122 protein-coding genes, 4 tRNA genes and 1 pseudogene (1 of these 127 only partly in view) are annotated in these 109180 nt (G+C 65.3%); 57 read left to right on the plus strand and 70 right to left on the minus strand.

Going from position 1 to position 109180, the window contains the following annotated elements:
• From V5734_RS08685 to cysE, 19 genes and pseudogenes are all read left to right on the plus strand, one after another.
• A protein-coding gene (locus tag V5734_RS08685; RefSeq protein ID WP_347313106.1) for a DNA-packaging protein crosses the window boundary here: on the plus strand, positions 1-1282 show its 3' portion. 62 nt of this gene lie to the left of the window's left edge; 1282 of the gene's 1344 nt are visible here — the last part of the coding sequence; the start codon falls outside the window, past its left edge; the stop codon is at positions 1280-1282.
• A 114-nt stretch (positions 1283-1396) separates the two neighbouring features.
• On the plus strand, positions 1397-2569 hold the full coding sequence (locus V5734_RS08690; protein ID WP_347313107.1) for a phage portal protein: 1173 nt from the start codon (positions 1397-1399) through the stop codon (positions 2567-2569).
• Positions 2570-2571: 2 nt separating this feature from the next.
• The gene (locus V5734_RS08695; RefSeq protein WP_347313599.1) at positions 2572-2808 is read left to right on the plus strand and encodes a GTA head formation protein, RCAP_rcc01685 family; all 237 of its coding nucleotides are present in this window, start codon (positions 2572-2574) and stop codon (positions 2806-2808) included.
• 13 nt (positions 2809-2821) lie between these two features.
• Positions 2822-3379: an HK97 family phage prohead protease gene (locus V5734_RS08700; RefSeq protein ID WP_347313600.1), complete on the plus strand. Its 558-nt coding sequence runs from the start codon at positions 2822-2824 to the stop codon at positions 3377-3379.
• Between the two features lie 38 nt (positions 3380-3417).
• Positions 3418-4614: a phage major capsid protein gene (locus V5734_RS08705; protein ID WP_347313108.1), complete on the plus strand. Its 1197-nt coding sequence runs from the start codon at positions 3418-3420 to the stop codon at positions 4612-4614.
• A 152-nt stretch (positions 4615-4766) separates the two neighbouring features.
• The gene (locus V5734_RS08710; protein ID WP_347313109.1) at positions 4767-5363 is read left to right on the plus strand and encodes a head-tail connector protein; all 597 of its coding nucleotides are present in this window, start codon (positions 4767-4769) and stop codon (positions 5361-5363) included.
• Entirely contained in the window at positions 5360-5698 is a 339-nt protein-coding gene (locus tag V5734_RS08715; RefSeq protein ID WP_347313110.1) for a head-tail adaptor protein, read from the plus strand. The genes V5734_RS08710 and V5734_RS08715 overlap by 4 nt, the downstream gene beginning before the upstream one ends.
• On the plus strand, positions 5695-6102 hold the full coding sequence (locus V5734_RS08720) for a DUF3168 domain-containing protein (protein WP_347313111.1): 408 nt from the start codon (positions 5695-5697) through the stop codon (positions 6100-6102). Before V5734_RS08715 ends, V5734_RS08720 begins: the two co-directional genes overlap by 4 nt.
• A gap of 99 nt (positions 6103-6201) precedes the next feature.
• Positions 6202-6615 (plus strand): phage major tail protein, TP901-1 family, encoded by a 414-nt coding sequence (locus tag V5734_RS08725; RefSeq protein ID WP_347313112.1) that lies wholly within the window; start codon positions 6202-6204, stop codon positions 6613-6615.
• Positions 6615-6935: a gene transfer agent family protein gene (locus V5734_RS08730; RefSeq protein ID WP_347313113.1), complete on the plus strand. Its 321-nt coding sequence runs from the start codon at positions 6615-6617 to the stop codon at positions 6933-6935. Before V5734_RS08725 ends, V5734_RS08730 begins: the two co-directional genes overlap by 1 nt.
• Positions 6932-7126: a rcc01693 family protein gene (locus V5734_RS08735; protein ID WP_347313114.1), complete on the plus strand. Its 195-nt coding sequence runs from the start codon at positions 6932-6934 to the stop codon at positions 7124-7126. Before V5734_RS08730 ends, V5734_RS08735 begins: the two co-directional genes overlap by 4 nt.
• Position 7127: 1 nt before the next feature.
• On the plus strand, positions 7128-7790 hold the full coding sequence (locus V5734_RS08740) for a phage tail tape measure protein (RefSeq protein ID WP_347313115.1): 663 nt from the start codon (positions 7128-7130) through the stop codon (positions 7788-7790).
• 10 nt (positions 7791-7800) lie between these two features.
• Complete coding sequence (locus V5734_RS08745; RefSeq protein WP_347313116.1) at positions 7801-8433, plus strand: DUF2460 domain-containing protein; 633 nt, start codon at positions 7801-7803, stop codon at positions 8431-8433.
• Positions 8433-9323 (plus strand): DUF2163 domain-containing protein, encoded by an 891-nt coding sequence (locus tag V5734_RS08750; protein ID WP_347313117.1) that lies wholly within the window; start codon positions 8433-8435, stop codon positions 9321-9323. The genes V5734_RS08745 and V5734_RS08750 overlap by 1 nt, the downstream gene beginning before the upstream one ends.
• The gene (locus tag V5734_RS08755; RefSeq protein ID WP_347313118.1) at positions 9320-9757 is read left to right on the plus strand and encodes an NlpC/P60 family protein; all 438 of its coding nucleotides are present in this window, start codon (positions 9320-9322) and stop codon (positions 9755-9757) included. Before V5734_RS08750 ends, V5734_RS08755 begins: the two co-directional genes overlap by 4 nt.
• Before the next feature lie 15 nt (positions 9758-9772).
• A pseudogene (locus tag V5734_RS08760) lies at positions 9773-12127 on the plus strand (baseplate multidomain protein megatron); the annotation flags it as partial.
• On the plus strand, positions 12120-12830 hold the full coding sequence (locus V5734_RS08765) for a DUF2793 domain-containing protein (protein ID WP_347313119.1): 711 nt from the start codon (positions 12120-12122) through the stop codon (positions 12828-12830). The pseudogene V5734_RS08760 and the gene V5734_RS08765, both read left to right, overlap by 8 nt.
• Positions 12831-12833: 3 nt before the next feature.
• Positions 12834-13127, plus strand: coding sequence for a hypothetical protein (locus V5734_RS08770; RefSeq protein WP_347313120.1), 294 nt, complete (start codon positions 12834-12836; stop codon positions 13125-13127).
• 82 nt (positions 13128-13209) lie between these two features.
• Positions 13210-14019 carry a serine O-acetyltransferase gene (gene cysE / locus V5734_RS08775; RefSeq protein ID WP_347313121.1) on the plus strand — a complete coding sequence of 270 codons (810 nt, stop codon included), beginning with the start codon at positions 13210-13212 and terminating at the stop codon, positions 14017-14019.
• Between the two features lie 93 nt (positions 14020-14112).
• On the opposite strand, the gene V5734_RS08780 is transcribed toward cysE, so the two are convergent.
• The 6 genes from V5734_RS08780 to V5734_RS08805 all read right to left on the minus strand — a co-directional run bounded on the left by V5734_RS08780 (position 14113) and on the right by V5734_RS08805 (position 20720).
• Positions 14113-15405, minus strand: coding sequence for a pyruvate dehydrogenase complex dihydrolipoamide acetyltransferase (locus V5734_RS08780; RefSeq protein ID WP_347313122.1), 1293 nt, complete (start codon positions 15403-15405; stop codon positions 14113-14115).
• A gap of 12 nt (positions 15406-15417) precedes the next feature.
• Complete coding sequence (locus V5734_RS08785; protein WP_347313123.1) at positions 15418-16776, minus strand: pyruvate dehydrogenase complex E1 component subunit beta; 1359 nt, start codon at positions 16774-16776, stop codon at positions 15418-15420.
• Positions 16777-16789: 13 nt separating this feature from the next.
• A complete protein-coding gene (gene pdhA, locus V5734_RS08790; protein WP_347313124.1) occupies positions 16790-17779 on the minus strand; it encodes a pyruvate dehydrogenase (acetyl-transferring) E1 component subunit alpha in 990 nt (329 codons plus the stop codon).
• Between the two features lie 214 nt (positions 17780-17993).
• Complete coding sequence (locus tag V5734_RS08795; RefSeq protein ID WP_347313125.1) at positions 17994-18296, minus strand: FtsB family cell division protein; 303 nt, start codon at positions 18294-18296, stop codon at positions 17994-17996.
• A 108-nt stretch (positions 18297-18404) separates the two neighbouring features.
• Positions 18405-19298: a fructose bisphosphate aldolase gene (locus V5734_RS08800; protein ID WP_347313126.1), complete on the minus strand. Its 894-nt coding sequence runs from the start codon at positions 19296-19298 to the stop codon at positions 18405-18407.
• Between the two features lie 231 nt (positions 19299-19529).
• Positions 19530-20720 (minus strand): phosphoglycerate kinase, encoded by a 1191-nt coding sequence (locus V5734_RS08805; RefSeq protein WP_347313127.1) that lies wholly within the window; start codon positions 20718-20720, stop codon positions 19530-19532.
• A gap of 149 nt (positions 20721-20869) precedes the next feature.
• On the opposite strand from V5734_RS08805, the gene V5734_RS08810 reads away from it, so the two are divergent.
• Both V5734_RS08810 and V5734_RS08815 read left to right on the plus strand, forming a co-directional pair.
• On the plus strand, positions 20870-21376 hold the full coding sequence (locus V5734_RS08810) for a peptidylprolyl isomerase (protein WP_347313128.1): 507 nt from the start codon (positions 20870-20872) through the stop codon (positions 21374-21376).
• The gene (locus V5734_RS08815; RefSeq protein WP_347313129.1) at positions 21369-21986 is read left to right on the plus strand and encodes a peptidylprolyl isomerase; all 618 of its coding nucleotides are present in this window, start codon (positions 21369-21371) and stop codon (positions 21984-21986) included. The genes V5734_RS08810 and V5734_RS08815 overlap by 8 nt, the downstream gene beginning before the upstream one ends.
• 134 nt (positions 21987-22120) lie before the next feature.
• Here V5734_RS08815 and V5734_RS08820 read toward each other — a convergent pair whose 3' ends face one another.
• Positions 22121-22456, minus strand: a complete 336-nt coding sequence (locus tag V5734_RS08820) for a hypothetical protein (RefSeq protein WP_347313130.1) — start codon at positions 22454-22456, stop codon at positions 22121-22123.
• An 81-nt stretch (positions 22457-22537) separates the two neighbouring features.
• On the opposite strand from V5734_RS08820, the gene V5734_RS08825 reads away from it, so the two are divergent.
• Entirely contained in the window at positions 22538-22801 is a 264-nt protein-coding gene (locus V5734_RS08825; RefSeq protein ID WP_347313131.1) for a hypothetical protein, read from the plus strand.
• A 212-nt stretch (positions 22802-23013) separates the two neighbouring features.
• Here the strand turns inward: V5734_RS08825 and V5734_RS08830 are convergent, their stop codons facing one another.
• The 5 genes from V5734_RS08830 to V5734_RS08850 all read right to left on the minus strand — a co-directional run bounded on the left by V5734_RS08830 (position 23014) and on the right by V5734_RS08850 (position 26399).
• On the minus strand, positions 23014-23739 hold the full coding sequence (locus V5734_RS08830) for an SDR family NAD(P)-dependent oxidoreductase (RefSeq protein ID WP_347313132.1): 726 nt from the start codon (positions 23737-23739) through the stop codon (positions 23014-23016).
• Positions 23736-25061, minus strand: a complete 1326-nt coding sequence (locus V5734_RS08835) for a class I adenylate-forming enzyme family protein (RefSeq protein WP_347313133.1) — start codon at positions 25059-25061, stop codon at positions 23736-23738. Before V5734_RS08835 ends, V5734_RS08830 begins: the two co-directional genes overlap by 4 nt.
• A complete protein-coding gene (locus tag V5734_RS08840) occupies positions 25058-25315 on the minus strand; it encodes an acyl carrier protein (RefSeq protein WP_347313134.1) in 258 nt (85 codons plus the stop codon). The genes V5734_RS08835 and V5734_RS08840 overlap by 4 nt, the downstream gene beginning before the upstream one ends.
• A gap of 10 nt (positions 25316-25325) precedes the next feature.
• Positions 25326-25784, minus strand: coding sequence for an acyltransferase (locus V5734_RS08845; protein ID WP_347313135.1), 459 nt, complete (start codon positions 25782-25784; stop codon positions 25326-25328).
• 231 nt (positions 25785-26015) lie between these two features.
• On the minus strand, positions 26016-26399 hold the full coding sequence (locus V5734_RS08850) for a VOC family protein (RefSeq protein ID WP_347313602.1): 384 nt from the start codon (positions 26397-26399) through the stop codon (positions 26016-26018).
• Between the two features lie 101 nt (positions 26400-26500).
• Between V5734_RS08850 and soxR the strand changes: the two genes are divergently transcribed.
• Positions 26501-26983, plus strand: a complete 483-nt coding sequence (gene soxR, locus V5734_RS08855; protein ID WP_347313136.1) for a redox-sensitive transcriptional activator SoxR — start codon at positions 26501-26503, stop codon at positions 26981-26983.
• Here soxR and V5734_RS08860 read toward each other — a convergent pair.
• The gene (locus V5734_RS08860) at positions 26944-27315 is read right to left on the minus strand and encodes an ArsR/SmtB family transcription factor (RefSeq protein WP_432759673.1); all 372 of its coding nucleotides are present in this window, start codon (positions 27313-27315) and stop codon (positions 26944-26946) included. The genes soxR and V5734_RS08860 overlap by 40 nt on opposite strands.
• Before the next feature lie 166 nt (positions 27316-27481).
• Here V5734_RS08860 and V5734_RS08865 point away from each other — a divergent pair, with 166 nt between their 5' ends.
• Complete coding sequence (locus V5734_RS08865) at positions 27482-28807, plus strand: DUF4147 domain-containing protein (protein ID WP_347313138.1); 1326 nt, start codon at positions 27482-27484, stop codon at positions 28805-28807.
• A gap of 30 nt (positions 28808-28837) precedes the next feature.
• Here the strand turns inward: V5734_RS08865 and V5734_RS08870 are convergent, their stop codons facing one another.
• Together V5734_RS08870 and V5734_RS08875 are read right to left on the minus strand one after the other, a co-directional pair.
• Positions 28838-29332 (minus strand): flavin reductase family protein, encoded by a 495-nt coding sequence (locus V5734_RS08870; protein ID WP_347313139.1) that lies wholly within the window; start codon positions 29330-29332, stop codon positions 28838-28840.
• A 110-nt stretch (positions 29333-29442) separates the two neighbouring features.
• Entirely contained in the window at positions 29443-29592 is a 150-nt protein-coding gene (locus tag V5734_RS08875; RefSeq protein WP_347313140.1) for a hypothetical protein, read from the minus strand.
• Between the two features lie 254 nt (positions 29593-29846).
• Here V5734_RS08875 and V5734_RS08880 point away from each other — a divergent pair, with 254 nt between their 5' ends.
• The 3 genes from V5734_RS08880 (at position 29847) to dusA (ending at position 32284) form a co-directional block, all read left to right on the plus strand.
• Complete coding sequence (locus V5734_RS08880) at positions 29847-30884, plus strand: DUF475 domain-containing protein (protein ID WP_347313141.1); 1038 nt, start codon at positions 29847-29849, stop codon at positions 30882-30884.
• Between the two features lie 127 nt (positions 30885-31011).
• On the plus strand, positions 31012-31239 hold the full coding sequence (locus V5734_RS08885) for a hypothetical protein (protein ID WP_347313142.1): 228 nt from the start codon (positions 31012-31014) through the stop codon (positions 31237-31239).
• A 97-nt stretch (positions 31240-31336) separates the two neighbouring features.
• A complete protein-coding gene (gene dusA / locus V5734_RS08890) occupies positions 31337-32284 on the plus strand; it encodes a tRNA dihydrouridine(20/20a) synthase DusA (protein ID WP_347313603.1) in 948 nt (315 codons plus the stop codon).
• A gap of 47 nt (positions 32285-32331) precedes the next feature.
• On the opposite strand, the gene V5734_RS08895 is transcribed toward dusA, so the two are convergent.
• The gene (locus V5734_RS08895) at positions 32332-33525 is read right to left on the minus strand and encodes a multidrug effflux MFS transporter (protein ID WP_347313143.1); all 1194 of its coding nucleotides are present in this window, start codon (positions 33523-33525) and stop codon (positions 32332-32334) included.
• A gap of 227 nt (positions 33526-33752) precedes the next feature.
• Between V5734_RS08895 and V5734_RS08900 the strand changes: the two genes are divergently transcribed.
• Positions 33753-34571 (plus strand): sulfite exporter TauE/SafE family protein, encoded by an 819-nt coding sequence (locus V5734_RS08900; protein WP_347313144.1) that lies wholly within the window; start codon positions 33753-33755, stop codon positions 34569-34571.
• A 6-nt stretch (positions 34572-34577) separates the two neighbouring features.
• On the opposite strand, the gene V5734_RS08905 is transcribed toward V5734_RS08900, so the two are convergent.
• Complete coding sequence (locus V5734_RS08905) at positions 34578-35252, minus strand: helix-turn-helix transcriptional regulator (RefSeq protein WP_347313145.1); 675 nt, start codon at positions 35250-35252, stop codon at positions 34578-34580.
• Positions 35253-35428: 176 nt separating this feature from the next.
• Between V5734_RS08905 and tatA the strand changes: the two genes are divergently transcribed.
• Genes tatA through V5734_RS08925 form a run of 4 tightly spaced genes read left to right on the plus strand, consistent with a single transcriptional unit; the run spans position 35429 to position 37967 of the window.
• Positions 35429-35644, plus strand: coding sequence for a twin-arginine translocase TatA/TatE family subunit (gene tatA / locus V5734_RS08910; protein WP_347313146.1), 216 nt, complete (start codon positions 35429-35431; stop codon positions 35642-35644).
• 33 nt (positions 35645-35677) lie between these two features.
• On the plus strand, positions 35678-36229 hold the full coding sequence (tatB, locus tag V5734_RS08915; protein WP_347313147.1) for a Sec-independent protein translocase protein TatB: 552 nt from the start codon (positions 35678-35680) through the stop codon (positions 36227-36229).
• The gene (gene tatC / locus V5734_RS08920) at positions 36226-37128 is read left to right on the plus strand and encodes a twin-arginine translocase subunit TatC (protein WP_347313148.1); all 903 of its coding nucleotides are present in this window, start codon (positions 36226-36228) and stop codon (positions 37126-37128) included. The genes tatB and tatC overlap by 4 nt, the downstream gene beginning before the upstream one ends.
• Positions 37125-37967: an ATP-binding protein gene (locus V5734_RS08925; RefSeq protein ID WP_347313149.1), complete on the plus strand. Its 843-nt coding sequence runs from the start codon at positions 37125-37127 to the stop codon at positions 37965-37967. The genes tatC and V5734_RS08925 overlap by 4 nt, the downstream gene beginning before the upstream one ends.
• A 98-nt stretch (positions 37968-38065) precedes the next feature.
• Here V5734_RS08925 and V5734_RS08930 read toward each other — a convergent pair whose 3' ends face one another.
• The 4 genes from V5734_RS08930 to V5734_RS08945 form a co-directional block, all read right to left on the minus strand.
• Positions 38066-39247 carry a peptidoglycan DD-metalloendopeptidase family protein gene (locus V5734_RS08930; protein WP_432759674.1) on the minus strand — a complete coding sequence of 394 codons (1182 nt, stop codon included), beginning with the start codon at positions 39245-39247 and terminating at the stop codon, positions 38066-38068.
• A gap of 68 nt (positions 39248-39315) precedes the next feature.
• Positions 39316-39957, minus strand: coding sequence for a protein-L-isoaspartate(D-aspartate) O-methyltransferase (locus V5734_RS08935; RefSeq protein ID WP_347313150.1), 642 nt, complete (start codon positions 39955-39957; stop codon positions 39316-39318).
• Positions 39954-40739, minus strand: coding sequence for a 5'/3'-nucleotidase SurE (gene surE / locus V5734_RS08940; protein ID WP_347313151.1), 786 nt, complete (start codon positions 40737-40739; stop codon positions 39954-39956). Before surE ends, V5734_RS08935 begins: the two co-directional genes overlap by 4 nt.
• Positions 40740-40831: 92 nt before the next feature.
• A complete protein-coding gene (locus V5734_RS08945) occupies positions 40832-41488 on the minus strand; it encodes an SDR family NAD(P)-dependent oxidoreductase (RefSeq protein ID WP_347313152.1) in 657 nt (218 codons plus the stop codon).
• A gap of 106 nt (positions 41489-41594) precedes the next feature.
• Between V5734_RS08945 and V5734_RS08950 the strand changes: the two genes are divergently transcribed.
• Positions 41595-42185, plus strand: a complete 591-nt coding sequence (locus tag V5734_RS08950) for a biotin transporter BioY (RefSeq protein ID WP_347313153.1) — start codon at positions 41595-41597, stop codon at positions 42183-42185.
• 64 nt (positions 42186-42249) lie between these two features.
• On the opposite strand, the gene V5734_RS08955 is transcribed toward V5734_RS08950, so the two are convergent.
• The 13 genes from V5734_RS08955 to pyrC all read right to left on the minus strand — a co-directional run bounded on the left by V5734_RS08955 (position 42250) and on the right by pyrC (position 54264).
• Positions 42250-42675 carry a DUF1284 domain-containing protein gene (locus tag V5734_RS08955; protein WP_347313154.1) on the minus strand — a complete coding sequence of 142 codons (426 nt, stop codon included), beginning with the start codon at positions 42673-42675 and terminating at the stop codon, positions 42250-42252.
• A complete protein-coding gene (purF, locus tag V5734_RS08960) occupies positions 42672-44135 on the minus strand; it encodes an amidophosphoribosyltransferase (protein ID WP_347313155.1) in 1464 nt (487 codons plus the stop codon). The genes V5734_RS08955 and purF overlap by 4 nt, the downstream gene beginning before the upstream one ends.
• A gap of 100 nt (positions 44136-44235) precedes the next feature.
• The gene (locus V5734_RS08965; protein WP_347313156.1) at positions 44236-44865 is read right to left on the minus strand and encodes a CvpA family protein; all 630 of its coding nucleotides are present in this window, start codon (positions 44863-44865) and stop codon (positions 44236-44238) included.
• Positions 44866-44882: 17 nt separating this feature from the next.
• Positions 44883-46250 (minus strand): DNA repair protein RadA, encoded by a 1368-nt coding sequence (gene radA / locus V5734_RS08970; RefSeq protein WP_347313157.1) that lies wholly within the window; start codon positions 46248-46250, stop codon positions 44883-44885.
• A gap of 94 nt (positions 46251-46344) precedes the next feature.
• Positions 46345-46791, minus strand: a complete 447-nt coding sequence (locus V5734_RS08975; protein WP_347313158.1) for a paraquat-inducible protein A — start codon at positions 46789-46791, stop codon at positions 46345-46347.
• Between the two features lie 45 nt (positions 46792-46836).
• Positions 46837-47175 carry a hypothetical protein gene (locus V5734_RS08980; RefSeq protein ID WP_347313159.1) on the minus strand — a complete coding sequence of 113 codons (339 nt, stop codon included), beginning with the start codon at positions 47173-47175 and terminating at the stop codon, positions 46837-46839.
• 113 nt (positions 47176-47288) lie between these two features.
• On the minus strand, positions 47289-48035 hold the full coding sequence (locus V5734_RS08985; protein WP_347313160.1) for an ABC transporter ATP-binding protein: 747 nt from the start codon (positions 48033-48035) through the stop codon (positions 47289-47291).
• Positions 48032-48814, minus strand: coding sequence for an MlaE family ABC transporter permease (locus V5734_RS08990; protein WP_347313161.1), 783 nt, complete (start codon positions 48812-48814; stop codon positions 48032-48034). Before V5734_RS08990 ends, V5734_RS08985 begins: the two co-directional genes overlap by 4 nt.
• A complete protein-coding gene (gene alr / locus V5734_RS08995) occupies positions 48811-49857 on the minus strand; it encodes an alanine racemase (protein ID WP_347313162.1) in 1047 nt (348 codons plus the stop codon). The genes V5734_RS08990 and alr overlap by 4 nt, the downstream gene beginning before the upstream one ends.
• Before the next feature lie 52 nt (positions 49858-49909).
• Positions 49910-50704 (minus strand): DUF1194 domain-containing protein, encoded by a 795-nt coding sequence (locus V5734_RS09000; RefSeq protein ID WP_347313163.1) that lies wholly within the window; start codon positions 50702-50704, stop codon positions 49910-49912.
• Positions 50705-50761: 57 nt separating this feature from the next.
• Positions 50762-52252, minus strand: a complete 1491-nt coding sequence (locus tag V5734_RS09005; RefSeq protein WP_347313164.1) for a replicative DNA helicase — start codon at positions 52250-52252, stop codon at positions 50762-50764.
• 183 nt (positions 52253-52435) lie between these two features.
• Entirely contained in the window at positions 52436-53116 is a 681-nt protein-coding gene (locus V5734_RS09010; protein WP_347313165.1) for an orotate phosphoribosyltransferase, read from the minus strand.
• A 104-nt stretch (positions 53117-53220) separates the two neighbouring features.
• Complete coding sequence (pyrC, locus tag V5734_RS09015) at positions 53221-54264, minus strand: dihydroorotase (RefSeq protein WP_347313166.1); 1044 nt, start codon at positions 54262-54264, stop codon at positions 53221-53223.
• Positions 54265-54639: 375 nt separating this feature from the next.
• On the opposite strand from pyrC, the gene V5734_RS09020 reads away from it, so the two are divergent.
• Positions 54640-55500 carry a DUF2189 domain-containing protein gene (locus V5734_RS09020; protein ID WP_347313167.1) on the plus strand — a complete coding sequence of 287 codons (861 nt, stop codon included), beginning with the start codon at positions 54640-54642 and terminating at the stop codon, positions 55498-55500.
• Between the two features lie 115 nt (positions 55501-55615).
• The gene (locus V5734_RS09025) at positions 55616-55921 is read left to right on the plus strand and encodes a hypothetical protein (protein WP_347313168.1); all 306 of its coding nucleotides are present in this window, start codon (positions 55616-55618) and stop codon (positions 55919-55921) included.
• A 12-nt stretch (positions 55922-55933) separates the two neighbouring features.
• On the opposite strand, the gene V5734_RS09030 is transcribed toward V5734_RS09025, so the two are convergent.
• Both V5734_RS09030 and V5734_RS09035 read right to left on the minus strand, forming a co-directional pair.
• A complete protein-coding gene (locus tag V5734_RS09030) occupies positions 55934-56893 on the minus strand; it encodes a phosphoadenosine phosphosulfate reductase (protein ID WP_347313169.1) in 960 nt (319 codons plus the stop codon).
• Positions 56894-57030: 137 nt separating this feature from the next.
• Positions 57031-58113 carry a glycosyltransferase family 2 protein gene (locus V5734_RS09035; RefSeq protein WP_347313170.1) on the minus strand — a complete coding sequence of 361 codons (1083 nt, stop codon included), beginning with the start codon at positions 58111-58113 and terminating at the stop codon, positions 57031-57033.
• Positions 58114-58350: 237 nt separating this feature from the next.
• Between V5734_RS09035 and V5734_RS09040 the strand changes: the two genes are divergently transcribed.
• Positions 58351-59688: a hypothetical protein gene (locus tag V5734_RS09040; protein WP_347313171.1), complete on the plus strand. Its 1338-nt coding sequence runs from the start codon at positions 58351-58353 to the stop codon at positions 59686-59688.
• Here the strand turns inward: V5734_RS09040 and V5734_RS09045 are convergent.
• The 3 genes from V5734_RS09045 to V5734_RS09055 are packed head-to-tail and all read right to left on the minus strand — an operon-like array spanning position 59648 to position 62617.
• A complete protein-coding gene (locus V5734_RS09045; RefSeq protein WP_347313172.1) occupies positions 59648-60904 on the minus strand; it encodes an MFS transporter in 1257 nt (418 codons plus the stop codon). The two genes, V5734_RS09040 and V5734_RS09045, sit on opposite strands and share 41 nt — an antisense overlap.
• Positions 60905-61528 carry a LysE family translocator gene (locus V5734_RS09050; protein WP_347313173.1) on the minus strand — a complete coding sequence of 208 codons (624 nt, stop codon included), beginning with the start codon at positions 61526-61528 and terminating at the stop codon, positions 60905-60907.
• A gap of 51 nt (positions 61529-61579) precedes the next feature.
• On the minus strand, positions 61580-62617 hold the full coding sequence (locus V5734_RS09055; protein ID WP_347313174.1) for an AbrB family transcriptional regulator: 1038 nt from the start codon (positions 62615-62617) through the stop codon (positions 61580-61582).
• Positions 62618-62821: 204 nt separating this feature from the next.
• Here V5734_RS09055 and V5734_RS09060 point away from each other — a divergent pair, with 204 nt between their 5' ends.
• The 3 genes from V5734_RS09060 (at position 62822) to V5734_RS09070 (ending at position 65456) form a co-directional block, all read left to right on the plus strand.
• Entirely contained in the window at positions 62822-63292 is a 471-nt protein-coding gene (locus tag V5734_RS09060) for a DUF1203 domain-containing protein (protein WP_347313175.1), read from the plus strand.
• A gap of 173 nt (positions 63293-63465) precedes the next feature.
• Positions 63466-64440, plus strand: coding sequence for an XdhC family protein (locus V5734_RS09065; protein ID WP_347313176.1), 975 nt, complete (start codon positions 63466-63468; stop codon positions 64438-64440).
• Positions 64437-65456 carry a molybdopterin-binding protein gene (locus V5734_RS09070; protein ID WP_347313177.1) on the plus strand — a complete coding sequence of 340 codons (1020 nt, stop codon included), beginning with the start codon at positions 64437-64439 and terminating at the stop codon, positions 65454-65456. Before V5734_RS09065 ends, V5734_RS09070 begins: the two co-directional genes overlap by 4 nt.
• A 115-nt stretch (positions 65457-65571) precedes the next feature.
• On the opposite strand, the gene V5734_RS09075 is transcribed toward V5734_RS09070, so the two are convergent.
• Both V5734_RS09075 and infC read right to left on the minus strand, forming a co-directional pair.
• The gene (locus tag V5734_RS09075) at positions 65572-66354 is read right to left on the minus strand and encodes a 23S rRNA (adenine(2030)-N(6))-methyltransferase RlmJ (protein ID WP_347313178.1); all 783 of its coding nucleotides are present in this window, start codon (positions 66352-66354) and stop codon (positions 65572-65574) included.
• Between the two features lie 63 nt (positions 66355-66417).
• On the minus strand, positions 66418-66906 hold the full coding sequence (infC, locus tag V5734_RS09080; protein ID WP_432759675.1) for a translation initiation factor IF-3: 489 nt from the start codon (positions 66904-66906) through the stop codon (positions 66418-66420).
• Between the two features lie 222 nt (positions 66907-67128).
• Between infC and V5734_RS09085 the strand changes: the two genes are divergently transcribed.
• Positions 67129-67608: a hypothetical protein gene (locus tag V5734_RS09085; RefSeq protein WP_347313179.1), complete on the plus strand. Its 480-nt coding sequence runs from the start codon at positions 67129-67131 to the stop codon at positions 67606-67608.
• Between the two features lie 120 nt (positions 67609-67728).
• Here the strand turns inward: V5734_RS09085 and V5734_RS09090 are convergent, their stop codons facing one another.
• From V5734_RS09090 to V5734_RS09115, 6 genes are all read right to left on the minus strand, one after another.
• Positions 67729-68442: a hypothetical protein gene (locus V5734_RS09090; protein WP_347313180.1), complete on the minus strand. Its 714-nt coding sequence runs from the start codon at positions 68440-68442 to the stop codon at positions 67729-67731.
• 216 nt (positions 68443-68658) lie between these two features.
• Positions 68659-69486, minus strand: a complete 828-nt coding sequence (locus V5734_RS09095) for a ferredoxin--NADP reductase (protein WP_347313181.1) — start codon at positions 69484-69486, stop codon at positions 68659-68661.
• 68 nt (positions 69487-69554) lie between these two features.
• Positions 69555-69929, minus strand: a complete 375-nt coding sequence (locus V5734_RS09100; RefSeq protein WP_347313182.1) for a DUF934 domain-containing protein — start codon at positions 69927-69929, stop codon at positions 69555-69557.
• Positions 69926-70693, minus strand: coding sequence for a phosphoadenylyl-sulfate reductase (locus V5734_RS09105; RefSeq protein WP_347313183.1), 768 nt, complete (start codon positions 70691-70693; stop codon positions 69926-69928). The genes V5734_RS09100 and V5734_RS09105 overlap by 4 nt, the downstream gene beginning before the upstream one ends.
• Positions 70683-72353: a nitrite/sulfite reductase gene (locus tag V5734_RS09110; protein WP_347313184.1), complete on the minus strand. Its 1671-nt coding sequence runs from the start codon at positions 72351-72353 to the stop codon at positions 70683-70685. The genes V5734_RS09105 and V5734_RS09110 overlap by 11 nt, the downstream gene beginning before the upstream one ends.
• Positions 72346-72651 carry a DUF2849 domain-containing protein gene (locus tag V5734_RS09115; RefSeq protein ID WP_347313185.1) on the minus strand — a complete coding sequence of 102 codons (306 nt, stop codon included), beginning with the start codon at positions 72649-72651 and terminating at the stop codon, positions 72346-72348. Before V5734_RS09115 ends, V5734_RS09110 begins: the two co-directional genes overlap by 8 nt.
• 149 nt (positions 72652-72800) lie before the next feature.
• Between V5734_RS09115 and V5734_RS09120 the strand changes: the two genes are divergently transcribed.
• Positions 72801-73262, plus strand: coding sequence for an Lrp/AsnC family transcriptional regulator (locus tag V5734_RS09120; RefSeq protein ID WP_347313186.1), 462 nt, complete (start codon positions 72801-72803; stop codon positions 73260-73262).
• A 143-nt stretch (positions 73263-73405) separates the two neighbouring features.
• On the opposite strand, the gene V5734_RS09125 is transcribed toward V5734_RS09120, so the two are convergent.
• The 8 genes from V5734_RS09125 to V5734_RS09160 form a co-directional block, all read right to left on the minus strand.
• On the minus strand, positions 73406-74587 hold the full coding sequence (locus tag V5734_RS09125) for a cytochrome P450 (protein ID WP_347313187.1): 1182 nt from the start codon (positions 74585-74587) through the stop codon (positions 73406-73408).
• A 50-nt stretch (positions 74588-74637) separates the two neighbouring features.
• On the minus strand, positions 74638-75555 hold the full coding sequence (locus tag V5734_RS09130) for a DMT family transporter (RefSeq protein WP_347313188.1): 918 nt from the start codon (positions 75553-75555) through the stop codon (positions 74638-74640).
• A 95-nt stretch (positions 75556-75650) separates the two neighbouring features.
• Positions 75651-76394 carry a triose-phosphate isomerase gene (gene tpiA, locus V5734_RS09135; RefSeq protein WP_347313189.1) on the minus strand — a complete coding sequence of 248 codons (744 nt, stop codon included), beginning with the start codon at positions 76392-76394 and terminating at the stop codon, positions 75651-75653.
• Between the two features lie 11 nt (positions 76395-76405).
• Positions 76406-76732: a TfoX/Sxy family protein gene (locus V5734_RS09140; RefSeq protein ID WP_347313190.1), complete on the minus strand. Its 327-nt coding sequence runs from the start codon at positions 76730-76732 to the stop codon at positions 76406-76408.
• Positions 76729-77103, minus strand: coding sequence for a HesB/IscA family protein (locus V5734_RS09145; protein WP_347313191.1), 375 nt, complete (start codon positions 77101-77103; stop codon positions 76729-76731). Before V5734_RS09145 ends, V5734_RS09140 begins: the two co-directional genes overlap by 4 nt.
• A 26-nt stretch (positions 77104-77129) precedes the next feature.
• A complete protein-coding gene (locus tag V5734_RS09150) occupies positions 77130-77849 on the minus strand; it encodes a DUF3307 domain-containing protein (protein WP_347313192.1) in 720 nt (239 codons plus the stop codon).
• On the minus strand, positions 77846-78538 hold the full coding sequence (locus tag V5734_RS09155; RefSeq protein WP_347313193.1) for a hypothetical protein: 693 nt from the start codon (positions 78536-78538) through the stop codon (positions 77846-77848). The genes V5734_RS09150 and V5734_RS09155 overlap by 4 nt, the downstream gene beginning before the upstream one ends.
• Positions 78539-78587: 49 nt before the next feature.
• Positions 78588-78953 (minus strand): SUF system Fe-S cluster assembly protein, encoded by a 366-nt coding sequence (locus tag V5734_RS09160; RefSeq protein WP_347313194.1) that lies wholly within the window; start codon positions 78951-78953, stop codon positions 78588-78590.
• Between the two features lie 180 nt (positions 78954-79133).
• Here V5734_RS09160 and tgt point away from each other — a divergent pair, with 180 nt between their 5' ends.
• Entirely contained in the window at positions 79134-80264 is a 1131-nt protein-coding gene (gene tgt / locus V5734_RS09165) for a tRNA guanosine(34) transglycosylase Tgt (RefSeq protein ID WP_347313195.1), read from the plus strand.
• A 96-nt stretch (positions 80265-80360) separates the two neighbouring features.
• Positions 80361-81419, plus strand: coding sequence for an acyltransferase family protein (locus V5734_RS09170; protein WP_347313196.1), 1059 nt, complete (start codon positions 80361-80363; stop codon positions 81417-81419).
• Positions 81420-81463: 44 nt separating this feature from the next.
• Here V5734_RS09170 and V5734_RS09175 read toward each other — a convergent pair whose 3' ends face one another.
• Positions 81464-81943 carry an autoinducer binding domain-containing protein gene (locus V5734_RS09175; protein ID WP_347313197.1) on the minus strand — a complete coding sequence of 160 codons (480 nt, stop codon included), beginning with the start codon at positions 81941-81943 and terminating at the stop codon, positions 81464-81466.
• 120 nt (positions 81944-82063) lie between these two features.
• Here V5734_RS09175 and V5734_RS09180 point away from each other — a divergent pair, with 120 nt between their 5' ends.
• The 5 genes from V5734_RS09180 (at position 82064) to V5734_RS09200 (ending at position 86903) form a co-directional block, all read left to right on the plus strand.
• The gene (locus V5734_RS09180) at positions 82064-82672 is read left to right on the plus strand and encodes an autoinducer binding domain-containing protein (protein WP_347313198.1); all 609 of its coding nucleotides are present in this window, start codon (positions 82064-82066) and stop codon (positions 82670-82672) included.
• 146 nt (positions 82673-82818) lie between these two features.
• Positions 82819-83421: an acyl-homoserine-lactone synthase gene (locus V5734_RS09185; protein ID WP_347313199.1), complete on the plus strand. Its 603-nt coding sequence runs from the start codon at positions 82819-82821 to the stop codon at positions 83419-83421.
• A 284-nt stretch (positions 83422-83705) separates the two neighbouring features.
• Positions 83706-86114, plus strand: a complete 2409-nt coding sequence (gene lon / locus V5734_RS09190) for an endopeptidase La (RefSeq protein ID WP_347313200.1) — start codon at positions 83706-83708, stop codon at positions 86112-86114.
• A gap of 284 nt (positions 86115-86398) precedes the next feature.
• Complete coding sequence (locus V5734_RS09195; RefSeq protein WP_347313201.1) at positions 86399-86809, plus strand: HU family DNA-binding protein; 411 nt, start codon at positions 86399-86401, stop codon at positions 86807-86809.
• 19 nt (positions 86810-86828) lie between these two features.
• Positions 86829-86903 (plus strand) — tRNA-Val (locus V5734_RS09200).
• A 314-nt stretch (positions 86904-87217) separates the two neighbouring features.
• Here the strand turns inward: V5734_RS09200 and V5734_RS09205 are convergent.
• Both V5734_RS09205 and V5734_RS09210 read right to left on the minus strand, forming a co-directional pair.
• Positions 87218-89998, minus strand: coding sequence for a phage tail length tape measure family protein (locus V5734_RS09205; RefSeq protein WP_347313202.1), 2781 nt, complete (start codon positions 89996-89998; stop codon positions 87218-87220).
• A gap of 545 nt (positions 89999-90543) precedes the next feature.
• Complete coding sequence (locus V5734_RS09210; RefSeq protein WP_347313203.1) at positions 90544-91236, minus strand: recombinase family protein; 693 nt, start codon at positions 91234-91236, stop codon at positions 90544-90546.
• Between the two features lie 293 nt (positions 91237-91529).
• On the opposite strand from V5734_RS09210, the gene V5734_RS09215 reads away from it, so the two are divergent.
• Both V5734_RS09215 and V5734_RS09220 read left to right on the plus strand, forming a co-directional pair.
• Positions 91530-92714, plus strand: a complete 1185-nt coding sequence (locus tag V5734_RS09215) for a type I restriction enzyme HsdR N-terminal domain-containing protein (protein WP_347313204.1) — start codon at positions 91530-91532, stop codon at positions 92712-92714.
• Positions 92715-92724: 10 nt separating this feature from the next.
• Positions 92725-93384 carry a hypothetical protein gene (locus V5734_RS09220; protein WP_347313205.1) on the plus strand — a complete coding sequence of 220 codons (660 nt, stop codon included), beginning with the start codon at positions 92725-92727 and terminating at the stop codon, positions 93382-93384.
• Positions 93385-93785: 401 nt separating this feature from the next.
• On the opposite strand, the gene V5734_RS09225 is transcribed toward V5734_RS09220, so the two are convergent.
• From V5734_RS09225 to V5734_RS09260, 8 genes are all read right to left on the minus strand, one after another.
• Entirely contained in the window at positions 93786-96830 is a 3045-nt protein-coding gene (locus V5734_RS09225) for a DUF927 domain-containing protein (protein WP_347313206.1), read from the minus strand.
• A gap of 45 nt (positions 96831-96875) precedes the next feature.
• Positions 96876-97025: a hypothetical protein gene (locus V5734_RS09230; protein ID WP_347313207.1), complete on the minus strand. Its 150-nt coding sequence runs from the start codon at positions 97023-97025 to the stop codon at positions 96876-96878.
• A 180-nt stretch (positions 97026-97205) separates the two neighbouring features.
• Positions 97206-97595: a hypothetical protein gene (locus V5734_RS09235; RefSeq protein ID WP_347313208.1), complete on the minus strand. Its 390-nt coding sequence runs from the start codon at positions 97593-97595 to the stop codon at positions 97206-97208.
• A 130-nt stretch (positions 97596-97725) separates the two neighbouring features.
• Entirely contained in the window at positions 97726-97926 is a 201-nt protein-coding gene (locus V5734_RS09240) for a hypothetical protein (RefSeq protein ID WP_347313209.1), read from the minus strand.
• Complete coding sequence (locus V5734_RS09245; RefSeq protein WP_347313210.1) at positions 97913-98149, minus strand: hypothetical protein; 237 nt, start codon at positions 98147-98149, stop codon at positions 97913-97915. The genes V5734_RS09240 and V5734_RS09245 overlap by 14 nt, the downstream gene beginning before the upstream one ends.
• The gene (locus V5734_RS09250) at positions 98146-98841 is read right to left on the minus strand and encodes a hypothetical protein (protein ID WP_347313211.1); all 696 of its coding nucleotides are present in this window, start codon (positions 98839-98841) and stop codon (positions 98146-98148) included. The genes V5734_RS09245 and V5734_RS09250 overlap by 4 nt, the downstream gene beginning before the upstream one ends.
• A gap of 579 nt (positions 98842-99420) precedes the next feature.
• A complete protein-coding gene (locus V5734_RS09255; RefSeq protein WP_347313212.1) occupies positions 99421-100092 on the minus strand; it encodes a hypothetical protein in 672 nt (223 codons plus the stop codon).
• A 790-nt stretch (positions 100093-100882) separates the two neighbouring features.
• Positions 100883-102415: a DUF6538 domain-containing protein gene (locus V5734_RS09260; RefSeq protein WP_347313213.1), complete on the minus strand. Its 1533-nt coding sequence runs from the start codon at positions 102413-102415 to the stop codon at positions 100883-100885.
• Between the two features lie 257 nt (positions 102416-102672).
• Between V5734_RS09260 and V5734_RS09265 the strand changes: the two genes are divergently transcribed.
• The 7 genes from V5734_RS09265 to V5734_RS09295 all read left to right on the plus strand — a co-directional run bounded on the left by V5734_RS09265 (position 102673) and on the right by V5734_RS09295 (position 105331).
• Entirely contained in the window at positions 102673-102888 is a 216-nt protein-coding gene (locus tag V5734_RS09265; RefSeq protein WP_347313214.1) for a hypothetical protein, read from the plus strand.
• Positions 102889-102973: 85 nt separating this feature from the next.
• Complete coding sequence (locus V5734_RS09270; protein WP_347313215.1) at positions 102974-103555, plus strand: histidine phosphatase family protein; 582 nt, start codon at positions 102974-102976, stop codon at positions 103553-103555.
• Between the two features lie 46 nt (positions 103556-103601).
• A tRNA-Val gene (locus V5734_RS09275) sits at positions 103602-103677 on the plus strand.
• 168 nt (positions 103678-103845) lie between these two features.
• Positions 103846-103922, plus strand: a tRNA-Asp gene (locus V5734_RS09280).
• A gap of 58 nt (positions 103923-103980) precedes the next feature.
• Positions 103981-104057, plus strand: a tRNA-Asp gene (locus V5734_RS09285).
• A 262-nt stretch (positions 104058-104319) separates the two neighbouring features.
• Complete coding sequence (locus V5734_RS09290; RefSeq protein WP_347313216.1) at positions 104320-104982, plus strand: DUF1344 domain-containing protein; 663 nt, start codon at positions 104320-104322, stop codon at positions 104980-104982.
• A gap of 127 nt (positions 104983-105109) precedes the next feature.
• Positions 105110-105331: an RND transporter gene (locus V5734_RS09295; RefSeq protein WP_347313217.1), complete on the plus strand. Its 222-nt coding sequence runs from the start codon at positions 105110-105112 to the stop codon at positions 105329-105331.
• 65 nt (positions 105332-105396) lie between these two features.
• On the opposite strand, the gene V5734_RS09300 is transcribed toward V5734_RS09295, so the two are convergent.
• From V5734_RS09300 to V5734_RS09315, 4 genes are all read right to left on the minus strand, one after another.
• Positions 105397-106122 (minus strand): hypothetical protein, encoded by a 726-nt coding sequence (locus V5734_RS09300; RefSeq protein ID WP_347313218.1) that lies wholly within the window; start codon positions 106120-106122, stop codon positions 105397-105399.
• A gap of 196 nt (positions 106123-106318) precedes the next feature.
• Positions 106319-106765 carry a GNAT family N-acetyltransferase gene (locus tag V5734_RS09305; RefSeq protein ID WP_347313219.1) on the minus strand — a complete coding sequence of 149 codons (447 nt, stop codon included), beginning with the start codon at positions 106763-106765 and terminating at the stop codon, positions 106319-106321.
• Positions 106762-107625 carry an alpha/beta fold hydrolase gene (locus V5734_RS09310; RefSeq protein WP_347313220.1) on the minus strand — a complete coding sequence of 288 codons (864 nt, stop codon included), beginning with the start codon at positions 107623-107625 and terminating at the stop codon, positions 106762-106764. The genes V5734_RS09305 and V5734_RS09310 overlap by 4 nt, the downstream gene beginning before the upstream one ends.
• A complete protein-coding gene (locus V5734_RS09315) occupies positions 107622-108992 on the minus strand; it encodes a M20/M25/M40 family metallo-hydrolase (protein WP_347313221.1) in 1371 nt (456 codons plus the stop codon). The genes V5734_RS09310 and V5734_RS09315 overlap by 4 nt, the downstream gene beginning before the upstream one ends.
• Positions 108993-109180 lie beyond the last annotated feature (188 nt).

Here is a 109180-nt window from a genome sequence, read left to right on the forward strand (position 1 = left end):
AGGACTTTCTGACGAGGCATTGATGGCGTTGCCCTGGCTTTTCGAGTTCTGGGCGCTGCCGCATCAGTTGCCGCCGGAGGGGGTCTGGAAGAGCTGGGTGATCATGGGCGGGCGCGGCGCCGGCAAGACCCGCGCCGGGACCGAATGGGTGCGAGCGCAGGTCGAGGGCGCAAGGCCGCTCGATCCGGGGGTCGCCCGGCGCGTCGCGCTGGTCGGCGAGACGGTGGATCAGGTCCGCGAGGTGATGATCTTCGGCGCGAGCGGCATTCTCGCCTGTTCGCCACCCGACCGGATGCCGGTCTGGGAGGCCGGGCGCAAGCGGCTTCTCTGGCCGAACGGGGCGGTGGCCGAGGTCTATTCGGCGCATAGTCCCGAAAGCCTGAGGGGGCCGCAATTCGATGCGGCCTGGGTCGACGAACTGGCGAAGTGGAAGAAGGCCGAGGAGGCCTGGGACATGCTTCAGTTCGCGCTGAGGCTTGGCGACAATCCCCGGCAGGTGGTGACGACGACGCCGAAGAACGTGGGCGTCCTGAAGGCGATCCTGAAGAACCCCTCGACGGTCCTCACGCAGGCCCCGACCGAAGCGAACAAAGCCTATCTCGCGGCCTCGTTCCTTGAGGAAGTGCGGGCGCGCTATGCCGGGACGCGGCTTGGCCGGCAGGAGCTTGACGGGGTACTTCTGGAAGATGCCGAGGGGGCCTTGTGGACGACCTCCGGGCTGGAAGCTTGCCGGGCGTCGGCGCCGAAGGAACTGAGCCGGATCGTGGTAGCTGTGGATCCGCCGGTGACGGGACACGCAGGATCGGACGAATGCGGCATCGTCGTCGTGGGCGCCGTGACGGAGGGCGCGCCGTCGGAATGGCGGGCCTATGTGCTCGAGGATGCGAGCGTTTCGGCGGCCTCGCCGGCGGAGTGGGCGCGGGCGGCGATTTTGGCGATGGAGCGGCATGGGGCCGACCGGCTGGTGGCCGAGGTCAATCAGGGCGGCGATCTGGTCGAGACGGTCGTGCGGCAGATCGACCCTTTGGTGCCGTTCCACGCGGTGCGCGCCTCGCGCGGGAAGTCGGCGCGGGCCGAGCCGGCGGCGGCCTTGTACGAGCAGGGCCGGGTGCACCACGGCCGAGGCCTTGGCGAGCTTGAGGACCAGATGTGCCGGATGACCGTCCGGGGCTACGAGGGCAAGGGATCGCCCGACCGGGTCGATGCCCTTGTCTGGGCGCTGACCGAGCTGATGGTGGAGCCCGCCGCCAAATGGCGTCGGCCGCAGGTCCGGAGCCTCTGAGCCGGTCGGGGCAGGGGATGCCTCCGGCGGGGATATTTCGAGCAAGGTGAAATGCGGGCGGCCCGTTTTGCGGCGGCGGCATTTCGGGGTGCGGGCGGAGACAGGAGAATTGGGATGGCATGGAATATCTTCCGACGCGCGGAGGGCGCGGTTCCGGAGCAGAAGGCGTCGGCGACCGGGCGGGTCGTGGCCTGGGGATCGTCGGGAAGGGTGGCCTGGTCTCCGCGCGATGTGGTGAGCCTCACCAAGACCGGGTTTACCGGGAATCCGGTCGGCTTCCGCGCGGTGAAGCTTATCGCCGAGGCGGCGGCGGCACTGCCGCTCGTCTGTCAGGATGCCGAGCGCCGGTTCGATGTCCATCCGGTGATCGAGCTCATGCGGCGGCCCAATCCGGGGCAGGGGCGGGCGGAGCTCTTCGAGGCGCTCTATGGTCAGATCCTGCTAAGCGGTAACGGCTATCTGGAAGCGGTGGGCGCCGAGGGGTTGCCGGCGGAGCTGCATGTCCTGCGGTCGGACCGGATGTCGCTGGTGCCGGGCGGGGACGGCTGGCCGGTCGCCTACGACTACACGGTCGGCGGGCGCAAGCACCGGTTCGACATGACCGGGCCGGTCGATCCGATCTGCCATATCAAGAGCTTCCATCCGCAGGACGACCACTATGGCCTCTCGCCGATGCAGGCGGCGGCGGTGGCGGTCGACGTGCACAATTCGGCGTCGAGCTGGTCGAAGGCGCTGCTCGACAATGCCGCGCGGCCGTCGGGCGCCATCGTCTACAAGGGTGCGGACGGGCAGGGCAGCCTGTCGGGCGACCAGTACGACCGCCTCGTGCACGAGATGGAGATGCATCATCAGGGTGCGCGCAATGCCGGGCGGCCGATGCTGCTGGAGGGCGGGCTCGACTGGAAGCCGATGGGGTTCAGCCCTTCGGACATGGAGTTCCAGAAAACCAAGGAGGCGGCGGCGCGCGAGATCGCGGTGGCCTTCGGGGTGCCGCCGATGCTTCTGGGCATTCCCGGCGATGCGACCTACGCGAACTATCAGGAGGCGAACCGGGGCTTCTACCGGCTGACGGTGCTGCCCTTGGCGACGCGGGTGACGGCGGCGGTGAGCTACTGGCTGTCCACTCACCTTGGCGAGCGGGTGGAGTTGCGCCCCGACCTCGATCAGGTTCCGGCGCTGGCCGGCGAGCGCGACCAGCAGTGGAAGCGGGTCGGCGAGGCCACCTTCCTCACCGATGCGGAAAAGCGCGCCATTCTGGGGCTTCCGCGCCTGACGGATGACGAGTGACGATGGCGGGCGTGGGGTCGCGCTACCTCAAGGAGCCGTTCGAATGCGCGCATGAGCATCGCTTCGTCGCGACCGAGAAGATCATGGCGCTGCAGTTCGAGACCGTCGAGAAGCGGCTGGAACGGATCGAGGCGATGATTGTCGGTGTCGAGAAGCGGCTCTGGATGACGGTGTTCGGGGTCGTCGGCGTGATCCGGAGCCAGGCGGTGCAATCGCTGCTGGAATACGGGCCGAAATAGGAAAATCAACATGATGACAAGCGATTACGGGCTGGAGACGAAGTTCTGCCGGCTGGGCGAGGATATCGCCATCAAGGATGGTTGCCGGATCGAGGGTTATGCGTCGTTCTTCGGGATCACGGATCAGGGCGGCGATGTCGTGGTGAGCGGCGCCTATGCGAAATCGCTGGAACGGCTTCGCATGCAAGGTCGGGCGGTGAAGATGCTGTGGCAGCACGATCCGGCCCAGCCGATCGGTGTCTGGGACGAGATCGCCGAGGACGGCCGGGGCCTGCGCGTCAAGGGCCGGATCCTGACCGAGGTCGAGAAGGGCCGGGAGGCCGCCGCGCTGATCTCGGCGGGGGCGATCGACGGGCTTTCCATCGGCTACCGGACGGTGACGGCGGAAAAGGATGCGAAGGGCCAGCGGCTTCTTCGTGAGGTGGAGCTTTGGGAAGTGTCGCTTGTCACCTTCCCGATGCTTCCCGAGGCGCGGGTCGGAGCCAAGGGCGATCTGCCCGCGGAAGCGGCCTTGCGAGAACTGGCGGCGGTCTTCGAGGACGCGCGCCGGATGCTGGCGGGGCGCCACTGATCCCGTCTGACGCAATCCCCTGACTTGAGGTGATGGGTATGAAGAAGACCGAGACGAAGGCTCGGGCCGGGGCAGGCGTGTCCGACGCTCCGGCCGAGGAGGTGAAGTCCGCGCTCCAGGGGTTCCTGAGCGAGTTCAGGGGCTTTCAGGACGAGATGACATCGAAGCTGCAACAACAGGAAGAGCGACTGACCATGCTGGATCGCAAATCTTACGCCCCGGGACGCCCGGTTCTGTCCACTGCCGTCGATCACGACGCGCCGCACAAGAAGGCGTTCGCCGCCTATCTGCGGTCGGGCGACGATGACGGCCTCCGGGGCCTCGTCCTCGAGGGCAAGGCGCTCAACACGCAAGTCAACGCAGATGGCGGTTTCCTCGTCGATCCCGAGACGGCGGACCGTATCCGCGGCGTCTTGAAATCGACCTCGTCCCTCCGTTCGATCGCCAATGTGGTCAGTGTCGAGGCGACCTCGTTCGACGTCCTCGTCGACCACACCGACCTCGGGTCCGGCTGGGCGACGGAGACGGGTTCGCTCACCGAGACCGGCACGCCGCAGATCGACCGCATCTCGATCCCGCTGCACGAGCTTGCGGCGATGCCGAAGGCGAGCCAGCGCCTTCTCGACGACAGTGCTTTCAACGTCGAGGGCTGGTTGGCCGAGCGCATCGCCGACAGGTTCAGCCGTGCCGAGGCGCAGTCCTTCATCTCGGGCGACGGGATCGACAAGCCGACCGGTTTCCTCAGCCATTCGGCGGTCGACAACGGTGTGTGGGCCTGGGGCTCGCTCGGCTACGTGCCGACCGGCGCGGATGGCGACTTCGCGGCGACCAATGCCTCGGATTCGATCATCGACCTCGTCTACGCGCTGAACGCCGAATACCGCGCCAACGCGACCTTCGTGATGAACTCAAAGACCGCCGGTGCCGTGCGCAAGATGAAGGATGCCGATGGCCGCTTCCTGTGGTCGGACGGTCTCGCCGCCGGTGAGCCCGCGCGCCTGATGGGCTATCCGGTTCTGGTGGCCGAGGACATGCCGGACATCGCGTCGGATGCCTACGCGATCGCCTTCGGCGATTTCCACAACGGCTATACCGTCGCCGAGCGTCCGGACATGCGGGTTCTTCGCGATCCGTTCTCGGCGAAGCCTCATGTTCTCTTCTATGCGTCCAAGCGCGTGGGCGGCGATGTGAGCGACTTTGCCGCGATCAAGCTTCTGAAGTTCGCGATCTCGTAAGGGGCGCGGATCGGCCGGGGCCTTCTGGTCCCGGCCGCACGGGCGCGGGTCGCCTATCCCTCGTGTTGTCTAGCTGCTCCCTCCGTCCGAGCAATGCGGGGCTGGCCCGCGCCCGATCCTTCGAGGAGGGGGCGTGACTATCGGAGATTTCCATGATGCTGAGCGAAGTGACGCCGGTGCCGCAGGCGGCCCTGCCGGTGGCGGAATTCAAGGATCATCTACGGCTCGGCACCGGGTTCGCCGACGACGGAAGCCAGAATTCGCTGGCCGAGAGCTATCTTCGCGCCGCGCTCGCGGCGATCGAGGGGCGGATCGGCAAGGCGCTGATCGCGCGCGATTTCCTTCTGGAACTGAACGGATGGCGCTGGCCCGACAGCCAGGCCTTTCCGCTGGCCCCGGTCATGTCCATCGCCTCGGTCACGGTCAAGGACCGCGACGGCGTGGCGGATCTGATCGATCCGACCCGGTATCGGCTTGTGCGCGACGCCCACCGACCGAAGGTCGCGGCCACCGGCGCGCTTCTGCCGGGGATCCCGGTTGGCGGAACTGTCGAGGTGGTGTTCACCGCAGGTTTTGGCCCGGCCTGGACGGATGTGCCGGTCGATCTCGGCCAAGCGGTGTTTCTGCTGGCGGCGCAGTATCACGAGACCCGGCACGAGACCGAGACGGGGCAGGCGATGCCGTTTGGGGTGACGGCGCTGATCGAGCGCTGGCGGACCGTGCGCGTGCTCGGCGGGGGGGCGGCATGACCGCGCCGCGTTTGAACCGCAAGTTGATCCTTGAAGAACCGCAGCGCGTGCCGGACGGGGCCGGCGGCTGGTCGCAGACCTGGGTCGCGCTCGGCGCGCTCTGGGCGCGGCTCGATCCCGGGACCGGACGCGAGCGGGCGGGCGAATTCGTCACGCTGTCGGCCGTGCCCTACCGGATCACCGTGCGGGCCGCGCCGCAGGGCGCGCCGTCGCGGCCGAAGCCTGAACAGCGGTTCCGGGACGGCGCGCGCGTCTTCCGCATTACGGCGGTGACCGAAGAGGACCCGGAGGGGCACTACCTGACCTGCTTCGCGCAGGAGGAGGTTCTGGCATGAGCTACGGAGCGGCGGCTGCCTTTCAGGCAGCGATCTACCAGCGCCTCATGGCGGACAGCGCGCTCGATGCGCTGGTCTCGGGTGCGATCTACGATTCGGTGCCGCCAGGGACCACCACGAGCACCTATGTCTCGCTCGGCCCCGAGGATGTGCGCGACGCATCCGACCAGGTCGGGCGGGGGGCGTTCCACGAATTCGTCGTCTCGGTCGTGACCGATCAGGCGGGGTTTCAGAACGCCAAGGCGGTGGCCGCCGCCGTGTCGGACGCACTGACCGGCGCCACGCTTGTGCTGGCGCGCGGGCGGCTGGTCGGGCTGTGGTTCCTATCCGCACGGGCGCGTCGGGTGGAGAAGGCGGATATGCGCCGGATCGACCTCACGTTCCGGGCGCGGATCGAGGATTGAGGTGGGCATTTCGCCGGATCGGCACTTGCACATATCGAATAAATCAGGGTGTCGGTTCTTCGCTGGCGGCCCATTTGTTTCACTAATCGGAGAACGGACATGGCTGCGCAGAATGGCAAGGACCTTCTGATCAAGCTCGACCTCACGGGGGGCGGGCTTTTCACCACGATCGCCGGTTTGCGCGCGACGAGGATCAGTTTCAACGCCGAGACTGTGGACGTGACGAGCCTCGAGAGCCAGGGTGGCTGGCGCGAGCTTCTGGGCGGCGCCGGCGTACGTTCGGCCTCGGTCTCGGGCTCCGGCGTCTTCGTCGACAGCGCCACGGATGACCGCGCGCGGCACATCTTCTTTGCCGGTACGGTCGAGCAGTTCCAGGTGATCATCCCCGATTTCGGTATCGTCGAAGGGCCGTTCCAGATCACCTCGATCGAGTATGCCGGCAGCTATAATGGCGAGGCGACTTATGAACTGTCGCTCGCCTCGGCCGGTGCCCTGAACTTCACGGCGATCTGATGGCCAATCCTTGGACGGGCGAGGTCGCGATCCGGCTCGACGGCACCCGGCATGTCGCCAAGCTGACGCTTGGGGCGTTGGCAGAGCTTGAGGCCGGGCTCGGGACCGGGACGCTGATCGAATTGGTCGAACGCTTTGAAGTGGGGCGGTTCTCGACCAGGGATGTGCTGATGCTGATCGTGGCCGGCCTTCGGGGCGGCGGCTGGACCGGAACGGCGGCGGATCTCTTGAACGTGGAAGTTGGCGGCGGGCCGGTCGAGGCGGCGCGGGTGGCGGCGGAGCTTCTTGCCCGCGCCTTCACGGTGCCGGAGGCCGGATGAGTGCCCTCGACTGGCCGGGGCTGCTGCGGGCGGGTCTTGGCGGGCTAGGGCTCAGGCCCGAGGAGTTCTGGCGCCTCACCCCGGCGGAACTGGTGCTGATGCTGGGCGATCCGAGGGCGGTTGCGCCCCTGAACCGGGCGCGGCTGGACGAGCTGGCGCGCGCCTGGCCCGACAAAGCGAAGGATGGATGAGATGGCGGTAACGGACGGGCTCGACGGGCTGGCGGCGCAGGCGACGGCTTTGGAGAACAGCTTGGGCGGCGCGCAGACGATGACGGCGGCTTTTGGCGGCGAGCTGGAGCGGATGCGCGAAAACATGATCTTCACCGGGCGCGAGGTGGACAGCCTGTCGCGGAATATCGGCGGCGGTCTCAGACGTGCCTTCGACGGACTGATCTTCGACGGGATGAAGCTGTCGGATGCGCTGCGCGGGGTCGCGCAGACGATGATCGACAGCGTCTACAATGTCGCGATGCGGCCCATTCAGAACGCCGTAGGGGGCGCGGTGGCCAATGGCATCAACGGCCTTCTGAGCGGGCTCTTTCCGTTCGAGAAGGGCGGCAGTTTCGCGCAAGGCCGCGTGATGCCCTTCGCCCGCGGCGGGGTCGTCTCGTCACCGACGATGTTCCCGATGCGGAACGGGCGCGGGCTGATGGGCGAGGCGGGGCCGGAAGCGATCATGCCGCTGGCACGTGGCGCCGATGGCCGGCTGGGCGTGCAGACGGCCGGCGGCGGGCGGCCGGTCAATATCGTGATGAACGTGACGACTCCGGACGTGCAGGGCTTCGCCCGCAGCCAGAGCCAGATCGCGTCGCAGATGGCGCGCGCGCTGTCGCGCGGCGACAGGAACAGGTGAGGAGGGCGGCATGGCATTTCACGAGGTGCGGTTTCCGGCGAATCTCAGCTTCGGCTCGGTCGGCGGCCCGGAGCGGCGCACGGAAGTGGTGGCGCTGACCAACGGGTTCGAAGAACGGAACACGCCCTGGGCACAATCGCGCCGGCGCTACGACGCGGGCGTGAGCCTGCGGAGTCTGGACGACATCGGCGCGCTGATTGCGTTCTTCGAGGCGCGGCAGGGGCAGCTTTGCGGGTTTCGCTGGAAGGACTGGGCAGACTACAAGTCGGGCCGCGCGTCGGTTCCGGTCGCCTATGACGATCAGCTGATCGGGATCGGCGACGGGGTGAAGACGGACCACCAGTTGATCAAGACCTATGCCTCGGGCGCCGAGGCGCAGGTGCGCGTGATCGCGAAACCCGTGGCGGGCACGGTGCGTGTCGGGCTTCAGGGTGATGAGTTGGCCGAAGGCGTGCACTTTACGGTCGATACCACGACCGGGATCGTCAGGTTCGCGAGCCCTCCTGCCATCGATGAGCGCATCACCGCCGGCTACGAATTCGACGTGCCTGTGCGCTTTGACACCGACCGCATCCAGGTCTCCGTTGCATCCTTCCAGGCGGGCGACGTGCCGCAGGTGCCGGTGGTGGAGGTGCGTCTCTGATGACCTACCCTCAGGCTTTGAAGGATCACCTGGCGGGCGGTGCCACGACGCTGGCGCGCGCCTTCGCGGTGACGCGAAAGGATGGCGTGGTGCTTGGGTTCACCGATCACGATCGGGACCTGAGCTTCGACGGAGTCACATTCCGCGCCGGGTCCGGGATGACGGCGAAGGCGATCCAACAGGGGACCGGCCTGTCCGTCGACAATTCGGAAGCGTTTGGCGCGCTCCGGTCCGATGCGATCACCGAAGAGGACATACTCGCCGGTCGCTACGATGGCGCAGAGGTCAAGGGTTGGCTGGTGAACTGGGCCGATGTAACGGTCCGGGCCTTGCAGTTTCGGGGAACACTCGGGGAGATCGTGCGGTCGGGCGGGAGCTTCAATGCCGAGTTGCGAGGCCTCGCGGAAGGTCTGAACCAACCTCAGGGGCTGATCTATCACGCTAGGTGTTCAGCAGTCCTCGGCGACGGGCGCTGCAAGTTCGATCTTGGCCAGACGGGCTATTTCGACGAGCGCATCGTCGAGACGGTGGAGGATGCGCGGGTCTTTCGGTTCGCGGATTTCGCGGGCTACGAGGATCGATGGTTCGAGAAGGGCCGGTTCCGTGTCCTGACCGGCAGGGCCGCGGGTCTCGTTGGGGCGGTCAAGAATGACCGTGTTCGCGCGGGCATGAGCCGCGAGGTTGAACTGTGGCAGGCGCTCGGGATGGCCCCGGAGCCGGGCGACCGAGTTCGGATCGAGGCGGGTTGCGACCGCCGGGCCGATACCTGCCGGCTGAAATTCGTGAACTTCGACAATTTTCGTGGTTTCCCGGACATTCCGGGCGAGGATTGGCTGATGTCCTATCCGGTCGGTGCGGGCGTCAACGACGGCGGGAGCCGGCGCGGATGAGCGCAACAGGTCTTCGTGCGGTCTCGGTCGCACGGGAATGGATCGGGACGCCCTATCTGCACCAGGCCTCGGCCATGGGTGCGGGAACGGATTGCCTCGGCCTTTTGCGCGGCATCTGGCGCGAGCTTTACGGGGCAGAGCCGGAACCGGTGCCGGCATACACTCAGGACTGGTCCGAAGCGGAGGGCGCCGAACGTCTTTGGCTGGCGGCGTGCCGACATCTTCAGATCTGCGATTCTCGCTCTGCCTTACGGCCGGGTGAGGTTCTGCTGTTCCGTATGCGGGCCGGATCGGTCGCGAAACATCTGGGACTCGCCGCCGAAAGTGGCGGCCGGACCACGTTCATTCACGCCTATTCCGGGCACGGGGTCGTGGAAAGTCCGCTTTCCACCCCTTGGGCGCGCCGTGTCGTGGCGCGCTTCGAATTTCCCTGAAGGAGGGTCGGCATTTTCGGCTATCAGACGCCGGAAGGCGATCTGCGCTATCACCTCGATCCGCTCTGGGCGGACGCCGAGATCGACTTCATCGGCATCGACAACTACATGCCGCTGTCGGATTGGCGAGACGGGCAGGATCACACCGACGCGCAGTGGGGATCGATCTACAACCTCGACTATCTGAAGGCGAATATCGCGGGCGGCGAGGGGTATGATTGGTACTATTCCAGTCAGGCGCACCGCGATGCCCAGTTCCGGACGCCGATCGCCGACGGCGCCTTCGGCGAGGACTGGGTTTGGCGCGTGAAGGATATCCGCAGTTGGTGGGAGAACCCGCATCACGATCGGATTGCCGGCGTGAAGGGGCCGCAGACGAGTTGGGTGCCGCAATCGAAGCCCGTGTGGTTCACCGAGTTCGGCTGTGCCGCCATCGACAAGGGCACGAACGAGCCGAACAAGTTCCTCGATCCGAAATCGTCAGAATCGTTGCTGCCGAACTATTCCGACGGGCGGCGGGACGATCTGATCCAGATGCAGTATCTCAGGGCGATGATCGGCTACTGGCGCGACCCCGCCAACAATCCGGTATCGGCGGAATACGGCGCCGCGATGGTCGATATGGATCGCGCCCATGTCTGGGCATGGGATGCTCGACCGTTCCCGTATTTTCCGGCCAACGCCGAAACTTGGGCCGACGGTGACAATTATCCGCGCGGGCATTGGATCACGGGTCGGGTGTCGGCCCAGCCGCTGTCGAGCGTCGTCGCGGAGATATGCGGCCGGTCGGGCGTCGGCGCCGTCGACGTCTCCGGCCTTTTCGGCATCGTGCGTGGTTATTCCGTCGCAGATACCGGCACCGGGCGGGCGGCCTTGCAGCCGCTGATGCTGGGCTACGGGTTCGAGGCGCTTGAACGGGACGGGGTTCTGACGTTCCGGATGCGCGACGGGCTTGTGGATGCCACGGTCGGGCCGGACGACCTCGCGGTTGGTGAGGAAACGGGCGGCTGGGTCGAGACCTCGCGCGTGACCGAGGCGGAGATCGCCGGTCGCGTTCGGTTGAATTACGTTGAGGCGGAAGGTGACTACGAGGCACGTTCGGCCGAGGCGATATTCCCTGACGAGGAAATGCTCGGTGTGGCGCAGTCGGAACTGGCGCTGGCGCTGACCCGCTCGGAAGGGCAGCGGATCGTCGAGCGCTGGCTTGCCGAGGCGCGGGTGGCGCGCGATGGCGCGCGGTTCGCCCTTCCGCCGTCGCTCGGGCATCTGGGGGCGGGCGACGTTCTCGCGATGGCGGATGGCAGACGATATCGGATCGACCGGGTCGAACAGGCGGGCGCCCTTGCGGTCGAGTCCGTCCGGGTCGAGCCTGGGGTGTATGAGCCCTCGGACGAGGCCGAGGAGCGGGTCACGCCGCGAAGGTTCGCGGCGCCGGTGCCGGTCTTCCCGATGTTCCTCGACCTCCCCCTCATGAGCGGGCAGGAGGTGCCGCACCAGCCGCATCTGGCGGTGACGGCGGCGCCGTGGCCGGGCTCCGCGGTGGTCTATTCTTCCGACGTGGATGCGGGCTACACGCTCAACAAGCTGATTGCGGCGAGATCGGTGATCGGGCGCAGCCAGAGTGTTCTCGACGTGGCGGCGCCGGGGGTCTGGGATCGCGGGGCGCCGTTGCGCGTCAAGGTGAGCGGCGGGGCGCTGGCATCGGTGGGCCCCGATCAGCTATTGAACGGCGCGAACCTGATGGCGATCGGCGACGGATCCCCGGACAATTGGGAGCTTTTCCAGTTCGCCACTGCCACGCTGGTGGCACCGGGCACCTATGATCTGTCGCTGCGGCTCAGAGGCCAGGCCGGGACCGACGCGCTAACCCCGCAGAGTTGGCCTGTCGGGAGCTATGTCGTTCTGATGAACGGGGCGCCGAAGCAGATTGCGCTTTCGGTCGCAGAGCGGGATCTGGCGCGGCACTACCGGATCGGCCCGTCGCGTCGCGGCTATGACGATCCGTCCTATATCCACCGCATCGAGGCTTTTGCCGGCAATGGCCTGAGACCCCTATCCCCCGCGCATCTGACCGCGAGACGAACCGGATCGGGGGATCTTGATCTGAGCTGGATCCGGCGCACCCGGGTTAACGGCGACAGCTGGTCGGGCGTCGATGTGCCGCTCGGCGAGGCGTCGGAACGCTACCTCGTCAGGGTGATGCAGGGCGCGTCGGTGCACCGGGAACTCACTCTCGGCCAGCCGGTCTGGACCTATCCGGCCGGGATGGAAGCGGCCGATGCCGTGACCCTGCCATATGAGGTTCATGTGGCCCAGCTGTCCGACGCCTTCGGGCCGGGCCCCTTCAAGAGGATCGTGATCGATGTCTAACACCAACCAGCTCGGCCTGCCGCTTCTGCAACCCGTACAGGCGCAGAAACATGTGACAGTGAACGGGGCGCTGATGCGCCTGGACGGACTTGTCGAACTGACGTTAGCGTCGCGGTCGCTGCCGACGCCGCCCGGCGTGGTAGCGGATGGCGTTTGCTACGGCGTACCATTCGGCGCGGTCAACGAGTGGGCCGGGCAGGACGGCAAGATCGCGATCGGCAGCAATGGCGGATGGGATTTCGCCACCCCGAAGCGCGGTTGGCGCGCGATGATCCTCGACGAGGGCGCACAGGCGCTCTTCGACGGAACGCTCTGGCGTGAAGGCATGGTGACGCTTTCGCCGAACAACGCTGGCATGTCCTTCCAAGTCGCCGAGATTGACCACGTGATTTCGGCGGGGCCAGTTTCGACGACGGCGGTGTTGATCCCGTCGAATGCGGTCGTTTTCGGGGCCACGGCGCGGGTCGTCACGGCGATCACCGGAACGCTGGCGAACTGGGCGCTCGGCAATCCCGGGGCGGTCGGACGCTACGGGTCAGGCATCGGCAAGGCCACAGGGGCATGGGCGCGAGGCGTCCTTGGTCAGCCGACAGCCTTCTATGCGCCCGAGGTCATGCAACTCAACGCGACGGGTGGCGACTTCGCCGGTGGTGTGGTCCGCATTGCCGTCCACTACATGGAAATTGCCTTGCCCGACCAGTGAGAGATGCGCACGATTACCCACGGGGACGTCACGACCGTGGCCCGCGCCGTGCGCGGGCTGCCGCCCGATGAGCAGCGGCGCGTGATTCTGAAGCTGCTCGACCGGGCCCACGCGGCCGACCTGTTCCGCAAGAAGTTCGGCCGTGCGCACCCGTTTTGGGGAAACGGAAGCCTGATGGCAGCGGTTCTGGTCGATACGCGTGCGTGGGCCGAGCCGTTCCTGTCGGACATCTCCTACCTCGAGGCGCTGTCCCTGGTCATCGATACCGTCCTTGACTGGCGCCGACGCGCGCAGTGATCAAATTTTTTGGAATGGCGCTTCCAGTTCCGATCCGATCTCCTATCTGCTATATACGCTGCAGATACCTTAGGAGCGCGCCATGGCCGAACGTCGTCCCAAAGTTGCACAGGTCGATCCCGTATGGTCGCATGTCTGCGAAGAGGCGCGCGCCGCCGTCCGGGATGAGCCGCTTCTGGGCGGTCTGATCCATTCCGGCATCCTGCATCACGCGACGCTGGAACGGGCACTGTCCTATCGGTTTTCCATGAAACTCGCCTCGGGTGAGATGAGCGAGCAGATCTTGCGGGAAATCGCCGATGAAGCCTATTCGTCGGATCCGGAAATCGGCCGGTCGGCGCGAGCAGATATTGTCGCCGTCTATGATCGTGACCCTGCGTGCCACCGTTTCATGCAGCCGATGCTGTTCTTCAAGGGCTTCCAGGCCGTTCAGGCCTATCGGATCGGCCATTGGCTTTGGACTCAGGGCCGCCGGGATCTCGCCTATTTCGTCCAGATGCGGGTAAGCGAGGTGTTTGGCGTCGATATCCATCCCAATGCGAGGATCGGCAAGGGCATCATGATCGACCACGCCCATTCCATCGTCATCGGGGAGACGGCAGTGGTCGGCGACAACGTCTCCATGCTGCATTCGGTCACCCTTGGCGGAACCGGGAAGGAAGACGGCGACCGTCACCCGAAGATCGGCAACGGCGTCCTGATCGGGGCGGGGGCGAAGATCCTTGGCAACATTCTTATCGGTGAGCGCTCGCGCATCGCGGCGGGGTCGGTCGTGCTGCACGACGTTCCCTGCTGCAAGACCGTCGCCGGAGTTCCGGCGAAGATCGTCGGCGAGGCCGGCTGCGATCAGCCGGCGCTGACGATGGACCAACTGATCGACGACGGCGTCTGAGGCTTCGGTCGGCAGGTTTCAGTCCGGCTTCCAGTCAGAAATGCGAAGGCCGGGGCGATCTGCCCCGGCCTTATTCTTTCTTGATCTCAGGCGTCAGGCCATCATCGACAGCGGATTTTCAAGATAACCGACGATTGCCTTCAGAACGTCTGCCCCGAGCGCCCCGTCGATCACCCGGTGATCGACAGAGAGCGTCATCGACATCACCGTCGCCACGCCGATCTCCCCATCCGCTTTCACCACAGGCTTCTTCACTCCGGCGCCAACGGCCAGAATCGCGCCATGCGGCGGGTTGATGACGGCGTCGAAGTTCTCGATGCCCATCATGCCGAGATTGGAGATTGCGAAGCTGCCGCCCTGGTATTCGTGGGGCGCGAGCTTACGGGTCCGCGCCCGCGCCGCAAGATCCTTCATCTCGGTCGAGAGCGCCGACAGCGTCTTTTTCTCCGCATCCTTCAGGACCGGGGTGAAGAGCCCGCCCTCGATCGCGACGGCCACCGCCACGTCCGACGGCTTCAGCTTCAGGATCCGGTCGCCGGCCCAGACGGCGTTGGCATCCGGCACGTCCTGCAGCGCTAGCGCGCAGGCCTTGATGATGAAGTCATTGACCGAAAGTTTCACGCCCCGCGCCTCAAGCTGGGCGTTTACCTCTCCCCGGAACTTCATCAAAGCGTCGAGCTGCACGTCGCGACGCAGGTAGAAATGCGGAATGGTCTGCTTGGCCTCGGTCAGCCGCGCCGCGATGGTCTTGCGCATGCCGTCGAGCGGCACTTCCTCGTAATCGCGGCCTTCGTAGAGCTTGGCAACCGTGCTGGCGGAGGGGCCGGCAGGCATTGGCGCCGCCGCAGAGGGGGCCGGTGCAGGGGCCGCAGCCGACGGAGCGGCGGCTTTCGGTGCGGCGGATGCCGCTTCCACGTCCGCCTTGACGATGCGACCATGCGGACCGCTGCCGGTCAGTGCCGCGATGTCTACGCCCTTTTCTTTGGCTAGCCGCCGCGCAAGCGGTGACGCCAGAACGCGAGTGCCACCGGATTTCGGGGCGGCAGGGGCCGACGGTGCCGGTGTCGCGGCCGGGGCGACGGTCTCGGCTGCTGCCGGATCGGCGGGCACCGCTTTGGGCGCAGGAGCCGCATCGGCGCTTTCACCCTCTTCCACCAGGATCGCGATGGGCGTGTTGACCTTCACCCCCGCAGTCCCTTCCGACACGAGGATCTTGCCGACGATGCCTTCATCGACGGCTTCGAACTCCATCGTCGCCTTGTCGGTCTCGATCTCGGCCAGGATGTCGCCGGAGGACACCGTGTCGCCCTCCTTCACCAGCCATTTCGCCAGCGTGCCCTCTTCCATCGTGGGCGAGAGGGCCGGCATCAGGATTTCGGTCGCCATGTCTCTCCCTCCTCAGCGATAGGTGACTTGCTTGACCGCCGCCACGACCTCGTCGGAGGTTACGAGCGCCAGCTTTTCGAGGTTCGCCGCATAGGGCATCGGCACGTCCTTGCCCGTGCAGTTGATGACCGGCGCGTCGAGGTAGTCGAACGCCTCCTGCATCAGAACCGCCGAGATGTGGTTGCCGATCGAGCAGACCGGCCAGCCTTCCTCGACCGTCACGCAGCGATTGGTCTTCATCACCGAACTGACAACCGTCGCCGTGTCGATCGGGCGCAGCGTGCGCAGGTCGATCACCTCGGCACTGACGCCTTCGGCGGCGAGCTTGTCGGCCGCTTCCAGCGTGTGGGTCATGCCGATGCCGAAGCTGACGAGCGTCACGTCCGTGCCCTCGCGCCAGATCTTCGCCTTGCCGAAGGGGATGGTGAAGTCCTCGATGTCCGGCACTTCGAAGCTCCGGCCGTAGAGGATCTCGTTCTCGAGGAAGATCACCGGGTTCGGATCGCGGATCGCGGTCTTCAGAAGGCCCTTGGCGTCCGCCGCGGAATAGGGCTGCACGACCTTGAGGCCGGGAATCTGCGCGTACCAGGCGGCATAGTCCTGGCTGTGCTGGGCGGCGACGCGGGCAGCCGCGCCATTGGGGCCGCGGAAGACGATCGGGCAGCCCATCTGGCCGCCGGACATGTAAAGCGTCTTGGCGGCAGAGTTGATGATCTGGTCGATCGCCTGCATCGCGAAGTTGAAGGTCATGAACTCGACGATGGGGCGAAGGCCGCCGAACGCGGATCCGACCGCGATGCCGGCGAAGCCATGCTCGGTGATCGGAGTGTCGATCACGCGCTTCGGCCCGAACTGGTCGAGAAGCCCTTGGCTGATCTTGTAGGCGCCCTGATATTCGCCGACTTCCTCGCCCATGAGGTAGACATCGCCGTCGCGCGACATCTCCTCGGCCATCGCTTCGCGGAGCGCCTCGCGCACCGTCATCGTCTTCATCGCCGTGCCTTCTGGCCAGTCGGGCGAGGTGTCGGCCTTCGGCGCCGCCGGTGCCGCGGCGGCTGCCGCAGGGGCAGGGGCCGGCGCCGCGGCCGGAGCCGCCGCTTTCGGCGCGGTCACGGCCTCGGCGCTTTCGCCTTCCTCGACGAGGACGGCGATGGGCGTGTTGACCTTCACACCCTCGGTGCCCTCGGCGATCAGGATCTTGCCGACGATGCCTTCATCGACCGCCTCGAACTCCATCGTCGCCTTGTCGGTCTCGATCTCGGCGAGGATCTGGCCGGACGATACGGAGTCGCCCTCCTTCACCAGCCATTTCGCAAGTTTGCCTTCCTCCATCGTGGGCGACAGGGCGGGCATAAGAATTTCGGTTGCCATGATGCTGTCCCCCTCAGGCGTAAATGTCGGTCCAAAGCTCCTCGAGCGCGGGCTCGGGGCTTTCCTTGGCGTATTCCGCCGCCTCGTTCACGATGGCCTTGATCTCCTTGTCGATGGCCTTGAGGTCATCGTCGGTGGCGTGGCCTCCCTGAAGAAGAAGCTCGCGCACGTGCTCGATCGCGTCGCGCTCCTCGCGCATCTTCTGGACTTCCTCGCGGCTGCGGTATTTCGCGGGGTCGGACATCGAATGGCCGCGATAGCGGTAGGTCATGACTTCGAGGATGTAGGGGCCCTTGCCGGCCCGGCAGTGGGCGACCGCCTTCTCGCTCGCGGCCTTGACCGCGAGAACGTCCATGCCGTCGACCTGCTCGCCGGGAATACCGTAGGCCTGGCCGCGCCCGAACAGCGTCACCGACTTCGTCGAGCGCTTCATGGAAGTGCCCATCGCGTACTGGTTGTTCTCGATCACGAAGATCACCGGCAGATCCCAGAGCTCGGCCATGTTGTAGGTCTCGTAGACCTGGCCCTGGTTCGCCGCGCCGTCGCCGAAATAGGCGAAGGTCACGCGCTTGTTGTCCTTGTACTTGTCCGCGAAGGCGAGACCGGCGCCGAGCGGCACCTGCGCGCCGACGATGCCGTGGCCGCCGTAGAAATGCTTTTCCTTGGAGAACATGTGCATGGAGCCGCCCTTGCCCTTCGACAGGCCGCCCTCGCGGCCGGTCAGTTCGGCCATGACACCCTTGGGATCCATGCCGCAGGCGAGCATGTGGCCGTGGTCGCGGTAGGAAGTGATGCGCTTGTCACCTTCCTCTGCGGCGGCTTCGAGCCCGACGACGACGGCTTCCTGGCCGATATAGAGGTGGCAGAACCCGCCGATCAGACCCATCCCGTACAGCTGCCCCGCCTTTTCCTCGAATCGGCGGATGAGCAGCATCTCCCGGTAGTATTTCAGAAGATCTTCCTTGGACGTGTTTGATTTATCGGCACTTTTTCGTGCAGCCATCCCTGCGACCTCCCAATGACGAAAAGATAGTTCAACGTTAAACTAATTTATACTGCAATTGCGGATGAATCGCGAGAGTTTTTTCGCGGAGGATATGGCCCCCGCTCCGGTTCGCCACGCGGGCGAGCGCGGCGGGCCGGAGTGGGGGCGCTGCCCCCACTCCCCCGGAGTATTTTCGAACAGAAGAAGGAGAGGAGATCGGCGCCGGCCTGGGTCAGTGGATGACGATTTCGTCCGAACGGATGAGGCCGAGCACGTCGCGGGCGCGCTCGTCCAGAAGGTCGAGGTCGAGGTAGTCGTCCGACATCCGGTGCGTCAGGTTCTCCATCCGCGCCACTTCGAGGCGGAGCACGTCGCGTTCGCGGGTCAGGGTTTCCTTCTCGGCCGTGGCCTGGACCCGGCGGAAGACGCCGAAATCGCCCTGCACGGCGGCGAAGGTGAAATAGAAACCGAGGCAGCCGGCGCCGGCGGTGTACAGCACCATGCCCAGGGTCGGACGTCTGCGCGCTACGCTCATCTACTGCCTCTTCGGACCGCCTCTCGCGGGCGGGTGACGAGAATCATCGCATAGCGGATTCGCGAAGGGAATCCCCCTTCGCGACATTTTTTTACGGGATCAGCGCGGTCAGCCCGCGACCGAGGCGTCGTAGATGCTCTGGATCGTCGCGTCGAGCGTCGCGTCGAACTCCGCGTCGCTCTGCCGGGCGGAAAGCCCCTCGGTCAGGGCGCGGGAGAAGCTGGCGATGACGCCGGTATTCCGGGCCAGAAGCGCGTTCGCCTCCTCCCGGCTGTAGCCGCCCGAGAGCGCCACGACCCGCATCACCCGCGGGTGATCGACGAGCGGCTTGTAGAGGTTGGCCTTCGTCGGCAGCGTCAGCTTCAGCATCACCTCCTGGCCTTCGGGCAGGGCGTCGAGGTTCTGCTTCAACTCGGCCAGAAGAATGTCCTCGGCTTCCGCCTTGTCGGCGATGGAAATCGTGACCTCAGGTTCGATGATCGGCACCAGCCCGTGGCTGAGAACCTGCTTCGCGAGATCGAATTGCTGGGCGACGTTGGCGGCGATTCCGGCGGGCGAGGCCGCGTCGATGACCGAGCGTTCCTTGGTCCCGAAGATCCCCGCCGCGACCGCGCGCTTCAAGAGCGCGTCGAGCCCCGGGATCGGCTTCAGAAGGCGAACGCCGTCGGCCTCGTCCTCCAGCCCCTTGTCGATCTTCAGGAACGGCACCACGCCGCGCTCTTCCCACAGATAGGTCGCCGCCGGCTTGCCGCCGATCACGCCGTCCATCGTCTTCTCGAAGAGGATCGCGCCGATCACGCGCTTGCCGGTGAAGGCGGGCGCGGTGGCGATACGCGACCGCATCTGGTGGATGAGGCCGTACATCTCCTCGTCGGTCTTCCAGGCATCGGCGCCGATCCCGTAGAGCTTCAGCGCCTTTGGAGTCGAGCCGCCGCTCTGATCGAGGGCCGCGATGAAGCCCTTGCCCGAACGCATCTGTTCCGCCTGCTTTTGCCGTGACATTTCGACCTCCGCTGATACCCGTTGAAAAGGCGCAATCGCCCCGTTTCAACGGGTTCTAGGCGAGTGGATCGGGCCATGCAAATGTGGTGGCGCTAACGCCCACGGGTTGCGGTCGGATTTGGAAACAATGCGCCGTCCGCGACGCGGGAACGGCATTTCGCAAGGATAGCGTCGGGAGGGGACGCCTCCCGCAGATCGGGCTGCCGGCCGGTCCGAAAACCGACCGGGGCGCTATGCCTCGAGCGCCGCGACGCCGGGCAGAACCTTGCCTTCCATCCATTCGAGGAAGGCGCCCCCGGCGGTGGAGATATAGGTGAAATCCTCCGCGACGCCGGCCTTGTTGAGTGCCGCGACCGTATCGCCGCCGCCCGCGACCGAGACGAGCCGGCCGCCGCGTGTCAGCTCGGCCGCCTTGCGGGCGGCCGCGTTCGTCGCCGCGTCGAACGGCTCGATCTCGAAGGCGCCAAGGGGGCCGTTCCAGATCAGCGTCCGGCAGCGGGCGAAGACCTCGGCGATGCGGTCGACCGTCTCCGGCCCGGCATCGAGGATCATGGCATCGGCCGGACAGGCATCGGCGGCGACAGTCTCGTTCGCGGCCCCCGCCTTGAATTCCCGCGCGACGACGACATCGACCGGCAGTTCGATGGCGCAGCCGGCCGCTTTCGCCTTCTCGAGGATCGAGCGGGCCGTGTCGGCCATGTCTCGCTCGGCGAGCGAGGCGCCCACCTCGATCCCTTGGGCGACGAGGAAGGTGTTGGCCATGCCGCCGCCGATCACGAGGTGATCGACCTTGGCGACGAGGTTGCCGAGAAGGTCGAGCTTGGTCGAGACCTTCGCGCCGCCGACGATCGCGACGACCGGGCGCTCCGGATCGCCGAGGGCGGCGTTCAGCGCCTTCAACTCGGCTTCCATCAGCCGCCCGGCGCAGGACGGCATCAGATGCGCGATCCCCTCGGTCGAGGCATGGGCGCGGTGTGCGGCCGAAAAGGCGTCGTTCACATAGACCTTGCCAAGCGCGGCGAGCCCCGCCGCCATCGCCGGGTCGTTCTTTTCCTCGCCGGGATGGAAGCGGGTGTTTTCGAGAAGGAGGACATCGCCCGCTTGCATTGCCGCTACGGCCTTCTTGGCCGGCGCGCCGATGCAATCCTCGGCGAACCCGACTTTCTGGCCCAGGGCGGCCTCCAGCGCCGGCAGGACCACCTTCAGGCTCATCTCCGGCACGACCTGCCCTTTCGGCCGGCCGAAATGCGCCAGGAGAACCGGCTTGCCGCCCTTGGCCTGGATATCCTTGATGGTCGGGACGATCTTCTCGATCCGCGTCGCGTCGGTGACTTTCCCGGCCTCGACCGGGACGTTGATGTCCACGCGGACAAGCACGGTCTTGTCCTTCATCTCCACGTCGTCGAGGCTTTTCCAGCTCATCAGGCGAATCCTTTGCGTCCCGGCGGTTTTTCGCGAATCTAGCCGTCGATACACGGCAAGCATAGGCGAAGCACGCCGATTGCGACGCTTTGCCCTTTTCATGTGCCTCCTGGCGCACTAGGTTCCGCGCAACATTCAAGGAGGCCGGAATGGCAGAGATCAAGGATCCCGAAAACACGATCATCATGACGCTGAAAGGTGGCGACGTGGTGATCGAGCTTCTGCCCGATGTTGCGCCCAAGCACGCCGCACGGATGAAGGAGCTCGCCCGGGCCGGCAAGTATGACAATGTCGCCTTTCACCGTGTGATCGAGGGCTTCATGGCCCAGACCGGCGACGTCCAGCACGCCAATATGGAAAAGAACTACAATCCCGGCCGCTCCGGCACCGGCGGTTCTGACCTGCCGGACCTGCCGGCGGAGTTTTCCAAGCTTCCGCATGACCGTGGAACGCTCGGCGCCGCACGGTCACAGAACCCGAACTCGGCCAACAGCCAGTTCTTCATCAACTTCAAGGACAACCACTTCCTGAACGGCCAGTACACGGTCTACGGCCGGGTGATTTCCGGCATGGAGCATGTGGATGCGATCCAGCGCGGCGAGCCGCCCGCGAATCCCGACCGCATGATCGCCGTGAAGGTGGCTGCCGATGTCTGACACGCGCGTCTTCGTCGGGGCGATGGCGGCCGGTCTTGCCGCGATCGGTGCGGCCGGTTTCCTCTACATGCAAAGCACACGGGGCGCCGTCGCGTCGGAGGACGGGCCGGGCCCGAACCTCGTGATCGAGGTGGCCGGAGAGGCCGCCAACGGCACGGTCGTCATCGACCTTCTGCCCGAGGTGGCGCCGAAGCATGTCGCCCAGATCACCGAACTGGCGCGGACCGGCGCCTATGACAACGTGGTCTTTCACCGTGTTCTCGACGGGTTCATGGCGCAGACCGGCGACGTGAAGTTCGGCCGGTGGGGCGAGGATCTGTCGATGGCGGGCACCGGGAAGTCCGACCTGCCGAACATCCCGGCCGAGTTCTCCGACCTCTCGTTCCAGCGCGGCGTCGTCGGCATGGCGCGGTCCTCGAATCCCAACAGCGCGAATTCGCAATTCTTCATCATGTTCGCGCCGGGGGAATTCCTCAACGGTCAGTACACGGTCATCGGCCATGTGATTTCCGGCATGGAAGTGGTCGACGCGATCAAGAAGGGCGAGTCCGACCTCAACGGCGCCGTCGCCGATCCCGACCGCATGGTCCGCGTGACGGTCGAGGAATAGCGCCCCGCCACTTTCGGGCGAAAGCGGTCTTCGGTCGCGTCGCAAATCCCCCCGCCCGGTCCAGACTGCCGGGCGGTTTTTTTTGTCCGTTCCCTGCATCATCGCCATTCTGGCTGCCTCGCGCCCGCCGAAGGTCAGAGGTCCAACCCTTCCGCCTCGATCAGCTCGGGCCCGTCATCGGCGATCCCGAACGGCCGGACCCGCCGGGTGATGTAGCGGCCGGTCCATCCCGTTCCCAACCGCTCGATCGCCTCTTCATCCGGCATCTCCCGGCCAAGCCACGGCAACATCTCGTCCGCCGTCAGGATGACGGGTATGCGCGGATGCAGATCGGCGACCTGCGGATCGGCCGCGCGGTCGAAGCTTGCGATCGCTGTATTGCCGCTCGGACAGCGTGCGTGGTCGTGGCGCAGCCGTGACGAACCTGTCCCATCGTGCTTCCTTCCCTTCCGTCGAAACGATCGCACCATCAAACCGTGGGATCAAATATCTAGCGTTCGGGCAGCCCCCCAGTGCGAACGTCGACCTACCAGATGATATCGAGGCAGGTTATGAAGAAGCTGGCGCGACCGTGGCGGCGTCGCCAAGTGGCTCTGCCGCGCTCTGACGCCTTGGCATCCAGAAACGTTGCACGCATCTCGACGAGCCAGGCAAGAATATCGACGCCGATGATGATCAGCGAACCAAAACGTGTCGAAGCGATCTATGCCAAGCTGCCCAAGAACAAACTCAAGCAGATAGATCAGCGCGACGGGACGCCTGCGGCCCTGATTGAAGCCCTGACAACAAAAGGGCCTCCAGAAACCGAAACCTGAGCAACCACGGAAGTGCCCCGGAACTCCTGTTCCGGACGCGCCTACATGTCACGGGGAAAGGAGTTTCCCCGCCGTGACTGGTCCCGATAGTTTAGCGCCCGTCGGTTTCCGAAAGGACGCGCAGGTGTCGGGTCCGCGCTGCCGCGCGCCACACCGTTGCATCGGTCATGAGGTTCCTTGCAGACAGGGCCGGCGTCTGGCGCGATCGCGTGTCAGGCCGTGCTGCCGCCGTCGACCGTCACGACCGTGCCGGTGATCTTTCCCGCCTCGGGGCCAAGAAGATAAGCGACCGCGCCGGCCGCATCCTCGGGCGCGGCGAGGCCGAGCGTGGCGCGGCGGCGGATCGAGGCCATCTTGTGGACGTCAAGGCCGCTCGTCATTTCGGTTTCCATGTAGCCCGGCGCAACGCAGTTGACGGTGATGTCGCGCTTGCCCAGCTCGCGCGACAGCGACCGCGTCATGCCTTCGAGGCCGGCTTTCGACGCCGCATACGCGGCAAGGCCGTTGAAGCCGGTGGAGGCGATGATCGAGGAGATGTTGACGATCCGTCCCTCGCGCGCGGAGAGCATCCCGCGCGAGGCGTATTTCGTCAGGATCAGCGGCGCGGTCAGGTTGACGGCAAGCACCTTCTCGATATCGCTCCGGTGCATCGTCGCGAGGACCCCGTCGGTGCCGATTGCGGCGTTGTTGACGAGGCCCCAGAGCGTGCCGTGCCGCGACGTGATATCGCCCACGAGGTCGGGAATGATCCCGACATCCGAAAGGTCGGTCTGAATGAATTCGGCGCGACCGTCGCTGGCCTCCACCAGCGCGCGGTACTCGTCGCTGTAGCCGCGGGCCGTGCCGACGACCCGGTAGGGCGTGGTATCGGCAAGAAGCCGGCGCGCGATGGCCAGGCCAAGGCCACGGGAGACACCTGTCACCAGAACGGTTTTCATGCTGACGCGCCTCCTTTGCGCACGAGTTTGCCGGCGGCGTTGGTCTCGAACCCCTCGACGAAGCGGATGATGGCCGGAACGGCCTCGCGTACCAGACGCGCGCGGCAAGTGTCGAGGATCGCCTGTTTCGTCGTCTCCGCGTCGGCGCCGTCGGCGAGTTGCACTTCGGCGACGACGAGCGTGCCGGTGATCGGGTTCTTCTTCGACGAGACCTGGACGAGCGCCACGCCGGGCACCGATTTCACCGTGTCCTCAACGGTTTCAGGGTAGATCTTCACACCGCCGACATTGATCAGCCCGTTCTCTCGCCCGAGGAAATGAAGCCGGTCGCCGTCCGCCCTGATGAGGTCGCCGGAGCGGATATAGCCTTCCGCATCGACCGCGATCTCGGCGCTGGCGACCGAGGGGCCGACGGGCGGGCGCAGCCAGAGGATATCGTCGACGATCTTCAGCCTCACCCCGCCAGGCGCGATATTCAGGTAGTCGGCGGGAAAGCCCGCCTTGCCGTCGTTCACCGAAAATCCGACCCCGGCTTCGGTCGAGGCGTAGATATGTGTCACGCGTGCGTCAGGAAAACCGGCGCGCAGGGCGTCGATGGTCGCCTGATCCGCGATCTCGCCGCCAAGCGTGATCTGCCGGAGCGACAGCGCCTTGTGGTCCGGCACCATCAGCACCCGCCGCCACAGCGTCGGGGTGGCGGAAAGATGGGTGCAGCCGTTCGCGGCCAGCGCGGCGATCTGCGCGGCGATTGGCTCATGCGTGTCGACAACCAGAAGCCGGCCGCCGCCGACCAGCGCCTGAAGCGTGACCTGAAGACCGGCGAAACGCGTCGGGTCGTAGAGGAGCCCCCAGTTCGGCGCATCCTTCGGTGTGAAGCGATAGACGCTGCGGGTCAGCGACTTGAGCGTATGCGGCACAACCTTCGGGGTGCCCGTCGTTCCCGACGTGGTCATGAGCCATGTCGTCGTCGCCTGCGCGTCGGCCGCGCCGGGGGCGGTCGCGTCCTCGAACGCCATCGCGCCAGAGTGGTCGCGCAGGTCATCCCGGTCGGTGACGAGCGCACCGCAGCCGGTCCGCTCCGCGAGCGTCCGGACCGTATCGGCGTCAAGCGCGCCGGACAAAAGCAGGATCGTGGCGGCCTGGCCGTCGAGGGCAGTGAGCGCCCGGATCAAGGTCACCGGATCGCTGAGGCAGAGCGCCACGGGGCGGTCAATCGCGAGCGATGCCGAGGCGCGGAGGCCGGAGAGGTCGTCGCGGGTGTATTCGCGGCCATCCGCGCCAACCAGCGACGCGGAACCGAGTTGCCCGGCGAGCGAGGTCATGCCTTGGGCTGGTAGCGTTCATAGAACGCGACGAATTCGGCGAAGGTCTGCGGATAGAAGGCTTCGTCCGACAGGGTGAAGGGGTCGAAGCCCAACTCCTCGTCGAGCGAGGTCACGAAGATCGCGAAGCCGAGGCTGTCGAGACCGGTCTCGAGCAGGACCGTATCCGGGGCGAGGGCGGGTGCGTCGCTGTTCTTCTCCTGTTTCCAGACCTGTCCGAAGACATTCCGGATGCTTGCTTCAAGAGTGCTCATTGCTCGTTCCTCAATGGTCGATCGGAGAGTCGTTCCCCTTGTCAAGGCGGATGCCCCAGGGGCCGGTGACGATGTTCTGTTCGACCACACGCGCGGGATTTCCCATCACCACCGAATTCGACGGCACGTCGCGGCCTACGACTGAATTGCCGGTGACGATGACGGAATCGCCGATGCGGACGCCGGGCAGCACGATCGCGCCGTACCCGATGAAGCAGTTGCGGCCGATATGGACGTCGCGGTGGGTACGGTTGACGAAATCATGCGTCAGGATCGCCGCACCCGACGTGATGGCCGTGTAGTCACCGATGTGAATCCCCTCCGGGTGGGTCTTGTCGAGTTTCGCGCCCATCGAGATCCGCACATCCTTGCCGAGGTCCATTCCGTAGACGCGCCCATATAGGAAATTCACGCCTGGCAGAACGATCTTTCTGTGGACGACGGTTCTGATCGCAGAGAGCAAAGACATCGCGGACCTTGACGTTTCGGCGGACAGGTTCGGCCGGTTCATGAACAGAATCAATCGGCGCTAACAAACGCGAAGTTGCTGCGAAGTTCCAGTCTTCAGGCGGCATCGTTTCCGGATCGAACAAGAAACCGGCGAATTTGCACGAAAAATGAGGTCAGCGGGCCTTGGCCGCCCGGTTGCTGCCCGGCACAGGTCGCGCCGGCTATAGTCTGGCCGGCGCGACCCGCGGTGTCAGGCGGCATAGCTGACGAGTTCGTATTCGACCCCATCGTCGCCGTCGAAATAGAAGCGCCGTCCAGGTTCGTAGTCGGCATGGCTGCGCGGCTCGTAGCCGGCGGCGCGCACGGCGCGTTCGGCCGCGTCGAGGTCGCCCACCACGAGCCCGACATGGTTCAGCGACCCGCGCTTCACATAGCGTTCGGCCTGGCCGGTGAGGGGCATCGCAGGCGCATAGAGCGCGAGGTAGCTGTCGTCGGAGCCGACATGGACGGTAAAGCCGTTGTCTTTTGCGGCGCCCTCCCATCTGACCTTCCAACCGAAGAGCGACGTGAGGATCCGGGCGGTGGCCCTGGGATCGGTGACGGTGATGTTCACGTGTTCGACACGGGCGGGGATAGCGGTGGGCATGGGACTCTCCTGATGGTGCCCGTCCTTGCGCGGGCTTGTGCTTGGTAGTTCCTCAAGTAAACTTGAGGTCAAGCGGAAAAGAGGTGGGCATGGAAAGGGAACTGACGATCGGCGCGCTGGCGCGGCGGACCGGACTCGCGGTGTCGGCGATCCGGTTCTACGAGGAACGCGGGCTGGTCCGGCCGGGCCGCAATGCGGGCGGCCAGCGCCGGTTCGCCCGCAGCGATATCCGGCGGCTATCCTTCGTGATGATCGCTCAGAAGCTCGGCTACACCATCGCCGAGATCGCGGCGCGGCTCGGCGAATTGCCGGAGGGCAGGGCGCCCGATGCGGAGGACTGGCGGGCGATGGCAGAAGGCTTCCGCGCGGAGCTGGACGCACGGATCGCGCTCATGACCGAGTTTCGCGACAAGCTCGACGGGTGTATCGGCTGTGGCTGCCTGTCGCTGACGCGCTGCGCGCTTTACAATCCGGACGATCGCGCGTCCATGCGCGGGTCCGGCCCGCGCTATCTGATGGGCGACCGGCCGGATCAGGCGGAACCGCCGTCCTCCTTGCAGAAGAGATCGTAGAGCACACCGATCAGCCGTTCGGCCCGGGTGTCGGCGAGCGAATAGAAGATCGCCTTGCCTTCGCGCCGCGCCTCGACCACCCCTTCGAGCCTGAGCCGCGCAAGCTGCTGGCTGACCGCCGCCTGGCGCGAGGAGAGCAGGATCTCAAGCTCCGTCACGGTCTTTTCGCCGGTCGAAAGGTGGCACAGGATCATCAGCCGGCCTTCATGCGCGAGCGCCTTTAGGAAGGTCGACGCGCTTTCGGCGCGCGACATCATATCTTCCGGCGCGACATCGCAACGCGGCGAATAGCTAGGCGCATCGAGGTGCGTCAGGGGGTCGGTCAGGGCCATGATCATCCACTCTATATGTTTGAATATATATCGGGATGCCGCCCCGCGCCAGTCCCGCCTCAGGATTCGCCATTCGGACGTTGCGGCGGAGATACGCCGGTCGCGGGCTAGATGACCCCAGGGTGACTTTACGGAAGTTGGTGATTCGGGGATGCTTTTGCCCCGGATGGGGACTGAACTCGACATATTGCGCGCCGAGGCGCGACGGCTGATGGCGGCTGGACTCGCGGCGGCGGCGCCCTGGGCGGCGGTGTCGCGCGCATTGGCGGCCGCGCCGGTGTCCGCGCCGGGGCCGGGGGGGAGCTATGTGATCCTCGCGATCGGCCGGTTTGCCCCGGCGATGGCCGGCGCCGCCCTGTCCCGGCTCGGTCCTTGCGAGACATTGGTAGTCACCGATGCGGCGGCGGGGGAGGCGCCGGAAGGCGCGCGGGTGATGATCGCTGGGTGGCCGGATTCCGACGCCGCCGGCGAACGCGCCGCGGCGGTGGTCGAATCCGCGCTTGGCGGGCTTGGCCCCGAGGACCGGGCGGTCGTTCTCTTGTCGGCGGGCGCCGCGGCACTGGTGCCGGCGCCGGCGGTCGGGTTGCGGCTCGCCGATCTTCTGGCGGCCGAGCGGATGATGCGCGCGGCAGGTGCGGGGGCGGCGGAAGTGGCGCTCGTCCGGCAACAGTTGTCGCGGTTCGAAGGCGGCGGTCTCGTCGGGTTGGCCGCGCCGGCGGAAGTCACGGTCTTCGTCCTCGCCGATCCGGCCGAGGGCGAGGATCCGCGCCGCATCGGCGGCGGCATGATGTCGGGGCCGCTCGGCAGCCGGGTCACGGCGCGGGCGCTGGTGGAGCTTTACGGGATCTGGGACCGGTTGCCGGAACGCCTGCGGCGGCACCTGTCCCAGCCCGCCCCCGGCGCGGCGATTGCGAAGACACGGATGCGGATTGTCGGGGCCAATGCGCTCTCGGTCGCGGCGATGGCCGCCGCCGGAGCGCGGGCCTTTTCGCGCCCGCTCTCCGGCGAGCCGCTGGAACTCGTCCACGACATCCATGCGGTCGCGGCCGGTCTGGCTCCGGGGTCCGCCGTTGCCTTCGGCATGGAGCCGATGCGCGACTGGCCAGATCCGGCCGGCGCTGCCGACCCGGCGGACGAGGGCGATGCGGGCGGCGACGTCCTGATGCTGCGCGCGCCGCTCGTGGCGGGCGCGGCGGGACCGCGCCACGCCGACCTCGCTCTGCGGTTTGCCTGCCTGGCGCGTGACCGCCGTCTGCCAGCACCCTGGGCGCTTCTCCTCTCCGCCAGCGATGGCGGCGGGGCCGACGGCAAGCTGCCGGGGGTCATCGTCGACAGCGAGACGCTTGCGTGCATGCGTCTCGAAGGGGTCGATCCGGACAGGGTGCTCGAGCGTGGCGGCGCGGGCGCTGTCCTCGAGGCGGCAGGGGCGGCCTTCCGCACCGGCCCGACCGGCACCGATATCGGCGACCTCGCCGTCTTCGTCCGGGGCTGACCTGCCCGCTGTGCCGTGGTCTTGATCGGCCTAGCCGTGATGCAGGAAATCGCCGTAGCGACCGTCCCAGAACAGCAGCGGCTCCCCCCGGCGGACGCTGGCCCGAACGACCCGACCGACGAGAATCGCGTGATCGCCGCCGTCATGCACGGCCTCGGCGGCGCAATCGAAGCGGGCGAGGCAGCCGGGCAGGAGCGGCAGCCCCTCGGGCGTCTGCGATATCGCGAGACCGGAGAAATCGTCGCCCGTCCGGGCGAAGCGGCGGCAGAGGTCGAGCTGATCGGCGGCGAGCACGTGGATCGCGTAGTGGTCCGCGGCGACGAAGGCCGGAAACCGGGCCGAGGCGCGCGCCGGGCACCACAGGACCAGCGGAGGTTCGAGCGAGACGGAGGTGAAGCTGTTGGCGGTGATGCCGACGGGGCCGCGTTCGGACAGGGCCGTGACCACCGTGACACCGGTCGCGTACCGCGCAAGGGCCGCGCGGAAGTCGCGCTCGCCGCCGGTGCCGGGGGTGATCTGGTCCATCTCGCGGTCCTGTTGTCGTCCTTGAGGCCGGATCGGCCTCGTTCGCGGCGACAGGAAAACCACATTCCGGCAGCGAAGGCTACCCGGCACGGTGCCGGGCCGGGCCTGGATCAGGCTTCTTCTTCGCCGGTGTCGACCAGCCAGCCGCCGGGACCGGCGATGTGGTCGGGCAGGGCGAGGATCATCAGCTCGCGGACAAGGAGGCAGGCCAGAAGGCTTGCGGCGATCTCGTCAAAAGAAAACTGGGTCAGAAAATCCATTGTCCCCTCCAAGGTCCATGACCGGGACATTCGCCGTCAAAGCGGGCGCGATTGGGGCGGAGCGGTGACATTTCGCGGCCTTTGTCGTGATTTTCGCCGCCACCGAAGGGGTGGCTGTTGTCAAACGACAACGCCGCGCTCATCTTCTGCCGGCTGATCCGCGCAGTCGCGCTTGTTCTCGTGGCGGCGGCTTCCTATGTGGCTTCCAACTGCCAACGCCGCCGGGTCGAACCGGGCGGGCCACGGAGCGCCGGATGACAACCGCACTTCACTACTTCCGCTGGGCCTTCATCGTGACAGCGGTGGGGCTGGCCTTGGCCTTCTGGCTCGGCTGGGGCTACGATCACAGCCTTGCAGGCTCGATCAGCTTTTTTCTGATCGGCGCGGTGCTCGCGATCCTCGAAATCTCGCTGTCGTTCGACAACGCCATCGTCAACGCGAACAAGCTGAAAGAGATGGATCCCGTCTGGCAGCGCCGCTTCCTGACATGGGGCATCCTGATCGCGGTCTTCGGCATGCGGGTCGTCTTTCCGCTGCTCATCGTCGTCATCGCGGCGGGAATCGGCCCCTGGGAGGCGATCGAACTCGCCGCGACCCGGCCGGACGAATATGCCCGCATCATCGGCGGCGCGCATTTGTCCATCGCCGCCTTCGGCGGCACGTTCCTGATGATGGTGGCGCTGAATTACTTCGTTGACGAGGGCAAGGAGGTGGACTGGATCCGCAGCCTCGAATGCCAGCTTCGCCGCTGCGCGTCGATCCGCGGGCTGGAGATCGCCTTCGTCCTTGCGGTCGTGATGCTCTTCGCCGTCGTCCTGCCGGGGCATGAGACGGCGCGCTTCCTGTTCGCGGCAATCGGCGGGCTTCTGACCTTCCTTGCCGTCGAGGTGTTGGGCCATGTGCTCGACTCGCGCCAAGCCACGGTCGAGGTTGCCGCGCGGGGCGGGATTGGCGCATTCCTCTACCTTGAAGTGCTGGACGCGTCGTTCAGTTTCGACGGGGTGATCGGCGCCTTCGCGCTGACCCACAATCTCTTCCTCATCGCCATCGGCCTCGGCATCGGGGCGATGTATGTGCGCTCGATGACGATCATGCTGGTGGAGCGAAAGACCCTCTCCCAGTTCCGCTACCTCGAACATGGCGCGTTCTATTCGATCCTTGTCCTCAGCCTGATCATGTTCGCCCAGACGCTCTGGCATATTCCCGAACTTGTCACCGGCGTGCTCGGCTCCGGCTTCATCGGCGTCGCGCTGGTATCCTCGATCCTCTACAATCGCCGCCAGAGCGTCTGACCTGGCGCCGGGGCGGACCGTCTCGGGGGGCATCGAGCCCCCCTCGCCGGGATCCGCTGACGCGGCTCGGGCGTTGGAGGGGAACGGCGGTCACCGCCGGATGGGGTGTGGGTGCGGATCACTCGGGATGAAGCTCAATGGACGTTTGAAGCGATGGCTTGTCCGGGTGCGCCGGAAGGTGCCGCCCGGATTGCGGAGCCTGCTCGGGCTACTTCTCGTGGCGGGCGGCGTGCTCGGCTTTCTGCCGGTCCTCGGATTCTGGATGATCCCGCTCGGCATCCTCGTCATCGCGCTCGATGTGAAACCGCTCTTCCGCCGCATCCGGGAATGGCGACGCGGCGGACGGGAGCGCTAGACGGCCCCGGGTTGTTGACCGGCGGGCGGGGCGCTACATAGCGGCCATGACCGCCCGCGCCGCAATCCGAGATGCCGCCCGCCTGTCCGTCGCGCCGATGATGGACTGGACCGACCGCTATTGCCGGCTCTTTCACCGCCAGATCAGCCGGCAGGCGCTGCTTTACACCGAGATGGTGACGGCACCGGCCGTGATCCACGGCGATCGCGACCGGCTGCTGGGCTTCGACCAGACCGAACATCCGGTTGCCCTGCAACTCGGCGGCTCGGACCCGGCGGACCTGGCCGAGGCCACGCGGATCGCGGCTGACTACGGCTATGACGAGGTCAACCTCAATGTCGGCTGCCCGTCGGACCGGGTTCAGTCGGGCTGCTTCGGCGCGGTGCTGATGGAGCGGCCGGGCCTCGTCGCCGATTGCGTGGCGGCCATGATCGCGGCGGCGCCGGTGGAGGTCACGGTGAAATGCCGGATTGGCGTCGACGATCAGGTGCCGGAAGAGGTGCTGCCGGCCTTCCTCGAATCTGTTGCGGGTGCCGGGGTCGTGCGCTTTGCCATCCATGCCCGGAAGGCCTGGCTTAAGGGGTTGAGCCCGAAGGAAAACCGCGACATCCCGCCGCTCGACTATCCGCTCGTGATGGCAATGAAGCGGGCCTTTCCAGCGCTGCATGTCTCGGTCAACGGCGGCATCACCTCGCTCGGTCAGGCCGAGGCATTCCTCGCGGACGGTCTTGACGGGGTGATGGTCGGACGGGCGGCCTATCACGAACCCTATGAGGTGCTGGGGGAGGCCGATGCGCGCATCTTCGGCGCCGGCGCCGGACCTGACCGGTTCGAAGTGGTCGACCGGATGCGGCCCCATATCGCCCGCCGCCTCGAAACTGGCGGGCGGCTCCACCAGATCACCCGCCATATGCTCGGCCTCTTCCACGGCCAACCCGGCGCGAGAAGCTGGCGGCGCATCCTTTCCGAACGTGCCAACCTGCCGGGGGCCGGGCTTGAGGTTCTCGACGCGGCCCTGGCACCGATGCGCGATCTCGCCGCCTGACCTCCTTCATCTTGCCCTAAATATCCCCGCCGGAGGCGTCCCCGGCCTCAGACCCGCGCAGGCGCCGGGCGGGAGAGGATGAGCACCGCAAGCCCCGTCGCCGCCACGGCGCAAACGGCAATCGCGGCGACCATCGGCAGCGCGGTGCCGTCGAAGAACGGGCCCGTGAGCATGACCACGAGCCCGCCCGCGAGCATCTGCAACGTGCCGCCGAGCGAGGAGGCGAGGCCGGCGATCTCGCCATGATCGTCGAGCGCCATGACCATCACGGTCGGGATCACCAGGCCAAGGCAGGCATTGCCGAGGAAGAGCCCCGCCACGAGAACCGGCAGCGCGTCGATGCCGGACCCGATGAGCCCCAGCGTCGCAAGGGCGCAGGCGGCGAAACCCGCCGTCGCCCAGAGGACGACGCGCCGCGCGCCCCAGCGCGCCCCGAGACCGGCGGCAAGCTGGCTCGCGGCGAAAAAGCCGACGGCGTTGAGCGCGAAGGCCAGCGAGAACCCGGTCGGGCTCAGCCGGTATTGCCCGGTATAGACGAAGCTCGCCGAGGCGATGAACACGAAGAAGCTCGCCATGCCGAAGCCGCCGACGAAGGTCAGGCCCATGAACATCCGGTCACGCAGCAGCGTCGCGGTGCCCGTCGCGAGCGAGCGCAGGTTGACCGGCACCCGGTCCTCCGGCCTGAGCGTCTCGGGCAGGAGGAACCCGGTCATCAGGAGGCTCGCCACCGCGGCAAGGCAGAGGACCGCGAAGATCATCCGCCATCCGGCCACGGCGATCACGCCGGACCCGGCAAGCGGGGCCAGCATCGGAGAGACCGAGATCACCAGCATGATCAGCGCCATGAGCCGCGTTGCCGCGTGCCCGGTATGAAGATCGCGGATGATCGCGCGGGGAATGACCATGACGACCGCCGCGCCAAGCCCCTGCAGGAAGCGCCAGGCGGTCAGGGTGCCGATGCTGTCGGCCATGAGGCATCCGAGCGACCCGGCGATGAAGATCGCGAGGCCGAGATAGAGGGGCGGCTTCCGCCCGGCCTGGTCGGCCCATGGACCGTAGACGAGCTGCGCCAGGCCGAAGGCAATGAAGAATGCGGTGATCGTCATCTGTACGTCCGCGACGTCGGCGCCAAGCGCACGGCCGATCTCCGGCATCGCCGGCAGGTACATGTCGATCGAGAATGGCCCCACGGCGGAAAGCAGGCCGAGAATCGCCGCGGAACGGAACAATCCGCCTTGCATGACATGCCTCTCTTGGAATTTTGGGCCGGCGGCGCCGGTTTGCTCTGTTCGCAGCGTGAAGGATAACCTGCCGGGCCCGGGCGTCAAGCCGACCGTATCTCGATGAGCGGCGAGCGAGGGGGAAGCCTCATGCGGGTCCGGAAGGGTCGGGGAGGGGCAAAGCCTTCTGGCCAAGTCCGGCCCGTCCCTGTATCTGCCCCGGAAAGGACCGAGTGAAAGGATGCGCGATGCCGGGTTTGTCCGACCTCTTGCCGATGCTGTTGCTTCTGCTCGCGATCGGTGCCTTCGCGGGCGTCGTGGCCGGCCTTCTCGGCGTTGGCGGGGGCATCGTCCTCGTGCCGGCCTTCTACCATGCCTTTGCGAGCCTCGGATACGAAGGGCCGGATCTCATGCAGGTCTGCGTCGCGACCTCGTTGGCCACGATCATCGTGACCTCTGTGCGCTCGGTTCTCGCCCACAACCGCAAGGGCGCGGTGGACTGGAGCGTGCTGAAGGGCTGGGCGCCGGGGATCGCCGTCGGGGCGGTGCTCGGCGTCCTTGCGGTGGCGCAGCTTCGCACCCCGGCCTTGCAGGCGATCTTCGGCAGCCTCGCGCTGGCCGTGGCCTTCTATCTGGGGCTCGGCCGGGCCGAATGGCGGCTCGGCGCGGCGATGCCGGTCGGGGCGGGGCGGGCGGTCCTGTCGCCGCTTGTCGGCTTCCTGTCGGTCCTGATGGGGATCGGCGGCGGATCGTTTGGCGTGCCGCTGATGAGCCTCTTCGGCATGCCCATCCATCGCGCGGTGGCGACGGCGGCCGGATTCGGCGTTGTCATCGCCGTGCCGTCGGTCTCGGGGTTCCTCCTCAGTGCGGCCGACGTGCCGCCGCCCTTCACGGTCGGATCGGTCAATCTGCCGGCCTTCGTCGTGATCATCGCGATGACGCTGATCACGGCGCCCTGGGGGGTGCGGTTCGCCCATGCGATGGATCCGAAGCCGCTGAAACGGGTTTTCGCGGTCTTCCTCACGCTCGTGGCGCTTAACATGCTCCGCAAGTCGCTCGGCTGGTAGGGCGGGCTAGCGCGGATCGAGGCGGGCAAGGTAATCCTCGACCGTCTTGCCGGGTTCGGGCAGGAAGGCCCCGCCGTCATGTGCGAGAGACGTCACAAGATCGACGCGGAACATCCTGAAATCACTGGATAGATCGCACCAGGCGGTGAGTGTCCACGCACGCCCCCAATAGTCGAGGTGGAGCGGCCGGACGCGCCGCACCCTCTCGGCCCCGCTCGTATCGGGGTAACCGAGCGCGAGCGTCAGGTGATCGCGGATCGCCCGGCGGATCAGCGCGAGGAAGGGGGCCGCCCGTGCTGCCTCGGCGCTGGCGAAGACGAAGCTGTCGGCGCCGGGATCCTGCGCGCGGGCGGGGGCCACGGCGCCGATCTTCGCACGAAGCGAGGCTGCCGCGCGGGCTGTCGTCGGATCGGCGGCTCCGGCGACAAGGGTAATGCCGAGGCGCAGCGCCTCGAATTCGTCGCGGGTGAGCGTCATCGGCGGCAGTGTCGTCGGATCGCGGAGCTGGTAGCCCACCCCCCGCGCGCCCTCGACTGGCAGTCCCGACGCGGCAAGCGCCGTCATGTCGCGCCAGATCGTGCGGGTCGAGACGCCGAGACGGCGGCCGAGATCTTCGGCGCGGTGGAGCGTCCCGTCGCGCAGGATCTGGACGAGGTCGAAGAGGCGGTCGGAGCGGCGCATTGGGGTTGACCGGGACGATGATATGCGGGCAACTGACAAAATACTGTCAGTTGCCCCCCCTCCGCAAGGCCCTGGCGGCCGGTGACGCGTCCAAAGCGCTTTGACAGGCCGCCCGATGGGCCTACATCGGATAGATCAATTTCGGGCGCGAGGACATGCGCCCCAGGGAGACGAACATGCTCAACAACATCGGCATTCCGGGCCTTCTTCTGATCGCGGTCGTGGTCCTCGTGCTTTTCGGGCGCGGCAAGGTCTCCTCGCTCATGGGCGAGGTCGGCAAGGGTATCACCGCCTTCAAGAAGGGCGTGAAGGACGGCACGGACGAGATCGAGAAGGCTTCTGCGGACAAGGCCCGCGACGTGACCCCCGAGGACGAGAAGGACAAGGCCTGAGCCTTGACCTTCGCCTGATGGGGCGCGGCGGACATGTTTGACATCGGCTGGAGTGAGCTTCTGCTCATTGGCGTCGTGGCGCTGATCGTGGTCGGTCCGAAGGACCTGCCGGGGATGTTCCGAACGCTTGGGCGGTTCACCGCCAAGGCGCGGGCGATGGGACGGGAGTTCCAGCGCGCGATGGACGATGCGGCGAAGGAGACGGGCGTCAAGGAGACGGCTGACGAGCTCAAGGCAATGACATCGAAGAAGAACCTCGGTCTCGACGCGCTCGACAAGGCGGCGGCGAAGTTCGAGAAGTGGGATCCTTCGAAATCCTCGTCGGCGCCGAAAGGTCCGGCGACGCAGGCTCTGGCGGACAAGCGCGCCGCCGAAGCGGCAGAGCGCAAGGCGAAGCTTGCCGGGGCGCCGGAGCCGAAGGCCGCCTCGCCCGAGCCGGCCGCGAAGCCCGCGCCGAAAAAGGCGCCCGCGACGAAGACCGCCGCCAAGACCCCGGCCAAATCCGCGCCCGCGAAAAAGACGGCACCCGCGAAACCCTCGGCAGCGGCCAAGCCGAAGCCCCGAGCGAAGAAGGGCGAGGCATGAGCGAGGACAACATCGACGATTCGACCGCGCCGCTGATCGAGCATCTGGCGGAGCTGCGGACGCGCATCCTCTGGTCCCTCGCGGCCTTTCTGACCGCCATGGTGATCTGCTTTTCCTTCGGCAGCGCGATCCTCGATTTTCTGCTCGTGCCAATCGAGAAGACGATGCGCGCGCTTGGCAATACCAATCCGGTGATGCAGTACACCGCGCCGCAGGAATACTTCTTCACGCTGATCCGGATTTCGATGGTGGGCGGGTTGGTCCTCGCCTTTCCGGTCATCGCCTACCAGATGTGGCGGTTCGTGGCGCCGGGTCTGTATCGCAGCGAAAAGCAGGCGTTTCTGCCCTTCCTGATCGCCTCTCCGGCGCTGTTCCTGACCGGCGCGGCCTTCGCCCATTACCTCGTCGTGCCGCTGGCGATGAAGTTCTTCCTCGGCTTTGCCGATCTGCCCTCCTACTTCGCCGCCGTCTTCACGGGCGACAAGGCGGCGCAGCCCGCCACCGAGTCCGGCATCGACATCGTCTTCAACGGCAAGGTCAACGAGACCCTCGACATCACGCTGAAGATGATTGTGGCGTTCGGTCTCTGCTTCCAGCTTCCGGTGCTTCTGACGCTGATGGGCAAGGCCGGGCTGGCGAGTTCGCGCGGGCTCAGGAGTGTGCGCAAATACGCTGTCGTCGGCATTCTTGTCGTCGCCGCGATCGTGACGCCGCCGGACGTGACGACGCAGGTGATGCTCTTCACCGTGGTTTACGGGCTTTACGAGATCTCGATCTATCTGGTGCAATGGGTCGAGAAGAAGAAGGACGAAGAGGCGCGGGCCGAGGGGATCATCGGCGAGGACGAGAGCCTCTTCGACGATCCTGACGACACCGAAGACGAGACGACCAAGGCATGAACGAGGAGTTGCTGATCCGCGTGGCCGAAGCGCTGGAGCGCATGGCCCCCGCACCGCGCAAGACGCCGGATTTCGATGCGGCGGAGGCGTTCGTCTGGCATGTGGACCCCGACCGGCTGGAACCCGTGGGAGCGGTCAACCGGATCGACTTGCCGCTTCTCGTCGGGATCGAGCGGTCGCGGGACACGCTTCTGGCCAACACCCTCCAGTTCGCGCGCGGCCTGCCGGCGAACAACGCGCTTCTCTGGGGGGCGCGGGGGATGGGGAAATCCTCGCTCGTCAAGGCGGTCCATGCCGAGGTACGCCGGCAGGGCCTGCCGCTGAAGATCGTAGAGCTTGCGCGCGAGGATCTGCCCTCGGTCGGCCGGCTTCTCATGCATCTCAGAGCCGCACGGGACCACCGCTTCGTCCTCTTCTGCGATGATCTGTCCTTCAGCCACGACGACCAGCACTACAAGAGCCTTAAGGCCGTCCTCGACGGCGGGATCGAGGGGCGGCCAGACAACGTGATCCTCTACGCCACCTCGAACCGCCGCCACCTGATGCCGCGCGACATGATCGAGAACGAGCGCTCGACGGCGATCAACCCGTCCGAGGCGGTGGAGGAGAAGGTGTCGCTTTCGGACCGCTTCGGCCTGTGGCTCGGTTTCCATCCCTGCAGCCAGGACGAATACCTTGCCATGATCCGGGGCTATTGCGACGCCTATGGCGTCGCGATCGAGGACGAGGCGTTGCGCGCGGAAGCGATCGAGTGGCAGGCGACGCGGGGGGCGCGGTCGGGTCGGGTGGCCTGGCAGTATTTCACCGACTTGGCGGGGCGGCGCGGCGTCACGCTCTGATGCGCCCCTGCGGGCATCCATGTCCCGCTGGCCGGAATTTCACGACGAATAGAGGCATGAAGCCCCGGAGCCGAAGTGCGCCGGGGCTTCATGTGACCTTATTGCAGGTACGGCATCGGATCGACGCTGTCGAAGCCCTGGCGAACCTCGAAATGCAGGAAGGCGGGATCCGAGGACCGCACCTTCGCGATGGCCTGGCCGCGCTTGACCCTGTCACCCTTCGCGACCGTTATCCCGTCGATATTGGCATAGACCGTCAGCAGGTTTCCATCGTGCCGGATCACCAGGATCGGCACCTGCTCGGTATCCTTGGTGATCGCGGCGACGGTGCCGTCGCCGGCGGCGCCGACCGAGGTGCCGGCGCTGGCCGCGATGTCGATGCCCTCGTTCTTCTTCTTCTGGTAGCCGCGAATGATCTTGCCGGCGACCGGCATGGCGAGCTTCGCAGTCCCCGAGGCGGCGGTCTTCTGCGCCCCGAGATCGGCGGAGGGCGGCGTTTTGACCGGTTCCGCCTTGGGCGCGGTCTTTTCCGCTGGCAGCGGCTTTGCCGCCGAGGGGGGCGTGGGCGTGGGGGAACCCTCGCCGGGGGCGGTAACCACCTCGCGCGAGGGCGGCACTGCTGCGGCGACCGGGATCAGAAGGGTCTGGCCTTCGCGCACCGAAAGGTCGGGGCCGAGGCCGTTCCAGTCGGCGAGCGCCTTGACGTTGACGTTGTAGAGCCGGGCGAGGGAATAGGCCGTCTCGCCCCGCATCACCCGGTGCCGGATCGGTTCGGTGTTACCGATGGTGGAGGTGCTGACGCCCGATGCGGCCGGAGCCGAGGTTTGCCCCGCGCCCGCCCGGTCGATGGCACTTGATGCGATGGTTGTCACGTCGATGGCGCCGCCGGTGGAAGTGGCGGGGGCGCCTGTCAGCGGCGAAGGCTCGGCCACCTTGCGGGGCAGCGCCAGAACTTCGCCGTCGCGCAGCACCGCGCCGGGGGTAACGGCGTTGTAGTTGGCAAGCTCGCCGGCCGGCATGCCGATCCGGGCCGCGACCGTGTCGACCGTGTCGCCGCGCCGCGCAACCGCGACCTGGTAGCCGGGATAGGAGATGATGCCGCGCGCATCCGCGGCCGGACGCGCTGCCGCCTGACTCGCCGCCGCGGACGTGTCCAGCCCGGTCCCGCCGAAGCGCCTCAGATCCGGATCGAACCGGCCACCCGGCTGGCAGGCGGTGAGCATCAGGACGCCGATCCCGATCAGGGGCAGGCGGAAGGTATGGGTCGGGAAAGCTCGCATCGCTCGTATCCTCATCATCTCATCGGGGACCCTGTTGACCGGGTCTCTCATTCTGGTCCGGGCCGGTCTCAGTCCTGCGCCAGCCCCTCGACCAGCGGCACGAAGCGCACCGGTCGCAATTCCTCGTACTCATAGCCCTGAGGCGTGCGCGTGACCTTGATCAGGCTCTGCACCGTATCCGACTGCCCCACCGGCAAAACCATGATACCGCCTTCCCGAAGCTGAGCCAAGAGCGGCCCCGGAGGGTCTTCGGCCGCCGCAGTGACGATGATCCGGTCGAACGGCGCCTGATCGGGCAGGCCGTGGCTGCCGTCGCCGGCAAGGGCAGTGATGTTGGTGAGGTCGAGCGCGGCGAAGACCTTCTCGGCCTCGCGCACCAGCCGCCGGTGCCGGTCGATCGTATAGACCCTGCGGGCGAGAAGCGAGAGGATCGCGGCCTGGTAGCCGGAGCCGGTGCCCACCTCCAGCACCTTGTCGCGGGGGCTGACATGCAGGGCCTGCGTCATCAGCCCGACGACCGACGGCTGGCTGATCGTCTGGCCGCAGGCGATGGGCAGCGGCATGTCCTCATAGGCGCGGTCGGTGAAGATTCCGCGCACGAAGTCGCCCCGGTCGATCTTTTCCATAACCGTCAGCACCCGGGAATCCGTGACCCCCTTGGAGCGGAGCGCATAGAGAAAGCGCATCTTCCGCTCGGCAAGGTCGGTCATGCGAACCGCGCCTCCAGTTCGGAGAGCGTGTCATGTGCGGTCAGGTCCGCCCGCATCGGCGTGACCGAGATCCAGCCGTCGAGATTGGCCGCGACGTCGGTGCCGGGCGCCGTTGGCAGGTGCTGCGGGCCGCCTGTGATCCAGAGGAACTTGCGCCCCGAAGGCGAGACATGCGGCTCCACCCCGAAAAAGGTGTCGGTGCGGTAGCCCTGCGCCGTGACCTTCATCCCCTTCACATCCGCACCGACGATCGGCGGGAAATTGACGTTGTAGAACAGCCGGTAATCGCCCTTGTCCCAGATCCCCTTCTCCAGAAGCGCGCGGACGACGGCGATGCCATGATCGCGGGCGGCCTCGAACGGGGTTTCGAGATCCTCGGTGAGGGGGCCCATGAACTGCGACAGCGCGATGGCGGGCAGGCCCTGAAGGGCGGCTTCCATCGCGCCGCCGACCGTGCCGGAATAAAGCACGTTCTCGGCGGCGTTGTTGCCGCGGTTGATGCCGGAGAGGACGAGATCGGGCCGCTCGCCCTGAAGCACGTCGTAAAGCCCCGCGAGTACGCAGTCGGCCGGGCTGCCCTCGGCCGCGTAGCGGCGGGGGCCGAGTTTCATGATCATCATCGGATGGGTGTAGCTGATGCAGTGCGCGACCCCCGATTGCTCGAAGGCTGGCGCGACCGTCCAGACCTCGCCGCCCGGACCGGCGATTTCGTCCGCGATGGCGGTCAGGATTTCGAGTCCCGGCGCGTTGATGCCGTCGTCGTTGGTGATCAGGATGCGCATGCCCGGCCTCTTTCTGCTTGATCCCTGACTAAACCAGCCGGCGACAGCGGTAAAGCGCGCGGTGCAGGGAAAGGGGCCTGCGCGCGACGCGCTCAGAGCGTGGCGAGGATTCGGGCGGCCTCGTCGTGGATATCGGCGAGCTGCGCGCGATCCTCGCCGGGGAAGAAACGGGCGCGCGTCGCCGTCGCGGCCGGCCGTGGCGTCTCGATCAGAATCCGCGGGCCGATCTTCGCGCTCTCTGCCTGCCAGCTTTTCGCCAGGGCGATCTGCGCGGCCTTGGTGGCCCCGTAAGCGCCGAAGAACTTTTCGCCCGCATGGGGATCATCGAGGAACAGCGCCGTGCCCGCACCGGCGCGAAGCAGGGGCTCCACCAGCGGGATCAGGGTCGCGGTGGCGCGGAGGTTGCAGGCGACGGACTTGTCGAAATCCTTGGGATCGAGATGTCCGGCCGGCGCCAGCGGCGCGGCATGGATCGCCGCATGGACCCAGAGCCCGAGCTGGCCCCAGCGTCCAGCGACGGACTGGGCGAGATGCTCCATCGCCTTCGCGTCGGTGATGTCCATCGGCGCCAGGGTAGCACTGCCGCCCGCGGCCTGAATCCTGTCGTCGAGCTCCTCGAGCCCGCCGGTCGTGCGCGCGACGGCAAGCACGTGCCAGCCCGCCGCGCCGAGGGCTGCGGCGAGCGCGAAGCCGAGGCCGCGCGAGGCGCCGGTGACGAGGGCGAGTTTGGGAGTGTTCACGTCGGTCATGGCGCCCGTTTGGCATTGGCGCGGGGCAGGTGCAACAGATTTGATTGACAGGACGCCGCGCTGCGGCGAGATTGCGCGGCAAATCTGTCAGAGGAAGGATCGCCAGATGACACTCTCCAAGGCTCTCGTGCCGTCTCAGTCGCTCCTGACCCGTGCGGTCATGGTTCTGGGCGGGTCGCTCTTCATTGCGCTTGCCGCGCAGGTCTCGGTGCCGATGTTGCCGGTGCCGATGACGTTGCAGACCCTGGCGATCCTGATCGTCGGTTTCGCCTTAGGCGCGCGGATGGGTGCCCTGACGCTGCTTGCCTATCTCGGCGAGGGCGCGATGGGGCTGCCGGTCTTCGCAAATGGCATGAACGGTATCGCTTTCTTCGGTCCGACGGCCGGCTTCCTTGTCGGCTTCGTCGCGATGGCCGCCATGGTCGGCTATGCTGCCGACAAAGGCGCGAAAGGCTTCCTTCCGACCGCGCTGGTGGCGCTTCTCGCCTCCGCGCTCCTCTACATTCCGGGCGTTGCCTGGGCGATGTCGCTGGCCGAACTCGCCGGGATCGACACGGCGAAATGGGGCGCCGACAACGTCGGCATGGTGTGGCAGTACTACATGGCGCCGTTCCTCGCGGGCGACGCGGTCAAGGCCGTGATCGCGGCGCTGGTGGTGACCGGTGGCTGGGCCGCGCTGAAGAACCGCAAGGCCTGATTTCAGGCCTTGCCCAGCAGAAGGCTTGACCGCCGCGCCCTCGGGCGCGGCGGTTTCCTTTGGATCACCGCTCTTCGTGGAGGCGGGCGAGCGCGGCCTCGCACATGCCGTAGGGTTCCCACTCGCAGCCCGCGCAGAGCGTCCCGAGACTGCCTGGTGGCACGTTTTGACGGATGCGCGCCTTGGCCTCGCCCCAGGTGAGCCGCTCGCGCGGGTCAAGCTTCAGCGCAGCCGCATGGGCGCGGTCCAGGGCCCGGATCTCGGCGTCGTTCGTGCAGAGGCGCCCTCGGCGTTTCGGGCAGGGGGCGCAGATATCGTCGGCCGCGCCCGTGACCTCGATCTCCGTCGCATCCCCGTCCGCCGCGCGAAGCCGCCCTATGACGATGGCGGCCATATTGGCGGTGAAGCTGTCGGAATAGCCCTTTCCCTCGAAGCCGAGAGAGCAGAGGAAATGGTGGGGGCGGTAGCGGATCGGGCCTCCGGCGCTCACTCCGCCGCCTTCATCTCGAAGCCCTTGGCAATCTGGTCCGACGGCGCGACCGGGTATTCGCCGGAGAAACACGCATCGCAATATTGCGGGTGTTTGGCGTCGCGCCCAATGGCCTCGCCCGCCGCGCGGTAAAGGCCATCAAGCGAGATGAACTTGAGGCTGTCGACCCCGATCCAGTCGCGCATCTCGTCTTCCGACATCGTCGCGGCCAGCAGCTTGCCGCGGTCGGGCGTGTCGACGCCGTAAAAGCAGGGCCATGCGGTGGGGGGCGAGGCGATGCGGAAATGCACCTCGGCCGCGCCGGCATCGAGGATCATGTCCTTGATCTTGCGGCTGGTGGTTCCACGCACCACCGAGTCGTCCACCAGGATCACCCGCTTGCCCTTGATCAGCGCGCGGTTGACGTTGAGCTTCAGGCGCACACCCATATTGCGGATCTGCTCGGTCGGCTCGATGAAGGTGCGGCCCATATACTGGTTGCGGATGATCCCCATCGCATAGGGAATGCCCGATTGCTGGCTGAAGCCGATCGCGGCCGGTGTGCCGCTGTCGGGCACCGGGCAGACCAGATCGGCCTCGACCGGGGCCTCTTTCGCCAGTTCCACACCGATCTGACGGCGGGTCTCATAGACCGAGCGGCCACCGATGATGCTGTCCGGGCGGCTGAAATAGACATGTTCGAAGATGCAGAACCGCGATTTCGTCGTGCCGAAGGGGCGCGTGCTTTCGACCTTTCCCTTCGAGATCACCACCATCTCGCCCGGCTCGATCTCGCGCACGAACTCCGCGCCGATGATGTCGAGCCCGCAGGTCTCGGACGAGAGCGCAAAACCGTCATCGCCGACCTTGCCGAGGACGAGCGGCCGCACCCCGAGCGCATCACGAACCCCGATGAGCTTGGTGCGGGTCATGGCGATGACCGAGAAGGCGCCTTCGACCGCCCGCAGCGCGTCCTTCATCCGCTCCGGAATCGACTTCTGGATCGACCGCGCCATCAGGTGAATGATGCATTCGCTGTCTGACGAGGACTGGAAGATCGCTCCGCGCTCGATCAGGTCGCGGCGGAGCGAGGCGGCGTTGGTCAGGTTGCCGTTATGTGCGATGGCGACGCCGCCCATGGCCAGTTCGCCGAAGAACGGCTGCACGTCGCGAATCGCGGTGGAGCCCTTGGAGCCGGCGGTCGAATAGCGCACGTGGCCGATGGCGAGGCTGCCGGGCAGCGTCTCCATCACGTCGGGCTTGGTGAAGTTGTCACGGACATAGCCGAAGCGCTTGGCATTGTTGAAGCCTTCGGCCGGGTCGTAGGCGACGATGCCGCCCGCCTCCTGACCGCGGTGCTGAAGGGCGTGCATCCCCAGCGCCACGAAGTTCGCGGCATCTGCAACGCCGATGACGCCGAAGACGCCGCATTCCTCCTTCAACTTGTCGTCGTCGAAGGGGTGGGCGAGGTGTCTGCGCATTGCGCGGTTCTCCGAATCCGGGCAGGACGAATTGCCCCCCGTTTAGAGCCTCGCGGCGCCCATGTCACGCCCATGTAACGGGCGCGCAGTAAACGATTCGTCAGTTTCCGGGCGCGGTCAGGGTTTTGGCGCCGGATCCGTCGGTCGTGCCCGGACTTCCGGTGGCGGTGCTGGTGGGCGCGCCGCAATCGCCGACGAGATCCTGATAGCGGGCAAGGATCCAGCCCGGCGCATCCTGGGGCACTTCCTCGTTCAGACGCTGCTGAAGCGAGGCGAAGACCTTGGCCGATTGCGAGTTGTCGACGACGGGGACGGTCGAGTTCACCAGCACCCGGTCGTAGACGACGAAGGCTACCGCCACCAGAAGGATGCCGCGCAGCACGCCGAAGAGGAACCCGAGGCCCTGGTCGATGCCGCCGAGCGCCGAACGCTGCACGGCAGAGGAAAACAGCGGCGTGAAGATCGACATCACGATCAACGACAGCGCGAAGACGCCGGCGAAGGCCGCGATGATCGACAATTCGCAGCTGTCGCCGAGGAACTTGTCGAGGACCGGAATCTGCTTGATCAAGGGCTCGGCCTGCGGCGCGAAGACGAAGGCCAGAACGGCCGCCGCGACCCAGCCGGCGATGGCGAGGATTTCGCGCACGAAGCCCCGGCTATAGGCCAGGATCGCCGACATCAGAATGATGACGGCCACCACGGCGTCGACGATCGTGAAACCTTCCATGCCCTCGCTCCTCGCGTTCAGCCTGCGGCGAACATCTCGCCGACAAACGTCGTTAGATCGGGCATCTTGCGCACCCGCATCCCGCCGCCGGGCTCAACTTTCGAGCGATCCGGCGCGACTGCCTGTGAGAAACCAAGTTTTTGTGCTTCTTTCAACCTGTTTTCGGTCTGGCCGACCGGACGCAACGCGCCCGAGAGACTGATTTCCCCGAAAACGACCATGTCCGGCGGCAATGCCACGTCCTCCCTCGCCGAAAGTAACGCCGCGGCAACCGCGAGATCGGCGGCCGGTTCGGAGACGCGCATGCCCCCGGCGACGTTCAGAAACACGTCGAGCCCGGCGAAGGGGATGCCGCAGCGGGATTCGAGAACCGCGAGGATGGTCGAAAGCCGCCCGCTGTCGAGGCCGACGACCGTGCGGCGCGGCGTGCCGGGCGGCGAGGGCGCGACGAGGGCCTGGATCTCCGTCAGCACCGGCCGCGTGCCCTCGATCCCGGCGAAGACGGCCGAGCCGGGGCTTGCCTGACCGCGCTCGGACAGGAAAAGCGCGGACGGGTTCGCCACCTCGGCAAGCCCGCCGCCGGTCATCTCGAAGACGCCGATCTCGTCAGCCGGGCCGAAACGGTTCTTGACGGCGCGCAGGATTCGGAACTGGTGGCCGCGCTCGCCCTCGAAATAGAGGACCGTGTCGACCATATGCTCGACCACGCGGGGGCCGGCGATCTGACCCTCCTTGGTGACATGACCGACGAGAATGACCGAGGTGCCGCGCTTCTTGGCGAAACTCACCAGTTCATGCGCGGCGGCGCGGACCTGGCTGACCGAGCCGGGGGCGGCCTCGACATGGTCGGCCCACATCGTCTGGATCGAATCGATGATCGCGAGGTCGGGGCGCGCCGCGTCGAGCGTCGTGAGGATGTCGCGCAAGTTCGTTTCGGCCGCGAGCTGCACCGGCGCGTCAGAAAGGCCGAGGCGTTGTGCCCGCATCCGCACCTGCGCGCTCGCCTCTTCGCCCGAGACGTAAAGGCAGGAGAGGCCGGACTGTGCGAAGCTCGCCGCGGCCTGCAAAAGCAGCGTCGACTTGCCGATTCCGGGATCGCCGCCGACGAGGATCGCCGAGGCCGGGACCAGCCCGCCACCGAGCACCCGGTCGAGCTCGCCGAGCCCGGAGGCGGCGCGCGGCGGAGGGGTTTCCTTCGTGGCAAGTGTCGTGAGTTCGATCTTCCGTCCCTTTGTGGCGCCGAGGGATTTGCTCGACGGGCCGGCCGAGAGCGGCGCCTCCTCGACGATGGAATTCCATGCCCCGCAAGCATCGCAACGCCCCGCCCATTTCTTGTGGACGGCGCCGCATTCCGCACAGGTGAAGGAAGGGGTCGATTTCGCCATGGCCACTTCCTGCCCGAAGCCGCGAAAGGCCGCAAGGGCGGAGCGGGGGCGCGGCCCCGTGGGCCGGAAATATCCCCGCCGGAGGCACCCCGCGTCAGCGGGTCCGCGACGGCGTCCGCGCGCGCTCGGTCAGATGCGAGATTGCGAGGCTTGCAAGGATGCAGGCGGTGAAGAGATAGAGCCCCCAGGCCGTTTCGATCCGACCGACACCAACCCCCTTGGCCAGAACGATGTAGATGGCGATGAGAAAGATGTCGGCCATCGCGAGCCGCCCGAGCGCGTGCAGGACACCGAGGATGCGTGGCGAGGCAAGGCGGAACTGCACCAGAGCGAGGCCGATCGTCTTCATGTAAGGAGCGAAGACCGCAAGGAAGGTGACGAGGAGGGCGAGCGCCACGTCCTTCTCCCAGAGCGCCTGCAACCCGGTCACGACCGAGATTGCTTCGAGATCGAAGACGGGCAGGAGGCCGGCCCGGAGGAGGGGGGCGAACCACGCGACAGGAAACAGGATCAGGAGCAGGAGGTTGGCGGCGCGGAGCATGACCGAACCGATACACGAGCCTCGACGGCGCGCCAAGGGCTGGCCTCAGTAGACCATTTTCCGCCGCCGACGCTTCAACGCGACCGCGACGAAGAGCCAGAGCCAGAAGCAAAGCCAGGACAGACCAAGGGCCAGGGCGTGGCGCCGGCCGAGCTCCGTCCCGCCGTCGCCGAGTGCGACGACGGCAAGGCCGACGACGCCGAGGTTGAACACCAGCGACGCCGCCGAAACCGCGATTCCGACAATCGGCCAAACCGCGCGGCCTCCGCGCCGGCGCACGTGTCCCGCGCGCTTCACGCAGGCGCGCAAGCTGAGGATCGGGGGGATACAGAACAGGGCAATCAATACGGAGATTACGGGCAAGGCGCCCTGAGCCGAAGTCATCATACCTCTCCAGCCCGCATCCTATGGCCAAAAGGCTAGGGGGTGGATGGGTAAAAGTCAAATCGTGGCCGGTGCTTAGGCGAAGGCGTGCCAGTCCTCGGGAGGGGAAGCGGTCAGCGAACCGCCTCGATCGGCCCTTCGGCCCGGCCATGAATGAACTGCTGGACATAAGGGTCTGATGTCGCGTCCATTTCCGCGATTGGTCCCGTCCACTGAATGACGCCGTCATGGAGCATCGCGACCCGGTCGGCAATGGCGCGGACCGAGGTCATGTCGTGGGTGATCGTCATCGCGGTCGCACCCATTTCGGTCACGATTTCGCGAATGAGTTCATTGATGACGCCGGCCATGATCGGGTCGAGACCCGTCGTCGGCTCGTCGAAGAAGATGATCTCGGGCTCCGCGGCGATGGCGCGGGCGAGGCCCACGCGTTTCTGCATGCCGCCGGAAAGCTCGGCGGGGAAGAGGTCGGCGGTTTCGGGTTTCAGCCCGACGCGGCGCAACTTCTCTATCGCGATCTCGCGCGCCTCGGATTTCGGACGTTTCAGCGATCCGCGCAGAAGCCGGAAGGCGACATTCTGCCAGACCGGCAGGGAGTCGAAGAGCGCGCCGCCCTGAAAGAGCATGCCAAAGCGGGCGAGGAAGGCGTCGCGGGCTTTTGTGTCGGCGTTCTGGCCATCGACGGTGATCACACCGCTATCAGGATGAACTAGGCCGAGGATGCATTTGAGAAGAACGGATTTTCCGGTACCGGAGCCGCCGATGATCACCATGCTCTCGCCCGACGGAATCGTCAGGTTCACGCCGCGCAGGACGCGGTTCTTTCCGAAGGCCTTGTGAACGTCCGTCAGCGTGATCATGCGGCGAAGAAGACCTCCGTCAAGAGGTAGTTCGCGGCGAAGATGAGGACCGAGGCGGCGACGACCGCCGATTTCGTGGCCCTACCGACGCCTTGCGCGCCACGTTCGGAATGCATGCCGTAGTAGCACCCCATGAGGGCGACGATGAAGCCGAAGGCGGCGCCTTTCCAGAGGCCCGACACCACATCCCAGACTTCGAGGAATTCGCGGGTGTTCCTGAGATAGGCTGCCGGGTTGAACCCAAGGCGGTTCACGCCGACGAGGTAGCCGCCGAAAATGCCGATGCTGTCGCCGACCGCGACCAGAACGGGCACCGCGAGCGTTGCCGCGAGGACCCTCGGAACCGTAAGGTATTTCATGGGGTTGGTGGAGAGAGTAACCAGCGCGTCGATCTGCTCGGTCACTTTCATCGTGCCGATCTCGGCGGCGATGGAGGAGGCGACGCGGGCCGCGACCATTAGGCCGCCGAGAACCGGCCCAAGCTCCCGCACCATGCCGATGGCGACGATGGAGGGCACGACCGCCTCGGCCGAGAACCGCGCGCCGCCCGCGTAGATCTGCAAGGCAAGGGCGCCGCCGGTGAACAGCGCCGTCATGCCGACGACCGGCAGGCTGAACCAGCCGATCTGCATCAGGGCCTGTAGGAATTCCTTCGGGTAGAAGGGCGGGCGCACGAGGTGGCTGATTGTCTCGCCCGCGAAGAGCGCGATCCGGCCAAGCGTCGCGAGGCCGAGAAGGACGAGGCGCCCGACGGCCGCGACGGGGGCGAGGATGCTCATCCGGCCGCGCCCTTGTAGCGGCGCGCGTAACGGGCGCCGAGGGCGGTCAGGATCTCGTAGCCGATGGTTCCGGCCGCATCGGCAAGGGCATCGACACCTTGTCCGGGACCGAGGATGTCGAGGCTCTCGGGCGCGTGCCCGAGATTCGTGACGTCCGCCGCCATGAGGTCCATCGACACCCGGCCGACGAGCGGGCAGGCCGTGTCGCCGGCGAAAACCCGGGCTCGTCCGCTCATCGCGCGGATCAGCCCGTCGGCGTAGCCTGAGCTCAAGGTTACGATTCGGGATGGCCGCGATGCGGTCCAGCGGTTGCCGTAGCCGACCGTCTCGCCCGGTGCCACGTCGCGGATCTGGACGACCGGCAACGACAACCGGACGACGGGGGCGGCTTCGGCAAACGGGGCGCCGCCGTAAAGGCCGATGCCGGGACGCGTCACGTCGAAATGATAGTCGCGCCCGAGCAGGATGCCGCCCGTCGCCGAGAGCGACCGCGTCACGCCGGTGCCATCCGTCATGCGCCGGAAATTCGCGAGTTGCGCGGGGTTCATCGGGTGGTCGGGCTCATCGGCGCAGGCGAGGTGCGACATCAGAAGCCGTGGCGCGCGCGGCAAGAGCACCGGGGCCATGTCCCGCCACTCGGCCTCTTCCATGCCGAGGCGGTTCATGCCGGTATCGAGCTGCACGCCGAAGGGCGCGTCGGGCAGGCTCTCCAGATGCCGCCTGGCCTGTTCGGCACTGTTCAGAAGCGGGATCAGCCGCGCCTCGGCAATCATCCCGGCATCACCATGCATGTGGCCGGTGAACACGAAGATCTCGGCGGCATCCCCGATCGCGCGGCGAAGCCGCGTGCCCTCGGCCGCTTCCGCGACGAAGAAGCGCCGCGCACCGGCCGAGAATAGGGCAGGCGCAACCTTGTCGGCACCGAGGCCATAGCAGTTCGCCTTGACGACAGCCCCGGCCTCGGCCGTGCCCGATGCGGCGGCCAGCGCCCGCCAGTTGGCGGTGATCGCGTCGAGATCGATTGTGAGAAGCGCCTGTGCCATGGCCGGTCTTTTGGCAGGCCGGTCGGAAGGTGACAAGAGGAATGCGGCCCCGTCAGCGGAAGTCGTCGAAGCTTCGGTTGCGCTGCCACATCTTCTCGCCGATCTCGCAATCGTAGGCTGCGCCGGCCTGAACCCGGATCAGGCGCTCGGGCGGTCCGCCCGCGATTTCGAGGACGAGCTTGCGGGTGACCGCGCCGGTGAAATCGCGCCAGTCCGTGACCGGCACCACGAATGCCCCCGGCCCGCCAATCACGCAGAGCGTGTAATAGACGTCGAGGTCGTCAAGCCGCCAAGCCGCGCCCGCGATGTCGCGGGTCATCAGGGGCAGGCCGTTGATGACGATCCCTTCCGCCAGAACCTCGTCGCGCGCCGCGGTGACGAGGCCGCCCTGGTTGTTGGGGCCGTCGCCGGAAATGTCAATGACCCGCCGGAGGCCATCGAAGTCGTTCGAGGCGATCAGAAACGCACCGGCGCGCAGGGCCGACGCGATCGAGGTCCGGCTTTGCGTCATGGTCCGGTTGGATTCCAGCACGGCGGCGACGGCATCGAGATCGGCTCGGCCCTCGATCAGGGTCCAGTCCTGAACGACCCGGTGCCGATGTTCTCCGGCCCATTCGACATAGGCGAGGGCGATCCGCCCGGTGAAGGACCGTCCGAGCGCGGCGGCGACGGCGTCGCTGCGCAACGCTTCCGCGTAACCGCGCCGCTGGATCCCCAGCTCCGCCGGCGACATGGAGCGCGACACATCGACAAGGAGCAGAAGCTCAAGGTCCACCTCCTCGGCATGGAGACGATGCGCGAGGAGGGCCATCAGCGTGAGGACAAGAACAAGAACGCGCAGCCGCATGGCCAAGCGTTACCCGGCATATGCGGCCTGTCCATTCAAATTGCCGCGCGCGGCATTTCAGAATCCGTCGCCGCCGGCCTGTTGCCAGGGCTTCACGAGATTGCCGAAGCGGGTGAAGCGGCCCTCGAAGCTCAGTTCCACGGTCCCGATCGGCCCGTGGCGCTGCTTGCCGATGATGACCTCGGCCTTGCCGTGCACCTGCTCCATGATCTCCTGCCAGGCGGCCATCTTCTCAAGCTCATGGTCGCCGGGCTTCTCGCGTTCCTTGTAGTATTCGTCGCGGTAGACGAACATCACGACGTCGGCGTCCTGCTCGATCGAGCCGGATTCCCGCAGGTCCGAAAGCTGCGGCCGCTTGTCCTCGCGGCTCTCGACCTGACGCGACAGCTGCGAAAGCGCCACGACGGGGATATTAAGTTCCTTCGCCAGGGCCTTGAGGCCCATGGAAATTTCGGCGATCTCCTGCACCCGGTTGTCGCCCTTGCCGGTGCCGCGCAGAAGCTGAAGGTAGTCGACCATCACGACATCCAGCCCGTGCGTCCGCTTCAGCCGGCGGCATCGCGCCGTGACCTGGCTGATCGGCAGCGCCGGCGTGTCGTCGATGTAGAGCGGGCAGGTCTCGAGCGCCTTCGCCGCCTCGACGAAGCGGCGGAACTCGGCCTCGGTCATGTCGCCGCGGCGAATGTTTTCCGACGGCACCTCGGACGCTTCGGAGAGGATCCGCGCCGCAAGCTGCTCCGACGACATTTCGAGCGAGAAGAAGCCGACGACGCCCCCCTCGACCGCGCCCTCGCTGCCGTCGTGACGCCGGCCGCGCTTGTAGGCCTTGGCGATGTTGAAGGCGATGTTGGTCGCAAGCGAGGTCTTGCCCATCGAGGGACGGCCCGCGAGGATCAGAAGGTCCGAAGGGTGCAGGCCGCCGAGCTTCTTGTCGAGGTCGACGAGCCCGGTCGACACCCCCGCCAGACCGCCCTCGCGCTGATAGGCGGCAAGCGCCGACTGCACCGCCTCGGTCGTGGCCTTCAGGAAGGAGACGAAGCCCTTTTCGGCGGTTCCCTGCTCGGCCAGCGTGTAAAGCCGCTGCTCGGCCTCGGTGATCTGGTCCTTCGGATCGTTGTCGACCTCGATCGTCTTGGCGCGGTCCGAGATATCCTGGCCCAGCCGGATCAGTTCGCGCCGGACGGCCAGCTCGTAGATCATCTGCGCATAGTCGCGCGCCGCGAAGGCAGAGATCGCGGCGCCGGCGAGCCGCGCCAGATAGGCGGGCCCGCCAAGCGCCTTCAGCCCCTCGTCCTCTTCCAGATAGCCTTTCAGCGTCACCGGAGAGGCCAATGCGTTCTTCTGGATCCGCGCCACCGCGATCTCGAAGATGCGGGCGTGGACCGGCTCGAAGAAATGCTCGGCCTTCACGAGCGCGGCGATCCGGTCGTAGATGTCGTTGTTCGTCAGGACCGCCCCGAGGAGCTGCTGCTCGGCCTCGATGTTATGCGGAAGCGCATCGTTTTCCGGCTGCGGCGGAACCGCCCGGATCGTCGCCACGTCGTTCATTCTGTCCCCCGTTATCGGCCAAGGGATATGCGCCATCCGGGCCACCCATGCAAATTGTATATTGCTGTGGATGACCGGTGGATAAGCGCGCTGCCGCAAGATGATGGGGTCAGCCCATGCTGTCTGTCAACATCTGCGCCAATTTCGGCTTCGGAACGGCAGGGGCTGGCCGGCGCCCCGCCATCACTCCTTGCGGTTTGCTTCCTGCCAGGCGCGGGGGTTGGTCAGGAAGGTCTCGACCTCGTCGAGGGTGCCGGAATCGAAGGCGCCCGATTCGCGTGCTTCGGCCAGGACGTCCCACCATGTGCAGAGGAAATGGAGCGCCACGCCATGGTCGGCGAGCGTCTTCACCGTCTCGGGGAAGATGCCGTAGTAGAAGATTACCGCGGTGTTCGCGCAGGTAGCCCCGGTCGCGCGGATCGCGTCGACGAAGGAGAGCTTCGATCCGCCGTCGGTCGTGAGATCCTCGACGAGGAGAACGCGCTGTCCTTCGCTCATCGAGCCCTCGATGCGGGCATTGCGGCCGTAACCCTTGGGCTTCTTGCGCACATAGGTCATCGGCAGCGCCAGCCTCTCGGCCACCATCGCGGCGAACGGGATGCCCGCCGTCTCGCCGCCGGCGATGTTGTCGAAGGCCTCGAACCCCGCCTCGCGCATCACCGTTACCGCCATGAAGTCCATCAGGGTGGAGCGGATGCGCGGGAAGGAGATCAGCTTGCGGCAGTCGATATAGGTTGGCGACGGGAGGCCCGAGGCGAGGATGAAGGGCTCGTCCGCGTTGAAGTGCACGGCCCTGATCTCCAGGAGCATTCGCGCCGTCAGCCGGGCGATTTCCTCTTTCGGCGGGAAGGAACTGGGGATCATGTCGCGTCCTTTCGTGCTTTCATCTTGCGAAAAATACCTCCCGCGGAGCGTCCGGCGGTGATGTCATGCGCCTCCGGCGGAGGTATTTCGGGCAAGATGAATGATCAATCTCTCACATGCCAGCGGACCGGGAAACCGGGATCGAAGACGGTGACCGGGCCTGCGCCGGTGTCGATCTTCGCGGGCCAGCGCGCGGCCTCGGCGGTCTTCGCCAGCGTAAGGTGGCCCGGATTGGGCTTCAGGCCGTAGAAAGCCGCGCCGTTCAGCGAGGTGAAGGCTTCGAGCCGGTCGAGCGCGCCGTCCTCCTCGAAGACATGGGCGAGGATCGGCATCGTATTGGTCGCGGTGAAGCAGCCGGCGCAGCCGCAGGCGTTTTCCTTCAGGGGATCGGCATGCGGGGCCGAGTCGGTTCCGAGAAAGAAGCGCACCTCGCCCGAGGTTGCCGCCTCGCGGAGCGCCAGCCGGTGGACCTCGCGTTTGGCCACGGGCAGGCAGTAGTAATGCGGCCTGATCCCGCCGACGAGGATGTGGTTGCGGTTGATGATCAGGTGATGCGTGGTGATCGTCGCGCCAAGATCCGCGCCGCCCGAACGGGCGTAGGCGACGCCCTCTTTCGTGGTGATATGCTCCATCACCACCTTCAGGCCGGGCGTCGCGCGGCGGATCGGGTCGAGGACGCGGTCGATGAACACCGCCTCGCGATCGAAGATGTCGACGGCCGGATCCGTCACTTCGCCGTGGACGCAAAGCGGCAGGCCGATCCCGGCCATCGTCTCCAGCACCCCGCGCACCTTGTCGAAATCGCGCACGCCGGATTGCGAATTGGTCGTGGCCCCGGCGGGATAGAGCTTCACCGCCCGCACGAGGCCGGAGGCCGCCGCCGCGGCGACATCCGACGGGGCGGTCGCCTCGGTCAGGTAGAGCGTCATCAGGGGTTCGAACGTCTGTCCCTCGGGCAGGGCGGCGAGGATGCGGTCACGGTACGCGGCCGCTTCGGCCGCTGTCACGACCGGCGGCACGAGGTTCGGCATGACGATGGCGCGGGCGAAGTGGCGCGCGGTTTCCGGCAGCACGCCTTCCAGCATCGCGCCGTCGCGCAGATGAAGGTGCATGTCGTCGGGGCGGCGGAGGGTCAGGGTCTGGCTCATGCCGTTCGCCCTACACGTTTCGGGCGCGGCTTTCCACGGGTCCGAGGGGGCGGGGCCAAAGAAAATGCGCCGCAACGCTACCGGAAGCTTCGAATGCGGCCAGCTCTGGCGCGGCGAGCCGAACGTCGCCACGTTCCTCGAATGTCTTGCCACTGTGCTGTGGATACCGGCGATCTCGCTCCGCCGACGCAAGTGCCGGTGGACTTGGCCTTCGAGGCGGTTGCGGGTGCCTGAGCCGCTCGCCGAAACGTGTGGTCGCCGTGAGGGACCGCCCGTGGTAGACTGAATGCATCGGTGACGTCTGGACCCCTGACCCCGATCGCATAGGGCCGTCGTCCGGCCGCACCGCCCATGTGGCAGAGCGGGGTAGGAACCATGGCCAACACGATCGGAAATCCGCTGTCCTGGGGGGCCCATGTTCTCGGGCTTGCGGGACACGATATAAGCGCGGTGACGCGCGAACTCGGGGGCGAGGGGTCGGCGCCACCGGCGGTGCGGCGCATCGGTGTCGCCGACTTGCGGGCGGCGCTCAGGCTCGGCCTCGCCGATTTCTCGGCGCTGCGCTCGGACGTGCTTGTTGCCGGGCTTCTCTACCCGATCATCGGCGCCTGCCTGATCTGGGCGGCATTCCACCGCAGCCTTCTGCCGCTCGCCTTTCCGCTTCTGTCGGGTTTTGCGCTGGTCGGGCCGGCCGCGGCGGTCGGGCTTTACGAGATGAGCCGGCGGCGCGAGGCCGGGAAGTCGGCGGGGTGGGCGGACGGATTCGCCGTCCTTTCCTCACCGCGCTTCGGCGCGATCCTCGTGCTGGCGCTGGCACATCTTGCGGTCTTCTTCGTCTGGATCCTCACTGCCTACGGGATTTTCCTGATGACGATGGGGCCCGAGCTTCCGACCTCGGCCAGTGCCTTCTTCTCCGAAGCGGTAAGCACGCCGTCAGGCTGGGCGATGATCGCGCTCGGCATTCCCGCGGGCTTCGTCTTCGCGGTTCTGGTACTGGCGACAAGCGTCGTGTCGTTCCCGTTGCTGATCGACCGGCCGGTCGGGCTGCCGGTCGCGGTCGTGACCTCGTTCCGGGTGGCGCGGGAAAATCCGGTCACGGTCGCGCTCTGGGGGCTGATCGTGGTGGTGCTGCTGGCGGCGGGATCGGCCGTCCTCCTTCTCGGCCTTGCGGTCACGATGCCGATCCTCGGCCACGCGACCTGGCACCTCTACCGCCGCGCGGTGGCGCCCGCCTGAGGGGCAATCCGCCGATCCCGGCCCGATCGCAGGGCCGGACTTGCGCGCGCGCGCGCTCCGACGCAGACTTGCGTCAGGGGCGCGGCACGGCGCCCGCGAGAGGATCGGGCAGAAGATGAACAAGATTGCAGCGAGCATGATCCTGGCCGCCGGCCTTGGCGGTTGCACACAGGATCCCGGATTCGTCGGCGTGGCCGGTGTGCGCGAGGCGACGGCGGCGGAGGTTGGCGCCTGTGCCTATATCAGCGATATCCGCATGAAGCCGGGCGTCTACGGCGCTCTGGCCGATCAGGGTGTGAAATACGCCCGGAACAAGATCATGGCAGACGCCCGCGATGGCGGGGCGAACACGGTCGTTTTCGATCCGGTGACGCCGGGCAGCGATATCTACGAGCTTCACGCCGTCGCCTATCGCTGCTGATCTTCCGCCGGATCAGCGGCGCCGCGACGGGGGAAGACGTTCGCCCGCCGCCGAAAGTTCGCTTTCCAGCTGCGCGAGGCGGGTCTTGAACACCGGCGCGTCGAGGCGCGCGGTCACGTTGCGGCAGAGAAGGGCCGCAAGACGCACCCGGCCATCCTGATCGAGCCGGGCAAGGAGATTGCGCAGGTAGGGGCGGTAATTGCGCCGCGCCCTGTAGAAGATGCGGAAGAGCCGCGTGTCGAAGGCGCCGGTGGCCGCCGCCGCCAGGATCGACGGCAGGATGCGCATGTGGTCGAGCGTCGTGCCGATGTCGCGGCCGAGGTTGCGGCAGGGCAGGAGCGTGATATGGCTTCGCGCGAAGAGCGCGGCATGCATCGCGTCGAGGTTCTGCTCGGGGTCGAAGATCACGTAGACCGGCCCCGCGCCTTCGGTCATGTCGGGGGCATAGCCGTAGCGGTCGGTGAAGGAGGTCCGCCGCATCTCCAGATAGCGCGGGTCCCATCCGGCGACGGACGGGTCGAGCGTCGCCTGCGGCGCGCCCAGGATCACCGTCGCCCCCGGCGCGGTGACCGAAAAGGCGGCGGCGGCATAGCCGGCCATGCCCGCGCCCCAGAAGACGACCTGGTCGAAATCCTCGAAGAACGCGTCGTCGACGAGCCGGTCGAAATAGGCGAAGACGGCCTTGTCGCGGTACCAGGTATCGCCGCGGGCGATCAGGCACAGATGCGACCAGCCGCGCCCCTTGGCCACGTGGTAACCGAGCGGCAGTTGACCCGGCTGGCTTTGCCGGATCGAGGCGACGGTTTCGAACGTGACGATGAGGGTCGGGCTTTCATCGAGGAAGAAGGCGGCATGCGACGAACCGAGCCGCTGGAAGTAGCCCGCTTCCTCGCCAATCTCCTCGATCCGCGCGAACCAATCCGCATCGGACAGGGACCGAGGGTCCGCTGTACTCGCGTCGTCGCTCTGCATACCCCACCGCACCCAAACACTTCCCGGTGATCAATCTGCGTCCGAGGTGCCGGCGCGCGCAAGCCGCCAGAAACGGCGTCTTTGATTTCATTGACGATTTTAGGTGAATTTGAGGGGCACTGTTTCCCCGGCCGGCTTCAATCGGGATCGCCGCCCGACTCTGTTTCCGACGCGGCGCGGGCCGCGTAAGTCGCGATGATTCCGTGCTCTTCTCTCGAAAGTGGTCGGCTCGGCGGGGTCATCATCAACCGGCCGAAGAGCCCGCGCCACACCTCCTCGCGCATAAGGGTCTCGAACCGGGCGCGACGCCAGGCGACGGCGGCCCCGTGCAGGGGGCCGAGCACGGCGTCGGCGCGAAGCGCCTCCCGAATGGGCGCGGAGTGTGGGGCAAGGGCGAGGATCGTGCGATCCTCCGCGTCGCAGAAGTTGCGCTCCACCCAGTAGGAAAGGTCGAAAGCCGAGGCGTCGCGGTTGGCCCGCCCGCGATCGCATTTGACGACATAGCTTTCCATCGAGCCGAGGGCGTAATGGTTCAACTGCACCAACCGGTAGTTGTCCTGGCCATAATGCGAAAAGACCCGGCCGGTATGGAAGGAGGGCGGCAATTTACGCCCCGATCCGTCGAACCAGCGCTGATTGCCCAGCCGGGTCCGGTCGGGCTGGCGCGGCCGGTGGACGCCGAGCTTGCCGTAGGTTCCGTCGTTGCGGAAAAGCGTCTTGAAAAGGGCCGCTCGCCACGGCCAGCCCATCACCGCCGGTGCCGCGCGTGTAAATGTCTCCGGCACCGGGCGGTCCTCGTAGGGGCGCAGCCCGCAATTGCCGAAGAGCCGCCAGGTGAGCGGGATCGCCGTCGCACCGGGCAGCGCGTCGAGCAGGGCGCCGACACTGCGGTCGCCGACATGAATGTTCACGAATTCGTCGATGTCGAGGAAGAGGATCCAGTCTGCCGATGTGGTCACGGGATGTCTGTCGGCAAGCTTCAGCGCTTCCCATTGCGGGCCCTTCGGGTGCGGGCCCGGATTGCGGATGTGGGTCAACCATCCCATCGCCTGCAGCCGGTCGAGCATTGCGTCGGTGCCGTCGTCGCAATCGTTCGAGAGGACGAGGAAATCGGTGAAGCCACAGGCGCGGTGATGGGCGAGCCAGTCGATGAGAAAGGCGCTCTCGTTCTTCACGGTCAGGATCGCGAGGATTTTTCGCGCGGGGCTCGGCATCGCCATCAGGGTCCGGGGGGAGGCGGGTTTCGGTTGACGGTCAGCGCGGTTGCGGCCCCCTCGGGCAAGGTGCGTTGCCTGTCTCTATCGGTCATGTTCCGACCGACCGTTAGCATGGGGGGGCGCTCTCGCAAAGGGCGGCAGTCTCCTGAGCGGGGGATCAAGGGTTTGCAATGCCCGGTTCATCGCTCAGAATGCCGGGAAAACAAGGGCCCCGGTGGCCGAGGAAACCGAAGGCAGGCAATGGCACGCAGGAGGGAAGTCGCAACGCTCTGGACCGGCGGCCGGCTGAGCTGGTTCGAGCAGCTCTGCCTGAAATCCTTTGTCGACAAGGGCCAGAAGGTCACGCTGTTTTCCTATGCCGATGTTCCGAACGTGCCCGAGGGCGTGATCCGCCGCGACGGGCGCGAGATCGTCGAGGCCGATGCGCTGGCGGCAGACGGAACCGTGGTGAACGACGCGCTTTTCGCGGACTGGTTCCGCATCCGGATGCTCCGCAACTGCTCCGGCACGATCTGGGTCGATCCGGATGTCTATTGCCACCGGCCGATGGGCTATGACGGCGATTACGTGCTTGGCTACGAGACGTCGGAGGGCGATCGGGTCGGTGTGTCGGTCCTCGGCCTGCCGGTCCACAGCCCGATCCTCGCCGATCTGGCCGGCTTCATGTCCGATCCCTTCGCGGTCCCGCCATACCTCAAGAAATCTCTGATCGAGGCGTACGAGGCCGCGAAAATCGCCGGCAACCCGGTCCATGCCAGCCGTCAGCCGGCCGGTGTCTGGGGCGCGCCGATGATCACCCATTTCGCCGACCGGCACCGGCTGAAGGGCAAGATGCAGCCTGCCGATGCGTTCTATCCGGTCAACCTTCCCGAACGCCGGCTCTTTCTCCAAGACCCCGGCAAGGTCGAGGCGATGCTGACCGGGCGGACGACGGCGCTGCCGCTTTGGGCGGCGAACCGGCGCGAGATCGCGCTGCGGCATGGCGGCCTGCCGCCGAAGGGCTCTTATCTGGAGATGCTGGCGGCACGGCATGGGATCCCGGCCGAGAAGGCAATCATCGAGGAGAGGGGCGGCACGGCCGAGGATGCGGACCTTCTCGACCTGCTTCCCGAAGGCTCACGGATCGGGACGCTGGCCGATCTCGGCGGCACGGCGCAACCGCTGGCGCTGGCGGCGCATGCCCGGGATGGCTGCCGGATCGTCCTTGTCGACATCGACGGGCGCGGCGCGTTCGCGAAAACCGAAAGCGCCTGGGTTCCGCGATATCTCACGGCGCTTTCGGCGGCGGGCGTCCCGGCGCACCGGGTCAGCGTCGTTCGCGACGCGGCGGAGCTTGTGCCTTTCGATCTCGTCTGCAACCTCTCGGGCTTCGGCGATATCCACAAGGTCCAGCGGTTGGGGCCGTTCCTCAGCGCCTGTTTCCATCCCGGCAGCCTCATGCTGATGGATATCCGCAAGGGATCGGGCAGCTTCCCCTTCCTGAAGCCGTTCGGCACTTGCGAGACGGTATCGTCGCGCGACGACGGGGGCGTGCCGGTCAGCCGGGTTCTCTTCCGTCCGACGCCGCCGGATCGGTGAGGGCGCGCGGCCAGAGCCGCATCGCGCCCAGCGTCGCCAGCGCCGCGAGAAGTCCGAGCAGGACCGCCGCCGTGGTCATCCCCGCCCAGGCGCCGAGAAGGCCGGCGAGCGGATAGGTGACGAGCCAGCAAAGATGCGATAGCGCGAATTGCGCGGCGAAAAGGGCCGGGCGTTCGCCGGCGTCGGCGGAGCGCCGCAGGAGCCTGCCGGTCGGGGTCAGAATTGTGGAATAGGCAAGTCCGGTCGCCGCCATCCAGAGAAGATAGGTGGGCCAGAGATCCGCCGCGAAGGCGGGGGCGAGGGCGAGGATGACGGCCCCGAAGATCAGGCTGACGCTCAACCCGACGGCGCCGGTCAGCATCACGAGCCTGTCGGGCAGGGTGCCGAGAAGCCGTGGCAGGGCAAGGGCGGCGATCATCGAGCCGACGCCGAACGCCCCGGTGGCGATGGCGACGGAGGCCTTGCTGCCGCCGAAGAGCGTGCCGACGATCACGGCCGTGTTGACGATGACCATCGCACCGCCGGCCGCCGCCGCGAAGTTCAGCGCGAAAAGCCCCCTGAGGCGGGGTGTCGCGAGAAAGATCCGCGTCCCGGCCGAGGTCCGCTGCCAGACATTTCCTGCCGGCCGGCTGGCGGCGCGGGGTGGATTGGCCCGCCACACAAGCGCTGCGGAGCCGAGGAACCCCAGCGCCGTCCCGAAGAAAAGCGCGTTCGCAGGGAGCAGCGTCAGGAGGAGCGCCGCGAGCGCCGGGCTTGCCAGGTTCTCGACGTCGAGCGCGAGGCGCGAGAGCGAAAGTGCCGAGGTATAGGTTCGCTCGTCCGGCAATATGTCGGGGATCGTCGCCTGAAAGGTCGGGGTGAAGGCGGCCGAGGCGGTCTGGAGCGCGAAGATCAGGACGTAGATCTGCCAGATCTCGGTCACGAAGGGCAGCATGAGCGCGATTGCGGCGCGAACGATGTCGAGCGCCACGAGAAGCTCGCGCCTCGGCAGGTGGCCGAGAACCGCGTTCGCAATGGGCGCGATGCCGACATAGGCGACCATTTTCAGCGTCAGGGCGAAGCCGAGGACAAGACCTCCCTGCGCCCCGGCGATGTCGTAGGCGAGAAGCGCGAGTGCGATCGTCAGCAAGCCCGTCCCGAGAAGTGCCGTCACCTGTGCGCCGAAGAGGCGGGCGAAGGTGCGGTTCGCAAGGGGGGCGAGAAGGGACACGCTCACTCAGGCGCGCCTCAGCGTCGCGGTCAGAAGCCCCATGCCGATCAGCGCCCCGCCGCCGACCCGGTTGAGCCAGAGCCGGGTGGAGGGCCTCCGCATCCTTTCCCGCATTCCCGCGGCGAGGAGCGCATAGGCGAGCGCGTTGAGCGTGGCGAGTGTCACGAAGGTCGCGATCAGGATCGCGAACTGAGGGGCGAGCGGGGCTTCGGTGTGCAGGAACTGCGGCACGAAGGCGATGAAGAAGGCGATGGATTTCGGGTTGAGCGCGGTGACGGCGGCGGCATGGCCGAAGACCCCGTGCGCAGGAAGCGCGGCCGAGGTGTCGACGCCGAGGCTGCTTACGGGACGAGACCTGAGAAGTTTGACCCCGAGCCACACCAGATAGACGGCACCCACCCATTTCAGCGCGGTGAACAGCGTGGCCGAGGCCAGCACGAGGGCGCCGAGCCCGAGAAGCGACGCGGTCATCGCGACGAAATCGCCAAGCGCCACGCCGGCGGCAGTGGCCAGCGCCACCTTTCGGCCCTGGCTCAGCGCGTAGCTCAGCACGAGGATGACCGTCGGCCCCGGAATCGCCAGGAGAACCGACGAGGCGGCGACGAAGGCAAGCCAAAGCTCAAAGGACATGGGCGACTCCTGAAGGGACCGGCGCGAGCGAGCCACGCGCGGCGCGCCATGTCAACGCCTGCCGCGCCTTCCGCCGGCCCGGCCGACGATCGGCGCGACGAGAATGACGAAGAAGATCCGGGTCAGATGGTGCGCGACGACGAAGCCGACATCGGCGCCGGCGACGATCGCGATCATCGCCATTTCTGCCTGGCCGCCGGGCAGGAACGACAGGAGGATGTCTACGAACGGCGCGTCGGACACGAAGGTGACGCCCTCGATGAAAAGGAGCGAGACGAGGGCCAGAAGGGTGGCAAAGGCAAGACCGGCGCCGACATCGACACGCAACTCCTGCGCCGTGATGCCGGAATATTTCGCGCCGACCGTGAGGCCGATGAAGAACTGCGCGGCCCAAAGCAGCTCCGCCGGAGGCCGGTGGGTGATGAAGCCCGACATGGTGAGGATCGCCGTCAGGATCAATGGCCCGAGGATCGAGGCGCCGAACATCCCGGCGCGCTCGGCAAGCTTCCATCCGACCGGACCGGCCACCAGCATCAGCGCCATCTCGCCGTAGGGCAGATCACGAAAGGAAAGCCCCGGCGACCGCGTCAGGTCGGCGCCGTAGAACGCGGTCATCAGGAACGGGGCGGCGGTGACGATGACGAGGACGCGGGTGGCGTGGATGAGGCTCATCGCGCGCACGTCGCCGCCGGCCTCTTCGCCGAAGATCAGCATGTCCTGAAGGCCGCCGGGCATGGCGGAGTAGAAGGCGGTGGCGTGGTCAAAACCCATCACCTTTCGGAAGAACGGATAGCCGAGACCGCCGATGACGACCACGAAGGCCGGCACGAGGGCGAGGGAGGCGCCATGCGCGGGCAGACCGGCGATCAATGCGGGCGTGACGGTCGAGCCGATGGCGACACCGAGATAGGAGCGCATGAACGTGCCGAATCCGCCCATGTCGCGCAGGGTCATCCCGAAGAGCGCCGCGACAAGACAACCGAGCATCGGTCCGAGGAGAAGCGGCAGGGGCCAGCCCGCGGCGAGGAAGACCCCCGCACCCAGGAGCGCGGCGGCGATTGTGCGAAGGCGGGCGGGGGTGAACGGCATCGATCGGGGGTTCTTTCGGCGGCACGCCGGCACCTGCACCTCACAAGACTGACAGGAGCCTGACGCGCAGATGCCCGTATGGCCGCCTCGCGGGCTCGTGCGCCTGCCGGATTGCGTCGTGCCTTGAGCAATGCGCAAGGACCGGGTGGCGGGGAATTGTCACGGCACGTTAGGTCAACCGATCAGATACCGGAGGAGGTTGATATGAACCTGGTTTTCGAGGCCATGGACAGTGTGGAAGTGGCAGCGCTGCGCGCCGGCGGTCCCGACGCGAACGGCCTGCCGCCGGAGCGTGGCGCGGTGTCGAGCGGCGACGGCGCGCCCTGCCGCCATTGCCTCGGCCACGTCCCGGCAGGCGAGGAGTACCTGATCCTCGCGCATCGCCCGTTTCCCGCCTTGCAACCCTATGCGGAATGCGGGCCGATCTTCCTGTGCGCCGGCGACTGCGCCCGCTGGCCGGGTGAAGGCGTGCCGCCGATCCTGCGGACCAGCCCGGACTACCTCGTGAAAGGCTATACGGCGGATCACCGGATCCTCTACGGCTCCGGGCGTATCGTGGTGCAGTCCGGGGTCGAGGCCTATGCCGGGGAGCTGCTGGCGGATCCGAACGTTGCCTTCGTCGATGTTAGATCGGCGCGCAACAACTGCTTCCAGCTCCGCATTCGCCGGAGGTGATCCGATTGCGGCCCCGTAGCGGGGCCGTTGTTCCTGCCTCGCCGCCCCTTCTTGCGAAGGGGCGGCTCAGGTCGCCTCCGGCGGAGGCATTTCCTTCCAGCGGGATCCGAGGGGCGCTTTGCCTCTGGCGGACGGAGTTGGCCGGCGCCATAGTCGGCTCTGGAGGAGCGATGATGGACAGGCCGGACCACGACAGGATTCCCGAGATCGCGCTCGACTGGCAACGGGGCGGGGCAGGGGCGGCCCTCGCGACGGTGATCGAGACCTGGGGCTCGGCGCCGCGGCCGGTGGGCAGCCAGCTTGTGGTCTCGGGCACGGGCGAGATGATGGGCTCGGTGTCCGGCGGCTGCGTCGAGGGCGCGGTTGTCGAGGAGGCGCGGGCGGCGCTGGCGGACGGCCGGTCGCGGATCCTGGCCTTCGGCGTGAGCGACGAGGAAGCGTTCGCGGTGGGTCTTGCCTGCGGGGGCACGATCCGGGTTCTGGTCGAGCCGGTGGGCGTCGGATTGTCGGAAGAGATGCTGGCGGAAATCGTCTCGGCGCGCGCGGAGCGACGGCCGGTGGCCTATGGCGTCGACCTCGAAAGCTGGGCGCGGCGGCTCGTCCCGGCCGGAGAGGGGTTTGCGGAGAGGTTCCGGGCGGACCGATCGGGTGTCGAGGGCACGGAGTTCGTCGCGATCCACAACCCGCCCTTGCGGATGGTCATCGTCGGGGCGGTCCATATCGCACAGCCGCTGGTCGCGATGGCGCGGACCTGCGGCTACGATCCCTTGATCGTCGATCCGCGCGAGGCGTTCGGGTCGGCCATGCGCTTTCCCGGCGAGACGATCAGCCACGACTGGCCGGACGAGGCGCTGGAGGCCGTCGGGCTCGATGCCCGCACGGCTGTCGTCACCCTGACCCATGATCCCAAGCTCGACGACCCGGCGATCATCGCGGCGCTGCGGTCGGAGGTCTTCTATCTCGGCTGCCTTGGCTCCACTCGCACCCATGCCAAGCGGGTGGCGCGTCTGGTCGAGGCGGGATTTTCCGACGCGGAGATCGCGCGGATCCACGCGCCTGTCGGCCATGACATCGGCGCGCAGTCGCCCGCCGAGATCGCGGTGTCGGTGCTGGCCGAGATCACCCGGGTGCTGAGGCGCGGGGCATGAGATTCGGGCCTGTGCCGGTCGCGGAGGCCGGGGGCGCGGTGCTGGCGCATTCGCTGATGGTCGGCGGGCGGAAATTGCCGAAAGGCCGGGTGCTGGCGGCGGAAGATGTCGCGGCGCTGGCGGCGGCGGGCATCGCCCTGGTGACCGTCGCGCGGCTCGACCCCGGCGATGTCGGCGAGGATGCGGCCGCCCAGCGGCTTGCCTCGGCTCTGGTCCCCGATCCGGGCCTTGCCGGGCTAAAGCTGACGGCTCCGCATGCCGGCCGGGTCAACCTGAATGCGACGGTGCCGGGGATCGTCGACATCGACGTCGACCGCATCCATGCGCTGAACCGGCTCGATCCGGCGCTGACCTTCGCGACGCTCGCGCCCTATACGCGTGCGACGCCCGGTATGCTCGTCGGGACGGTCAAGGTAATCTCATATGCGGTCGCGGGGGCGGTGCTGGACGCTGCCTGCGCGGCGGCCGGGGGGGCGGTCCGGGTCCGATCCGTCGCGCGCCGGTCGGCCGGGCTGATCCTGACCGTGGCGGGCGGTGGCGGGGCCGACGACAAGCTGGCGCGCAAGGGGTGCGAGGCGGTGGCCGGGCGGCTCCGCGCGCTCGGGATGGACCTTGCCGAGGTCGTGACGGTGCCGCATGAGACCGGCGCGATCGCGGCGGCGCTGAAGGGGCTCCGGGGCGAGATGGCGCTGATCCTGACCGGGGCGGCCACGTCGGACCTGCATGACACGGCGCCGGAGGCGGTGCGGGCGGCGGGCGGCCATGTCGCGCGGTTCGGGATGCCGGTCGATCCGGGGAATCTGTTGTTCCTCGGATCGTTTGGCGACCGGCCCCTGATCGGGCTGCCGAGCTGCGCGCGATCCCCGGCGCTCAACGGCGCGGACTGGGCTCTGGAGCGTCTGGCCTGCGGGATCGAGGTGAGCGATCTGGATATCGCCGCGATGGGGGTGGGCGGGCTTTTGAAGGAAATCCCGATTCGACCCGCGCCGCGGGAGGCGCGACCAGCCCGGGGCTAATCAGGGCGGGTGGGGAGGGGAGCATTTGGCAACGTGCCATCCGGTTCGGACGTCACGCGTCTGGCTTTTCTGGGCGCGGCGGTGTGATGACACGGCCCGGGCGCCATTTACCCATTCACGAAAGCCCGGAGAAGATCCCGGAAAGCTGGTCGGCCGCCTCAGCAGTGCCGAATGGAGCATTGACGATGAAGAGGCCGCTTCCGGTCATGCCGTGGTCCTCCTTCGCGGGCGGAAAGCGAACCTCGTGGCGCAGCGCCTTCGGCAGCGCCATGCGATCAAGCTCGGCCAGCATCGGCAGATGCGCGGCGCGGGCGAGGATCGGATACCAGAGAACGATCACGCCCACGTTCCACTTCGCGTGGATATTGCCGATCAGCGGCGGTAGCGCGGCGTAGTCGGCCTTCACCTCGTAGCTCGGGTCGATCAGCATGAGCCCCCGGCGCGGGTCAGGCGGGGTGCGGGCGAGGGCGAAGCGCGCTCCGTCCTCCTGCCGGCAATCGGCACCATACGGGCCAATAGTGGCTTTGAGGGCAGCGAATTCCTGCGGATGAAGGTCGGCAAGATGCATCCGGTCGCCCGGGCGCAGGGACATGGCCGCGACGAGCGGCGAGCCGGGATAGGCCGACGCGCCATAGCGGGCGCGGACGTCGGCCAGAACCCGCAGATAGGGATGATCCGGCGGAAAGAGCGCCTCCGCCCGTCCGATCCCCGCCGCTGCTTCTCCGGTCTTCAGCGCCTCGGCCGCGTCGAGCGCGTAAAGACCGCGCCCGGCATGGGTTTCGAGGTAGGAGAGCGGTTTGTCCTTCCGGGTGAGATATCCCAGCATTGCGGCAAGAAGCGCGTGCTTGTGCACGTCGGCGAGGTTTCCGGCGTGGTAGATGTGCTGATAGGAAAGCATCGGGCACCCCGGAATGAAAAGGCCCTCCCGCCGGGAGGGCCGATATGGTCGGTCGGAACCGGCCTATTTCGGGCCGATCATCATCACCATCTGGCGGCCTTCGAGCTTCGGCATGTTCTCGATCTTGCCGATCTCCTCGACATCGGCCGCGACGCGCTTCAGGAGTTCGAGGCCAAGTTCCTGGTGCGCCATCTCGCGGCCGCGGAAGCGCAGCGTGACCTTCACCTTGTCGCCTTCCTCGAGGAACTTCTTCACCGAGCGCATCTTGACGTCGTAGTCATGCGTGTCGGTGCCGGGGCGGAACTTGATTTCCTTGATCTCGATGATCTTCTGCTTCTTGCGCGCCTCGGCTTCTTTCTTCTGCTGTTCGTATTTGAACTTGCCGAAATCCATGATCTTGCAGACCGGCGGCACAGCGTTTGGCGAAATCTCGACGAGGTCGAGACCGACTTCCTCGGCCATCTGCATGGCACGGGCCGGGGTCACGACCCCGACGTTTTCGCCCTCGGCGCCAATCAGGCGAATCTCGGGGGCGCGGATCCGGTCGTTCACGCGGGGTCCCGTGTCGCGTTGCGGCGGGGCGTTGTGCGGTCTGCGGGCTATGGTGTCATTCCTTCTGTCGTGGCCAATTCTGTGGCGCGCAAATTAGTCGCCCCGGATGGCTGATTCAAGCCGGTTTCCTGTTAGGGACGGGCCCTTGCCCTTTTCCAGCGCGGGCCTTTCTGTCATAGCGACCGCGACACTCTGTCTTCCTGACCATTGAAGGATCGCACCATGAACCGGAATCTTCTGATCGCAGCGCTGATCGTCGTCCTCGCGGGCGGCGGCTACTGGTATTATTCGTCGGCGCAGAAGGCCGCCGAAGAAGCCGCGATGGCCCAGAAAGCCGCCGAAGACGCGGCCGCGGCCGCCAAGAAGGCCGAGGAAGAAGCCGCCGCGAAGGCCGCCGAAGAGGCGAAGGCCGCCGAAGAAACGGCCGCTGCCGCCGCGAAGGCCGCGGAAGAAGCCGCCGCGAAGGCCGCCGAGGAGGCCGCAGCCGCCGTCACCGAAACCGCGACCGGCGCCGCCGAAGCGATGTCCGATATCTTCGACCCCGCGAACTTCGACGCCGACGCGGTCAACGCGGCCATCGACGGCTCGTCCCTCGACGACGCGACGAAGGCAACGCTGAAATCGGCGGTCGAAACCGCGAAGGACAGCCCCGAGCTTCTGAAAGCCGCGCTCGACCAGGTCAAGGCCGCGCTCGGCCTCTGATCTCGGCCAAGGAAGGACGGCCGCGCCCGTCGGGCGCGGCCGTTTTCGCGTCCGGGTTCCTGTCGGATGTCCGGCTTGCCGGACCTCGCGCCGGGGCTTCACGCCGATCCGGCGGCCGGATCACCTTCCCGAACTGATGCGGAACGGCACGTCGAGCCTGGCCAGATGGTCCAGGATCGCATAGGCGAACAGAGCCTGGCCGAACATCTCCAGGCATTCCTCGACGAGGACCTGCAGGTAGTAAAGCCTGCCGAAGCCGACCCTGGATACCGTGTAGGATTCGATCGCCTCCATCCCAAGCGCGCCGCCGACGAAGATGGCGCCCGACGCAACGAAGAGCAGCGCGGTACGACGAGGCAGCCGGCGCAGGAAGCCCACGTAAGCGAGCGCGACGATTGTCGTGAAGACCGCCCCCGGCACGATCCACGGGAAGGTCAGCAGACCCTTCGCGTCGAGCAGGCGTGAAACCGCCACCCCGATCGCCTCGTGGATGACAAGCGATTCGTCGAGCGACAGGAAGGCGAAGATCGCCGACAGGAAAAACCAGTGCAGCCCGGAGCCTCGCCCAAGCTGGCGGATGGCCGTGCCGCTGAACCACAGCAGCACCATGTTGAGCGCGAGGAGGAAGGCCGCAAACCAGGTCGGTACCGCGCGTTCGGTCTGCAGCATGACCTTCCGTGCAAGGCGCACGTAGAACCCGTCCGCCGCCTTCATGCCCTCGACATAGACCGGCATCGAGATGAGATGCAGGAAGCCGAAGACCAGGATGATGACGGTCAGGAGCCTGAGCACATGCGCGGGGTCGAGCATGACCGCGGACGGAGATGTGGACATGGAGGAAGGCGCGGCTCGGGACGCGACAGAGAAATTCGCGTCCGCTGTGGAGGTATCGATTGGCAAAATTGCACCTGAAAATACAATGGTCGTGCCGGCAATCAGCACCGGGCAGCACGGGTTGTCAATCGAACTCTGCCGCGGACCGGTTTGAAGCCTCCAACGGGTGTGCCGTTGGTGCATATCCGTCAACAGTCCGGCCGAAGATGCGGGGGTTTAGATCCCGTCGCCGACAAAGGCCTTTTCGACCACGTATTCCTGCGGTTCGGAATTCGCGCCCTCGCGCAGGCCGAAGCTTTCCAGCACCGCCTTGACGTCGTGGTTGAACGCAAGCGATCCGCAGACCATGGCGCGGTCAAGTTCCTTGTCCATCGGCGGAATGCCGAGATCGGCGAAGACCTTGCCCGAAGTCAGGTTGTCGGTGATCCGGCCCATATGGGCGCTCTCTTCCCGCGTGGTCGTCGGGTAGTATTTCAGCTTGTCGCCGACGAATTCGCCGATCAGCGGATCGTCCTTCAGGCTCTCGACCAGTTGCCGGCCGTATTCCAGCTCCGCCGCCTCTCGGCAGGTGTGCATCATCACGACCTGCTCGTACTTCTCGTATGTTTCCGGGTCGCGCATCAGCGAGGCGAAGGGCGCGATCCCTGTGCCCGTGGCGAGGAACCAGAGCCGCTTGCCCGGCAGGAGCGCGTCGAGGACCAGCGTGCCCACCGGCTTCGGGCGCAGGATGATCTCGTCGCCCGGCTGGATGTGCTGGAGCTTAGAGGTGAGCGGCCCGTCTGGCACCTTGATGGAGTAGAATTCCAGCTCCTCGTCCCAGGAGGGCGAGGCGATGGAATAGGCCCGGAGCAGGGGTTTGCCGCGCTCGTCCAGAAGCCCGATCATCACGAATTCGCCGGACCGGAACCGCAGCGACTGCGGCCGCGTCACGCGGAACGAGAAGAGTCGCTCGGTCCAGTGCCGGACCTCGGTCACGGTCTGGGCATCGGGCAGCGTGCGGACGGGTTTGGCAGAAGCGTCGTTCACGGTTTTCAGATCGTTCATGTTCCACAAGGGCGCGCATTGCCCGCCCATCCTTCTATGCAGGTTTTCGAATTGGGGAAACCCCGGGATCAGGCTTTCAGCCGCGACCGATAGTCATGCTCGCGCCAGTCGGCGCGGAAGACCCACTGCGCCTCGGGCTGCCGGGCAGCGAGGTCGTCGGGGATTTCGACCTCGTCGAAGCCCGAGCGTCGGGCCATCGCGTACTGGTCGGAAATGACCGGCCCCGCCGCGCGAAGCCGCCCCGCATATCCGCGCCAGCGAAGCTGACGGGCGAGGGTGAAGCCGCGCCCGTCAGAGAAGGCCGGGAAAGCCACCCGGATAAGGTCGATCCCGTCGAAGCTCCGGGGCAGGGCCTCGGGCAGGGTGTCGGCGGCGATGTCGATTGCCTTGTCGCCCTGGTAGTCCTCGGCGTGAAAGCCGTCGTCGCGCACGATCACGCTCATGCTGCGGTCTCCTTCGCTTCGTTCTGCGGCAGCGGGCCGCGCACGGCCTTTCCATCGATGAAATGGATGCCGCATTCCTGTTTTTGCGTTCCCCGCCAGCGACCTGCGCGCGGATCCTCACCTTCCTTGACCGGACTCGTGCAGGGCGCGCAGCCGATCGAAGGATAGCCGTTCGCGACCAGGGGATGGCGCGGCAGGCGGTTGTTGACCATGTAGTCCTCAAGGTCTTCGCGGCCCCAATGGGCGAGCGGGTTGACCTTGAGCCGCTTGTCTTCCTCGTTCTCGAAGAACTCGAGCGCGGCGCGGGTGCCCGACTGGAAGCGCTTGCGACCGGTGATCCAGCCATCGAAACCCAGAAGCGCGCGTTCGAGCGGCACGACCTTGCGCAGGTTGCAGCAGGCGTCAGTGTTGAACTGGTGAAGCGTGCCGTCCGGATCCTCGAAATCGGTATCCCGCCGGTCGGCGCGGATGGTGCGGACATCGGTGAGGTTCAGCTTGTCGGCCAGTTCGCGCTGGTATGCCAGCGTCTCGGGAAAAAGCATCTGGGTGTCGATGAAGATCACCGGCGTGCCGGGCGCGATGACCGAGACGAGGTGCAAGAGCACGACCGATTCTGCCCCGAACGACGAGACGAGCGCCAGGCTGCCGACCTCGGGGTCGTTCAACGCGCGTTCGAGCACTGCCGTCGCCGAATGGTGACGGTAGCGGTCGTTCAGCGCCGCGACCCTTTGGTCCAGCGAAGGGAAAGGCGCCTCAAGCGGCATCGCGGGCCGCCTCGGCGGGGTAGAGCGCGGCCTTGAACGGCTCCGCCCCGAGACGGCGATAGGCGTCGAGGAAGGTCTCGCTCCGGTCGTCGCGGAGCGCGAGGTAGGCCCGCAGCAGCCGTTCGATCGCCGGCACGATCTCGTCATAGGCGAAGCCGGGGCCGGCGCGTTCGCCGATCACCATGTTTTCGGTGTGATCGCCGCCGAGCGTGATCTGATAGTTTTCCACCCCGGCGCGGTCGAGCCCGAGAATGCCGATATGGCCGACATGGTGATGGCCGCAGGCGTTGATGCAGCCCGAGATCTTGATCTTGAGCGCGCCGATTTCCTCCTCCAGCCCGATGGCCTTGAAGTGCGTGGCGATCTGGGTGGCGACCGGAATCGACCGGGCGGTTGCCAGCGTGCAGTAATCCATGCCGGGGCAGGCGATGATATCCGAGACAAGGCCGATATTGGCGGTGGCAAGCCCATCGGTCTTCAGCGCCGCGTGCAGCGCCGGCAGGTCGGATTTGTGGACATGCGGCAGAACGACGTTCTGCTCGTGGCTGATGCGCAGCTCTCCGTGGCCGTACCTGTCCGCCAGATCGGCCAGCAGGCGCATCTGCGCCGAAGTGGCATCGCCCGGCGTGGCGCCATGCGCCTTGAGCGAAACGGTGACGATGGCGTAGCCCGGCGCGCGGTGCGCCGTCAGGTTGGTATCGCTCCACGAGCGGAAGACCGGATCGGCGCGGCGCGCCTCGTCATAGGCAGCCGTGGGGGCGGCGCGGAAGGCCGGGGCGGTGAAATGGCCCTCGATCTCGCGCAGCACCTCCTGATCGGCGCCGGAGAACTCGGTACGGGTCTGCTTGAAGCGTTCCTCGACGGCGTCGCGGAACTTTTCCATACCGTTCTCGAACACGGTGATCTTGACGCGCGCCTTGAACTTGTTGTCGCGCCGGCCCATCACGTTGTAGGTCGAGACGATCGCCTCGAGATAGGGCAGAAGGTCGGCCTTCTTCAGGAAGGGCCGGATCACCTGCGCCACCATCGGCGTGCGGCCAAGCCCGCCGCCCACCAGCACCTCGTAGCCGGTCTGACCGGAGCCGCCGCGCACGATGCGCAGGCCAATATCGTGCGACTTGGTCACGACACGGTCGTTGGGTGAGCCGGTGACGCCGATCTTGAACTTGCGCGGCAGGAACTGGAATTCGGGATGGTCGGTCGACCACTGGCGAATGAGCTCCGCCGTCGGGCGCGGATCCTCGATCTCGTCGGCGGCGGCGCCGGCGAAATGGTCGGCGGTGACGTTGCGGATCGTGTTTCCGCTCGTCTGGATCGAATGCATCTGCACGTCGGCCAGAGCTTCGAGGATGTCGGGCACGTCCGACAGTTTCGGCCAGTTGAACTGGATGTTCGTGCGCGTGGTGAAGTGGCCGTAGCCCTTGTCCCAGCGGTCGGCGATCATCGCGAGCTGGCGCATCTGGTCGGGACTGATCGTGCCGTAGGGAATGGCGATGCGCAGCATGTAGGCGTGAAGCTGGAGGTAGAGGCCGTTCTTCAGCCGCAGCGGACGGAATTCATCTTCCGTCAGCGAGCCGTCGATGCGGCGTTCCACCTGGGCACGGAACTGGGCGTTGCGCCGGCGGACGAAGGCTTCGTCGAAGTCGGAATATTCATACATGGCCGGCCTCCTGCTTGCCGTGCGGATAATTCGATGGGCCGCGGGTTCGGAATTCCTCTCGGAAATGCACCGGCTCGGGCCCCTGCGCCCCGCGCTTCGCGTCGGCGAGGTAGGCGCCCACGACGAGGTCGCGCTGCCGGTCCGCCTTGAGGAGCCGGATCTGGGCATGGGCCTCGTCCTCGATCAGCTCCGCTTCGGCGTGGTCGCGGGTCCAGCGGTCGTCGGCGGTGAGGTAGACCACGTCGCCCTCGATCAACGCATTCGCGGTGACGACTTTCGGAGTGAAGGCGCGGCTCATGGAACGGTCCTTTGTGGCGAGGCGGCTTTGTTCTCGCCCTATATAGGAAATTTTCCCATAATGGCGCCAGATACCCTTGCCAATAAGGATGAATGTTCCGTACATCGGCAATACTTGGACCCGCATTTCAGATTCGGAGGGAAAAGCGAATGTCTGTCCGGCTCGACGAGGTGGATCGGAAAATTCTTGGCCAGCTGCAGGAGGATGCCGGGCAGTCGCTGGACGAGATCGCCCGCAAGGTCGGCTCGTCGAAGACGCCGGTCTGGAACCGAATCCGCAAGATGAAGGACGCCGGCGTGATCGGCCGGCAGACGATGCTTCTGGATCCCGAGTCGCTCGGGCTGGAAGCCTGTTTCTTCGTGCTGATCCGCACGTCGGAGCACGAGGCCGACTGGCAGAACAAGTTCCTTCGGGCACTCAAGGCCCGGCCCGAAGTGATGGAGGCGCACCGGCTGGCGGGCGACATCGACTATATCCTGAAAGTGCGGGTGAAGAACGCCCGCGCCTATGACACCTTCTACCAGGCGCTGATCTCGGAGGTGCGGATCTACAACGTGACGGCGCTTCTGAGCATGGAGGAGATCAAGTCGACGACCTTGCTGCCCCTGTGACGCGTCCGAGGCGCTGCCCCGGACCCCGGGATATTTCCGGCAAGATGAAGGGGCAGGGCGTTTCGGGATCGCGTTGCATCTGAAGTCGAGCCTGTCTTGTTCGCATTCGGATCCGTGCCGGTCCGGACAAGACGCGAAACGCCTTAGCCTTTGCACATCAGTCTTTCGAGGCCGTGGAAGTGGTAGAGGTTGGCGTAGCGCGGCGGTTCGGTCACTGAAAGGCCGGGGAGGCGCTCAAAGAGGATCGGGAGCGCGGTCTGAAGTTCGAGCCGTGCCAGGGGCGCGCCGACGCAGAAATGCAGGCCCGCGCCGAAGCTGAGGTTCGCCTTGACCGGGCGGTCCGGGTTGAAGCGAGCCGGTTTTTCCCAGAGGCCGGGATCCCGGTTGGCGGCGGCAAGCAGGCAGCCGACCTCGTCGCCGCGGCGGAAGCGGTGGCCCGCGATCTCGACGTCTTCGTAGGCGTGGCGTGTGAAGAGGTGGAGCGCGGGGTCGTGGCGGAGGATTTCCTCCACGGTGCCCTCGACCCGGTCCGGCGCGAGGGTATCGGCGCCATACCCGTTTTCGATCAGTGCTTTCACGCCATTTCCCAGGGTGTGGACCGTCGCTTCGTGTCCGGCGTTGAGGAGGAGGATGCAGGTGGCGATGAGTTCGTCCGTGGACAGTTTTTCGCCATCGGCCCCGGCGGCGATGAGGTGGGTGAGGAGATCGTCGGCGGGCGTCGCGCGGCGGTGGTCGATGTGGCGGAGCAGGAAGGCGACGAACGCTTCTGTCGCGGCGACGGCGGCATCCTCGGTCGCGCGGGTGCGGCGGGCCTGATACATGCCGACCATCGCGTTCGACCAATTTAGGAGGTCGTCCGCCCGGTCTTCCGGCACGCCGAGGAGGCGGGCGATGATGATGACCGGGAGCTTGCGGGCGAAATGGTCGAGAAGGTCGAACTCGCTCGCGGGAAAGGCGTCGATGAGGTGGTGGGACAGCGCCGCGATCTCGGGCGCGAGGGCGGCGATGCGGCGCGAGGTGAAGGCCCTGAGGACGAGCGAGCGGAGCCGCGTGTGCCGGGGCGGCTCCAGTTCCAGCATCGAATGCGCCTCGACCGCGTAGAAGGGACGAAGGTGATCCGGGACCGGGCAGCGCTTTTCCTCGGGCAGTTCGCGGCCGAAGCGGCGGTCGCGCAGGATCGCGCCGACGGCGGTGGCGGAGGTGGCGCAGACGAGGCCGTACTCCTCCCAGCGAAAAAGCGGGCCAGCCTTTCGGGCGCGGTCGTAGAACGGGTAGGGGTTCTGGACGAAGGTGTCCGCGGTCGGGGATTGGCTGAGGGTCTGCATCGCGGCTCCGGACACGGTCGGGGCGAGCTAAGCCGAGTGGCGCGCGGGTTTCAAGCCATGCGGTCGCGGCCCTGGGCGATGATGACGCCAAGCGCGACCACGGCGGCGCCGACGCCTTGCCCCCAGCTCCATCCCGCGCCGAAGGCGAGCGCGAAGAGCATGACGTAGAAGGGGGCGATATTGATGTGCATCGAGGCGACGCCGATGCCGAGCCCGGCGACCCCGACGAGGAAAAGCACCTGCGACAGGGCGAGCGATCCGATCGCGTAGACCGCGAGGTAGCTCCATTCGTGCGGTCCGATCTCGGCCCAGGGAATGCCGTCGCCGCCCAAAGCCGCCCAGCCGAGCTGCACGATGATCAGAGCCACGGCCCCGCCTGTCAGCGTGACGGCGCTGCGCGCCAGCGCCGAACAGCCCGGCAGGGCCATGACCGACGCGCGCGATCCCCAGCTGAAGACGACGACCGAGGCGAAAGCCGCGAGCGCGCCGAGCCCCATGTCGAGATGCCCCATCCGCGCGGCATGGGTGGCGACGCCGCCCGCGATGCTGAGGATCAGCCCGGTGACGAGCCGGACGTTCAGCCGCCGTCCGTCATGGAGGCATTCAAGCGCGATCCCCGTGACCGGCATCGTCGCGGCGATCACCGCGACCGTGATGCCGTCGGTGCGTTGCTGCGCGAAGATGAGAAGCCACGTGCCGAGCCCGAAGCCGACGGCGCCGACCCGGAGCCCTTTCTGCCAGTCGACGCGGCGCAAGACCTCGCCGCCCTCGACAAGCCCCCAGACGGGGACGAGAAAGAGGGCCGCCAGCGCCATGCGCAGAACGGCAACCGTCAGCGGGGGGAGCGTGGCCAGAAGCGCATCGGCGAGCGGAAACCCCACGGCCCATATCGCCATCGAGGCGATGCAGGCAAGGTTCGCCCAAAGCCTCGGGTTGCGCGGCGCGGGGAATTCGGTGGCTGTCGACACGTCGGACGTGGCTCCGCGCAGGGATCGGTCCGGCGGATGCTGTCACGTCCGTTCCCGCGCCCGCACCTCCGGGAGCGACAAAAAGGTCGGGAATGTCAGCTGGCGTCGAGCGCCGCGACGATCGCGCCGAAATCGGCGGCCTTGAGGCTCGCGCCGCCGACGAGGGCACCGTCGACATTCGAGGTCGCGAAGATCTCGCTTGCGTTCGAGGGCTTGACCGAACCGCCGTAGAGGAGGCGCATGTCACCGGCATCGGCGAAGCGCTTGGCGAGTCCGGCGCGCAGGAAGTCGTGCACCTCCGCGATCTGGTCGAGGGTCGGTGTGCGTCCGGTTCCGATGGCCCAGACCGGCTCGTAGGCGATGACGGTATTGGCGGAGGTCGCGCCGGCCGGGACCGAGCCTTCGAGCTGGGCGCCGATGACATCGAGCGTTTCGCCCGCGTCGCGCTGGGTCTCGGTCTCGCCGACGCAGACGATCGCGACGAGGCCGGCGGCATGGGCGGCCTCGGCTTTGGCCCGGACGAGGGCGTCCGTCTCCCCGTGATCGGCGCGGCGTTCGGAATGGCCGACGATGACGTAACGCGCACCGGCATCTGCGAGCATCGCCGCCGAGACGTCGCCGGTATGGGCGCCGGAGACCTCGGGGTGGCAATCCTGCCCACCCACCGCGACCGGCCCCTTGCCGGCCTTCCAGGCCATCTGCGCGACCAGCGTCGCCGGCGGGCAGATCAGGACGTCGCAGCGCGGCGCGGGATGGGCGGCCGCCAACGCCTCGATCTCGGCGAGGTTCGCCGTCGTGCCGTTCATCTTCCAGTTCCCGGCCGCCAGTTTCCGCCGCATGATCGCCTCCCTCACCGCAATTCGTCCAATGCCTGCCCGGCGAGTTTGCAGGCGAGCGCGGGATCGTCAAGCGCGGCATGCGGCAGCCGCCAATACGGCATGGCCGTGGTCTTGCCGCCATCGCGGGAATAGGTCCAGCGGTCCCATCCCTCTTCGGTCATCCGTTTCGCGAAAGCGCCGGCGCCCTTCAGCCAGATAGAGCCGTCGGTATGCAGGATCGAGAAGATCGTGCCGTCGCGGTAGAGGCAAAGCCCGCCCATCATCTTGCGGGTGGAGAGGGGGCCGAGATCGTCGAAAAGCTCAAGCGCGAAGGCGATATCGGCGTCCGAGACGCTCATCCGCGCGGGGCGCCGGCGTCGGGCATGTCCTTGAACTTGATCGACTCGCCGCAGCCGCAGGCCTCGGAGACATTGGGGTTGTTGAACTTGAAGCCGGATTCGAGGAGCGATGTCTCGTAGTCGATCTCGGTGCCGAAGAGGAACATCTGCGCCATCGGCGCGATCATCACCCGCGCGCCGTCCTGCTCGACGACCTCGTCCATCGGGCCGGGCTCGGCGGCGAATTCCATCGTGTATTCCATGCCCGCGCACCCGCCCTTCTTGACGCCGACTTTCAGCCCGTAGGCGCCGTCCTTGGCCATCAGGCGGGTGATCTGCGCCACCGCGCGGGGGGTGATCGTCACCGGGGATTTGCCGGGAATGCCGAACATGGATGTCTCCGTTTCCTGCCCCCAATCTAAGGCGCGGGCGCTCCGATCTCAATGGGGGGCAGCGCTGCGGCGAGCCAGAGCGTCGCATAGGCGGCCGCCAGCGCCCATCCGAAGGAGGCCAGCGTGCCGATGATCACGTATTCGCTGGCATGCTGGTTCTTCGAGGCGGTATCGAAACGCAGCACCGACTTGGCGGCGATCAGGAAGCCGATGCCTGCGGGTTGTCCGACGAGGACGAACAGGAAGATCAACGCCCGTTCGAGGTTGCCGATCATGCGGCCGCCGTTCGGCAGCCCTTTCGGCAGGTCGTCGGGCTGATAGTCGAGCATCAGGAACCCGACCGCGAATCCGCCCGCCCGCACGGTCAGGATGGCGCCGGCGAGATAGGCCATGAGCGCCGGTGCCGCCGGTACGCCCGCCCAGATGCCGCCGTCCACCAGATCGGGCCGGAACCAGGCGAGGACGGCGAGGCTGAGAAGATGCGCGCCCTGGTCCGCGAGGAAGGCCGCGAGACTGGGGGCGGCGATGCGGGCCTTCGCCGCGTCGATGGCAATGTGGACGACCGCAAGCGCCAGGACTTCCCACGAGTCGATCCGGCCGGTCGCGGCCTGCGCCGCTGCCAGCACGATCGCTCCGTGCAGAAGAAGGGCCGGAAACCGCCGCTTGTTCGCGGCGATCCAGCCGGTCTGGAAGACGAAATCGGCGAGCGCGTGGGCAAGCAGGAGCGCGGCGAAGGTTTCGATCATGGCGCCGGATCCCACTCGTACTTCTGCATTGCGTGGATCGCGTTCTCCATCGCCTGAAAGCCGGCACCCGTCAATCGCGCCTGCATCGCTTGGCGCGTGATGCCGAGGCGCTGCGCCAGTTCGTCCTGCGTCTTCCAGTCGTCCCGAAGCGCCATCGCCATCGCCTCGGCCTGCGGTTGCGTCAGGCGGTTGGCGATCCATTCGGCCATGTCGAAGAAGGCCGCCTGCCAGTCGCGGTCGGCGACTCCGTGAACGGCCTTGTCACGGCCCCCGGCGATGGCGAGACGCCGGTGCTTCGGCATAGCGTCCAGTTGGCTGCCAGAGACGAAGAAGGCCGGTCCCGAAGCATCCGACAAGTTGGCCGTTCCGAGGTTGTCCCAGGGGCCGACGCCGACCGAGATGCGGGTTTCGATCTGGTGGTTCCCGGCTTTGAGGTCGGCGATGATGATCAGTGCGGCGCGCAGGGCCCAACCCGCGCGTCCGAGAACGATCTGCCAGCCGTCGCCACGGAAGCGGGTGAAACGGGTCTCGGCATCGATCATGTCGGAGAGCGTGCGCGCCGTTGCCGCTATGCGGCCCATCGCCGCCTCGATCTCGGCCGTGTCATGCTTCTGCGAGGCAACGAGATCGCCGGTCAGGACCGCGACCACCTTGTCATATGCCGTCAAGTCATTTGGATTGCTTTCCATGAAGCAAATCATATGACTTTCTATTTAAAAAGCAACCATATTGGCTTGCCTACATGAAGCCAAGCTCAAGCCGCGCCTCGTCGGACATCATGTCCATGCCCCATTGCGGCTCGAACGTCATCTGGACATCGACCTGCTTCACGCCGTCCAGCGGTTCCACCGCGTCGGCGACCCAGCCCGGCATCTCGCCCGCGACCGGGCAGCCCGGCGCGGTCAGGGTCATGACGATTCCCACCTCGTTCTCGGGCGAGATGTCGATCGTGTAGATCAGGCCGAGGTCAAAGATATTGACCGGAATTTCAGGGTCATAGACCGTACGGCAGGCCTCCACGATCCGCTCGTAAAGCGGGTGGTCTGTTGTCGATGGCTTGATCAGCGGCGTGCCCTCGACCGGGGCGGTGGAGTCGGCGGTCATCTGTGTCTCGCTCAGTTGTTGAGTGAATATATAGGGAATTGCGCGGGGGGCGTAAAGACTGCCCGCATCCGCCCCCGTTCGCGCCGGGCGCGCAAGAAAAGACTTGCGCCCGCATGTGCGGGCACTCCGCCGGATCACGGCCCTTCAAAAGCCGTGTGCGACCGGATAAGAGCGGCCCTCATGACCACACGCTTTTCCTTCGACGTCGCCGCAACCGACGGCCGCGCCCGGACCGGGACCATCCGCACCCCGCGCGGCGACATCCGCACGCCCGCCTTCATGCCGGTCGGCACGGCAGGCACCGTGAAGGCGATGCTGCCCGAATCCGTGCGCGCGACCGGCGCCGATATCCTGCTTGGCAACACCTATCACCTGATGCTGCGCCCGACCGCGGAACGGATCGCGCGGCTCGGCGGGCTGCACCGCTTCATGAACTGGGACCGGCCGATCCTGACCGATTCGGGCGGTTTCCAGGTGATGAGCCTGGCCGCCCTGCGCAAGCTCACTGAAGAGGGCGTGCGGTTCTCCTCCCATATCGACGGCTCCAAGCACATGCTCAGCCCCGAGCGCTCGATCGAGATCCAGCGCCTTCTCGGCTCCGATATCGTGATGTGTTTCGATGAATGCCCGGCCTTGCCCGCGACCGAGGAGGAGGTCGCGACGTCCATGCGGCTGTCGATGCGCTGGGCGCAAAGGTCACGCGACGCCTTCGGCGACCGGCCGGGATACGCGCTTTTCGGGATCATGCAGGGCGGGGTGACGCGCGCGTTGCGCGAAGAGAGCGCCGAAGCGCTGAAGACCATCGGATTCGACGGCTATGCCGTGGGCGGCCTCGCGGTGGGCGAGGGGCAGGAGGCGATGTTCTCGGTCCTCGACTACGCGCCGGGCTTCCTGCCCGAGGACAAGCCCCGCTATCTCATGGGGGTCGGCAAGCCCGACGACATCGTCGGCGCGGTGGAACGTGGCATCGACATGATGGACTGCGTGCTGCCGTCGCGCTCGGGCCGCACCGGGCAGGCCTGGACCCGGGCCGGTCAGGTCAACATCAAGAATGCCCGCCACATGGACGATCCGCGCCCCCTCGACGCGACCTGCACCTGCCCGGCCTGCCGGAAGTATAGCCGGGCCTATCTGCATCACGTCTTCCGGTCGGGAGAGATCATCGCGTCGATGCTGCTGACCTGGCACAACCTGCATTACTATCAGGAGCTTATGCAGGGCCTGCGCGACGCGATCACGGAGGGACGGCTCGCCGCCTTCATCGCCGACTTCCACGCGACCCGCGCGGCGGGCGATATCGAGCCGCTGTAGCCGCGCTGCCGTTCGACCGGAATGGGCGGGCGCCGTTTCGCTTTGCGCGAGACCAAGGTTCTGATATCCCGAAGACCATTGATACGAAGGATATAGATGCTCGCTTCGATCCAGTTTCTTCGTTTCGTGGCAGCGCTCATGGTGACGGTTTACCATGCGCAGTCGGCGGCGTCGAAAGTTGGCGGCAGTTTTCCGCAATGGTTTCTGGACCTTGCATGGATCGGGGCGGCAGGCGTTCCGGTCTTCTTTGCGATCAGCGGCTTGGTAATGCGCTTCAGCTCGGCACGGGAATTCGGGAATCCCGGCGCGCCGGCGGCCTTCATCGCGCGAAGGGCCCTGCGCATCTATCCGGTCTACTGGTTCGTTGCCTTGCTTTTCCTGGCGTTCCCACCGCTCTACCTGGTCGGCTGGCCGGAGGATGCCTTGCGTGTCGCTCCCGCGCTCTTGCTTCTGCCCGGCTATGCGGCCGGCATCATCACGCCCGGATGGACGCTGGCCTATGAGCTCTACTTCTACGCGGTGTTCGCGCTTTTGCTGTGGCTGCCTGCCGTCACGGCGGTCGCGGCCCTGACGATCTTCTTCCTCGCGTCCGTGGCGGCAAGCACGGTTCTGGCCGGCGTGAACCCGTTCCTGGGCCTAGCGACCAATCCCCAACTGCTGATCTTCCTTTCGGGCGTCCTGTTCGCGCACTGGATACTTCGCGATGCCGGTGCGGCCGGCGGCGCCCTGTCGCGCGCCCTGGCACGCGTGCCCGCCGTCATTCCTTTCGCGATCGCGATACTGGGGTTTGCCGTCGCACCCATCCCGCATCATCAGGGCGTCCCGCCGACCCTGACGCTCGGGCTGCCGTCGATCATGCTCGTCGTGGCGGCGGCGCTCGCCGAGGCACAAGGGCGCGTTCCGCGCTTCGTGAGGACATGGGCATGGCTTGGAGACAGCTCGTACGCGCTTTATCTGGTTCACACGCTGGTCATTTGGCACGCGGCTTCATGGCTCGGCCCGCATGGCGGCAATTTTCCGGCCGGCGTTTTGCGGGTCGTGGCGCTGGTGATCGTGTCGCTGGCCGCCGGGTTTGCCGTTCACTACGTCTTCGAGCGGCCGCTGATGGGCTGGCTGCGCCGGCGGAGGCGGTCGCGATCCGTTTCCCGGCAATAGGTGCCGCGGAACACCCGGTCGAAGACCCTGCACACAGAAGCGCCTTATCCGTGCGTCAGGTAGATCGACATCTGCTTGAGCGTCATGTGCACCGATGGCGACAGCGCCTCGACGTTTTCGGTGAGATCGTGCAACTCTGTCAGATCCGCCTTCAGCCTGCCGATCTCCGCATCCGTCGGTTCGCGGTCGGAACGCGAAAAGCCGGCCATGCTGCGCTTCCCGTTGCGCGTCAGTGCGATCACGGCGCCGTATTTCAGCCCGTACTCCCGCGCGCGCGCCATGACGGCGGCGGGGTCGTCGAGTTCGCTCCAGCGGATCGTTCCCTCGTTCTCAAAGCCCCAGCGCACGACCGGATCGTTGAGGACAAGCCCTTCGCGCGAATAGGTATCGAGCCAGTCCTTGGCATAGGACTGGAAGAGGTATTTCGGCGATGTGAAGCGGACATGGAGCGCAATCGCGAATCCCGCGGGGCTTGCCTGATGCAGGCGGGCCAGAAGGGCGCTGATCCGATCTTCACTGTCCATGGCGTTCCTCGCGTCCCATAGTCTTCCTTCGCCCGGCAATCCGTGGCATATCCTGACAGCCGCCACAACTCTGGGTCGTCCGAAATTGACCCGCCTGCACGCGAACGGGATGAAGATAGCATGGAACACGCCGCGACCGGGCGCGAGTTTTCCTACATTGCACCGGCTGGCTACTATATCGCGCTTCGCGTTGGGTTCGCATTTCCGATCGCCGAGACGAACGCTCTGCCGGACGCCTGGGTCGAGTATTATACCCAGCGCGGCTATATGCTCCACGATCCGGTCATGCAGTGGCTTTATGCCAATTCCGGCGCGATCCGCTGGAGCGACATCGCGCTGCCGGATCCGCGCGGGATCTTCACTGAGGCCGCGTGGCACGGGCTGAAATTCGGTGTCGCGATTTCCTGCGCGTCGACCGGGACGGAAGGCCAGCGCAGTTTCGGTTCCTTCGCGCGGTCGGACCGGGAATTCACGGATGAGGAGATCGAACTTCTCTCCCATAAGCTGCGGCGCCTGCACGAGGCGACGGCGCCGCCCACGAACCTGACGGAGGCCGAACTCGAAGCGCTCCGAATGGTGCGTGACGGGCTCTTGCTGAAAGAGATCGCGAGCGACCTCGGCGTGTCGGAAGGCGCGATCAAGCAGCGCCTGAAGAACGCGAAACTCAAGCTCGCCGCGAAGACGATCAGTCAGGCCGTGTCGATCGCCGTGGGCTACGCGTTGATCTGAGGGTTTCCCCTGGAGGACCGGCGCGCGCGGCGCGGAAGGCGCACCACACACTTATATGGCGAAACTATGGCTTAGACTCGCCGATTAGGATTTTTCCCGTTTCAGGTTGATGCTCTAATCGCCCTGCCTATCAGGAGGGGCATATCATGGAAAACATCACTTTCGACCTGCTCAACATGCACCAGCACGGCGCGGCCTTCTACGACTACCTGAGAATGCGCAAGCGCGTCTTCGTCGATGAACTCGGCTGGGAGATCCCGCACAACGATTTCGTCGAGATGGACCAGTACGACAACCCGATGACCCATTATTCGCTCGTCGTCCGCGACGGTCGGGTGATCGGCGGCGCCCGCGCTCTGTCGACCGTGGCCGAGTGGAACGGCGCGGGTTGCATGCTGAACGACGTGCTGGAGGGCAAGCTGCCGACGATCCCGAAAAGCGTGATCGACGGGCCGATCCGGACACCGCTTGTCTGGGAATGTTCGCGGCTCGTCATGGCCGAGGACATCGGCGCGGCCGAAGAGCGCGCGGAGTGCCTGTCGCTGATCGTCGACGGTCTGGCGGACATGGCGCGGTCCCAGGGTGCGTCGGAACTGATCTCGCTCACGCGGCTGCCGCTTCTCAGAGCGCTGCGGCAGCTCGGCTGGGCGTGCGACCGGATCGGCCAGCCCTACACCCAGGACGGACGCAGCTACGCGGTGCTCAGCATGCCCGCCGACAAGCTGCGTCCCGCCATCGCCGCCGAATGATCCGATGAGCGACGGACCCGCCGCCCGGCGCGGAGGCCGGGCGGCGATGGTCTGGGCGGTGGATCGGACCTCGTCAGCGGAACGGGCGGAGCGATGCCGTCTGAGCGCAGGTCGAGCGTTTGCATCCTTGCCCTCGCGGCCGCGCAACGGCATTGTGTGAGGGCGTGTCCGCCCGACCGGTTGAAGCGGGGGCGTGGCTTGCATAGATAGAGCGCGGAACGGAAAGGGCCGGGTGCCGCCGACGATCGGGGCCGGTGTCCTTTAGCCGAGAACAGGATACGCGAATGAACGAAAGACTTTCCCCCAGCTTCCCCGTGTTGCCGCTGCGCGACATCGTGGTGTTCCCGCATATGATCGTGCCGCTTTTCGTGGGCCGCGAAAGATCGGTCCGGGCGCTGGAAGAGGTGATGCGCGAGGACAAGCAGATCCTTCTGTCGTCGCAGATCGACCCGACCCAGGACGATCCCTCGACCGACGGGATCTACAAGGCTGGCGTCCTTGCGAATGTGCTTCAGCTTCTGAAACTGCCCGATGGCACCGTGAAAGTGCTTGTCGAGGGCAAGAGTCGCGTGCGCATCGTCGAGTTCATCGAGAACGACGCCTATTTTGAGGCGGAATGCGAACCGCTGACCGAAATGCCCGGCGATCCGGCCACGGTCGAGGCGCTATTGCGCTCGGTCGCCGAGGAATTCGAGCGCTATGCCAAGATCAAGAAGAACGTGCCGGAAGAGGCGCTTTCGGCCGTGGCCGAAAGCCGCGAGCCCGCGAAGCTCGCCGACCTCGTCTCGGGCCATCTCGGGATCGAGGTGAACCAGAAGCAGGAGCTTCTGGAAACGCTCGACGTCGCCGAACGGCTCGAGAAGGTCTACGGCCTGATGCAGGGCGAGATGTCGGTCCTTCAGGTCGAGAAGAAGATCAAGTCCCGCGTCAAGACGCAGATGGAGCGCACCCAGCGCGAATACTATCTGAATGAGCAGATGAAGGCCATTCAGAAGGAGCTGGGCGACGGCGAGGACGGCCAGAACGAGGTCAACGAACTGGCCGAGAAGATCGCCAGGACCAGGTTCTCCAAGGAGGCGCGCGACAAGGCCGAGGCGGAGTTGAAAAAGCTCAAGTCGATGTCGCCGATGTCGGCCGAGGCGACGGTGGTGCGCAATTACCTCGACTGGCTGCTGAGCCTGCCCTGGGGCGTGAAGTCCCGGGTCAAGAAGGATCTGAGGAAAGCCCAGGAAGTCCTTGATAACGATCACTATGGTCTGGAAAAAGTCAAGGAGCGGATTGTCGAATATCTGGCCGTGCAGCAGCGCAGCCAGAAGATGAAGGGGCCGATCCTCTGCCTCGTCGGCCCTCCGGGCGTCGGCAAGACCTCGCTCGGCAAGTCGGTCGCCAGGGCGACGGGACGCGAGTTCATCCGCATCTCGCTCGGCGGCGTTCGGGACGAGTCGGAGATCCGCGGCCACCGGCGGACCTATATCGGCTCCATGCCCGGCAAGATCATCCAGGCGCTGAAGAAGGCGAAGACGACGAATCCGCTCATCCTGCTCGATGAAATCGACAAGATGGGCCAGGATTTCCGCGGCGACCCGGCTTCGGCAATGCTCGAGGTGCTCGATCCCGAACAGAACGCGACCTTCATCGATCACTATCTCGAGGTCGAATACGACCTCTCGAACGTGATGTTCCTGACCACGGCGAACAGCTACAACATGCCGTCGCCACTTCTGGACCGGATGGAGATCATCCCGCTGGCCGGCTACACCGAAGACGAGAAGCGCGAGATCGCGAAACAGCATCTCATCCCGAAGCAGGTCAAGAACCACGGGCTGAAGAAGGCCGAGTTCAAGCTGACGGATGCGGCGTTGCAGGAGATGATCCGCACCTATACCCGCGAGGCGGGGGTGCGGAACCTCGAACGCGAGATCTCCAAGCTGACGCGCAAGGCGCTGACCAGGATCGTCCGCAAGGACGTGACCAGCGTCGAGGTGACGCCCGACAATCTCGAGGACTTCCTTGGGGTGAAGCGGTTCCGCTACGGGCTGGCCGAGAAGGAAGACCAGATCGGCGTCGTCACCGGCCTCGCCTGGACCTCCGTCGGCGGCGACCTTCTGTCGATCGAGGCGCTGAAACTGCCCGGCAAGGGGCGGATGAAGACGACCGGCAAGCTCGGCGACGTGATGAAGGAATCGATCGAGGCCGCGTCCTCCTTCGTCCGGGCGATCAGCCCGGAGATCGGGGTGAAGCCCCCGGTCTTCGAGAAGATCGATATTCACGTTCACGTGCCGGAAGGTGCGACGCCCAAGGACGGGCCGAGCGCAGGCGTGGCGATGGTGACCTCCATCGTCTCGGTCCTGACGCAGATCCCGGTCAGGAAGGACATCGCCATGACGGGCGAGGTGACGCTGCGCGGCAACGTGCTGGCCATCGGCGGGTTGAAGGAGAAGCTTCTGGCGGCGCTCAGGGGCGGCATCAAGACGGTGCTGATCCCCGAGGAGAACGCCAAGGACCTGCCGGAAATCCCGGACAATGTGAAGGCGGGGCTGAAGATCATCCCGGTCAGCCATGTTCGGGATGTGCTGAAGCTGGCGCTCGTCAAGATGCCGGAGCCGATCCAGTGGGACGCGGAGGCGGAAGAGGCCGCCGCGAAGGCCGCGCTCGCCGAGAAGGGCGACGGGGCATCGGCGACGGCGCACTGACCGATAGGGCCGTATGACAGGGGCAGGGCGCGGCGAATGTCGCGCCCTCGTTCGTTCGGCCCGCTCGAAGGCACCGGACACCGTGAATGCCGCAATTCCCGGCGGGGACAGGCCGGCGCCCGCCCGAAGTCATGTCGGGTTGCAGGCGGTGCCGCGGGTAATCATGTGCAGGGAAGGGCGGGAGATCACCTTGGGCAAACTGCGCCTCGCCCCCAGCGGACCAGCTGGATTGTCGATGATATATCTGTAGTCTGCGGTGAACTTCCGGACGGGACGGCTCGGCAATGACGGCGAAGAAGGCCAAGACCGCATCGCGCGCAAAGGCGCCGCGTCGCGCAGCGCAGACGCCGGCGCAGCCGACGAAGGCAGCACCGCCCGATCCGGTGTCGGCAGACGCCGAGCCAGCGGTGCAGGCGCAGGTTCTGCGGAAGAAAGACCTTTTCAAGCGGGTGGCGGCCGCCACCGGGGCGAAGGCGGGCGATGTCAGGCTGATCACCGAGGCGGTTCTCGACATCCTCGGCAACGCGCTCTCCGCCGGCGAGGCTCTGGCGCTGCCGCCCTTCGGAAAGGCCCGGGTCAACCGGCAGAAAGACCTCGCAACGGGCGAAGTGCTCATTGTCCGGCTCCGTCGCGGGGGACAGGGCGGCCAAGCCGCGCAGGGCGGGAACGAAGCTCTTGAAGAGGCCGGCGAATAGCGCTAGGTAGCCCGCCGACGGGTGATTAGCTCAGTGGTAGAGCGCTTCGTTCACATCGAAGATGTCGGGGGTTCAAATCCCTCATCACCCACCACGATTTTTCCCTTTAAAATCAAGCACTTACGGGATCGGACGGTCCAGAATGTATGGTAACTACCCCCAATAATGTATGGTAACTCGGGGAGGGTAGGGGACTGGATTCGGTATGGGGCGGGTTTTGGGGGTTTGGGTGGGCCGCGTTAGCGGCTGGGCAAAAAGAAGGGGCGTTCGCGTGAGGTACCACGAACGCCCCAAGTGCGGCGGGCCAGAGTTCCGCCGATTGATACGCGGCCCGGCTAAAGACCCCTCTTTGAAGCCGGACCGCGCTGGGTGGGGGTGGGCCACTCATCCGCGCCCGCACCCAATTCTTTAACCGCGTGGGTTCAGCGTTCCGCCGTACCGGGCAGCATGTGCGATTTGCTCCTGAACCATCGCCCGCAATTGATCCACCACGGCCTTGGCCACCTGCCCGCCGTGTTTCTGGTCTGCGGCGGGGTCCCCGCTGGAGCCCTCAACCGTGACGTTCGCTGTAATCGGTCCCATGTTGATGACGGGCGCGGCATTTCCGTTTGCCGCGTCTCCGCCGTTCATTTCAACCGGGACCTTGCGGCCCTTGCTAAGCGGAATGACCGCTTCATTCGGGTGCAAGATGGAAGGAATGCCGGACGTGTTAGCGGTGCCTTGGGCGAAGTGTGGGGCGTGCGAAAACGCCGCCATAGTTGCGTGAGCTGACGACATTGCCGGGCGATCACTGAAACCGCCTTCCGAATGGGCCGGGAAGAGGAAATTCAGGATACCACCTCCGACACCAGAACCGGAGCCATCAAACCCAAAGAGTTGGAGGAACGCCTTGGTCGTTTGATCGGCTAGGACGGATGCTAGTGCGCTGACCATCGAATCCGCGAACGACTTCGCGCCAAACTCGCCCGTTTTGAATAGCTCTTCGAAGCTGTTTTTGAGCCCGTCAATCGCCGTGCTTTTGATCGTGTTTGCCGCTTCCTGATACGTGGGCACGGACTCTAGAAACGCCTTCACAGGATCGTTTGCCGCTGCCGCTTCCCGGTTCGCGCGCGTCTGGGCGTCGATTTGGCGGAGTATCGCCATAGTCGCGGCGTCTACCTGCCCGCCCATCAGGACCGCCGCTTCGCCGTACAGTTTCGAGGCCTCGGCAGATTGGAACGTTGAGTCCGCGATTGCCTTGTGTGCCAGCTCCTGAGCCCGGAGATTCTGCAACGTGTCCTTCAAGGACTCGTTGTATTTTTGGAGGTCAGATTGACGGCCTTTGCCGCCCCCGGATCGGTCCGACTTCATCGAGTCCGAAAGCTTCTTTTGAAGCGCCGCGCCTTCTTTGGCCAATTCGTTCAACCGGGCGATATCGCCCGCGCGCTTTGCCACCTCGTCAAGGTTGAGGTTGCCCGACTTCGCCCCGGCTGCGATGAAGTCATCAAGTTGAACCTGACGATCCGCAGCCGCAGCGGCATAGCCCCCGCCGATCTGGAGTCGTAGGGATGCGTTCGCGCGCTCCATGTCTGAAATCTGTTGCCCGATAGAGCGCTGCAAAGCCCCGAAAGCCGAAGGCATGTTCGCGACCGTGGCCAGCAAGCGCGCGGCTTCATCTGCCCCGGTCCCGATCTCGATTGCGAGGGCATTTGCCGCCTTGCTTGACCGGTCCGTGGCGGTGGACGTGTCGTCTTGGCTTCGCGCTAGCCGAATGCTCGCGTCTTCCGCTTCAATGATCTGGGCGAGCATATCCTTGGCGGAGTCGGAGCCATTGTCGAAGCCCCCCGAAACCTCTTCAAAGCGTTGGCGGAGGCGGGTCAAGGCGGCGCTCTGGTCTTCAAACGTCGTCGCGTTCTTAACCTGAGTCATTAGGTCTTCGATCTGGCGGACGGCGTCGTATGTGCCCCCCGTGATCTCTTTCAGCCCGTCGCTTGCGGTTGTAAGCCACCCGTCAGGAATCGAGTCCTGTATGCTCTGGACCATGTCCCGGTTTGTGCCCATGGCCCGGAATTTCTCGACCCGCACAAGCCGGTCTAGATGCTTATCCAATTCGGCGTTCAACCGCCCGTAACCGTCCACCATGTCACCGATACCATTCCGGGCATTGGTGGAAGCGGAGCGAAGCGCCGAAATATGGTTGTTCGCATCGCCTAGCGCGTCGGCAAACGATTTGACTTCATCGTCTGCCCCGGTGAGGGCCTGAAACAGGGCCGCGCCAAGGGCGATCACGCCAATGGTCACCAGCGAAACTGGATTGATCATGCTCATGAAGCCCGCGCTAAGCGTGCGGAGAATTGCCGCGCGCGTCCCGAGACCGTTGAGCATCTGACTGACCTGCGTGCCCTGTTGAAGGGCCAATTGGAGCGGGTTTTGCCCCGCTGCCATCATTACAGCGATATCGTTAAATTGGCTGGCCATGTATGCCGTTTGAAAGCCGGAAACGCGGGCATTTGCGCCCATGCCCTGCATAGCTTTTCCCGTCGAGACGGCGGCAAGCTGAGTGCGTTTCACCTCGTCTGCAAGGTCTTTGAAGTCGGCCCGGGCCGAGCGGATGTCGGTCGTGTTCGTGGCGGTTGCCAATCGTCCCTGAAGGCGTGTTAGGGCCCCTTCAAGCTCTGCTAGACCGCTATTGTCGCCGATCATGGCCATGGACGCGGACAGGCGCGAAACGTCATTCTGCGACGTCCTGAGGGCCGTTTGAGATGCGATCTGCAAGCGCTTGAACATATCCGCCGCGTGTTGCTGCGAACGGGATAGCCCATCGGTGGCGTTGGTGGTCGCCTTAATTCCCGTGAGGTCGGGCTTGGGGGACTTGGACAGGGCGGTAAATGCACCAGCGGAGTCGCGTTCAAGGTCTTTTACGGCGCGCTTGATCGCGGCAATCGCGGACGTGAATTCTTTCGAGCCCTGCCGCGCGGCAGAGGCATCGATTTTTAGTCGAATATCGTGAATTTCGGACATGGTAACAGACGAAGATTGCGCGGTCGGTCGCGCGGAGTGGGTCAAAATGTCGGGTAGGGCCAGCGGGGGAAAGGCGCGGGCGGTGGGGGAAAAGGGACAAAAACCTCCGCCCGCGCCTATCTTCGGCTGGTAAGCCCACATTACCACGACACGGGCCGGGCGCAAAATTTCTCCGTCAAAATGGGTCACGTTCGGTGTGTAACTTTTTTTCCAGATTCTGCCGGAAAAATGTGGGCGGATACTGTTGGAATGGGTGGGGGTGGGTCTGCCCGGGCGGGTCCCCGGGTGCATTTTTTGGCCACTAGAACCGGCGGTTGCTCCGGTATTTCGACGCAGTGACTGAGCGCCTTTCAGGTCCCCGGGGTATATACCGTCATGGAGCCCCCCGAGGCCCTTTTTACGGCGTCTGAGGCCCCTAACGGGGCACGCCCTACCCATCCGCAACACCCTTTCAGCGCCCATCTGACGCAGTCTGACGCCACACCAGAAAGACGCTGAATCCGTCCCCGCTACGCGGGCCACCATCACCAATCCACCAACTGAATCCCCGGACCGGCACCACACCAAGACGCGCCCCGGGCCCGTCCTGACACAGGAAAAACGATGCGTCAGGCGATGTGGTAAGACGGGCGCAGCGGACAGGCTGAGACGATAAAGGCCGCGTTAGCGGCGCGGCCCGGGTGGTGGTTTGGTGGATTAGGCTAAGCCGCTGACGCGGCGGCGGGCGCAGCGGCCTAGCTGGCCCTGTACACGCCTGCCTTCGTCAGCATCTGGCGCACGCTGTTGGCGTTGTAGACGGTGCCATTAGACGTGTGGCCAGCCTCTGCCAGCTCTGCCGCGATCTGGCGCAGGCTGCGGCGTGTGCCGGTCTTCGGGCTCTTCCTGTACAGGCGCTTTGCCAGCTCCACCGCGTCAGCGGGGACAGGCTTACGGCCCTCGACACGGCGGCCCAGCTCGGCACTGCGGCGGTCCCTAGCCCCTTTGAGCTTGGCCACGGTCTGTTGCCTATCGAAGGCGCTGACGGCCCCTAGGATGGTGCGTACTAGGGTGGTGGTGGGCGTATCGTGTAGGAAGTAATCCGGCGCGGTGGTCGGTATCAGATCGACTCCGCGTTCCTTAAGCATGCGGTGGCCCAGCTCTTGCACGATAGCGTCACGCGCGAACCGGTCCGGGGATTCAACAAGGATGGTGCGCGTGCCATTTGATAAGACCGCGTCTAGCAGGGCCAGCATGCCCGGGCGGGTGTCGATAGGGTCCGCGCCCGAAACGGCAGCATCATAAAAGCTTCCGACGATCTCGAATCCGCGCGCCCGGGCGAAGGCTTCGATAGCGCGGAGCTGGCGCTTATCGGAGTCCTTGTCCGCGCCCACGTTTGTAGCCGATGAGGTCCGCAAATACGCGAAAGCGGGAATCTTCTTAGAGGCCATTTCTACACCCTTTCAATTACTTAGTGCCGTCTCACGTTATCTATCTGAGGGTAGATAACGATTTGTTCAAGGGGGAATCGGTGAAAAAACGAGTCGAATCAGCGATTTGAGTCCGCGTTAGCGGGCTTTTCCGAGTCTATTTGTGTGATTATTTAGCGTTACAGTGTAACATTTCGTGAGTTGCTTTCCGCTCGGTCGGGGGCCGCCGGATGCATGTTTTCTGCCGTTGCCGCTATTATGCCTCACGCGCGCAGTCGTGCAGATACTATCATCCAAGTCCGGAAGAACGTTTGTTGAACAAGCGTCTGGTGACCGGTATAGTTGCTGCAACGATAGGTTCAGTGAATTCGAGCAGCATGACAATCATTACTCCGCAAGTCCTAGAGGATGTTTCATCTTTCAACGAAGCCGAGGTTCGCTTCCATGTGCTCGATCCACTACTACGAAAATTGGGCTACCCCGGTGGAGACGATGTTTATCTTAAGCTCGAAGAGAAGCTCGACTATCCGTATTTTTTCATCGGGCACACAAGCAAGAAGAAGGACCTACCGCTAGGGTTTCCGGATTATCGGGCTGGTCTCAAAGGTAGGCGTGGCAGCTTTGTCGTCGAAGCGAAAGCGGCGACCGTGGGTCTTACAGAGAAAGATGTCGAACAAGCGCATTCGTACGCCGCGCACTCTCAGGTAGGGGCAAACTACTTTGTTTTAAGTGACGGGGCACAAGTAGCGGTCTATGAAACCCTATCAGGAGGTCAGGCAACGCCAATCATCCTTCTTAAAATAGATGAACTGGATGCGAGGTTTCACGAGCTGGAGAACGTCCTTTCGCCTGCCAACCTCGAAAAGAACTGCCGGGTGAATTACGACAAGGGTCTAAAACTTTGTGATGGGTTGGGCTCGTCGGTTAAAATTCATTCCGGCGAGTACGCAATGAAGGATTGGGCGTTTCGGATACTCATCGACGAAAAGGACTGTACTGAGGCATTGAAAGCATCGGTGCCACAGATCGCCGAAGTGGACGGCCAGCTTGCAATGATGCAAAAGGAGTTTCAACTTCGGGTTGGAGAAGGGTTGTCAAAACGCGAGGCTGACGGGAGGATTGTTGCGGAAGTAAGCTTTGTAGGAGTAACAAAAAATAATCTCGCCGCAATGAAGTTACTCGGAATTGATCGGATGGCGTTCGCCACAAATACCCAGTTCATTTCAACCTCCCCTGATGATCCTACGATTTTTGAGTCCACCGCAGACTTCTCATTGGAAAAGGGCACTATGGTTCCCCCACTCTTTGGGGACGCCGTGCCAATGGACACAAACGTCAAGGGCGATATGTTTATCACGGCACGGATGCACAAAGATGGCGACGCGATACTCGGGGAATATGCCGCGGTGGCCGATTATTGGCTCGACGTGCCGATGGTTGACAATATGAAGATGGAGTTAGATTTTATCGGAACCTTCGTGCTTCGTTTGAGTGAATAGGAGCATTCAGATGGTCCGGGAAATACTTCTCTCGGCAAGCTGTGCTGCACTCCTAGGCACCGCAGCCGTCGCTGGGCCTTGCTTTGAAGCTGTCGAAGCTATGAACTTCGCGTTGCAGGGTCTACCTGACGAAGGCGTGACAGCGATTTCACTCAAGGCGGAAGGGGAAACTCGCTACGTCCTATTTGTTGCCTTTGAAGCGAAGCGAGACGGAGGCCCGAATAATAATACAGCTTCTTGGCGGCTCATCGAACGCCAGAAAGAGAGCCTGACTTATTGTCTGGCAGGGGCGGGTAGATCATTGGAAGTCCTTGAAAGCCTCCACGCCATACCGGGATTTGATGCGGAATTTGGTCTGCCGGGTTCGTCCAAACGTCGCTGCAATGACGAGGCAGACGGACCGCTAGGCAGTGTCGCCGTGCGGGCGTGGGCGAACAAGGAACTTGGGCCTAGCATGGTGCAGGTTTTCGGCGAACCGTTCAGAGGAGATGCTTTCACGGTCCTACTTGCCGAAGAGGGCGTCCAAGGTAGTTATCCTTGGATACTCCTTCAAACCCGAGAGACACGAAACTGCTATTACGCGCGAGGTGACGATTCTTGGTTCGCTACTAACTTCAAGATGCGGGCGGACTTGAAACAGAACCCGGATACGTTGTCCCCGTTGGAGTAGGTGACGAACTTCGATACACTTGAATGAATTTGGCGAACTGCCGGTTCGTTGGGGCAGTCAAAGGCTTATCTGGGCGTGCGCATGCGCGAAAACCCCTTATTTATAAGGCCGGGCGGACAGGGCGGACGGGCGGATTTCGAAATCCGCCCCAAAAACCCCTTATTTATAAGGCCGGGCGGACAGGGCGGACAGGGCGGACTGAAATTATATAGTTCTCCTAAACGAAGGTAACGGCCTCTTCACGCGAGTATCCCCGCGCAAAAAACTATTTGCCTGTTTTCGTGTCCGCCCTGTCCGCCCTGTCCGCCCGACCCTTATTTATAAGGCTGAAACCGGGCGGATTTCGAAATCCGCCCGTCCGCCCTTGTCCGCCCTGTCCGCCCGAAAAGAGGAAGGGGGCGCTAACGCGCCCCCTTTCCACCCTCCGAATATGCATTCTGCCGTCTGTCCGGGGGCAATCCCAGCTTGTCGCGGTGCAAGCGAATGTTGCGCACCTCTCCGCCGCCCACCTCGGGCGGCAGCTTGTTGTGCGCATTGTTCTTGCCGCTCTTTTCGAGCGCTCCACAGGTTTCAAGGGCCTTCACTAGCCCCGCCCGCGTCCCGTTCAGACCCAGCCGCTTCACGTCCGTAATGCTGTGCCAATCAAGGATAAATTGCGTGTCCGTGTACCAGCCGACAACGTCACGGAAGCGGGGGTCTTCCCGATCTTCGGTGGCGATGACTTCCCGACCGATTGCGCGCATAAGCCAAGACCGGAAGCCTTCCAACAGGCTAGTTTCGCCTTCGGTCGCCTTGCCTTCGTCAGAGGCCTTGAACGTCTCCCAAGCGGTCACAACTGCGGCTTTGACCTTGGCGCTGTCGGAAAGGATTCCGGCCTCACATGCCAGCTCGCCCGCGATCTGGACCAAGCCAAACACCTTTGCCGCGCGCGCCTGTGCCGGGTTAACGTCGCCCGCTAACGCGGTCGCTGCCTCATCAATGCGTTTGCGCAAATCATGCCCCCTGACATGCCAATTTTCCCGGATGAGCCAACGGACGAATTCCGGCCCGGCATGTCCGAAGTTGCTTTTCGCGGATTCCATCCTCTTGATGACGTCCGCGCTAACGCGCGCCCCCGCCGTAACATCAAGATCAGGAAAGCGGGCACTTATCCCCGTCTTATAGTCTCCGCCCGCGCCCGTGATCAGGGCTCGCAAGCTCCGCTCATTCGTCATCACGGCAAAACTCTGGAATTCTGCGTCATCGGCAAGGCCAGCCCCGCGCCCCGCCTTCCGGGATTTTCCCGCGCCCGTGGAAAGGCCGAAGAGGATTGAGGCCAAGTCTTGCGGGCGTTGCATCGCGCCCAGCTCGTCAAGGGCGAGGAAGGATTCTGAGCCTATCGCGGCGAGGTCTTCCAGAGCGTTTGACGTGGCATTCATGGTGAAGAGTACGCCCTTTTTGTCGCGGGGCGTTGTCCATGCCGTTGTGCCCAAGATCAGTGCCAGGGTCTTACCCTTGGAGCTTTCGCCCGAGAAATTGAAACCGCACGCGTCCATACCGGCGAGGGACAGAAGCGGGCCGGCGAAGGCGGCGGACAGGCCGACAATCCAGAAGAAGTTGGGGGCCGCGTCTCCGATAGGGGCAAAGGCCGCGTCAGCGGCAGCCTGCCAACCTGCCAGCGTTCCCATGGGCTGCCGATCCTTGACGGTTGCGGCAGTGCTAAGCCGATACGGTATGGCCCCGGCAACGGCGATGTATTCGCCGGTAGGGCAGAGATACCCGGCAATGTTACCGCCCCGGTCGCGGACCCATCCCGGGCGCGGTACGGTCGCAATCTGGCGCTTTGGCGCGATCTGGCGAAAGAGGTTAAGGACCGCGTCCCGGCTCTTCTTACCTCCGACATACAGACGCATCCCAGCATCCGCCAAGACTTCAAGCACGCCCCCGCCGCCGTCGCGGATGAGGTCCGCCATGGATAGCGTGATTTCGACGGGGGCTCCGTTCTCATTTTCGAAATGAATGATCCGCCCCGCGCCTGCGTCCCCGGCGAGATTGGACGCGCGTCCAACCACGTCGAAAGCTTGGCACAACGGCACGTCGCCCTCTTCATCGGCTAGATAGATGGTGCCCGCCTTCATCTTGTAAGCGTTCGGCAGCCAATCCGCGACCGGCTCGAAAGGCGCAACTTTCGCGGCTTCGATCTCGGCTAGTTCTTGGTCACTGAGGGGCACCAAATAGGCATCGTCGCGGATGTCGGATTCATCGAACCATCCCGCCGCCAAGGCCTCGGCCAGCATGTCCAGCCGGTCCTTTTCGCGGCAAGAGTCGTGCTTACAGGCCCAACTGAATCCTGTGTCGCCGTCCCCGTTCCGGACGTGGCAGGCGGAGTCGTCGGCGTCCCCGGCGTTGCCGTGGGCGTGATCAAACGGGCATTCGACGACTAGGACGCCCATTCCGCGCCCCCGGTCATATGCGCTGCCTTCTAACAGCGTCTCGATTTCGAAGCGCCGGGCGTACTCTGTCGCCCACGCCTTCAAGCTCGCGCCTGACGGCGCTTCAACGCGTTTGCCTGCATCGCCCCCGGCGATCTCGAAAGCGTTCTTCCCGGATGCCTCCGGCAGTTCTTCGAAGGTCAGGCCACGCCCCCGGATCACGTCCAGCGCCCATTCGGAACCCTTTGGGTGTGAGGGCAGATAGAAGGCCCGCGATACGTCAAAACAGGACTCGTCGGCGCGTACGCCAATGAGCTGGGCAAGCCCCCTCATTCTGCGCTTGAAGACGTCGAGCGCCGCCTTGTGGCGTGGGGCAAGGGCCGTGATTGTCACAGTCTCTGCCAGCGGGAAGATCAGCCGCCACTTTTCCAAGGGCGCGTGACGCAAGACGATCTTGACTCCGTCTTCGGTATGCTCCGCCTGCGCCTCGATTTCCACGGTCGCGATATGTTCGGGCGTATATTTCCCGGAAGCGGTCATGAATTCGCGGATTTCCGCGTCGGTCGGGTCCGTGTCGCGGCCCTTCATAACGGCATCGCGGTCCAGATAAGACCGCTCTGTGCCATTGTTAAAGGACGTGTAACCAATACAGGCGAGTCCCAGCCCCGCCACGCGGCCCAACGCCTTTCCGTAGCTGTCGCCGCTGTCGATATCGAGCGTCAGGCACTCGACACTTTTCATGGCATTGGCGGCGCGCTTGGTCCCGGCAGAGGCCCCGAAGACCATCGGGAAGTAACCTTTCCGGGGGCGTTCAACATGCATTGTCAAATCGCCTTTAAGCCAATCCTCGAAACGGGCGGTCGCGTTCTTCCACGTCTTTTGCTCGGCGTCTTTGTTCCTGTTGACCGGCAATAGGAACGTCATCTGCCGATCTAGAAGGGTACGCCAGTCTGCGGATTCTTCGCCCGTCACGGTGGCGTCATTAATTGGCGTCTCGATAAGATCGGCGCTGTTAAACTTTTCAGAAGTATTCATCTCGTCCGTTTTTCCATTGTGCGGCGGGCACTTGCCCGCCTTGCCTCAACTCGGCCCCTCACAAATTTGGGCCAACTCTTCAGTTACATCTTTGATCGCTTGCCAAGGGGCCGGGTCCTGTATCGTCAACTCGCCAAGGCGGGCGTCTTCGGAATCCAGCGCCACAGGCACGGCGGTCATAGCGGTTACGTTCATGTCAGACTCCTTCACTTTGATCCTCGCCGGATCATATGAAGCGTAAGCTTCGGGAGTCAAGTAACTGTTTTCATTACAGAATAGTCCGCTTAAAGCGCACTTTCTGGGGTGGGATTTGCTTCAAGCGGAGTTTGTTTTCCGCTTGAAGCGGTATGCGCGTTACCGGCTGTAACAAAGCCCTCAGGCCAGCCGGGTGACGGAGTTAACCCCGCCGCCGTTCGAGTAAATCAGCGGATCGAATTGGAGCGCCGTTGCGCCCAGAAGCGCCAGCGCATTTGTGGCGTCTTGCATGTCGCCACCCTCGGCCTTCACCAGCTTGGCGGTATCGTGGAGACTGACTGCGAACGCTTCCATTCGCCCGCCCGCATCAAGGATTTCGGTCAAGATCATGTCCGCGTAACGGACCGCGTCCGCGTACTCTGTGGGCTCCCAGTAGATATAGCCATACAAGCTAGATTCAATCATCCGCTCGCGCCAGTCCTTCGGCGCTCCATTAATTCCAAGCGCTTCAAGCGATTTCGAGTAAAGTTTGCCTTTTTCGACGCGGGAAAGTAGGTCAGCATAAGTCATTGTCGTTAGTCCTGTATATCAATTGGTAAATGTTGGTGAGTGGAGTTAAAAAGATGGGCGGCGGGCCGGAGATTTTCCCGCCGCCCGGTCGCGCCTCGCCCCCTCCTAGAACGCGGCGCGACTATCTGTTTTAGCGCTTGATGAGATCGGGAAACTCTTCGTCGAGCGTCTCGCGAATGTAATTTTCCAGTCCGGCGAGATCGTGGAAAGGATCGTAATTCCGCGACCGATGTTTAGCGATGTGCTCGGCCCATAGTTCGGCCCTCCGCATTTGGCGGGCTTGGATGCGTTCCATACGGGTGGGCTGTGGTGGCGCTTTAGTCTTCGTCATCTATAATACCTTTCTTTATCTTCATGGCCTCGATCTCTTCGGCGAGTCGGCGCTTTTCCGCTTCAAATTCGGCGTCTGTCCAGTTATTTCTTATTTCCCACGCCTTTTTCCACTTTTCGGCCTCACCCTTCCGTTTTTGCGAATAAGGCGGGATTGGCCCGTCCGACAGGTCATAGGCGCCGTGTAGATTTTTCAACGTCGCCAGATTTCCCCCTAAGCTCATGCTGCGTCATCCTGTTGCGATGCGAGCCAACGCAAATGCGCGGTCTTCTTATCGTCATCGCGCATCGGGTGGGCCTCATATTCTTTACGGAGCTTGCCCCATTTCTGATACGGAATAATCGCAGTTACATCGCCCGCCCAAGGCCGGAATAGGTAACTGCCGTCAGTCTGTTTTTCAAATAGCTCGGCAAACGTTTTTCTGTTCTTGAATAGCTGAAATTCAAGCTCATCCTCGATTGTACCGCGCTCTTTCCGCCGTTTCTCGGCACTTTCAAAAAGTGCGACTAGCGAGTCGTATTGCGGGCCGCTGATTATCGTTCCAGTTGGCGTGTGGACTCGCGTCCCGTCTGCGTTTCTTTTGAAACGCAAGCGCGGGTGCGAAAGTGTATCGGTTGCTTCTGTCGCCAGATCGCCAAAAGCTACGGCCTTGACCGGCTCGGCCTCGGGCCGATTATTCAGCGCTGATTCAATTGCTGCCAGCGCCTTGGACGAAACGATTACATCGGGCTGCGGCTTGAACGAGAAATGACCAATTGCGGAGTCCGGAAGTTTGATCGGCGGGCCGTTTGGTGATTCAACCAATAGCGATTTAGCGTCCGGAAGGTGTTTAAAGAGGCCAAGCACGTTTCCAGATTTTACAATTTCGGGAAATTCTCGACGCAGAAAATTTGTGATATCTCCAACCGTTCTCATGGTGAAAAATGTCCTTACGTTTTTATGGGGCTGGTGGGGGCGGCGGAAGCGCGGGGCGCTTCCGCGTGTGGATTGATATGCCGATCACCGGGCGAGTCCTTCACGTCTCGCCGCTGCGATACGCATAGCGGGCGTGGGCTGACTGAGCACCCGCGCGAGGGCAGCACCTTCCTCTGAAGGTGTCAGCGGTCGTGACGTCTGCGCCTCGCCCCCGGCCTTCCCGTGGCGGCGGGCTTCGTTTAGTGCATTGACCGCGCCCATAAAGCCGGGGCGGTCGGTAGGTTCCTGTTCCGCCGCGAGCGCGGCCTCATACGCCGCTGTAACTTCGCGGTCCCGGAGGGCCTGCGCCACAGGAGCGAGGCCCTGAGCTTCCGTCTTCCACCGGTCGGAAAGAGCATCCTCGGTCAAAACAGCGAGTCTAACGGACGGGAGCGAAATGAGCTGGTCCCGGTCGGCTACGGTAACCCCGAATTCGGTCTCAATCCTCGCCGACACCTCGGCCACCGTAGCCTCCCAACGGGAGGCTAGTCTTGGATCGGATGAGACGAGTGCGCGGAATTGATCGTAAGAGTCAGACATTTATACTACCTCATTGTAAATATGTGTCGCGTTAGCGATTGAAAAAGCGGCGGCGAAATCTGCCCAATCCTCGGGCATTTCGCGGAAGTCATTGAGAATGGCGGCGCGATAGACGGTCGGATTACAAACGAGCTGCCATTGGAGCGCATCGAGGAACCCAGAGAACCCACCCGCCGGGAAGGCCCTTCCGAGTCCTTCGCCAAAGCGCGTGCGAATGTCCGCCATACGATCCTTGGCCCTTTCATCCATCCACCGATGGAGCGCTTTACCATTCCGGACGGCCTCGGCAGCCGGGCCAACATAATAAGGATCACCGTCATTGGACGCGGTCGCGATCAAATCTGGCACCGCCCGGCGAAGGCGCGGCGAGGACATGAGGGGCAAGACGAGAACGAGATTAAAGATTTTCTTCGGACCGTCCCGACGACACGGGATTCCGGCCATTTTCTGCGAAACGGACGGCGGCGTTAAACCTGTCGATTCAATGATATCTCGTGTGGAAACTTCTAACATATGGGCCTGTATTTTTGCTTGACTTTCTGAGAATAAGATGCACCAAAACGAATCAAAAGTCAACGAATCGCGAAAAACGGTGCACGAATTTAAAGGTATCGGGCGAATGGTTTTATGGAATCCGACCGAAGTTAAAGAAACCGCAGCCCGGTAAAGCATTCGCCGGAAAGTCATTCGCCGGAAAGTCATTCGCGCTAACGCGCGCAATCATTCGCCCTAACGCGCGCGATCATTTGCCCCATAAGCAAAAAGGCCCGCTAACGCGGGCAGTAGCTCAAGGCTGTGACACCCACCCGGCATTCAGGGGCACTGGTCACCAGAGCGCTTGAAAGCTGGTCGTCATGCGCTACTGTACGATGCGCAACCATCGGCTCACATTGGAAAACATGGAACTTCTCACAAACGTACCGCTAGCCCAGCTTATTGCGTACACATGCCTAACCCTCACCTCAGTGATCGTTGCCAGCGTTTCGCTGAACTTCTCATATCGGCAAAGCTTCGGGTGGAAGCCAATACTATTGGTATGGACGCACGGTCTCGCGAGCAGCGCAGTGAAGCGCCCATCTGGTGGTGACAGGGGAGTTGACGCTATTGTGCATTTCGAAGTTTGGAACCGTCACTCATACCCCATTACAATCGACGGCGCTGAGGTCAAGTTCAACCAAGTCAAGATAGATGATGCTGTGCATCGAATGGCAGGCACCTCCCGCTGGTCCGTTGATAGAAATGGCAAATGTAGCTACCACGAACGCATCGCAGTGAAGGGGGGAGACCGCTGCGAATTTGAGCTGCGTGTGTCGATGGCGGAGCAGAGCCTAGACGCAATTGACGACTGGATAGACGTCAAGATTCGCTACTTCGATCCTCGCCGGGAAAGGCACAAATCCATTGCAACAAAGTATCGCTATCATTTTAGGGTTGGATTGCAGTACTAAACCACTTCCATTCACTACCAATACGTAATAGCGTCCAGCGCCTTCCGCATCATTTCCAGCCCGTGCGGAGTATCGCCCAGCCCGGTCTTATAGTGACGCAGTTTCCCTTGGCCAGACACGTGGCCAATGATGCCCCTAATGATATCGTCCGACATGCCGTCTTGCCGCGTAAGGCGCTCCACCAGCGTATCTTTGGTGCTGTAGAGCACGTGCCTATCATTGGCGAAGCCCGCCCCCCGTATGAGCTTCGTAAATTGGTCTGACATGGTCGTCGCGATGGAAGCGGGCACGCCTTCGAAGCCCCCAGCGGCGAGGAAGTCGGGAAGATCGGCGATTGCCCGCGCAAGCGGTATCTTCCGCCCCCGGGTCTTCGTTTCGCGGATGGTAAGAACGCCTTTCTTCACGTCACCATCGCGGAGCTTGAAAATTTCGGCGGGGCGCATACCGGAGTACAGGGCCACACGGAACGCCATGATGAAGGCGGCGCGGCGCTCCGGCGTCAGCCGGGAATTGGAGTCCGGGGCCCATTCGTCGCTGACAAGGCCCCACACTGCCTTTAGTTCGTCATCGTCAAAGGCTTGCCAGCGGCGATCCTCAACCGTTGTCGAGACGGTCGGCATATTGAGGGCCGGGAAGATGAGACCTTCATACGCTTCCTTTTCCGCCGCCGCCCATCGCCACAACGTCTTGAAAGAGTCGAAGTGTTTGGCGACGGTTTGCGGGCTGACTCCATCAGTCACCAGCCGGTCGCGGTGGCGCTGTAGAATTGGCTTTGTGTAGTGGGTCAACTGGTGATTGCCCTCCGCCGCCGTCAGTCGCCGAATGAAGGCCTTGTAACTCCGCTGGGTGTTCGCCCGCTTGCCCTCTGAATAGCTGTCCATAAGCTCCGTGATCCGCAAGGAAGCGTCCCCCGCCGTCGCGGGGGTGACTTCGCTCAACCGGGCGTCCAGTGCGGTCTTAAACGCATCAAACATAACACCCGCCACCGGGTCCGCCGGGCGCGTCGGGTGCATGATATCGGCAAGGGCATTACCCACAGGATCGTCAGCGGGCAGGCGGTCCAGATACGACCGATCACCGAACGCAAACGCGGCGAACGTCGCCAATAGGTCGCGCTCGTCGGACAGGCCCCGGACTCGCTTCATCTTGTCTTCTGTCTGCCGCCACAGGTCGGCGGCAGCGGGTGCTTGGGCAGCGGCAGCTAGGGCGATGCCCCGGGCTTGTTCCGCGTCTTCAGGGGCCACCACAGCGCCCGGGGGGAGGGTGGCGGCTAGGACGGCGCCAAGCTGGACTCCCTTCGCCGTCTCTTCCGCCTGACGGCGGCGAGTCCAAGCTTCCTGCGCCTCACCTGTGGCAAGCTGGGCGATCATGTCGTCATGTTCGCGCGTCAAGGACCGGCACTTGTCCAGAGCCCCGAGATAATCGGACCCAAGCGAGAAATCCCAGACCGCTTTTCCGACGATTTCTTGAAGGGGCCGGGGGACCTTCCGTTGATACTTCCAGCGCCCGGATTTCGTCTTGTGGAAGTGCGGAATTGCCTTGGTCATGGTGGGCCTCATCGGGAAAAAGTATGGTAACTTACCCCCGAAAAGTATGGTAATTTGGCCCATTTGGAAAGAGGAAAAGTGTAAAACGCCTTGTTTATAAGGGAAAAAGATGAAAATGGATGGTTCAAATCCCTCATCACCCACCATCCCCCTAATCTCATGAATCCGCCCGACGCCGAAAGTGCGTGAGCTTTACGCCGCTTCAACGCCAAGGCGATCAGATAAGGTCTTTCCTTCCGCCCGAAAGGCCGCCCGCCGTGAGCATCTTGCGCAAATATCTCAAACCGACATCGCTGACCTGGCTCGCCTCGGCCCTGCCGCTTGCCGCCGGGCTCTTCGTCGCGTTCGAGCCGGTTCATCATCTCGTCGAATGGTCGAAGGCCGTCAGCCTGACCTTCGGCGGCACGTCACCGTACATCCTGATCAATGCCGGCCTTGTCGGGATCGGGTTGCGCGGTGCGGTGCGCCCGTGATCCCGCGAGTTGTCGTCGGTCGGGGGGCGGTCTACACAGGCGCCGGCAGTGCCGGGGGCGGCACCCTCTGCCTCAAGGGAAAAAGATGGCGCAGCATCCGGAACTCTACATCCTCCGCCACGGCGAGACCGAATGGAATGCCGAGGGCCGCATCCAGGGCCGGCTTGATTCGCGCCTGACCGCGCGCGGCCGCGATCAGGCGCGGCGCCAGGGAGAGATCCTTCGCGGGGCCGGAGTTTCGGAGGCGACACACGACTTCTGGGTCAGCCCGCAGGGCAGGGCGCAGGAAACCGCCGCGATCGCCCTGAGCGGGCTCTCGGCCGCGCCGCTCGTCGATTCGCGGCTGCGCGAGATCAGCCTCGGCCCCTTTGACGGACTGACGCGGGCCGAGATCGGCGCGCGATATCCCGACGCCTTCGCCGAGACCGATCCGTTCCTCTGGTACGATACCCCGCCAGGCGGGGAGGGGTTCGCCGCGCTCGCGGCGCGGCTTGGCGCGTTCCTTTCCGAAATCGAACGGCCGGCGGTCATCGTCGCGCACGGGATCGTGTCGCGCTTCCTGCGCGGGGCGGTGCTTGACCTCGACCTTGACGGGATCGCGGCCCTGCCGGGCGGGCAGGGCGTCGTTTTCCACCTGAAAGACGGGGTTCAGACCTGTCTCGTCTGATCGAGGCTTGCCCGAAACGCCGGCAGCGGCTAAACGCTCCGCCAGCGGGTCGTTAGCTCAGTTGGTAGAGCGCTTCGTTTACACCGAAGATGTCGGGAGTTCGAGCCTCTCACGACCCACCATATTCCCATTGGATTTTCCACAGATTTGCGAAGTGTTCCGCAGTTCATTCCCCAGCTGCGACCGGCAATCAAAAACCTTGCGCAAATCGTCCGGCTGCGCTTGACGGGGGGGGCGGCGATGCCTATTACACGCTCCACGCTCGGGCGGCGATCCGGGCGGGTGGACACGCGGTTGTAGCTCAGTCGGTTAGAGTACCGGCCTGTCACGCCGGGGGTCGCGGGTTCGAGCCCCGTCAACCGCGCCACCACCCCCGGATCGCCCGAGCGCGTCCCGCAAGGGACAGCCACAAAAAGGCACCATGCGCGGTTGTAGCTCAGTCGGTTAGAGTACCGGCCTGTCACGCCGGGGGTCGCGGGTTCGAGCCCCGTCAACCGCGCCACTTTTCCATCTGATCAGGTTGTTCGTCCCACGCCGCGACTTGCGGGAACCTGACGCGATCCTCAATTTTCTGTATGAATCCTCGCGCCGGAACACGGATCATCACGAACGCCCTAACGCCCCTGTGAAAATCCCGCGAGGCGCCTCATCTCTCCGGTCGAGGGCCGAGGCCCGCCGGACGCAGGACGCGCCGACGCGACGGGTTGGGACGGCCCCGGGAAGTGTCAGGCCGGAAGGTCCCGCCTGAAACGAGGAGTTCCATCATGTTCCGCACATTTCTTTCCGCTTCGGCGGCAGCCCTTCTGCTCTCGACGGCAGGTATCGCCTTCGCGTCCGACATGGATACGACCGGCACGATCAAGTCGCTCGATGCGGCCGCGCGCCATGTCGCGCTGACCAACGGGATGGAGTTCTCGGTGCCCGAAACCGTCCATTTCGAAGGGGTGCGCCCGGGCGATGTCGTCGTGATCAACTGGTCGCAGACGGGTCAGAAGCGGCAGGCGCTGTCGATCAGCCCGGCGGGCGGGATGGCGGCGACGGGCGTGGTCAAGGCCGAGAGCGTCGAAGGCAAGACCCTGACGCTGGAGAACGGCGTGACCTACAGCCTCGCCGATGGTGTGACGGCTGGCGGATTGAAACCGGGGGACCGCGTCATGGTGACCTGGGACAAGGTCGGGACCACGTTCCAGGCGCTTTCGGTCAGCCCCCTGACCCATGAGGACGTGACCGCCGCAGTGAAATCGGTGAGCGTCGAGGGCAAGACGATCACGCTGGCGGACGGCACCAGCTATACGGTGGCCGACGGGGTGCCGCTGGGCGGATACAAGCCGGGCGACCTTGTGACGGTCATCTGGGACCAGAACGGCGGTGGCGGCCGTCAGGCGCTGGACATCATGCCGACGGACGACATGGGCGGCAAGGGCTGATCCCGTCGCCATCTTGCGGGAGAGCGGGGGCCTTCGGGCCCCCGTTTTCGTGCGCCCGCGCGGTTTCGCCTCAGTGCCCCGCCGGTCAGGCTCGGCTAGTCATCGACGAGAATATGCGGAGCAGCGAATGGACTTTCTCGACAGGATCCCGATGAGCCTTGTGGTGCTGGTGGCCCTGACGCTTGGCCTCGCGCCGTTCGTTCCTGAACCGCATATCTGGGAGAAACTGAAGATGCTGGCGGCGGGCACGCTGAGCCGGCCGATCGACATCTTCGACCTTCTGCTCCACGCCGCGCCATGGGCAGTGCTGATCGCGAAGCTGATCCGCATGGCGCTGACACGCGGGTAGGGCGGGCTGTCGCGAGGCAAAGGCCGCGCGCCCGGACATCGAGCATTGCAAGGGCCGTCGCTCCTCTAGCGCAGTGGCACGCCACATATCGCCTCGGCTTTCGGGGCGCAGGGGGCGTTGGGGGACGTGCGCCAGCATTGCGTTTCGACCTTTTCAGTCCACCATGCGTAGATTGGGCGTGGTGGCCCGTCGGTTGCATCGGATCTGACTGGCAAAGCATCGTATGCCTCGGCCGTGAGAAGCGCGCGCAGCGATAGCTTTTCGAAACCGACAAAGGTCGGACGGGTGACCTTCCCCTTCGTCGTCCGGGGATCGTTGGTGAGAAAACAACTGAACGAGTGATCGTTCGGCACGATGTGCGACCAGTAGTAGTGACTCCCGGTCACATGCGGGAGTTGCCAATGATCGCCTTCACGAAATGCGTCCCTGCATACATCGCGGAGCGGCGTGCTGTGCATCGCGTCTGGGCCGAAGGGAAGGTCGAGATAGTCGGGGCCGTCGGACTTGACGACAATGGGACTGTACGGGGGGCCTTTCAGACCCCCTGGGATGGCGATCCGCTTCTGATAGCAGCCGATCGTCGCGACCGCGGTTTCTCCTCCAGGCGCCTCGTCTGACGAAACCTGCACCGTGACGCGCAGCGCGGACCCGGTCGCCCAGTTTTCCCGGTTCCAGGCATCGGCTTCCGCCTGCAATCGGGCATACTTCCGAGGGTAGAGAATTTCGGTTTCAAAATAGAACCACCCGATCCCGCAAACGAAAAGCGCGACCGGTATTCCGATCAGCAACAAGACTATCTTCAAGACACTCAAAAAGACCTGCTCCAGACATGCCGTACTTTCTGCAATGTCGAAGGTTAGAATGCGTGGGCCTGAAACTCAACGCTCGATGCCAAGGACGACAACAGGTCCAGCCCGGCGCCCCAATTCACGGCCAGCTTCAACGCGCTCCGCGCGGGGGTATTTGGGCAACGAAGAAATCCGGGCGTCAGAGCGGGATGCGGTAGCGGACGTGGCCGTCGGTTTCGGTATAGCTGTCGTAGAGCGCGCGGGCGCGGGCGTTGCCGTGGTCGGTGTGCCAGTAGAGGCGGTGCCAGCCCTTTTCGCGGGCCAGCGCGATCAGGTCGTCGATGAGGGCGCGGCCGGTGCCGTGGCCGCGCGCGGAGGCGTCGACGTAGAGGTCTTCGAGGTAGCAATCGTCGCCCGCGACCCAGCTGGAGGGGTGGTTCTGCTGGATGGCGAAGCCCGCGAGCCTGTCGCCGTTGAAGGCCAGCCGGGCCTTGAGGGGGGAGGTCGGGTCCATCAGCCGCGCCCAGGTGGCCGCCGTGATCCCGGGCGCGAGATCGACTTCGTAGAAATCGAGATAGGCATCCCAGAGGGTCCGCCAGGGCGCCTCGTCAGCGGGCGTCGCGTCGCGGATGGTGAGCTTGCTCATGGCAGGAAGTCCAGAAGCGCCTCGGCTGTGGCCTCGGGCGCGGTGTCGATGAAGAAATGGCCGCCGGGGATGGCCGCCGCGCGCATGTCGGAGAGGCGGTCGGCCCATGTCGCGGGCACATCGTAAGCCTTGGCCATCGCGCCGGACGCGCCGTAGAGGACGAGGGCAGGGCAGGCGACGCGCCGGGACAGGTCCGCGTCGTCAAGGTCGTAGTCGTAGCGGATCGCCGCGCGATAGTCGTCGCACATCGCGCCCGTCGTCGCCGGATCGCGCCAGGCGGCGCGGTAGGCGGCGAGTTGGCCGGGGTCGAAATCCGCAAGCGTCGCACCGCCCCAGCCGAGAAGGCAGCTTTCGTAGAACCGGTCCGGGTCGGCGAGGATCATCCCTTCGGGAAAGGGCGCGGGCTGGGCGAGGAAGAACCAGTGGTAGTAGGCGGCGGCGACCTTCCGGTTAAGATGGCTGAGAAGGTAATGCGTTGGCACGATGTCCATCAGCGTGAGGCTGAGAAGCCGCGCCGCGTCGTCGAGCGCCATGCGGTGCGCGGTGCGTCCGCCCCGGTCGTGGCCGACGAGGTGAAAGCGTTCGTGCCCGAGTGCGGACATGAGCGCAACCTGATCGGCGCTCATTTCCCGGAACGTGTAATGCTCCGCGCCCTTCGGTTTGGACGATCCGCCATAACCGCGCAGGTCGGCGGCGATCACCGTGAACCGCTCGGCGAGACGCGGCGCGACCCTTGCCCAGAGCGCGCGGGTCTGGGGAAAGCCGTGGAGGAGCAGGAGCGCGGGGCCGGAGCCCCCCGCCGAATAGGCGATCTCCTGCCCGTTGACCGCGGCGCGTCCGTTCTCGAACCCCGCGATCATGTCAGGGCGGCGAGGATGCGGGCCCAGCTGCGGATGCCCTTGTGGAAGCTCTCCATGTCGTACTTCTCGTTCGGGCTGTGGATCTGGTCGTCGTCCTTGCCGAAGCCGATCAGCATCGCGTCCATGCCGAGGATCGACTGGAAGAACCCCGCGATCGGGATCGAGCCGCCGCACCCGACGTAGGAGGCCGGCCGTCCCCATTCCGCCCCCAGCGCCCCCCGCGCGGCTTCGAAGGCGGGGTCGGAAATGTCCATGACGCCGGCCGGGCTTGCGCCGTGATCGTGGAACGCGACTTCGCAGTCGAAGGGCACCATCGTGCGGATATGATTGCGGAACGCATCGCGCAGGACATGCGGATCCTGCCCGGGCACCAGCCGGAACGAGATCTTCGCGTGAGCCTGCGAAGGCAGGACGGTCTTGAACCCCGCGCCGGTATAACCGCCCCAGATGCCGTTGACCTCGCAGGTTGGGCGCGACCAGAGCATCTCGAGCGGTGTCCGGTCGTGTTCGCCGGCCGGCACCGAGAGGCCGACATCGCCGAGGAACTTCTGGTAGTCGAAGGCGAGCGCCTGCCACTGGGCGCGCACAGCGTCGGGCAATTCCTCGACCCCGTCATAGAAGCCGGGCACGGTGATCCTCCCGTTTTCGTCATGCAGCGAGGCGATGATCTTCGTCAGCACCCGGACCGGGTTCATCGCCGCCCCGCCATACATGCCCGAATGCAGATCCTTGTCCGGGCCGGTGATGGTGATCTCCTCGCCGAGAAGGCCGCGCAGCATCGTGGTGATGGCGGGCTGGGTCGATTCGAAGAGCCCGGTATCGCAGATGAGCGCGAGATCGGCTTTCAGTTCCCCGGCATGTTCCGTCATGAACGGGACGAGCGAGGGCGAGCCCGATTCCTCCTCGCCTTCGAGGAAGATCGTGAGCCGGCCGGGCAGGCTGCCGTGAACGTGCTTCCAGGCCCGGCACGCCTCGATGAAGGTCATCAGCTGGCCCTTGTCGTCCGAGGCGCCGCGCGCGCGGATCACCTTGCCCTTGGGGGTGTCCTGGATTTCGGGATCGAACGGGTCGCGGTCCCAGAGGTCGAGCGGGTCGACCGGCTGCACGTCGTAATGGCCGTAGAAGAGAAGGTGCCGGCCCTCGCCGCCGGACTGGCCGACAACCATCGGATGCCCCGGCGTCGGACGCGCCGCGGCATCGAAGCCGAGGCCGCGAAGGTCGCTGGCCAGCCACTCGGCGGCCGTTGCGCAATCGGCCTTGTAGGCCGGGTCGGTTGAGATCGACGGAATGCGCAGAAGCTCGAACAGCCGGTCGGTGGCTTCGGGAAGGGTTTCGTCGATCCGGGTGAGGACGGCGTCGAGGCTCATGGGGGACTCCTGTCTGGTTCGGTTCGGACCGTATCAGCGGATTCGTCTTTGTCCAGTTGGGCGGGCGGGGACCGTCCGGCCGAACCCCATGCCCGCGCCCCAGCGCGGCAAATTGTACCCTCGCCTTGCCGGAGTTTGACCTTTATCAAGGACCGCAGCGGACAGGCCCCCTAGGGCTATGACAGGCA

Source organism: Defluviimonas sp. SAOS-178_SWC (assembly GCF_039830135.1).
Taxonomy (GTDB): Bacteria; Pseudomonadota; Alphaproteobacteria; order Rhodobacterales; family Rhodobacteraceae; genus Albidovulum.

Coding starts and splice junctions, on each gene's coding strand:
- V5734_RS08690 (WP_347313107.1), top strand. CDS start 1,397: ATGGCATGGAATATCTTCCGACGCGCGGAGGGCGCGGTTCCGGAGCAG.
- V5734_RS08695 (WP_347313599.1), top strand. CDS start 2,572: ATGGCGGGCGTGGGGTCGCGCTACCTCAAGGAGCCGTTCGAATGCGCG.
- V5734_RS08700 (WP_347313600.1), top strand. CDS start 2,822: ATGACAAGCGATTACGGGCTGGAGACGAAGTTCTGCCGGCTGGGCGAG.
- V5734_RS08705 (WP_347313108.1), top strand. CDS start 3,418: ATGAAGAAGACCGAGACGAAGGCTCGGGCCGGGGCAGGCGTGTCCGAC.
- V5734_RS08710 (WP_347313109.1), top strand. CDS start 4,767: ATGATGCTGAGCGAAGTGACGCCGGTGCCGCAGGCGGCCCTGCCGGTG.
- V5734_RS08715 (WP_347313110.1), top strand. CDS start 5,360: ATGACCGCGCCGCGTTTGAACCGCAAGTTGATCCTTGAAGAACCGCAG.
- V5734_RS08720 (WP_347313111.1), top strand. CDS start 5,695: ATGAGCTACGGAGCGGCGGCTGCCTTTCAGGCAGCGATCTACCAGCGC.
- V5734_RS08725 (WP_347313112.1), top strand. CDS start 6,202: ATGGCTGCGCAGAATGGCAAGGACCTTCTGATCAAGCTCGACCTCACG.
- V5734_RS08730 (WP_347313113.1), top strand. CDS start 6,615: ATGGCCAATCCTTGGACGGGCGAGGTCGCGATCCGGCTCGACGGCACC.
- V5734_RS08735 (WP_347313114.1), top strand. CDS start 6,932: ATGAGTGCCCTCGACTGGCCGGGGCTGCTGCGGGCGGGTCTTGGCGGG.
- V5734_RS08740 (WP_347313115.1), top strand. CDS start 7,128: ATGGCGGTAACGGACGGGCTCGACGGGCTGGCGGCGCAGGCGACGGCT.
- V5734_RS08745 (WP_347313116.1), top strand. CDS start 7,801: ATGGCATTTCACGAGGTGCGGTTTCCGGCGAATCTCAGCTTCGGCTCG.
- V5734_RS08750 (WP_347313117.1), top strand. CDS start 8,433: ATGACCTACCCTCAGGCTTTGAAGGATCACCTGGCGGGCGGTGCCACG.
- V5734_RS08755 (WP_347313118.1), top strand. CDS start 9,320: ATGAGCGCAACAGGTCTTCGTGCGGTCTCGGTCGCACGGGAATGGATC.
- V5734_RS08765 (WP_347313119.1), top strand. CDS start 12,120: ATGTCTAACACCAACCAGCTCGGCCTGCCGCTTCTGCAACCCGTACAG.
- V5734_RS08770 (WP_347313120.1), top strand. CDS start 12,834: ATGCGCACGATTACCCACGGGGACGTCACGACCGTGGCCCGCGCCGTG.
- cysE (WP_347313121.1), top strand. CDS start 13,210: ATGGCCGAACGTCGTCCCAAAGTTGCACAGGTCGATCCCGTATGGTCG.
- V5734_RS08780 (WP_347313122.1), bottom strand. CDS start 15,405: ATGGCGACCGAAATCCTGATGCCGGCCCTCTCGCCCACGATGGAAGAG.
- V5734_RS08785 (WP_347313123.1), bottom strand. CDS start 16,776: ATGGCAACCGAAATTCTTATGCCCGCCCTGTCGCCCACGATGGAGGAA.
- pdhA (WP_347313124.1), bottom strand. CDS start 17,779: ATGGCTGCACGAAAAAGTGCCGATAAATCAAACACGTCCAAGGAAGAT.
- V5734_RS08795 (WP_347313125.1), bottom strand. CDS start 18,296: ATGAGCGTAGCGCGCAGACGTCCGACCCTGGGCATGGTGCTGTACACC.
- V5734_RS08800 (WP_347313126.1), bottom strand. CDS start 19,298: ATGTCACGGCAAAAGCAGGCGGAACAGATGCGTTCGGGCAAGGGCTTC.
- V5734_RS08805 (WP_347313127.1), bottom strand. CDS start 20,720: ATGAGCTGGAAAAGCCTCGACGACGTGGAGATGAAGGACAAGACCGTG.
- V5734_RS08810 (WP_347313128.1), top strand. CDS start 20,870: ATGGCAGAGATCAAGGATCCCGAAAACACGATCATCATGACGCTGAAA.
- V5734_RS08815 (WP_347313129.1), top strand. CDS start 21,369: ATGTCTGACACGCGCGTCTTCGTCGGGGCGATGGCGGCCGGTCTTGCC.
- V5734_RS08820 (WP_347313130.1), bottom strand. CDS start 22,456: ATGGTGCGATCGTTTCGACGGAAGGGAAGGAAGCACGATGGGACAGGT.
- V5734_RS08825 (WP_347313131.1), top strand. CDS start 22,538: ATGAAGAAGCTGGCGCGACCGTGGCGGCGTCGCCAAGTGGCTCTGCCG.
- V5734_RS08830 (WP_347313132.1), bottom strand. CDS start 23,739: ATGAAAACCGTTCTGGTGACAGGTGTCTCCCGTGGCCTTGGCCTGGCC.
- V5734_RS08835 (WP_347313133.1), bottom strand. CDS start 25,061: ATGACCTCGCTCGCCGGGCAACTCGGTTCCGCGTCGCTGGTTGGCGCG.
- V5734_RS08840 (WP_347313134.1), bottom strand. CDS start 25,315: ATGAGCACTCTTGAAGCAAGCATCCGGAATGTCTTCGGACAGGTCTGG.
- V5734_RS08845 (WP_347313135.1), bottom strand. CDS start 25,784: ATGTCTTTGCTCTCTGCGATCAGAACCGTCGTCCACAGAAAGATCGTT.
- soxR (WP_347313136.1), top strand. CDS start 26,501: ATGGAAAGGGAACTGACGATCGGCGCGCTGGCGCGGCGGACCGGACTC.
- V5734_RS08860 (WP_432759673.1), bottom strand. CDS start 27,315: ATGGCCCTGACCGACCCCCTGACGCACCTCGATGCGCCTAGCTATTCG.
- V5734_RS08865 (WP_347313138.1), top strand. CDS start 27,482: ATGGGGACTGAACTCGACATATTGCGCGCCGAGGCGCGACGGCTGATG.
- V5734_RS08870 (WP_347313139.1), bottom strand. CDS start 29,332: ATGGACCAGATCACCCCCGGCACCGGCGGCGAGCGCGACTTCCGCGCG.
- V5734_RS08875 (WP_347313140.1), bottom strand. CDS start 29,592: ATGGATTTTCTGACCCAGTTTTCTTTTGACGAGATCGCCGCAAGCCTT.
- V5734_RS08880 (WP_347313141.1), top strand. CDS start 29,847: ATGACAACCGCACTTCACTACTTCCGCTGGGCCTTCATCGTGACAGCG.
- V5734_RS08885 (WP_347313142.1), top strand. CDS start 31,012: ATGAAGCTCAATGGACGTTTGAAGCGATGGCTTGTCCGGGTGCGCCGG.
- dusA (WP_347313603.1), top strand. CDS start 31,337: ATGATGGACTGGACCGACCGCTATTGCCGGCTCTTTCACCGCCAGATC.
- V5734_RS08895 (WP_347313143.1), bottom strand. CDS start 33,525: ATGCAAGGCGGATTGTTCCGTTCCGCGGCGATTCTCGGCCTGCTTTCC.
- V5734_RS08900 (WP_347313144.1), top strand. CDS start 33,753: ATGCCGGGTTTGTCCGACCTCTTGCCGATGCTGTTGCTTCTGCTCGCG.
- V5734_RS08905 (WP_347313145.1), bottom strand. CDS start 35,252: ATGCGCCGCTCCGACCGCCTCTTCGACCTCGTCCAGATCCTGCGCGAC.
- tatA (WP_347313146.1), top strand. CDS start 35,429: ATGCTCAACAACATCGGCATTCCGGGCCTTCTTCTGATCGCGGTCGTG.
- tatB (WP_347313147.1), top strand. CDS start 35,678: ATGTTTGACATCGGCTGGAGTGAGCTTCTGCTCATTGGCGTCGTGGCG.
- tatC (WP_347313148.1), top strand. CDS start 36,226: ATGAGCGAGGACAACATCGACGATTCGACCGCGCCGCTGATCGAGCAT.
- V5734_RS08925 (WP_347313149.1), top strand. CDS start 37,125: ATGAACGAGGAGTTGCTGATCCGCGTGGCCGAAGCGCTGGAGCGCATG.
- V5734_RS08930 (WP_432759674.1), bottom strand. CDS start 39,247: ATGCGAGCTTTCCCGACCCATACCTTCCGCCTGCCCCTGATCGGGATC.
- V5734_RS08935 (WP_347313150.1), bottom strand. CDS start 39,957: ATGACCGACCTTGCCGAGCGGAAGATGCGCTTTCTCTATGCGCTCCGC.
- surE (WP_347313151.1), bottom strand. CDS start 40,739: ATGCGCATCCTGATCACCAACGACGACGGCATCAACGCGCCGGGACTC.
- V5734_RS08945 (WP_347313152.1), bottom strand. CDS start 41,488: ATGACCGACGTGAACACTCCCAAACTCGCCCTCGTCACCGGCGCCTCG.
- V5734_RS08950 (WP_347313153.1), top strand. CDS start 41,595: ATGACACTCTCCAAGGCTCTCGTGCCGTCTCAGTCGCTCCTGACCCGT.
- purF (WP_347313155.1), bottom strand. CDS start 44,135: ATGCGCAGACACCTCGCCCACCCCTTCGACGACGACAAGTTGAAGGAG.
- V5734_RS08965 (WP_347313156.1), bottom strand. CDS start 44,865: ATGGAAGGTTTCACGATCGTCGACGCCGTGGTGGCCGTCATCATTCTG.
- radA (WP_347313157.1), bottom strand. CDS start 46,250: ATGGCGAAATCGACCCCTTCCTTCACCTGTGCGGAATGCGGCGCCGTC.
- V5734_RS08975 (WP_347313158.1), bottom strand. CDS start 46,791: ATGCTCCGCGCCGCCAACCTCCTGCTCCTGATCCTGTTTCCTGTCGCG.
- V5734_RS08980 (WP_347313159.1), bottom strand. CDS start 47,175: ATGACTTCGGCTCAGGGCGCCTTGCCCGTAATCTCCGTATTGATTGCC.
- V5734_RS08985 (WP_347313160.1), bottom strand. CDS start 48,035: ATGATCACGCTGACGGACGTTCACAAGGCCTTCGGAAAGAACCGCGTC.
- V5734_RS08990 (WP_347313161.1), bottom strand. CDS start 48,814: ATGAGCATCCTCGCCCCCGTCGCGGCCGTCGGGCGCCTCGTCCTTCTC.
- alr (WP_347313162.1), bottom strand. CDS start 49,857: ATGGCACAGGCGCTTCTCACAATCGATCTCGACGCGATCACCGCCAAC.
- V5734_RS09000 (WP_347313163.1), bottom strand. CDS start 50,704: ATGCGGCTGCGCGTTCTTGTTCTTGTCCTCACGCTGATGGCCCTCCTC.
- V5734_RS09005 (WP_347313164.1), bottom strand. CDS start 52,252: ATGAACGACGTGGCGACGATCCGGGCGGTTCCGCCGCAGCCGGAAAAC.
- V5734_RS09010 (WP_347313165.1), bottom strand. CDS start 53,116: ATGATCCCCAGTTCCTTCCCGCCGAAAGAGGAAATCGCCCGGCTGACG.
- pyrC (WP_347313166.1), bottom strand. CDS start 54,264: ATGAGCCAGACCCTGACCCTCCGCCGCCCCGACGACATGCACCTTCAT.
- V5734_RS09020 (WP_347313167.1), top strand. CDS start 54,640: ATGGCCAACACGATCGGAAATCCGCTGTCCTGGGGGGCCCATGTTCTC.
- V5734_RS09025 (WP_347313168.1), top strand. CDS start 55,616: ATGAACAAGATTGCAGCGAGCATGATCCTGGCCGCCGGCCTTGGCGGT.
- V5734_RS09030 (WP_347313169.1), bottom strand. CDS start 56,893: ATGCAGAGCGACGACGCGAGTACAGCGGACCCTCGGTCCCTGTCCGAT.
- V5734_RS09035 (WP_347313170.1), bottom strand. CDS start 58,113: ATGGCGATGCCGAGCCCCGCGCGAAAAATCCTCGCGATCCTGACCGTG.
- V5734_RS09040 (WP_347313171.1), top strand. CDS start 58,351: ATGGCACGCAGGAGGGAAGTCGCAACGCTCTGGACCGGCGGCCGGCTG.
- V5734_RS09050 (WP_347313173.1), bottom strand. CDS start 61,528: ATGTCCTTTGAGCTTTGGCTTGCCTTCGTCGCCGCCTCGTCGGTTCTC.
- V5734_RS09055 (WP_347313174.1), bottom strand. CDS start 62,617: ATGCCGTTCACCCCCGCCCGCCTTCGCACAATCGCCGCCGCGCTCCTG.
- V5734_RS09060 (WP_347313175.1), top strand. CDS start 62,822: ATGAACCTGGTTTTCGAGGCCATGGACAGTGTGGAAGTGGCAGCGCTG.
- V5734_RS09065 (WP_347313176.1), top strand. CDS start 63,466: ATGGACAGGCCGGACCACGACAGGATTCCCGAGATCGCGCTCGACTGG.
- V5734_RS09070 (WP_347313177.1), top strand. CDS start 64,437: ATGAGATTCGGGCCTGTGCCGGTCGCGGAGGCCGGGGGCGCGGTGCTG.
- V5734_RS09075 (WP_347313178.1), bottom strand. CDS start 66,354: ATGCTTTCCTATCAGCACATCTACCACGCCGGAAACCTCGCCGACGTG.
- V5734_RS09085 (WP_347313179.1), top strand. CDS start 67,129: ATGAACCGGAATCTTCTGATCGCAGCGCTGATCGTCGTCCTCGCGGGC.
- V5734_RS09090 (WP_347313180.1), bottom strand. CDS start 68,442: ATGTCCACATCTCCGTCCGCGGTCATGCTCGACCCCGCGCATGTGCTC.
- V5734_RS09095 (WP_347313181.1), bottom strand. CDS start 69,486: ATGAACGATCTGAAAACCGTGAACGACGCTTCTGCCAAACCCGTCCGC.
- V5734_RS09100 (WP_347313182.1), bottom strand. CDS start 69,929: ATGAGCGTGATCGTGCGCGACGACGGCTTTCACGCCGAGGACTACCAG.
- V5734_RS09105 (WP_347313183.1), bottom strand. CDS start 70,693: ATGCCGCTTGAGGCGCCTTTCCCTTCGCTGGACCAAAGGGTCGCGGCG.
- V5734_RS09110 (WP_347313184.1), bottom strand. CDS start 72,353: ATGTATGAATATTCCGACTTCGACGAAGCCTTCGTCCGCCGGCGCAAC.
- V5734_RS09115 (WP_347313185.1), bottom strand. CDS start 72,651: ATGAGCCGCGCCTTCACTCCGAAAGTCGTCACCGCGAATGCGTTGATC.
- V5734_RS09120 (WP_347313186.1), top strand. CDS start 72,801: ATGTCTGTCCGGCTCGACGAGGTGGATCGGAAAATTCTTGGCCAGCTG.
- V5734_RS09125 (WP_347313187.1), bottom strand. CDS start 74,587: ATGCAGACCCTCAGCCAATCCCCGACCGCGGACACCTTCGTCCAGAAC.
- tpiA (WP_347313189.1), bottom strand. CDS start 76,394: ATGCGGCGGAAACTGGCGGCCGGGAACTGGAAGATGAACGGCACGACG.
- V5734_RS09140 (WP_347313190.1), bottom strand. CDS start 76,732: ATGAGCGTCTCGGACGCCGATATCGCCTTCGCGCTTGAGCTTTTCGAC.
- V5734_RS09145 (WP_347313191.1), bottom strand. CDS start 77,103: ATGTTCGGCATTCCCGGCAAATCCCCGGTGACGATCACCCCCCGCGCG.
- V5734_RS09150 (WP_347313192.1), bottom strand. CDS start 77,849: ATGATCGAAACCTTCGCCGCGCTCCTGCTTGCCCACGCGCTCGCCGAT.
- V5734_RS09155 (WP_347313193.1), bottom strand. CDS start 78,538: ATGGAAAGCAATCCAAATGACTTGACGGCATATGACAAGGTGGTCGCG.
- V5734_RS09160 (WP_347313194.1), bottom strand. CDS start 78,953: ATGACCGCCGACTCCACCGCCCCGGTCGAGGGCACGCCGCTGATCAAG.
- tgt (WP_347313195.1), top strand. CDS start 79,134: ATGACCACACGCTTTTCCTTCGACGTCGCCGCAACCGACGGCCGCGCC.
- V5734_RS09170 (WP_347313196.1), top strand. CDS start 80,361: ATGCTCGCTTCGATCCAGTTTCTTCGTTTCGTGGCAGCGCTCATGGTG.
- V5734_RS09175 (WP_347313197.1), bottom strand. CDS start 81,943: ATGGACAGTGAAGATCGGATCAGCGCCCTTCTGGCCCGCCTGCATCAG.
- V5734_RS09180 (WP_347313198.1), top strand. CDS start 82,064: ATGGAACACGCCGCGACCGGGCGCGAGTTTTCCTACATTGCACCGGCT.
- V5734_RS09185 (WP_347313199.1), top strand. CDS start 82,819: ATGGAAAACATCACTTTCGACCTGCTCAACATGCACCAGCACGGCGCG.
- lon (WP_347313200.1), top strand. CDS start 83,706: ATGAACGAAAGACTTTCCCCCAGCTTCCCCGTGTTGCCGCTGCGCGAC.
- V5734_RS09195 (WP_347313201.1), top strand. CDS start 86,399: ATGACGGCGAAGAAGGCCAAGACCGCATCGCGCGCAAAGGCGCCGCGT.
- V5734_RS09210 (WP_347313203.1), bottom strand. CDS start 91,236: ATGGCCTCTAAGAAGATTCCCGCTTTCGCGTATTTGCGGACCTCATCG.
- V5734_RS09220 (WP_347313205.1), top strand. CDS start 92,725: ATGGTCCGGGAAATACTTCTCTCGGCAAGCTGTGCTGCACTCCTAGGC.
- V5734_RS09225 (WP_347313206.1), bottom strand. CDS start 96,830: ATGAATACTTCTGAAAAGTTTAACAGCGCCGATCTTATCGAGACGCCA.
- V5734_RS09230 (WP_347313207.1), bottom strand. CDS start 97,025: ATGAACGTAACCGCTATGACCGCCGTGCCTGTGGCGCTGGATTCCGAA.
- V5734_RS09235 (WP_347313208.1), bottom strand. CDS start 97,595: ATGACTTATGCTGACCTACTTTCCCGCGTCGAAAAAGGCAAACTTTAC.
- V5734_RS09240 (WP_347313209.1), bottom strand. CDS start 97,926: ATGACGAAGACTAAAGCGCCACCACAGCCCACCCGTATGGAACGCATC.
- V5734_RS09245 (WP_347313210.1), bottom strand. CDS start 98,149: ATGAGCTTAGGGGGAAATCTGGCGACGTTGAAAAATCTACACGGCGCC.
- V5734_RS09250 (WP_347313211.1), bottom strand. CDS start 98,841: ATGAGAACGGTTGGAGATATCACAAATTTTCTGCGTCGAGAATTTCCC.
- V5734_RS09255 (WP_347313212.1), bottom strand. CDS start 100,092: ATGCTTTACCGGGCTGCGGTTTCTTTAACTTCGGTCGGATTCCATAAA.
- V5734_RS09260 (WP_347313213.1), bottom strand. CDS start 102,415: ATGACCAAGGCAATTCCGCACTTCCACAAGACGAAATCCGGGCGCTGG.
- V5734_RS09270 (WP_347313215.1), top strand. CDS start 102,974: ATGGCGCAGCATCCGGAACTCTACATCCTCCGCCACGGCGAGACCGAA.
- V5734_RS09290 (WP_347313216.1), top strand. CDS start 104,320: ATGTTCCGCACATTTCTTTCCGCTTCGGCGGCAGCCCTTCTGCTCTCG.
- V5734_RS09295 (WP_347313217.1), top strand. CDS start 105,110: ATGGACTTTCTCGACAGGATCCCGATGAGCCTTGTGGTGCTGGTGGCC.
- V5734_RS09305 (WP_347313219.1), bottom strand. CDS start 106,765: ATGAGCAAGCTCACCATCCGCGACGCGACGCCCGCTGACGAGGCGCCC.
- V5734_RS09310 (WP_347313220.1), bottom strand. CDS start 107,625: ATGATCGCGGGGTTCGAGAACGGACGCGCCGCGGTCAACGGGCAGGAG.
- V5734_RS09315 (WP_347313221.1), bottom strand. CDS start 108,992: ATGAGCCTCGACGCCGTCCTCACCCGGATCGACGAAACCCTTCCCGAA.